Consider the following 99,101-nt stretch of genomic DNA (forward strand, 5'->3'; position numbering starts at 1 on the left):
GTGCAGGAACAGCGTGACCTCGTCCAGCAGCCGCTCGGGCGAGCGCGCGCCCTTGATGATGATGCTCTTGGAATACCGGCGGAGTTTCTGTTCCTCGTCCCGGGTGAGCGAACGCCCGGTATAGACGATGACCGGCGGGAAGCCGAAGCTCTCGCCCTGGGCCATCTTCTCCAGGAGGTCGTAGCCGGTGCCGTCGGGCAACGCCAGGTCGGTCACCATGCAGTCGAAGGTGGAACTGGTGAGTTCCTTCAAGGCCGCCTCGATGCTGCCGACGGCGACGATCTCCAGGGATTCGCTGGCCAGGAGCAGGGTCAGGTTCTGGCGCAGCTGCTCGTCGTCTTCCACGATGAGGAGGCGCCGCATGGCGCGCTGGTGACGTTCTTCGAGCTGGCGAATGGCATCGGCGAGCTTGTCGCGACTGGCGGGCTTCAACAGGTAGCCCACGGCACCCAGCTCGCGGGACACCTGCGACCGCTCCATCGCGGAGACCACGTGCACCGGGATATGGCGGGTGGCGGAGTTGCGCTTGAGGCGCTCCAGGACGCTCAGTCCGGATACGTCGGGCAAGCCGATGTCGAGAAGGATTCCGCTCGGCGCCATCTCGGCCGCCATGCGCAGCGCCTCCTCGGCGGTGCCCGCGACCACGCAGTCGAAATCGAGCTCATGGGCCAGCCCCACGAGCGCCTCGGCAAAGACCGGATCGTCCTCGACCGCCAGGATGAGCCGCCCCGGCCTGGCGCGTTCGGCGCGATCGTCGGCCACCAGGGGAGCGGAGGTCACCTCGCGCGGAGAGTCCTGGCTTGCGGTGCCCGGAATGGTGAGGCCATCCGTCGGCGGGGTGGTCCTCTGCAGAGTGTCGAGGCTCGGCGTTGCGACCGCGTCCGGCCCAAGGGGGATCTCCAGCGTGAAGCAGCTGCCACGGCCTGGCTCACTGACGACGGAGATGTCCCCGCCCATACGGCGGGCCAGGTCGCGGGAAATGGACAATCCAAGCCCCGTGCCGCCGAAACGGCGGCTGGTGCTGCCGTCTGCCTGGCGGAACGCTTCGAAGATCACCCCGGTCTGCTCCGGCGCGATGCCGATGCCGCTGTCGCATACTACGAAGCGGACCCGCTTACCTGCCGCACCCTCGATGCGCAGCGAAATGTAGCCCGCCTCGGTAAATTTGAGAGCATTGGCGAGCAGGTTCTTGAGTATCTGCAGGAGACGCTGCAGATCGCCGACCAGCTCGGCCGGCGCGCCCACCGCCACCTCCATGCGCAGCTCCAGTCCCTTTTCGCGGCACAGCGGCTGGAAGGTTTCCTCGAGCCGCTCGACGACCGCCGGTATCCCCACGGGCTCGAGCGCGAACTCCACATGCCCCGCCTCGATCTTCGAAAGATCCAGGATGTCGTTGATGAGAGCCAGCAGGTCGTTGTTCGAGGCATGGATGGCTTCGGCGTACTTGACCTGCTCGGGGGTGAGCGTCCCTCCTTTGTTGTCGGCCAGCAGCTTGGCCAGGATCAGCGAACTGTTGAGCGGCGTCCGCAGCTCATGCGACATGTTGGCGAGGAATTCGGACTTGTAGCGGCTGGTCGCCTCCAGGGTCCGCGCATTGCGGCTGAGCTCCGCCTGGGTCTGTACCAGCGCCTGCTTCTGGCGTTCGAGTTCGTGGGTGCGCTCCTCCAGCTGGACGTTGGTCTGCTCCAGCTCGGCCTGTTGCGCTTCCAGGTTCGCCTGCGACTGCTGCAGGCCCCGGCTCTGTTCCTCGAGTTCCTCGTTGGCGACGCGGAGTTCCTCTTGCTGCGTCTGCAGCTCCTCGCTCTGGCGCTGGGTTTCCTCCAGGAGCTCCGCCTGGCGCTGGCGAAAGAGCGCCGTGCGCATGGCGATGCCCACGGTCTCCACGCTCTGGGCCAAGAGGGCTTCGTGCGCGTGGTAGGGATCCTCCCCGCCGAGCAGGCCGAGTTCGAGCGCTCCCATCGGTACGCCGTCGGCCATCACAGGCATGAAGAGCAGCTCGGCCGGCGCGCTGCGGCCGAGGGCTGACGCAACCTGCAAGTGCTGAGCCGGGACGTCGCGCAACCTGCGCACGGCATTCCGGGTAAGTGCCTCACCGAGCAGGCCCTCCCGGACGGGTAGCGTCCTAGGATGGCTGTCCGGCAAGGCCATGCCGCCGGCCAGCACGAAGCGGTCGCCCTCCAGCCGGTACAACGCACCGACGACCGCGCCGACGCGGTCGGCCAGTGCGCGGGCCGCGTTGGAAGCCACGCTTTCCGGTGTCTGCTCGCCACGCAATGCCTCGGCCAGCGCGGTTTGCCCTTCCTGCAGCCAGAGCAGGCGCGCGGTGGCGGCGCGGGAACGCAACGCCTGCCAGACCACGGCAGCCATCGCCCATGCGGAGCCGATGCCGATCGCCCGGTTGACGAAGACATAAGGGCCGCTCAGGCCCTGCGGGGAGAGCTTGGCGCCAACCACCACGAACAGGCTCGCCACCAGCGCCGTCGTGAAAGGCAGGCTGGTGCGCGGCTGGAAAAGGGTGAGACCCACGCCGATGAAGTACAGGCACCAGACCGCATACCCCAGCGGGGTAACTGTGTCGGCACCCAAGGTGACCAGGAGCAACAGTACGACGGCAACGAGGACGGCGTTATCGCGCGTCCGGAGTTCAGGAGTCATGGGCTTCGTGGACTGAAGGCAGCCGTGAATTGAAACCCAGAACGCTGTGAAGAAAGCGTGGAATTGCGCGATCACCGTGATGCTGGATCAGGACATCACGGCGCGGGCTCTGCACCCGCTGGTTTCAATCGTGCGGCTACAGCGGCCCCGCCAGGATCATCGCGCGACTCGGCGGGACCTTGATGCTTACACTTGAGCCTGCCCGCCGTCGACGAAAAACTCCGTGCCATTGACGAAGCTCGCATCGTCGGAAGCGAGGAACACGGCGGCACGCGCGATCTCGACCGGCTCACCCACGCGGCCCAGTGGCACCTGGGTGGCGAGGAAGTCGAGGAGGCCCTGCTGCTGGGCTGCATCCGGACCGGCGAGGTCGACGAGGCCCGGCGTGCGCGTCGGACCCGGGCTCAGCGTGTTGAAGCGAATCCTGCGGCTCTTGTCGACGTCGAGTATCCAGTTGCGCACGAAGGCGCGGATGGCAGCCTTGGATGCGCCGTAGACGCTGAAGGCGGGCGTACCGGTGGATGCGGCGGTGGACCCGGTGAGGATGACGGATGCACCATCGGCCAGGATAGGCAATGCGGTCTGCACGGTGAACAATGTGCCCTTCACGTTACGGCTGAAGGTGTCGTCATAGTGCTCTTCGGTGATGGCGCCCAGCGGCAGCATGGAACCGCCGCCGGCATTGACGAACAGCACGTCGATGCGGCCGTGGTCCGCGTTGACGACGTCGACGAGATGCTGGAGGTCGCCGGGCTTTGCCGAGTCCACCTGGATGGCGGTGGCCTGCGGGCCGATCGACGCTGCCGCGGCGTCGAGTTCAGCCTTGCGGCGGCCGGTGATGTACACCGCGGCGCCCTCGAGGGCGAACTGGCGCGCGGTTTCCAGACCGATGCCCGTGCTGCCGCCCGTGACGACGGCGATCTTGTTTTCGAGCTTGCGTGACATGGATGGTTCCTCGATGAGTCGTTAGCTGATGGGCAAACTGTATCGACGGACCGGTACGAACGAAATAGAATCAAATGAAAGCCATCGTTGCAGAAATGAAATGTCAAAGCTCCCGGACTTCGAAGGCCTCGCGCTGTTTGCCAAGATCGCCGAGTCCCGCTCGTTTGCAGCCGCGGCCCGGGAGCTCGACCTTTCCGTGCCAACGCTGTCGCGGGGCATAGCCCGTCTGGAAAAGCGCCTTGGCGCACGCGTGTTCAACCGCACCTCCCGCCAGCTCGCGCTCACCGCGTTCGGCGAAAGCCTCCTCGGACGTGCGACGCAGCTCTATCGCGATGCCGAGGAGGCCGAGGGGCTGGCCCGCGACCAGACCGCGTCGCCGCGAGGCACCGTCCGTCTGGCCGTGCCGATGACCTTCGGCGTGCACTGGGTCGCGCCCCTGCTTCCGGCACTGCTCGAGCGCTATCCGGAACTGTCCATCGACCTGCACCTGTCCGACGCGGTCGTCGACGTCATCGGCGACGGCTTCGACGCCGCGCTGCGCATAGCATCCCTGCCCGACTCGTCCCTGGCCGCGCGGCTCATCTGCCCGGTGTCGCGCTATACGGTCGCGGCACCGGCGTATGTCGCGCGACACGGCAAGCCGAGGCACCCGCGCGACCTGGATCCTGCGCACTGTCTTGCTTATGCGTTTCGCGCGGGAAGCGACGTATGGCGTTTTCGCAACGGGCGCAAGAAGGAAGAAGTCGTTCATCCCCGGGGACGACTGCGCGTGACCAATTCGGAGGCATTGCTGCCGGTGTTGCTGGCCGGCCAGGCCGTCGCCGCGCTGCCCGAGTTCATGGCCACGGAGTACCTGCGCGACGGACGCCTGCTGTCGCTGCTGCCCGAGTGGGAACAGCCGGGCGGCGGCCTGTACTTCGTCTCGCCGACCACACGCAACCGGCCGGCGAAGGTAGACGCGGTGGCCAACTATTTCGCCGACATGCTGGGCGATCCGGCATGGCGATGGACCGGCCGCTCGAAGAAGTGAGCCAGAAGGGGCCCAGCATGCAACGGCCGACTCGCCCGGCTAGATGTGCGTGCCACCTGCAACCTCGATGCGCTGGACGTTCACCCAGCCGAAGTCATCGGAAAGCAGCGCCGCGATCACCGGTCCAACGTCTTCCGGAAAGCCGACACGGCCAAGCGCCGTCTGGTCGGCGACCATCTTGTGGACCTGCGGATTGTCCCGGACGATCCCGCCGCTGAAATCGGTGGCTATCGCGCCAGGCGCAACCACGTTCACGGCGATGCGCCTTGTCGCCAGTTCGATCGCCATATAGCGTGTCAACGCTTCGACGGCGGCCTTGATCGGTCCGTAGCCGATTCGGTTCGGCATGGAAAACCGAGCCAAGCCGGAAGAAACATTCACGATCCGGCCGCCGTCACGCATCAGGGGCAGCAGCTTCTGCGTGAGAAACAAGACTCCCTTGAAGTGCACGTTATAGAGCGCGTCCATCTCCGCTTCGGTGATGGACTCCAGCCCCGCGCTGGACGATGTCCCTGCAACATTGGCGAGGTAATCGAAGCGATCTGCGTGCAATGCGGCGAGCGCTTCTTTCACCTGGCCCGCGAAACCATCGAAAGAAGCCGCTTCACCGGTATCGAGCCGAAGCGCGACCGCCTGTGCTCCTGCCTCGCGGGCAAGCTCGATGACTTTGTCGGCTTCCGCACGGTTCGAGCGATAAGTGAAAATCGACCGCACCCCTCGCCTGGCCAGGCAGAGCACGGCGTTACGTCCGATGCCTCTGCTGCCTCCGGTCACGACCGCAATTCTGTTGTCCGACATTTCTTACCTTTTTTCGCGCCACCAGTTGGCTCCTCCCTATAAGACTCCTGGCTCTTGACCAGCGGAATGCCGGAAGCCGCACATTTCTTGCCTATTCCTGTCGGCCCGGTTATCTTCGGACGCCGCGCGCGAAGGAGAGGATCCGCCGTGTCGGAGCAATTGGCGCAAGCGATCCACCACTACACCGATCGGCAGGCCGATAAGAACGTGGTCGCGACGGCTATCGACGGGCTTTATTTTCTTCGGTCAGATCATCCCAAGCCGCCGGCGCACATGATCTTCAGACCCGCCGTCTGCGTCGTGGCACAAGGCGCAAAATGGGCGAGCTTTGGCGATAAGCGCCTGGAATACCGTGCCGGCGAAGCGCTCGTAGTCGGCGTCGAGACGCCTTCGGTCGGCCGCGTTGCCGAAGCGAGCCCGGGAAAGCCCTGCCTCGTACTCGCTCTCGAACTGGACGTCGCCATCATGCGTTCGGTGGCGGAGGACATCGATGTGCCACCCCCGACGCCGAAAGGCGAGACCGCACGCGGGGTCTTCGTAACGGATTTTCGCGGGCCATTGGAGGAATGCGCGTTGCGGCTCGTCCGCCTGCTCGATACTCCAAAGGCGATTCCCACGCTCTTTCCGGTGATCATGCGCGAGATCTGTTATTGGCTTCTTGCCGGGCCTCATGGCGGCGACGTCGCGCGGATGATCTCCGTCAATGGCCCGCCTCAACGCGTCATTGAGGCAATACGGAACCTGCGTGGCCGATTCAATGAAACGGTACGCATCGAGGAACTGGCCGCCATCGCCCAAATGAGCCCATCGGCGCTACACCGTCATTTCAAGGCCCTGACCTCGTTGACGCCGCTGCAGTACCAGAAGCGCCTCCGGCTGCTCGAAGCCCGTCGACTTCTGATCTCCGGCGCTGTCAACGCGGAGACTGCCTGTTTTCAGGTGGGCTACGAGAGCCCGTCCCAGTTCAGCCGGGAATATTCACGCATGTTCGGTGCGCCGCCCAAGCGGGATGCGACGCAAGGCCTTGCCGCGCTCATGGAAGGGCGCACTCATGCGGGACTGGCCAACGGATAAGGACATCCGCCGCCAGCTAAAAACATCCATTGAGGTACGGGGGCCTCATAGGTACCCTTTCCCAGATGTCCAAGTTGAAAAGCAACCAAGTCCTTGTCACCGTCGGCACCGCCTGCTCCGTCTCGGCAGTGGGCTCGACGGAGACCTACCAGGCCCTTGTCGCCAGGTCGGAAGAGTTCCTGCCGCTGGCAGCCTTCGATGCCGGCCTGGTCACCATCGATCCCGCCGTCGAGAACGCCGCCCACGGCATGCGTTGGGCCACGGGCGAACATGCCGGCGAACCGGTGAGCCTGGCTGAGCTCGAAAGCCTGCATGGCGATTCCCTGCGTGCCGACATCGGTATCCGCCGGTTACCCCGCGTGGTGGAAGTCGCGCCGCGCGTGGCGACGGACATTGCCGCACCGCTGCCGCACGACCTCGAGGCAGGCGGCCTGCGCAGACTGGCCGGCCTGCGCTACGAGGACATCCGTGCTTCGAAGCTCAGGGACATGCACGGCCTGTTCCAGGACGATCCGCTGCTCAGCCCGTCGTTGCAGGCGCAGCTTTTTGCCTATGGCGCCCTCGGTGCCCTCGCCGGGCTGCCGCGTCCGTTGTCCGAGCTGGTGCCCGATCCGTTCGGGTTCCGCATCGCATCGGCCACCGCCTTCGGCGGCATGGATGCGCTGGCCCAGTGGCTGAGGCCGGATGCACCGCTGCCTCCGGGCGGCATCCCGAAGGACACGTTCGCCGTGCGCCTGTCGCATTCCCTGGGCTCGCACGGTCCGGCCCTGGTCTCGACGATGCTGGCGCCGAGCTACAGCATCAGCCGCGTATTGAAGAATCCGGAACTGCGCGAGTCGCTGCGCTCCGACAACGTCGGCTTTATGCGCGTGCCGCAGAGCCCGCTGACCGCGGTGGGCGCGTGCGCATCGAGCCTCATCGCACTCGCGGACATCGCGCCGCAGCTGCTGTTCGATTACCCCGGATTCCAGAAGCCCCAGATGGCGCTGCTCACGGCCGCCGATGCGGCCTTGCAGCCGGGCTACGGCATCCTCGAGGCCTTCGGCGGCGGCGCTTTGATGACCAGCGAGAAGCTCGCCGCCAAGAACGCTGCCCATGCCGATGGCAGCCAACGCAGCGTGCACGATTCGCTCGCGCCGTTCGACGTCGACGCCGACGGAACCGTCGTCGGCCACGGCGGCTCCGGGCTGTTGGTGACCACGCTCGAGTTCGCCTTGCGCAACCGGCTGGACATCACCTCGATCATCGTCGGCTGGGGCCAGAGTGCCGAAGCCGGCGGCAAGGCGCATTTTGCCGGCGTAGGCTTCGGCGGCGAGAACGCCTTGGTACAGGCCCTGGACATGGCCTTCCAGGGGCACGGCTACGGCGTCCATGACTTCCAGTATCTCGCGGCACACGCCACCGGCACCCGGACGAACTCGAAGACCGACCTGGGCACGGCATGGGCCGGCCTGCGCGGTGCAGCCCAACGCCAGGGCATCGAGGGCGAGTTGCCCAGGCTCTTCGTCGGCACGCCGAAGGCCGTCGGCGACGGTCATACCATGGGCGAGACCGGCCTCAAGGCGTTGTCGCAAGCCTTGCAGTTCGTGCTGGGTCGACCGGCCCCGGGCGTCCCTACCCTTCGCCGGCTCGATCCGGACCTGGCCGAGATCGCTGCCCATTTCCATTTGCAGGCCGATCCCTCGTCCGGCAACGCCGATGGCGGGGCCATCTGTGCCACGCAAGGCTTCGGCGGCTACAACGGTGCCGTCGCACTGCGATCCGCTACACCGGAAGCGTTTGCCCGTTACGACTGCGACCCGGAAGCGCTGGCAGCGTATCTGGACGCCTGGCCGGCTATCCGCAGCGAACGGGAGCAACGCGAACGCGTGGCGCGGCGCAGCCCCAGACTGGCTCTTGCGATGGCGGAAATGCATCGCTGGACCGGGCTGGAATGACGACGTAACGGCGCCTTCGATTCGCGCGCTAGCCGGTCTGGGAAACCGGCGAATATGCGAGGTGTATCAGTGGATAGGGACGGCCTTGATCGTCCACGGGCGAGCGGCCCGTCCGCTTGAACCCCATCCTTTCGTAGAAGCCGACCGCCTGGCCGTTCTGTTCGTTGACGTCGGTGGTCATCCTGGGATGAAGCGAAAGTCCATGGCGCACCAGCGCGGCGCCAACGCCGGTCCCCCGGGAGGACGGGTCGACGAACAAGGCTTGCATGTGACCGTCGTCGATGAGCATGAAGGCCAGTGGGTAGTCGTTCTCGTCGACCGCGAGCCAAAGCGGCGCCTGGGGCAGAAAGCCGCACACCATTTCGTCGATCGCTTCGCGATCGCGGGGGGAAAGGAAATCGTGCGTGGCATCCACGGCGCGCCGCCAGATTTCGACGGCACGCCCACCATCAGCGGGACGGGATCTTCGTATCTCGATCATCCACGAAGTATAAATCGGACAGTCCCGTTAAAGCCCGTCGCCGGTATGACTACTTCGCGGGCTTCCTGAACCTCAGCATGAACCGGTCCGTCTTGCCCTTCACCGCCGGGTCGAACACCTTGAGCTTGTGATCGTCCGACGTGCTGGCAAGCAGCGACGACTCCTCGTCCAGGACGAATCCGGCCTTCTCGACCTCGGCCTTCACCGTTGCGGGATCGATCCGGTGCAGGTCTTCGGTGTTTTTCAGTCCCGAGCCCTTCGCCGCGGCATGATCCACGATCACGTAATAGCCGCCGGGCTTGAGCAGCTTGAAGATGGCCTGGTTGAAGCCGTCCACGCTCGCCCCCTTCATGAAGCTGTCGTGGAAATCGTGGTAGTTCTCGAAGGTCCACACGACATCGAACGTGTTGAGCATGTGCGCCGGCGGCGGTTGCGCGAGCGGGTCCGAAATACCCTCGACGTTGCGATACGCGGGCTCGTTTCCGATGGCTTTGGCCAGCGCCACCGGATCGCTCTTGAAGCCGGCGATCTCGGCAGGAACGTAGGCATACACCTTTCCCTTCGCCCCCACGATCGGGGAGAACAGCCGGCTCCAGTAGCCGGCGCCGGGCCAGACATCCAGCACGGTATCGCCGGCCTTCACCCTGGAAAAGGCGAGCAGATCGGCTGGCCGGCGGACGGCGTCCTGCTCGGTGTCCTTGGCCGGCCGGTGTGCATCGGCGACTGCGGCCGCAATGGCGGCGTTGTTGGGAGGCGGAGTCGCCGCGGGCGTGACCTGGGAAAAGACGGTGGCGGCAACGACCGCGGCCAGAAGAGTGGATTTCATGCCTCGCCTTCCTTCGGGCCCGTGGCCCTTCGACGTGCGGAAGCCAGAGCGTAGTCCTGCGACGGCCCGGCCGCCATACCTGGCGATGGCCCTAGCCCCCGATGTACGCGGCGAGTTCGTCGGGCGTGCCGCGAGGAAATGCTTCCCGGAGATAATCCAGGAACGCCGATACCCGTGCGCTGAGCAGCCGGCGTGTCGGGTAAAGCGCCCAGAGCGCGATGTCGGAGCCATCCACATCGGCCCAGTGCACCAAGGCTCCGGAGGCCAGATCGGGGCTGGCCAGCGAGAGTGGCAGGCGTGCTGCGCCCACGCCGGCACGTACCGCGTCCCGGATCATCACGAGCGACGACAAGCTGAGGACAGGCCTTACGGCCAGGGTGACCGCGCCCGCCGCCGTCTTGAGCGCCCACGCGTCATCGTGTTGAAGGGGGCCGCGAACGACGGCCGGCACGGGTCCTCCATCGGTCGGCCGGGCGAGTTCCGGATGCGCGACGACGACCAGCCGGTCATGCAGGAAGATCCGCCCAATCAGGGTCGCGTCGGGATCCGGATTGACGCGAATGACCAGGTCATAGCCCTCTTCGATCATGTCGACAGGGCGATCTTCCACGGTGATCTCCAGTCGCACATCCGGGTGCCTGAGCGCGAAACCTGCGGCGATCTTCCCCATGGCGGTCTGGGAAAAAAGCAGGGGCGCACTGATGCGCAACCTGCCGCGCGCCGTTCGGCCGCCCGACGCGATCGCGGCGGCCGTCTCTTCCAGTTCGGTGAGCAGGAGGCCGGCTCGTTCGTACAGGGCCCGCCCTTCTTCCGTGAGCTTGAGCGACCGTGCGCCTCTTTCGAACAGACGCAGGTCGAGTCCCGCCTCCAGTTCGGCCACGCGCCGGGACAGGGTGGCTTTCGGGCGGCCGGCTTCGCGGGCTGCTTTTCCGAAGCCTCCATGGCGGGCAACCAGGGTGAAATCGGCGAGGGCGAGGAGGTCCATGGATTGTCTCACTGGTGGGACGACGCGTCCAAGAATAGCGTCTATGCGCACGAAATTGGATCGATAACATGGCCAGCACATTCCCAACCACCTCGGAGAACTGCCATGACCATCCTCATAACCGGTGCCACAGGCCGCGTCGGCCGCCACCTCGTCGATCAACTCGTCAAACGCGGCGCGCCGGTGCGCGTGCTGACACGTGACCCGTCCAAAACAAGCTTCCCTCCTGAAGTGGACGTCGCCAGGGGCGACCTGCTCGACCTCGACGCGGTGCGAGCCGCGCTCCAGGGCGTGCGCACCCTCTTCCTGCTCAATGCCGTCACCGGCGACGAATTCACCCAGGCGATCATTACCCTCAACCTGGCTCGCGAAGCGGGCATCGAGCGGATCGTGTACCTCTCGGTCATCCACGCCGACCGCTTCGTGAACGTGCCGCACTTCGCCGTGAAGTACGGTGCCGAGCGGATGCTCGAACAGATGGGCTTCGGAGCGACGATCCTGCGTCCGAGCTACTTCATCGACAACGAGCTCATGATCAAGGACGCGGTCCTGGAACATGGCGTGTATCCCATGCCGATCGGCAACAAAGGCGTCGCCATGGTCGATGCGCGCGACATCGCCGAGGTGGCGGCACTGGAACTCATCCGCAGGGACCAGGCGGCGACCCGGCTTCCGATCGAAACGATCAATGTGGTCGGCCCCGACACCCTGACCGGCGAGAGCATTGCCGCCATCTGGTCCGAGGCATTGCGCCGCCCCGTCGGATACGCCGGCGACGATCCCGCCGGGTTCGAGCAGACCGCGGCCGCCTTCATGCCGAAGTGGATGGCCTACGAGATGCGCCTGATGGCCGAACGCTACGTCAGCGACGGCATGATCCCGGAGGACGGCGACGTCGAACGCCTGACCGCGATACTCGGCCGGCCGTTGCGTTCCTATCGCGACTTCGTTGCCGAGGTCGCGGCGGCGGGCTGAACGTTTATCATGCGCGGGAACAAGCCAGCCCGACCAGCTGGCTCCGCGCCTTAGACCATGCATGCCGAAACCCGCCGACGCACGCTCTCCCTGCTCCTCGCCCTGGCGCAAGACGAGGGCTACACGCTCACGCCGCTGCCCGACGTCCGCCTGCTTCGTTCCAACCGGCCACTGAGCCGCACGCCTGTCCTGTACGAGCCAGGCATCGTCGTCGTCTTGCAAGGACGCAAGCGGGGCTTCCTCCGTGACGAAACCTTCGTGTACGACGACCAGCAGTACCTTGTCGTCTCCGTGCCCGTGCCGTTCACGATGGAAACGGATGCCTCCGCCGACGAACCGCTGCTGGCGATCTATTTCCGCCTGAACCACGCCGTCGCCGCGGAACTCTGCCTGGAGATCGACGGGCTCCGCGGGCCCTCTTCCGCGGAACCGCGCGGACTTTATGCCTCGCCCATGGAAGACGCGCTCGCTGCGTCCGTCCTGCGCCTCCTCGAAGCCTTCGCCCATCCGCCGGACGGCGAAGTGCTCGGGCCCGCGCTCATGCGAGAAATCTATTACCGCGTGCTGTCGGGCGACCAGGGTGGCTCGCTGCGTGCGGCGCTGTCGCAGCAAGGCAGGTTCAGCATGGTGGCGCGCGCGCTCAGCATCATCCACGGCCGCTACGCGGACGGCCTCACCGTGGACGAGCTCGCCCGCGAGGCGAACATGAGCGTACCGACCTTCCATGCGCACTTCCGTGCCATGACCGGCACCTCGCCGATGCGCTACGTGCAGTCCACCCGCCTTCACCAGGCGCGCCTGCTCATGCTCCGGCAGCATGCGACGGCGGCAGCGGCCGCCGCCGCCGTCGGTTACGAAAGCCCCTCGCAGTTCAGCCGCGAGTTCAAGCGATTGTTCGGGCGTCCGCCCGGCGAAGAAGTCGAGCGGATGAAACGGCACTTCGCCATGCCGGAGCACCTGGTGCCCTCCGGCTACGTGTCCTCGCATTGACCGGCCGGCGATCGATCAACCGTCGGTGCTTCGGCTGAGTTCTTCCCACGTGTCGATGTCCGAAGCAAGGGCAGTGAGCTTGGCCCGTACGAGGGACAAGGCATCGCTGCCGAGCAGCAGGTGTGCCGGCGGCTCGGGAGCCTCGGTGATGGCCAGTATGGCCTTTGCCGCCTTGCGCGGGTCTCCGAGCTGCTTGCCGCTCACTTCCTCGCGGGTGCGGCGAATGGGGTCGAAGAGTGCGTCGTAATCGGCAATGCTGCGCGGCGAGCGCCGCATGGAGCGGCCGGCCCAATCCGTCCGGAAGCTTCCGGGCGCCACGGCGGTGACGTGCACGCCGAAGGCATGGAGCTCCTTGCCCAGCACCTCGCTGATGCCCTCCAGCGCGAACTTGCTGCCGCAGTAATAGGCGATGCCCGGCATCGTGATGTAGCCGCCCATCGACGTGATATTGATGATGTGCCCGCGGCGGCGTTCGCGGAACCGCGGCACGAAGGCCTTGGTCACCGCCACGGCGCCGAACACGTTCACATCGAACTGGCGGCGCATCTCTTCGAGGGGCGATTCCTCGAGGATGCCCTCGTGGCCATATCCCGCGTTGTTAACCAGCACGTCGACCGGCCCGATGTTCGATTCCGCCTCGGCCACGACGCCCGGAATTGCCTCCGTGTCGGTGACATCCAGGATGACCGCAAAAGCCTCGCCCGGGTTCGCAGCGAGGAAAGCCTGCCGCGCCTCCTCGTTGCGGACCGTACCTATGACTCGATGGCCCGTGCTCAGGGCTTCAGCGGCAAGCGCGGCGCCGAAGCCACTGCTCACTCCCGTGATGAAAAACGTCTTCGTGTTCATGATTGCCTCCTGGTCGGGAACGTAGACAATCGTAGGCGCCCTACCGCTGGCGTCCCATGGCCCAGGATATGGATGGCTTGCCCGATCCTATGGCCCGGTCGCCGCCCGCTGGCCCTCACGGCGAGTACTTCGTGAAGACGAAATCGTCCTTGGCAGGCAGCTTCTGGTGGCAGGCGAAGCAGGACTGCGTCAGTGCCTTGCCCGGGTTCGGCTTTCCGTTTTCGAATTGTCCGTAGCCCCATCCACCGGAGCCGGCGTAACGCTTCGAGTCCTTGACGGCGATCTGCACGTTCGTCGGATCGCCGGCGACGAAGGATTGCTCCCGGCCGAAGATGGCGTTGTTGCGAGGGGACGCCTCGTATTTCCAGGCAACGCGCGCGATGATCGAGCCGTCCGGAAAGGGCAAGGTACCGCTGCGAAAGGCCTTCATGGCGATGTCGTTGCCAAGAATGGCCCTTATATCGTTATTGTTGCCGGCCTCGTGCGCCACACTCACCACCTGCCAGTTCCGGTAGCCGGCGGGCAATCTGACGCCGTAGACGGGCGATGCGTCATCACCCGCACGTACTACTGAACACGCTCCGAGTGCCAGCAGAACCAGCAACGATTTACACAGCATGGTGCCCCCTATCCGTCGCTTATTTCAGGCCGTCGTATACGATGCGTGTGAAGAAGTCCGGATCGATCACGAAGTGGCCATAGACGGCATCGTATTTCGCGGTAGGCTTCGCCGCCACCACTTCATCGCGTGATTTTCCCTGCTTCTTCAGGGCCGCCACATTGTCCCGGATGCCGGCGAGCATGTTGCGAAAGTCCCTCAGCTGCTTCTTGGTGCCGACGGGACCGTGGCCCGGGACCAGCATGACGTCGTCATCGACCTGGGCGAGGATCGCGTCGTCGGCCGCGATCATCCCATCGATGCCGCCACCGTTCTCGTTGTCGATGAACGGGTAAACGCCATTCCAGAACAAATCGCCAAGGGATGCCACGTTAGCCTCCTTGAAGACGACGTAAAGATCCGTGTCGGTGTGCGACGGCGGAAGCAGCTTCACGGAGACGGTCTGCCCCGCGAAATGGTAGGTCTTGTCCTTGGAAACGATTTCGGTGGGCACCCCACCCGCCGGCAGTGGCTGGAAGGTGAAGTCCCAGTCGTCTACCCGCGTGACAGTGGAAACGCGACGCGCCGTGCCCGCCGTGCCGACGATGGTGGCTCCGTCCTCGTGAATCCAGGGATTCCCATCAGTGTGGTCCCAGTGGTAGTGCGTATTGACGACGTATTTGACCGGGCCAGGTCCGAGGGCCCGCAGTGCGGCTTCGACACGCGGACGCGATACCGCGATACCGGCATCCACCATCAACTGCCCCTCTTTTCCATTGAGCACCGTGATATTCCCGCCGGACCCGGACAGCATGGTCAACGGACCGCGCAAGCGCGTGCTCTCGATGGGCGTGGTGGCGGCGGCCTGGTTGATCTTGATGACCGGGCTGACCGGTTTCGCCGCCTGGCCAATGGCAGTCGACGAAGCCAGGAGGCCCCCGGTCAGTAGAAGCAGCCATTTGCCCGGAACGGAGCGCATGCACTTGAGGAATATCATGTTGGGATTCCTTATCGGCACCCCGGGTAGGGACGCCCAGCATGGCGACGGGAAATACCGTCGTATTGGTCAGGGCGAGGTCTTTTTGTCTGTACCGATTACCTCACGGCCGGCCGCAAGCCCGCCTCCAGCTGGGTTATCCTTGCCGCCCGCCACGCCACTCGCCCCGCAGGAACAGGAACGCGCCATGCATCTCGAAGTGCTGAAGGTCCGGTTGCACTCGCTCAAGGATTTCGCGAAGCACTATCTGATGATCGTGCTCAGCATCTTGACCGCTCTCGGACTCGAAGCCTGGATCGAACATACGCACCACCGGCACGCGGCCGAGATCGCCAGCGCCGAGATCGAGGCGGAGATCCGGGCCAACCTCGCCGAGTGCGAGGACGATCTGCGCCACGACATGGCCCAGCTGGAGCGCCTCAAGCGTCTCAGGGACGAGGTGAGCAGCGACCTCAAATCAGGCGCCGGCGACGACGCCATCGCCCAGCACGTGCTGAGCGCCACCAAGGACGGCTTCGACCTCGGTCTCATGTTCCCTACCTTGCGCCACGAGGCCTGGGACGTGATGGTGGCGAACCAGTCCGCCGGATGGATCGATCACGACCGGATGCAGAAATATGCCGCCGTCTATGCGAGCCAGAGGGACGTCGACCTGACGATCTCGCGCGACATGGGCGTGCTGATGAACGGCACCGGGCTTGTCGATACCGTCGCCGACCTTCGCACCGACACCGTGCATCCACGCGAATTCCTCCACGTGGCCAGCCAGATGACCGCCATGCTCGAGCAGGCGGTCAACCACCTGCAGATACTTCAGAAACAGCTGGCTGCGGCATTGCCCGAGGCTTCCGGCGGTCACAGCCCTGTGTCGTGAGCCGCTTCGCCACTTAGCAGGGCGGTGCAAGACTCCTCGTGCGGGAAAGGGCAAAGTTTTCCGTCTGTCCGGCTAACCTGAAGGAACCACCCCATGCGCAATGCGATGACCGTCAAGACGAACGCCGGCGAATTCGCCGCCTACGTCGCCCGCCCCGACCGCGACAATGCACCGGTCGTGGTCGTCCTGCACGAAGTCTTCGGAGTGAACGACGATATCCGCCAGACCTGCGAGGCGCTTGCCGCCGAAGGCTTCATCGCCGTGGCGCCGGAGCTGTTCTGGCGGCAACAGCGGGGGGTCGATCTCAGCGTCACCTCCGAATCGGACTGGAAAGCCGGCCTTGCGTTGTACATGGCCTATGACCGCGACAGCGGCGTCGCCGACGTGGCGGCCACCGTCGCGGCGGCACGGACCATGGACGGCGCGAATGGCAAGGTCGCCGTCATGGGGTACTGCCTGGGTGGGCTGATGACGTTCCTCACGGCTGCACGTAGCAAGGTGGACGCCGCCGTCGCCTTCCACGGGGGCGATACCGAGCGCTACCTCGACGAGGCAGGCAACATAACCGCGCCGTTCCTGATGCACCTCGCCGGCGACGACGAGTACATCTCCAAGGACGCCCAGGCGGCCATCGCGGCGGCTTTCGCCGGCCGCCCCAACGTCACCATCCATACCTACCCCGGCTGCAATCACGCGTTCTCGCGGCATGGTGGCGCGCACTACGATGCGGCGGCGGCGGAACTGGCCAACACGCGCACGTGGACGTTCCTCAGGAAGCACCTCACCTGACGCGGTCCTGCAAGCGCCTCCCCTCAGAGGGTCCGGTGCACCGGACCCTGGCAAAGGCACTCGCCGTCTTCGTTCGCGTGGCCTAGCAAGGCGTCGAGCAGGCCGGCGGTCGGTGTCCACTCACCGATCGCCGGGTGGATCAGCATGGCCTTGCGCGCGCCGAGGCGGCTGCCATCGAGCACCGAAGCGATTGCGGCGCGCTCATACGCCTTCACCGAACGTACCAGGCCCGCCACGGCATCGGGCAACGGCGCGAGCCTGCGCGGCTCGATGCTGTCGAGCGAGATATCGCACAAGGTTTCCACCACGTCGGCATCCGGCAGGTCCGGCACCGCGCCACGGTTGCGTGTATTGACCACGATCGGCCCGGGCTTCGCCCCGGTGAGCGCGCTCATCACGTCGATGGCGATGCGGTGGTAGCCGGTGGCAACGCGGAACGGATCGACATCCAGGCTCACTCCCTGGTCGAAGGCCGAGCCGCCTTCCGCCTCGAGCTTCATGTACGAGCCGGAGCGCTGGTTGAGGTAGGCGGCGTAGATGTCCACCGCCTCGTCGCCCTGCCCGGCCGCCAGCCGCGCACTCAGCGTGGCGAACAATTGATCGTTGAGCGTCGCGATCTCCGCGCCGCGGCTGCCGCCCTGGCGGCGCTGGTTGGCCAGTGCGCGCTGGCGTTCGTAATAGAAGAACAGGTACTCGGTGGGGATGAGCCGTAGCGTGCGGATCATGTCCGTATCGAACAGCGGGGCGAGGTACAGGCTGCGCAGCAGCTCGTCGCTGTCGATCAGCGCATCGATCTTTTCCTCGCCGCGTACGCGAACACTGCGCACCCAGCCCAAGTGGTTGAGGCCGACGTAGTCGCACTCCACGGCTTCGAACGGCTCGCCCAGCGCGCGGGCGATGTTGTGGAAGAGTTCCGTGGGCGTGTCGCAGATGCCGACGATGCGCGCCTTGCTGTGATCGCTCACCGCCTGGGTGATCAGGCCCGCGGGGTTGGTGAAGTTCACCAGCCACGCGTCCGGTGCAAGCCGTTCGACCAGGCGGGCCTGTTCGATTGCGACGGGAATGGTGCGCAGGCCCATTGCCACCCCGGCAGGGCCGGTGGTTTCCTGCCCGGAGTAGCCGTGCTCGATCGCCACGCGCTCGTCGGCGGCACGGCCGGCGATGCCACCGATACGGATGCTGTTGAGGACGAAGTCCGCGCCCTCGATCGTATCCTCGATCGACGTGGCACCGCGCAGGCGCAATGGGCCACCGCCACGGCGGATGATCGCCTTGCCGAGCTCCACCATGACCCCCAGGCGCTCCGGGTCCGGATCGTAAAGCACCATTTCGGCGGCGCCGAGCGCTTCCGCGGCTTCATTCACGCCAAACACGACCAGCGGCGAGCGAACGCTGCCGCCTCCCACCAGGGCGATCTTACGATCGGTACGTCTGTTCACGAAGGGTCCTCAATTGGGGGGAATGGGGTAGTGCCGCGAGGGCCCCGGCGGCCGTGCTGCACAGGGCGCCGCAGATGCAGGCACGCTCGAGCGCGGAGCCAAAGGGTTCGCCGTCGAGCCAGGCATCGATCAGGCCCGCGTTGAAGGCATCGCCGGCTCCGGTGGTATCCACCACCTCGATCGACGGCGGTGCCACGCTGCTGAGCACGCCACCGGTCACCGCGATGGCACCCTGCGCGCCGCGCTTCAGCACTGCGCGGGGCAGCTGGTTATCCAGCGCCCATGCGATGTAGGCCTCGGGGCTCGTCTCGCCACAGAGCAATCCGGCCTCGGTGGCATTGGGCAGGAACAGATCGACCTCGCGGCAGGTAGCGACGTTCGCCGGGTCGCGCAGCCAGCCGGGCGCATGGCCCACATCGAGCGATGTGGTGCATCCGGCAGCACGGAGCAGTGGCAGCACGGTCGCAGCCAGTTCGCGCGCCAGCGGCATCGCGAAATGCACGTGGCGCGCCGCAGCGAGATCGGCGACGACGGCCGGGACCGCCAGCAGCTCCGCCAGCCCGCGGTTTGCACCGGGGTGGGTGAAGAACGTGCGGTCGTCGCGCATGGAGACGCTGACCGTGATGCCGGTGCCGTCGTGCGCCAGGCGAATGCCGTCCATGCCGACGCCGAACTCGCCCAGGCGGCGTTCGAACCAGTCGAAGTCGGCGTCGCCGATCAAGCCGATGAGGCGCACCCGGCGACCGAGCCGCGAGAGGCCGCAGGCCGTGTTGACGCTGCCGCCTCCCAGTTCGCGCAGGTAATCTTTCGCGATCACTTCCTCGCCGGGACGTGGCCAATGGGGAAAGCCGGTGAAGACGTGGTCGGCGAATATCTCCCCGACGACCGCGACCTCCCAGGGCTTCAGTGAGGGAACGGCCACGTGCGGGTTCTCCGTGCCTGCCAAAGGAAAAGGATGCTGCCCGCCGCGATGGCGACGATGGCGGTCAGCATGGTCGAAACGCCACTGGTGGCAACGAGGTAAAGCCAGCCGGCCACGCTGATCGCGATGGGCAGTGGATACAGGGGCATGCGGAACGCATCGGCGATGCGCGGACGGCGACGCAAGGCCACCACCGCGAAACACTGGGCGATGTACTGGAACAGGATCTGCACCACCATGAGCATGCTGATCAGCTTCTCCAACGAGAGGAAACAAGCCAGCGCGGAAGTGATGCCGACGAACAACAGCGACACCGTGGGAAACCCGTCGCGCGGATGCAGGCGGGCAAACGGCTTGAAGAACTGCCCATCCGCGGCGGCGGCATAAGGTACGCGGGAATACCCGAGCAGCACTACCAGCGCGGAACCCCAGCTGGCGACAAGGATCAGCACCACCGCGACCGTGCCGCCCCAGGCACCGTGCACGGCCTGCATCATATCGGCCACCACCGCCTTGGAATGCGCCGCTTCCTCCCACTGCAACACGCCGAGGATGCTGACGTTGAGGCCGAGGTAGAGCACGGCCACCACCGGGATCGAGACCAGCACGGCCATCGGGATGGTGCGCCGCGGTTGCCGCATCTCGCCGCCGAGCATGCACACGTTGTTATAGCCGCCGTAGTCATACACCGCGATCAACGACACCGCGCCGAGGCCAAGCCAGAACCCTTTACCCGACGACACCGGCGCATCCATGAACTGCCGTGCCGTCGCCGTGTCGAAATGGGTAATCCCGGTGAAGACGATCCAGACCGCGGCCGCCACGACGGCCACGGTCACCACCAGCGACAGCTTCTGGATGTCGCCGACCTTGCGGTAGAGGATCGCCGTATTCAGCAGGCACAGGACCGCCGCGATGAGTACGTGAGCGCCGTTGCCGAGCGAGGGCACCAGATAGCCCGCGTACTGCGCAAAGCCCACCGCTGCGGAACCGATCGACAGCGGCGCCGTGAGCAGGGTCTGCCACAGGTACAGGAAACCGAACAGCCGCCCTGCCCGCTCCCGGCCATAGGCCTCGCGCAAGTAGTGATAAGGGCCACCCGATTCCGGGATCGTCGAACCCAGCTCCGCCCACACGAGCCCGTCGCACAGGCAAAGCAAGGCCCCGGCGATCCAGCCCAGGAACACGGCCGGACCGGCCAGCGCGGAAAGCGCAAGCGGGATGGTGACGAACGGCCCGATGCCGATCATGTTCAGCACGTTGGCCGAAAGGCCGCCCCAGAACCCGATCGCCCGGGGCGGCGCGTCCGCCACCGCCCGCCTGTCGCCTCCGCGCCATCCCGTCATGCATACGCTCCCGCTCAGAACGAGTACTTCACGGTAACCAGCGCCGTGCGGCCCGCATCGACGATATCCGAATTGGCCAGGCTGTAACGGCCGATGTGCGACCAGTACTGGTATTGCCTGGTCAGGTTGCTGACCTGCAGGTCGAACTGGAGGCCGTTCTCCATGGCATAACCGACATGCAGGTCGACGCGGCGGATCGGCCGCAGCCACAGGTCGTCCCACGGCGCTCCCTGGTTGAGGAAATCGTACGTGGAGATGAACGAGCCGGTGTAGTGATAGCTCAGGTTCACCGAGAAGCCGTGCTTTTCGTAGAACAGCTCCGCATTGGCCATCGTACGCGGCGCCTGCTGCAGGCGCTCGTTCGCGAAACCCTCGCGGCCCAGGTCCACCCGCGAGTTCTGCTTGGTGGCATTGACGCTGAAACCGAGGCCGTTCCAGGCCCCCGGCAGGTTCTCAAACTTCTGCCGCACGGTGGCTTCGATGCCGTACACGCGGCCGTCGCCGCCGTTCGTCGGCGTCTTCGTCAGCACCGTGCCCACGCCCGAGGTGTTCGGGTTGGCCTGCCCACCGCCGCTGTCGTAGATGTAGTCGCGCAGCTTCTTGTAATAGCTGGTGAGCGAAAAGAAGCCGCCGCTCTCGGTGGTCCATTCCGCACCCAGGTCCACATTGGTGGCCTTGATCGGATCCAGGTCCGGGTTGCCGCGGGTGATCGTGGTCACGCCGTTGGAGACGCTGATCTGCTCGCCGCCACCGAGCTGGACGAATGCCGGCCGTGTATAGCTCTGCCAGATCGCTCCGCGGAACACCACGTTGCCGCCCGGACGGTAATTGATGAACAGGCTGCCGAGCGGTTCGTTGTAGATGGTGCGGTTGTTCGAGAAGTAGCCCGGCAGCTCGTTGCCGTCGGAATCCTGCGGCGTGGTCCAGAAGGTATTGTGGATGGACGTATGCTCGAAGCGTACCCCGGGGATGATCTCCAGCGGGCCCTGCTCGATCGTCGCCATGGCATAGGCCGCGGAAACCGCTTCGGTACCGCGCATGGTGTCGCAGTTGAAGTTGTTGTAGTCGAGCTGGCTGCAGGTATCCAGGTCCGAAGGCTGTACATGCGCATCGATCAGGGCGGCGACGGCGGCCCGGCTCACGTCCGGGGTCCTCCACGCGTATTTGCCCGGGAAGATCTGGTTGTAATAGCCCTTGAAGATGCCGAGATCGTCCAGCGTGGTGGTGCCGTCGTTGATGCCGCCCGTGCTCCAGTCGCGATTGGTGAACTCGCGCGAGCTGTCGCTGTACTTCACGCCGAACTTCACCGACTGCACCGGACCGTCGTCGAAGTCGTAACGCAGATCGAGCTTGGCGCCGCCACGCTTCTGGCCGGAGCGGATACGCGTGACCTCACCGTAATCGTTGGCCCACATGTTCTGTATGTTGTTGACCGAGTTCAGCAGCGCCGGGGTCAGTACCGGATAGGGGAAGTGGCTGCCGCCGTAGGAGAGCAACGAACTCTGGTTGTAGGCGAAGTTATCCTGCGAGTACTTGTCCTCGCGGCCGTCGATCTCGACATGTTCGGGACGGTCATTGCGGCCGATGCTCCAGAACACGTTCGGCGAAATCGTCCAGCCCCCTGCGGTCTTGTCCGCGCCGAACTGGATGGTGGCGAGGTCGGCCCGCTCGGGATTGGTTTCGAACCAGAAACGGTTGGCGATGCGGCCGATGTTCGGCGAGTAGACGCCCGGGGTCGCCGTGGGCACGTAGGTGACGTCCTGCGGCAGCAGCTGGTTGTACGTGGTGTTCTGTTCGGTCAGCGCATAGGCGTAAGACAGCTTCGCATAGGCGCGGAAGGTGGGATCGATGTTCCAGTCGAAGGACATGTTGCCGCCGTAGCGGCGCTCGAATCCCGAGGCGATACCGACATTGGTGCCGAGGCTGGTGAGGTTGTGCTGCGGATCGTAGCCAGGGGCGTTGTCGCCTGTCGCGGTGGCATGCAGGAAGGCCCAGGAACCGTCGTTGCTTGCGCTTTCCGCCGCGCCGACCTCGCTGTTGGCGATGTTGCGGTAGTCGTAGTAGGCGCTGACATAGAAGCCGAACTGCTTCTCTGCACCGAACTTGCCCTGCAATTCGCCGGCGAGGCCACCGCCCAGGCCGCTGCCACCATAGTCGCGGGCACGGCTCTCGCTGCGGCCACTGGCCGTCACACTGCCGCTGAAATCCTTCTTGAAATCGAATGCGCTGGGCGTGCGGAAATCGATGGTGCCGCCGATGGCGTCGCCATCCATGTCGGCCGTCGAGGTCTTGTTGAGCACGATGGTCTGCAGGCCCGACGGCGGCAGCAGGCTGAGCTGCACGCTGCGGCTGTACGGCATGCCCTGGGCGACGTTGCTGCCGTTCACCAGGTTCACGTTGTACTCCGACGGCAGGCCACGCACCGAGGCGAACATGCCCTCACCGCGCGCCGCACCGTCCACGCCACCGAAGTATCCGGTGCCGGTAGTGGTCACGTTCACGCCGGACATCAGGCCCAGCGCTTCGGCCACGTTATGCACGGCGGTGTGCTGCAGGTCGTTGGCCGAGAGCACGTCCACGGTATTGACCGAGTCCATGCGGATGCTCGTCGCTTCGTAGCGATTGGCCACGACGCTGAGCGCCTTCATCTGCACCACCTTGTCCTTGTCGCTCTTGTCTTTCCCGGTCTTGTCCCCGGCCGCCGCCGGCGGATCCGCGCTCGGCGCCGCCTGTTGCGCGAACGCCGGCGCGCCAAGGAAACCAAAGGCCGTACATATGGCCAGGACAAGCGCCTTCTTCGTCAGATCATGGTTGTTACGCACAATGCACCCCACCCCGAAAGTGTCGCTGGAGACAGCACGAGACCCTCCGCCGCGTGCTGCGGATATGCTGACCAGCGACCTTCGACATGCACGGACGTCCCGACGACGGTGAGGGCCGCTATCAGGCGAACGTCATGTCACGGCCGCGCGCGAACGCGGCCCATCAGGAAGGGATGCCGATCAGGACAACGGATCAGCGGTTATGGCGGGGCGGCGAATAGCCGGCGAGGGACTTGCCTCGCGAACGCAGGGCGCTGAGCTTGGCGCGGGAAAGGATCCGCTGGCCGTCGGCCTGCACGAACGGGAAAGACGGCTCCGCCATGGCGCAACCCGGGTGTGCGGGATTGTGACTGCGGTGTCGCATGGTGACCCTCGCGGAAGACACCGCGTGCGATGGCGACGCGGTGCTTCCTCAACATATAGCGCACCGTAAAAAGCGCGTCAATAAGCGGGTTTTGGCGGGAGTTCCTGCTGCGAAGCAGCAATCCGCACGCGTCACCAGCGCATGCGGAAGCCCAGGTTTCCATTCAGCGCGTGGCTGTCGCCGAAGTGCGACAGGCCCGTGCTCGCCTGCACCTCGCCGTACACCGAATATCTCCCGCCGGCCCAATCGAGACTGGTGCCGAGGCCGAAGCCGCCCCAGGTGCTCTCGTTGCGCGTGGTGAAGTCGGTTCCTGCCACGTCCACGCGTGCAGCGTCCTTGGTGGTCTTGTAGACGTTCGCGATGGCGTAGATGTGCGAGGCCATGGGACCGGCAGCTCCCTGCCAGGTGCGGTCGTAGTCGATGGCGAGACCGCCGCGCGCGGTGAGCGCCTTGCCCTCTTGCAGTGACACGCGGGCGCCGAACGCATCGTTGAAACTGTCGAAGCGCGCGCTGCCGTAGCTCAACTGCGCCTGCGGAATCGCCCACAGGTGGTCGCCCAGGCCGAAGCGCTGGCCCACTTCCACGCCCAGCGCATAGCCATGGCCCTTGTTGCCGTCTTTCAACGACTGGCCGAGCGTGGTGGAGCGCAGGTCGGTGTCGAACTGCGTGGCGCGCAGCTGGCCGTCCACGTACAAGCCCTGGTCGCCGTACCAGGTGAGGGATGCGCCCACGCCGTAGTCGTCGGTCTTGATCCGGCCCTGGCCGTACACCGAGTGGACGTCCGAATGGTTGCGTCCGTATTGCAGCGTGACGCCACCGACGAGCTTGCCCGCTTCGCCCTCGCCCAGCACCGTATCGATGCCGGCCTCCGCGGACCAGGTCGAGACCTCGTAATGCGTCCCGCTGGTGGATGTCTCCGGCTTGAGCGTCTGGTCGCTTCCTTGCACGCGTATCCACAAGCCTTCGCCGGGCGTCATCTGTCCCGCCGCCTGGCTGTTCGACCACTGGCGCTGGCCTGTGCGCTCGGCCAGCGTGTCGATCTTGTTGAGCTGCTGGAGCACACCCGCGTACGCCTCGTACAGCGGCACGCCAGGCTGGTACAGCGGCTGCACCGGTTCGGACGGCCCGGATGGATTGGACGGATTGGTGGGACCGTCACCACCGGCCGGCGTGGTGAGCGCCGAACGGAGGTACCAGTCGCCATCGGCCGTACTGGCTCCGTCCTTGTACAGCCGATACGCATAGGCACCGGCCACCACGGCCTGCTGGCCCTGGAACACGTAATCCCCTTGCAGCGAGAACCTGCCGTTGGACTGCCCCTGCACGTCGATCACCTTGATACCGTTCGCAGTCGGTGCACCTGTACCGCCCACGTTGCTCACCTGCAACACGGTATCGCCCGAAGTGTTACCGGCCACCACCAGCTGGTCGGTTACCGAATCGTCCGCACCCAGCACGGTGTTGAATGCCAAAGTGCCACCTTGCCCCACGTAGTCGCCGGCGACCGTCAACGTCGTGCCGGGAACGCTGCCGAAATTCACGCGGCCCGCATTGGCGAGCGAAGCGACGTGCTGGGAATGGCCGCCCAGATCGAGCGTGCCGCCGCCCTGGACGGCAAACGCGGACGAGGCGCTGAACGCGTCCGCGACGCTGGCGGCGAGCGTGCCGCCAGCCACGGTGGTCGCGCCGCCGTAGGACGACTGGCCGCCGAGCGTGAGCGTGCCTTCGCCCGCCTTGGTCAGGCTGCCGGCACCGCCAACGGGCCCGGCCAGCTGCAGTTCCGTGCCGCCATCCGTCTCGATGGTCGCATCGCCCCCGAGGCCAACACTGCGCTGGGTGAGGAAACTCCCCGTCGTGTGCAAGGTGGCGTTATCGATGGAAAGCGCGCCGCTCGCGTGACCCAGGTTTCCGTCATTGGCCACCTGCAAGGTACCGGAACGCACTTCGGTGCCACCCGAGTAGAGGTTGGCTCCCTGCAGCACCAGCGTGCCGAGATCGTCCTTCACGAGCAGGCTGCTGCCGTCGATGACGGCGTCGATCGTCGCTGTCATGCCGCTGCCCGCAGCCGTGCCGTCGCCTACGCGAATGGACGAAGCACCACCGGTCAGGGTCAGGTTTCCACCTGTGATGCGATAACCGTCGGACTGGAACTGCAGGCCCGACGCGGTGACGCCTCCGCGGCTGTCGTCCACCGTGACCGTTCCTCCGCTGCCGCCGAACACGGCGAACGAGCCGTTGCTGTACGGCGCATTGATCGCACCGCTGGCTTCGGTCCAATAGTCGTTGTCAGCAAGACGCCATGTGCCGTTGCCGCCGGCGATCGCCCCGTCGTTGGGGCTGCCCGGGCCGTCCCAGAAAGACAGCGACAGGCCAGCGGTATTGACGAGGTTCACCTGCCGGGCAATCGAGGTCTGCACGAAAGCATCGGCCGGGGGGTCACCGAGGCTCAGGCCGTTGTCGACAAGCGCGCCGTCGTAGCTGAAGAGGCGATACACGCCCGGACCGAAACTGCCGCCCGGGGTGGCGGAGACATTCAGCGAACCGTCCAGCGTAAGGTTGCCGTGGACCACGGTGAGGTCGTTGAGCGAACCGCCGGCCGTGCCCGCCTGGCCGAGCTGGTAGGCCAGCACGCTGTTCGCGCCAAGGGTGAGGTTGCCGCCGATGGTAAGCGTGCCTGCCGTGCCGGCGGCCGCGCCGGGGCTCAGCGTGCCGCCGTCACCCACCGTCACGTCGCCACCGATGGTTCCCGCGCCGCCAAGCGTGGCACCGCTGGCGACCGTCGTGGGCCCGGTGGCGCCCGACTGATCGCCGTTCACCAGCAAGGTGCCCGACTGCACGACGGTGGTACCTGCGTAGGTGTTGGCAGCGGTGAGCACCGTGGTGCCGCTGCCCTTTTGCAGCAGGCTGCCGCTGCCCGACACCACACCGTCGAAGGTGTAGGAATCGGAGCGGTCGAAGGCAAGCGTGCCCTCGTTCGCCACGTCGCCCGAGATCGAACCGCCGGCACCGCCCTCGCCCAGCTGCAACACGCCGCCGGCAATGGCCGTACCGCCGGTATAGGTGTTCTCGCCAGCCAGCACGAGCGTGCCGAGGTCGGACTTGGTCACGCCGCCGGTTCCGGTCAGCACCGAGGCGATGGTAGCCGTCATGCCCGTACCGTCCGAGGTGCCGTCGCCCACGCGGATGACGGCCGGCACGGCATTCAACGCGATGGCATCGCCCTCGACGCGATAGCCGTCTGCCGCGAACTGCATACCCGAACTGGTGACGGCGCCAGGGACGCCGTCCACGGTAACAGTGCCTCCCGTGCCGGCGAAGATGGCGAAGTCGCCGTCGTTGTAGGCAGCGTTGACGCTGCCGTCGCCGGACGTCCAGTTGTCGTTGCCGGAGGAGTTCTGCCAGATCCCGTCGCCACCGAGCACCTGGCCGTCGCCGCGGCCCCCGTTGCCGTCCCAGAAGTTAACGGAGAGGCCGGCGGTGTTCACCAGGTTGACCTGGTGCGCGATGGCCGTCTGCAGGAAGTAGTTCGGCGTGGGAACCGTACCGATGGTCAACCCGTTGTCGGTCAATCCACCGGCGTAACCGATGACGCGGTAGATGCCGGGATCGAACGACCCGCCCGAAGAGACCGACACGTTGAGCTGGCCAGCCAGTGTCAGGTCGCCGCCCACCTGCACCAGATCGTTGAGCGGACCGCCCACCACCCCGGCCTGTCCCAGGTTGACGTCCAGATTGGAACCACCCCCGAACGCAAGGCTACCGTTAATGCCGAGCGTGCCCGGCACACTGCCGGCGTCGCCAGGGGCGAGCGTACCAGCGACTGCGACATCGCCGCCGAGCACGCCCTTGCCACCCAGCGTGGCCCCGTTGTCGACTGAAGCGGTACCTGTGGCGGCGGACTGGTCCCCGTTGACGATGAGGCTGCCCGTCCGCACGGCGGTCGGCCCGCCGTAGGTATTGTTGCCGCTGAGCACGACGGTGCCAGTGCCCTGCTGCTCCACCGCGCCCGTGCCGGAGACCTGCCCGGCGAAGGTGTAGGTATCCGCACGGTTGAAAATCAGCGCTCCGTTATCGACGATGTTGCCGCTGACCGAACCAGCCGTGCCGCCGTCGCCAAGCTTGAGGTTGCCGTCAGCGATCGTGGTGCCGCCGGTGAACGCATTGTCGGCCGACAGGACCAGCGCACCGCCGCCCGATTTCGTGAGCGCGCCGGCGCCGCCGAGCGCGCCGGCGAGCGTGAGATCACCCACCGTTGCGAAGGTACCGCCGGCAGCCCCGAGCGTGACGCTGCGGGACGAGCCGAACGTGGCCGTATTCAGCAGCGTGCCGCCATCGAGCGTGAGGCCGCCGGTCGCGGTGCCGAGATTGCCGTCGCTGGAAACGGAGACCGTGCCCCCGTCGATCGCCGTACCGCTGGCATAGGTATTGGCGCCGCCGAGGGTCAACGTGCCGGTGCCGGTCTTGGTAAGGCCGCCCGCGCCACCGATCGCGCCGTTGAGCGCGAGGTCGTCACGCGTGTCGAAGGTGGCGCCTCCCTGGTTGATCGTCACGCCGCGCCCGGTGGCGAATGCACCGGTGTTGCGCAACGTGCCGCCATTGAAGGTGAGCCCGCCCGCCGCGTCGCCGAGATTGCCGTCGCCTGCCACCTGCAGGGTACCCGCGTTGACGGTGGTGCCACCGGTATAAGAGTTGCTGCCGCCCAGTACGAGCGTGCCCAGGTCGTCTTTCACCACACCGTTGACGCCGGCGAGCGGCGCGTCGATGGTGGCGGTCATGCCTGCTCCCGCCGCGGTACCGTCGCCGACGCGGATGATGTTGGTCGTCGAACCGGCCAGGGTCAGGGATGCGCCCGTGATGGTGTACCCATCCACCGCGAACTGCATGCCGGAGCTGGTCGGGGTGCCCGCCGTATGGTCGACGGTGACCGTGCCAGGCGTGCCGGTGAAGATGGCGAACTGCCCGTCCGCATACGGCGCGTTGAACTGGCCGGTCTGTTCCGTCCAGTTGGCGTTGCCTCCCGAGCCCTGCCACAGGCCGTCGCCCCCGTCGACCGTGCCGTTTCCGTGGCCTGCCGTGCCGTCCCAGAAATTCAGCGCCAGGCCGCTGCTGTTGAGCAGGTTCACCTGGTGCGCCATCGAGGTCTGCACCTGGTAGGCCCCCGCTGGTGTACTGCCCAGTGCCAGCCCTCCGTCCGTCAGCGCACCGTCGTAACTGATGATGCGGTAGAGACCAGGGCCGAAGCTGCCACCCGGCGTGGAGCTCACGTTGAGCGTGCCGTCGAGGGAAAGATCGCCGTGCACCACGGTCAGGTCATTGAGGGTACCGCCCACCACGTTGGCCTGGCCGAACTGGTAGTTCATCGCCGCGCCGGCACCCAGCGCCAGGCTGCCGTTGATCGCGAGCGTTCCCGCGCCGCCTGCGTCACCCGGATTCAGCGTGCCCCCGTCGGCTATCGTCACGCTGCCGCCGATCGTGCCCATGCCGCCCAGCGTGCCGCCGCTCTGCACGGTGGTGGCGCCGGTCGCTGCAGACTGGTCGCCGTTGATCAGCAGGGTGCCCGCTTCAACCGTAGTGGCGCCCTTGTACGCATTGGCCGCGGTAAGAATGGTGGTGCCGCCACCCCGCTGCGTCACCGCACCGGCGCCGGAGATGAGGCCACCGAAGGTGTAGGCATCGGAACGGTTGAAGGCGAGCGTGCCGTCGTCCGTCACGTCGCCGAGGATGCTGCCGTTGGCCCCGCCGTTGCCCAGTTGCAACGTGCCCGCGCCGATACGGGTGCCACCGGTATAGGTGTTGGCGGCGGTGAGGGTCGTGGTGCCGGTGCCTTGCTGCACTACGTTACCGGCGCCTGAAATGGTCCCGCCGAGGGTGAACGCGTCGGAGCGGTCGAAGGCCAGCGTGCCCGCTGCGTTGATGATGTTGGCGCTCGCGATGGAGCCACCGGCGCCACCGTTCCCGAGTTGCAGGATGCCGCCGTTGATGACGGTATTGCCGGTATACGTGTTGCTGCCGGTGAGCGCCCATGTGCCCGTGCCGTTCTTGGCCAGGGTGGTGATGCCGCCTGCGCCGTCGATGATGGTTCCGCCCATCACGTTGAGGCCGGTGTTCGTACCGCCCAGCGCGAGCGTGCGGTTACCGATGCCGCTGTACGCGGCGGAGCCGGTGTTGCTGAAAACTATCGCGCCCGTGCCCGACGACTCGATGAAGCTCACGCCGGCGGAAAGCGTGAAGAGGCGGTTGGTGGTGTCGCCGCTGCCGGTGTAACGCAGCGTGGAGCCACTGCCGATCACGAGGTTGCCCGCTGCGCCGGAAGACGCGCCGATGCTGCTGGCCTGGTTGGCGTCGGCTAGCTTGTCCACGCCCAGCACGCCACCGGCGATGGTCGTGGCGCCGGTGTACGTGCTGTTCGGGTTCTTCAGGATCCAGGTGCCTGCGCCGGTCTTGCTCAGCGAGGTCTTTCCAGTGCCGTTGTCGGTGATCTGGAGCGCAATGCTGTTGTCGGCCGTGTTCGCGCCCGTGAGCGTCACCGTCTGTGCCGACCCGGGGTTGCTGAAGGCGACCGCACCGGTATTCGTGAAATTCAAGGCGCCGGTGCCTGACGCATCCAGTGCGCTGGCGGCTGACGCCCCGAGGGTGAACAGGCGATCGGTGCTGTTGCCCGTACCGAGGTATTGCAGCGTCCCGCCGTTGAGCACGAGGTTGCCTGCCCCGCTGCCTGACGCGCCGATCGAACTGGCGAGGTTGCCGTTGGCAAGCGAGTTCACTGCCAGCGTGCCGCCATTGACGACGGTCGAACCGGTATAGCTGCTGGCCGTTCCCGAGAATGTCTGCGTCCCGCCCCCGTTCTTGACCAGACCACCGGTTCCGCTGATGGCGCCGCCGAAGGTCATGCCTAGCCCGTTGCCGTCGAGTCCGCTGCTGAGTGTCAGCGTCGCGCTGCCAAGCTGCACATCGCCGCTTCCGCTGAGGGCGGCCACGGTATTGCTGAGGTTGGCGAGGCTCAGCGTGGCTCCCGCGTTGACGGTCATCGGGCCGGTGCCGAACGCATTGGTCGACCCGGCCTCCAGTACGCCGGCAAGAACGCCCGTGCCGTTGCCGTAAGTGTTGCTGCCTGACAGCACGAGTTTGCCGGCGCCGCTCTTGACGAACGACCCGGCTCCCGTGACCGCGCCGCCAAAGGTCAACGTCGTGCCCGAATTCTGCACGCCTATCACGCCATTGACCGCGCCAGGCATCGAGAATCCGCGATCGATGCTGACACTGGGGCCCGTGTAGTTCAGCGTACCGTTGATGAAGACGAGGTTGGTGGATGCACTGCCCGAAGCGCCGATGTCGCTCGCGGCACCACCGTTGGCCAGGCAGCCCACGTTGAGGGTCGTACCGCTGCCGATCGTGGTCGCGCCGGTATAACTGTTGCCGCACCCGCTGAACGTCTGCGACGCCGTACCCGGCTGGATGCTGACGCCGCCTGTCCCGCTGATGATGCCGGAGAAGCTGCCGCTGCCATTGGTCGACAGCGTGCCGCTTCCAAGGAGCACGTTTCCGCCACCGTTGAGGCCGCTCATCACCGTGCTGAAGCCGTTGAGGTTCAGCGTCCCGCCGGTGTTCACGGTCATCGGACCCGTACCGAAGGCGCTCGCCGATCCGGCCTGGAGGGTGCCGCTGCTCACGGTCGTCCCGCCGCTATAATTGCTGGCCCCGGACAAGATCAAGGTTCCGGCGCCATTCTTGGTCAGCGAGCCCGCGCCAGTGGCCACGCCACTCACGGTCAACGTCGCGGTGTTCTGCGCCACGTCGATCGCACCACCACCCGTACCCAGCGTGAAGCCGCGATTGGTGCTCGAAGAGATTCCGGTGTACTCGAGTTCGCCGCCGTTCTGCATCACCAGGTTGGAAGAGGCGCTGGGCGCCGCGCCGATGCCGCTGTTGATCCCACCGTTGGCCAGGGTGCCGACGGCGAGCGTGCCCTGCGCGATCGTGGTGATACCCGTATAGGTGTTAGCGGGATTGGACAGGGTCAGGGTACCCAAGCCCGTCTTCGTCAATCCGGCATTGTCCGGACTCGCGACGACGCCCGAGAACCCAAGGTTCGTGCCTGCAAGGGTGACGTCGACGGTATCCGCGGTAACGGCGCCGTTCGTGGTGAGGGTGAAGCCGCGGTCGCTCGATGCGGAAGTGCCGGTATAGCCCAGTGTGGCGCCCTGCAGCACCAGGTTGGAAGACGCGCTGCCCGATGCGCCGATGGCACTGGCCACACCGCCATTCGCGACGCTGTTGATGGACAGCCTGCCTCCGCTCACCGTGGTCGCGCCGGTATAGCTGTTGGCGCCGGACAGGGTTACCTGCCCCGCGCCGGACTTGGTGAAGCTTGTGGTACCACCCGCGGCATCGACGATGGTCGAGGCGACGGTGAAATTGCCGGAGCCGTTCTGCAGGATACCGAGCGTGCCGCCTGCCGCCGCTCCCGTCAGTTGCCCGCCGGTGATCGTATCGGCGTTGCTTCCCACGGACTCGGAAACGATGATCGTTCCGTCGACGCCCAGCGTATTCCCCGTGCCGATGGTGACGGTCGACGGCGCCGCGGCCGTGTACTTCAGGCCGCCCAACTGGACACTGCCCGCTACGGTGCCGGTATACGGAGAGTTCGCGGTGCCGGCGGTGTCACTGACGACGTCGCCGTTGAGCCATGTGGCTGCGTTGTCCTTCGTCGCATAGCTCGTGCGGGCCACGATATTGCCGACGCCGTCCACCTGTGCGTAGTCGGTCACGGTCCCGCTGGTTACCGTGGCCCAGCCACCAAGCGAAGTGCCCACCGTCGTCGTGATGTTGCCGGTGGTCGGCAGGACGAAATTGATGAGCCCCGCGGTCCAGTCGATCGGACCGAGTTGGATGGCGACATTGCCCGCCCCCTTGATCGTGTTGCTGCCGCCAGTGATGTGGCTGGCCGCGAACGTCTGGCTCTGTCCAGCGGAACCGGTCACCGCCAGCGTGCCGCCTGCCATGTTGAGCACGGACACGGCGGAGAGGATGTTGCCCGCAGGGGCTCCGCCCGCGGTGAAATCCAGCGCGAGGGTTCCGCCGCCGATACGCGTGACTCCGCCATAGGTATTGGTGCCCGTCAGCGTCTGCGTGCCCGCGCCGAGCTTGGTCAATCCGCCGCTGCCGGTGATGCTGCCGCCGAAGGTGGTATTGCCGGATGCAGGATTGACGGTCAGCGTGCCGCTACCGAGGGCGATGGCGCCGCCGCTGCCGGCCAGGCTCGTGGCCGTCAGGTTGAAGTTGTTGAGGTCGAGCGTTCCGCCGCTCACAGCGACCGCCGTCGTCGTGCCGAAGGCCGACGCGCTACCGGCGCGCAACGTGCCCCCGGTCACCGTCAATCCGCCGGTCCGGGTGTTCGTGCCCGTGAGCTGCCACGTACCTGCACCATTCGACGCGATGGTGCCCGCGCCGGATATCGTGCCGGACCACGTGTTGCTGCCGGCGAAGCTGCCACCGAGGTTCAGCGTGTCGTTAGCGACACCACCGGCGCCGAAGCTCGTCGCACCGCTGAGCGTCAGTGGACCCGTCCCGTCGTTGTTGAGCGACGCGTTACCGTCCACGGCCCAGCTTCGGTTGCTGGAGGATCCAGCCCCACCGTAACTGAGCACGCCGCCGTTGCCCAGGCTCACGACGTTGCCGGCACCCAGCGAGCTGGCCGCGCCGCTATTGGCTAGCGTGTTCGCCTTGACCGTGACCGCACTGAGGCCGGTTGAACCGGTGAAGGTGTTGGCGTCCCCAAGCGTGATGGTACGGGCGCTGCCGCCACCCGAAAAGCCGACCACGCCGGTCGTGCCGCTGATCGGCCCCAGCAACGCAAGATCGGCGGTGGTGGCGCCGAAACTCACGCCGACGCCGGCGGAACCATTCGTGACGATACTTCCGCGCAGCGTGAGTGTCCCACTGCCGTTGTTCTGGAAGCCCAGATTGCCGCCGGTCGTGGGCATGAGCCAGTCGCGGTTGGAATCGCTACCGGTACCGGTATACGACACGGAGCCAGACGAACCGTTGATGCGCTCGACGTTAATGATACCGACCGTCGGGTCACTCGCTGCACCGAGGGCGCTCGCTTGTCCGAGGTTTCCAACAGAGCTGAAGGTCAATGCGTCGCCGCTACTGATCCTGAGGATGGTCTTGCCGGTATAGTCGTTCCCGTCATTGGTCAAGGACGTGCGGAGGGCTGTGAGTCCGCCGGCACCCGAGTAGTGGGTCGCTCCCGCTCCCGCGCCGGTGACGGTGACCGTGTCGGTAGGCTGACTGCCGGCACCGAGCAGGACGGTGCGTCCCGCCGCCAGCGCACTGTTGAGCGTCAGCTGCGACCCCGCGGTGGCGAGGACGCGATTCGCGGCCGCTCCGAGCGAGGCGTCATTACCTACCGAGAGGATCGCACCGCTCCCGACGTTGACGTCGCCGGTAAATGAACTGGCGCCATTGAGTGCCAGCGTGCCTGCGGAGACGTTGACGCCCCCGCTGAACGTATTCGCACCCGAGAGGGTCAGGGTGCCGGCGCCAGCCTTGGTGAGCCCTGCGGAGCCGGCAATGACGGATGCGATTGAGGCGGTACCCGTCGTTCCGGTGACCGAAATAGTCGGACTTGCACCGGCAAGCGTCAGCGTACCGCCGGTCAGCGAATAACCGCTCGTGTCGAAGGTGAGCGCATTTGCCGTGACCGTACCCAGCGATACCGCCCCTGCCGTACCCGCGAACACTGCGGAATCGATGGCCGCGTTGTTCCAGGCGAAGAAGGGGCCTGCCACGCCGTCGCTCGACGCATTCCAGTACGTGGAGGTGGTGTTCCAGGTACCGGTGCCGCCGCTGCCGACCGAACCGCCGTTGACGTCCCAATAGCGAGTGACAGCACCGGCATGCGGTGCGTAAAGGGCCGTCATCGCTGCCAGCACGCCGGCGCCGAGCGCTGCGGCCCGGCGCGAGGGGAACCCGGGTTTCCTATCGTCTACGGCCGAAACCGCGCCGCGGCCGCGGCCATGGCGTGCCGCCAGTTCAGAAGCGACCACCCAGGCGTTGAGTCCCCTGGACCAGACGATGCGGAATACACGATTCATAACTTTCCCCTGTCAGACGCACGGCCGCCCCGCATGCATCCAGTGCGTGCAGGGCGTATAGAAGGCGATTAAGGGAGGAAGCGAAGGCCCGCGTGGCGGGCTCGATGGATGCATTGCTGATTTGCATCTTGAGTTGTTCCCCCCTGATCAAGCGCATGCCATTCGGCAAACACCCGGCCACGCGACTCGTGCCATGACACGAGTCGTGCAGCAATAGGACGTCGAGACGCCCCCCGTTTCAAACATCATACAAATAAATGATCGGCGTGGTACACCCCGGTCCTTCACAAACCTTGGCGGACGTCTCACTATCGGACGACGGTGTCGCCCTTGATCACTTTGACTACTTTCACGTCCGCGTGCACGTTATTTCCTTTAACGACACGATGGACTCATTGAACACGAGCGAGGGATTGATTACGCCCTTTCTTCTCCAGCGTCACACCCGACTCATTCGAATTGCGAAAGGTCGATCGCATCCCCCATCGCCTTGTATCCGGCGGCACCCGGATGCAAGCCATCCTCCGATCCGAATGTCGAACGCATGTTCGCTGGCTTGGCCGGATCTCGGGCGACCTGGTCGAAATCGATCATGCCGTCCGCCTCGCGCGAGGTCCGGATCCATTGGTTGACTGCCTGTCGGGTCCGCTCATGGTCGGGCGAATAGTGGGTCATGGATGCGCCGAATGGCATGATGGTCCCGATGATCACCTTGACTCCGCGCGCATGGGCGCGGGCGATGATCTGCCGATAACCACCGATCAGGTCCTCCGGCGTCACTTCGGGATTGTTGCCGAACACTGTGCGCCCCGACATTCCGATGTCGTTCGTCCCTTCGAGGACAATGAGATGCGATAAGCCGTCGATACGCAGAACGTCCCGGTCCAGGCGCGAGAGTGCGGAAGGCCCCCAACCGGACCCGAGTATGCGATTGCCGCCTATGCCGGCATTGACGACGGCATAGCGGCCGCCGCCCTGCCGCGCTTCGAGCCGGCGAGCCAGCTCTTCCGGCCAGCTGCGGATTTCCTCGAGCGTGTAACGATTGCCGTCGGTAATGGAGTCACCAAGCGTAGCGATCACCCGTGGCGACCCGGTCGATAGCACTTCGACGCCCGTGACCGCGGGTCGCCCGTGCATCGGTTTTCCCCCGACCAGTTCGTTCTTCAGCGTCTGGTCGCCGGCCACAACCACGACCGTACCGCCGCCCAAAGGATCGAGTTTGAACGACCCGGCGGCGTAGGTACTGACGATGAGTTCGGTGCCCGGTGCAACAGGAAGCGCGACGGGATCACTGACGACCGGAGCGCCCGCGGGGACCGTGACGCTGCGACGGCCGCCGAAGGTCAGGGCTTTCAGCGTACCGGGCTTGGAAACATATCCGTCTGCGGCGAGCCCGACGCTCGCGCCCGAGAGAACCAGCGGCTCCGTCCCCTCCTCGTTCGAAACGCGGATGCGAATTTGCGGTCCCCGTGCCGACACGGCAATGCGAACGCGCTGGGTACCGCTGGCGGTTTGCGGCCGCATCTGCTCGACCATGGCCGGCGGCATCTTGAACTTCTCTACCAGCAACTTTACGAACCCGGGCGACAGCGGATCGTAGTGGGCCGGACTTGACTGGAAAGCCTCGCGCCACACCGGAGTCTCGGTACTTGCCACCGATACCTGGGACACGACGCCCAGGGCAGATGTCACCGCGAGGGCGAATCCGATCAGCCTGACTTTCGAACGAAGCTTTGTCGCCATCTTGCTCTCCCCCAACTCTGATGTAACGACGCTCAACCGCCGTACTGCTTCGGGATCGGCAGATCGGGCCGTTCGCCCTGCCAGTAGATCGTCACCACCCACCAGCGCTTGCCGTCGAACAATAGCTGAAAGCTGTTGATGCCGCGCTGGAACGGCTTGCCGTCCTTCTCGTGGCGCGATTCGTACGTGCTGAACACCTGGGCGATGCTGCCGTAACGCTCCTCCGTCCGGTGAGCCTCACGTTCGAAGAAGCCGTCTTTCTTCAGCAAGGGCTCGCCAAGCCGGATGTAATCGTCGACGCTCATCACATGGGCCGTGGTGACGCCGTTCTTGTCCGTGTGCGCGGAAATCAGGCGTGCGCCCGGCACGAACAACGAGCGCATGCGATTCCAGTCGCGGTCCTGCCCTTTGGGACCCGAGATCACGTCGTAGACCGCTTCGATGATGGCATTCATGGAAGACACGTCCGCGGGACGCGCGGCAGGAATTTCGGGTGCGCCCGCTGCGGTCTGGGCCGATGCGGGGCCGCTTTGCGCAGCGGCCGGCTGCACTGCCGTTCCAGCGAGAACCAGGGTGCAAAACAACATCACTTTGCGAAGCGATACAAGTTCCACGGCGTCCCCTCCCCTGTCGGTGCGCTCAAAGACCGCACCATAGGGAGGCCGGGGCGCGACGGCAAGTGCGGTTGGTCATTAAGGCAGTTCGTATCCACAACGCCGACAAGGCTACCCAGACGGCAAACGCAGCCCTGTAGGAGCGCGCCTCGCGCGCGACAGCCTTTCGCGACCACCTCCACGTACGCACTGAGCGTTTTCGCAACCCTACAGCAAGAGTCACTAGACTCCCGCCTTCGCGGGAGCGACGGGTGTTTGCGGGAGCGAGGAGTAGGAAAGGCGCCAGAGACTTAGTCAAAGCGTTGTATGTATGGGCTTCGCGGGCGATTCGCGCAGCGCGTGCGTGCATGCGCGTGTCATTTGAGTTCCGTCGTACAGACAAGCCCAAACCGACTTGCTATGTTCGGGCCGTTGCCTGCGCTCCTGATCCGATCTCGTCGCAGGCAACCATCGCATCGAAGCGGTGAGAGCGCGGCCCAAGGGTGCTCGAACACCCAGGGGCCGCTGACCTGACCAACTCCGTAAAGTTGATGAGGCTGCAGCCATGGTAAATCACTCGCTCGCCCGCCGGTTCCCCACCGGCGGCACCTTCACCGGTTACCGGGCCTTCTACCGCCCTCGTAGATCCGGTTGACGAACCGGCGGCCCCGCCGGTCCTAAGACGTTTCTCATCTTTCGCCCTGCCGTGCGACCCGGCGCGTCCGCGCACGCGCGGCGAAACAGGACCGTCGTAACCGCCGATCCACTTCGACAATCGAAACCGTCCGGCGCCCGATCACGGGCTGCCGGTGATCCCGCGAGTCCGCAGCTCATCGCCTCGAGGCGATGTTTTGTCCGTGGCACGTCGCTTTGTGCGGCGTGCCACACCTGCGGGCGGCGGCACAGCAAGGAGCACAGCATGAATGCGACTAGCAATATGAATGAGCGTACCGAAGCCTCGGTGCATGAGTTGATGAATGAGGCGACGGAGTGGTTGCAGTATGCGCAGCGGTTGACCGAGTTCGTGGCGGAGACGATCGGGGAGGTCGATGAGTTGAAGGGCAAGGAGGTGGCTGATGTCCTGACGGTGATCGATGCGTTGATGAGGCGTGGGCTGGATTACGCCGTGCGGGCGCAGACGGAGTTGGTGAGGGAGCAGCTGCGGGCCGTTACCGGGGTGCTTGCGGGTGATTAGCGCGAAGGGGCGCTGGGGCCTTTCTTCTGGATTGCCCGGTGAGACCTCCTATCGGGCTTGATATGAGGGATGGGACGTGGTCGCGAAAGGCTGTCGCGCGCAAGGCGCGCTCCTACAGCGCGCCCTCGCATTTTCGGGAGCCGCGGGGAATGTGCGGCCCGCAAGCGGGCGTGCTGTTGCTCCGGCTTTTGCCGCATGCGACCGCCGTGTTGGGAGGAGCCGGTGGCTGCCGTTTTTGGAGCGATTCCGCAGGGAGCGTAGGCCGGACGAGGACTTAGCGAAAAAAAATGGCAGGCGCCTGCAACCCGCCGCCACGCCAAGGCAAAACGCGATGGCGACAGCCGAGCCGGCAACCGTTCCCTGCGGCGAAGCCGCTTAAGACATGGGCACGCGCCAGCGGGCCAACCGACGCGAAAGGCGGTCGCGCGCAGGCGCGCTCCTACAAGACGCCTGTCGCTTTCTGTGAGAATAGCAGCCGCTGGCGACCTGCCGCCGCTCAAAGCCAAGGGCGATGGCGACGGCCGAGCTTGGGCAATGCTCCATGCGGCGAAGCCGCTTAGAACATGGGCACGCGTGAGCGGGCCAACTGACGCGAAAGGCGGTCGCGCGCAGGCGCGCTCCTACATCGGGGGTGCAAGTACGCCTGGCGCCCATTGCGCCGCTTTGCGATGTTCCAACTGTCGTTCCGTAAGCGGATGCTCGTGCCCCGCCGCGTCAACGACACGCATCTCACAGGCAGCGGGATGGGTGGCCGCGGCGCGGTCGTATTGTCTGAGCAGCGACTCCCGTACGTCATGAGGTGACGGGAGCCGCTGATCGGTGGAACGCGGGTCGGCCATGAGGGGCTGATGTGGCTTCAGGGCCACAGAGACTAGGTGACCGCTTGTGGATGCAGTGTCAGGCTCACGTAGACACAGCCAACCCTGTGGTCGAGACCGTCGTCAACCAGTGGAAGATCGCCGTCGATGACCACCCCATCGAGCGTGAGCGAGGCAGCCTCGTCCGTCCCTGCCCGACGCAGATCGATAAGATAAGTGGATGTCCCATGGCGATACCGGATCCCGTAACCGTTCCATGAGTCCGGAACGCAGGGAGCGATGCGCAACCTTCCTTCGACGAGGGTGACGCCCAGCAACGACTCGATCAGCAGGCGATACATCCAGCCCGCCGAGCCCGTGTACCAGGTCCAGCCCCCGCGGCCCACATGAGGCTCCACCGAGTACACGTCGGCGGCCATGACATAAGGCTCCACCTTGTAGACCTCCACCGCAGCCGCATCCGCGGTATGGCTCGACGGAAGTATCATGCGCGCCATCTCCCAGGCACGATCCCGGTCGTCGAGGCGCGCGAAGGCCATGGCCGCCCAGACGGCGGCGTGGGTGTACTGGCCGCCATTCTCGCGGATGCCCGGCAGGTATCCCTTGATGTAGCCCGGGTCCATGGAAGAACGATCGAACGGCGGATCGAGCAACTGGATGAGCCGTGCATCGCGGCGCACCAGATGCTTGTCTAGCGAGCGCATGGCGTGGCGTGCGCGCTCGTCGCCCGCCGCCCCCGACAATACCGACCAGCTTTGCGCGATCGCATCGATGCGGCACTCGTCGTTGCTGGACGAACCCAGCGGAGTGCCATCGTCGAACCACGCACGCAGGTACCAGTCGCCATCCCACGCATGCGCCTCGACCGCGGCGGCAAGCCTGTTGGCCTCGTCCGTGCAGCGCGTGGCGAAGGCCCGGTCACCGTGGCGCAGGGCCAGCGGCGCAAACTCCCGTAGGACATGGACCAGGAAGAAGGCGAGCCAGACGCTTTCGCCTTCCCCACCCTCGCCCACCTTGTTCATGCCGTCGTTCCAGTCGCCGCTGCCCATCAACGGAAGGCCGTGCCGGCCCCTCGGCATGGAATGCGCGAGCGCACGAACGCAATGCGCGTACAGCGTCTCCCGGGTGCCCGAGGCGTGCGGAAGATCGTAGAAGGATTCTTCGCCTGCCCGGAGCACGCGGCTCTCGATGTATTCGACGTCCTCTTCGAGGACCGCCACGTCGCCGCTGGACCGCACGTAACGGCTGGCAGCGAGCGGAAGCCAGAGATAGTCGTCGGAGCAGGCCGTGCGCACGCCCCGGCCAGACGGCGGATGCCACCAATGCTGGACATCGCCTTCCACGAACTGACGCGAGGCGCACAGCAGCAACTGCGCGCGGGCCATCGCCGGCGCCGCGTGCTGGGTGGCCATGGAGTCCTGCAGCTGGTCGCGGAACCCGACCGCGCCGCCGGACTGGTAGTAGCCGCTGCGGGCCTGCATCCTGCTCGCTATCGTCTGGTAGAGCAGCCAGCCGTTCGCGAACATGTCCACATCGGCTTCCGGCGTCCGTACCTGCACCGCGCCCAGGAGCTCGCTCCAGTGGCGGCGTACGCCTTCCAGCTCCCTCGCGGCGGCGCCATCCTGGCGGAATCGCTGCACCAGGTCCCGCGCCTCCGCCTCGCTGCCGCCCATGCCGAGGCGGAACACGAGATCGCGCGACTCGCCGGGTGCGAGCTGCACGGCCACTCGCACGACACCGCAGGGGTCGAGTCCTGCGCCGACCCGGTTGCTCCATCCCTGCCTGCGCATCGCCAGTGGCGACGACAGGCGCCCATTGCGGCCCAGGAACTCGACACGGTCGCCGCCGATCTCGCGCTCCGGATCGCCCACATCAAGGAATGCGACCCGCCCGGGGAAATCCCCGTTGTAGGCGTTGCGTGCGAACAGCGCGCCCGTCATCGGATCGACCTCGGTTACCACGTGCATGGCGTTCTTTTCGCGCATGTCGCCGAGTACCCATTCCACGTAGGCACTGGCAGTGAGCAGGATGCTCTCGGTGCTCCGGTTGGTGATCGTGAGGACCTGGAACTTCAGGGGAGCATCCACGCCGACGAATGCCTCCAGCCGCGTGGAGACCTCGCCCTCGTCATGCTCGAACACGCTGTATCCGAAGCCGTGGCGCGTCGTATACGTACCCTCACCGCGCATGGGAAGCCGCGTGGGCGACCATGCGCGGCCCGTGGACTCGTCGCGCAGATAGATGGCCTCGCCGCAGCCATCCTCCACGGGATCGTTCTGCCACGGGGTGATGCGGCAGCCATGCGCGTTCTCGGCCCAGGTGTAGGCGCTGCCGCTCTCGGAAACGACGGTACCGAAACCGGGGTTCGCGAGCACGTTGCACCATGGCGCCGGCGTCGTCGCGCCGGGTCCGAGCACCACCACGTATTCCTTGCCATCGGCCGAGAACGCGCCGGTAGCGGGCGTCGGAGCGGCAATGGGTACAGGTGGGCGGGGAACCCACGCCGCAGGCTCGGCAATCGCCGGCCGCGTGTCCATGCGGTGCCGGTCCATCTGCTGCTGCAACGATCCGAGGGTGTCCGTGACGACGATGCGGGCGCTCGCCTCCATGACCAGCCGGTCCTCGTAAGACAGCGGCTGCGCAGCACGGATGAAGACGCCTCCCGGACGATCCAGCAGGCTCGCCTCCGCGCCCGAGGCCAGCAGCCCGATCAGCGCATCGTGCAAGGCCTGCCGGTAACCGGTGCTGTCTTCGTTCCAGATCACCAGGTCCACGGCCAGGCCGCGCAGGCGCCAGTAGGCGGCAGCGCGGATGAGGTCCCTGGCGATGTCCAGGCGCGCGATGTCCCCGATACGCAACAGCACGATCGGAAGATCGCCGGACACGGCCTGGCCCCAGAGCCCGGACTGGCCCCGCATGTTCGCCGCGATCACGGAAGGCGACGCACGCAGTGCGGAGTTCGCATAGATGATGGACGTTGCCATGTGTTCGTACAGCTGCGCATCCGCCAGCGTGGCATTGGCCTGCCGCAGCGTTACCTGGCTATGGGTCCACGCCAGGTCGAAGACGCGGTCGCACAGGTGACGGTCGCGGTATTTTTCGATGAGGCGCATGCACTGGCCGCGCTCGTCGCCCACGCCGGTCACGAAATCGAGCGTGGCCGTCTGCTCGGGATCGAGCGTGATGCGCACGCGGATGGCGACGACCGGGTCCAGGACGGGACCCGCCGTATCGGAGAGCCGGCGGTTCCCCGCAGAAAGCGCGACCGGATCGGCGGTGCTCCGGCCACGGCCGATGAAGCGCGCACGGTCGGTTTCGTACGATATCTCGTCGATGTCGGCGTCGTGCACGGCGACGAGGTGGCACATCCACGGCGAGTTTTCATCCGCCGCGCGAGGCCGCCGGGTACACAAGAGGGCCTGCACCGCCGCCACGATTTCGGTCGTGACGAACAGCTTGCTGAAGGCGGGATGCGCCGTGTCGCTGGCGGGATCCGCCAGCACCACCTCGGCGTAGCTCGTCAGTTCGATCGTCCTCCGCGAGCGGTGGCGGTTGGTGATGCGCGTGCGGCGCAGCTCGATATCGTCTTCCGGTGACACCACGATTTCGGTATGGGTTTCGAAGCCGCGGTGGCGCACCCGGAACTCCGCACGCGATTCGGCGAAGATGGCCTCGAAGCGTTCCGTCTCCTGGAGCACCGGCTGATAGGCCGTGCTCCATACGTCGCCGGAGGCCGGATCGCGCAAATAGCAGAACATGCCGTGATGGTCGCGCGTGATGTCTTCGCGCCAGCGCGTCACTGCCATCGTGTCGCGCCGCATATAGCCGCCACCGGCACTGTTCACCATCACGTGGTAGCGGCCGTTCGAAAGCAGTTGCACGGCAGGCCGTGCCCGGTTGGGATCGGTGAAGAGCCGGAGCCGCGCTTCCGGCGCTTCCGCGGTGCGCGCGGCGTCGCCGATGCCCGTGTGCTTGAGGTATTCGCTCGACGAAAGCGGTACGCGTTCCTGCAGGAGTAAGCTCGTGGCCATGACGTTCGGGTCGGATTCGAACCGGCGCCGCATCGGCTGGTCGAGCAAGGCGTGCCCGATGGCCAGCAATGACATGCCCTGGTGATGCGACATGTACGAGCGCACGATGGCGGCATCCTGCCCCGGTGGAAGGCGCGAGGGCGTGTAATCGACGGCTTCGTACAGACCGAACCGGCCTGCCATGCCCGCCGCGCTCAGTCGGCGCAGGTTGTCGGTCGCCGCGGCGGGCGACACCATCAAGGCGAGGACGGTGGCGTATGGGGCGACCACGAGGTCGTCGCCCAGCCCCCGCTTGAGCCCGAGGCCAGGTACGCCGAACGCGCGGTACTGATAGGTCGACTGCGCATCCACGGCGTTATAGCCGGACTCCGATACACCCCACGGGAGGCCCCGTTGCTTGCCGTAGTCGATCTGCCGTGCCACGGCATTGCGACTCGTCTCGTCAAGCAGGCTCCCCTCGTAGGTCGGCATCACGAGCATGGGCATCAGGTACTCGAACATCGATCCCGTCCACGAGAGCAGCACGGGTGCTCCGTCCACCGTCGTCAGCAGGCGGCCCAGCGAGAACCAGCTCTCCTGTGGAAGCTGTCCTTGTGCGATCGCCACGAAGGTCGTGAGGCGGGCTTCCGAGGCCAGCAGGTCGTAGAAGGAGGCGTCGAGCGCATGGCGCTCGATGTCGTAGCCGATCGAAAGAAGGCGCCGGTGCTCGTCGTACAGGAAGCCCTGGTCCATCGAAGCGAAAGCGCCCGCCTCGGCGGCCGCGTGTTCCAGCATGTCGATCCGTGCACGCGCCCTGCCCGCCCTCTCGCCGTCGGTGCCGGCGGCAAGCCCGGCCAGCGACGGTATGGGAGCGTCGCGATCTGCTTCGGCGTGCCAGGTGGTCGCCTCGGCCAGCAGCTCGTCGCACTGTGCGTCCAGCCGCTCCAGCCAGAACACGGTGTCCGAGGACGTATTGTGCGCGAGCGCGCGCTTCAGTTCGTCGCCCCGCTCGCGTTGTGCCGTGGCGAAGGCAAGTACCTCGCCCATGGAGCGCGGAGGAGATCCGGCATGCGAAGCCAACTCGCCCGGCCAGCTGTCGAGACCGGCCGGCCTTGCGGGACCGAGGTGCGCGGCGAGCACGCCAAGGGTATCGCGGAGACCGGCGATGGATGCCGCCCGGAACACGGGATCGTTCGCCAGGTCCATCAGGCCTCGCTGCAAAGTCAGCAGATGGCCGGCGAGGTTTCCGCTATCCACGCTCGAAACGTAGCGAGGAGAGAGAGGTTGCAGAGTTGCCGTGTCGTACCAGTTGAGGAAGTGCCCGCGGTATCGCTCAAGTGCGCCCATGGTGACCAGCGTGGCGGCGGTGCGTTCGACGAGCCGGCCGGTGCCGAGGTAACCGAAGTCATAGCCTGCCAGGCCGGCAAGCAGGCCGAGACCGATATTGGTAGGCGATGTTCGTCTTGCCACATGCGGTTGCGGCAGCATCTGCAGGTTGTCGGGCGGCAGGCCGTGGTCGTCGGCGCCGCCGTGAACTTCGAAGAACGCCCAGGTCCGGCGTGCCAGTTGCCTGAGGAATGCGAGATCCGCGGCGCCGGGCGCATAGCGCCGGCTCGTGGCGGCACGGCTGACCCACCATGCGATGACGGGCGACGCCGCCCACAACAGCAGCCATGGCAGCGCGACCAGCAGGGCCATCGGGCGCCCCCATGCCAGCGCCGCGGCCACGGTAATGGCCGTGGCGGGACCTGCCCACATGGCGCCCCAGGGAATACCGCGACGGTTCCGGTTGCGCCGGGCCACCTCGCCCGATGCCCGCCATTCGAGCAGATGACGGCGGCTGACCCCGAGGCGCCAGATCGATCTGACGATGGCATCCGCACTCAGCCATGCGTCATGAGGCAGGCATGCGATCGCGAGCGCCATGCGCATGGCGTGGGGTCCGGGTGCCGTGGCGACCCGCCGTGCCTGCTGCCGCCAGCTGATGTCGCGCGGTTTGCGGACGGCGTCCATCACCGCATGCAGCAGGACGGGCAAGACGATCATCGACAACACCGCGATCGTCCAGGTGAGGACCGGTGCCACCCATGACCATCCCGCCACCAGCAGGACCAGGGTGGCCGGCGGGACGAGGCTGCGCCGCAGGTTGTCGAAGATCTTCCAGCGGGCAAGGCCGCCAAGGTCGTTGCGCCGCCATCCTCCCGGCACGGGTACCACGGGCGACAACCAGGGCAGCAGTTGCCAGTCACCGCGCATCCAGCGGTGCCGGCGTTCGCTATCGTCCGTGTAACGGTCGGGGATGGCCTCGAAAACCAGCACGTCGCTGAGCAAGGCGGAGCGGGCGACACAGCCTTCGATCAGGTCGTGGCTGAGCACGCGCTCGGGCGTGAAGCGGCCCAGCATCGCGCGCTCGAAAGCGTCCACGTCGTAGATGCCCTTGCCGATGAAGGAACCTTCGTGGAACAGGTCCTGATAGACATCGGACGTGGCGCGTGTATACGGGTCCACCCCCGCATCGGCCCCGTAGAGACGCGCATAGAACGAGCGCGCCTGCGCCGGCAATGCGATGCCGACACGGGGCTGCATGATGCCGTAGCCTGCGGTGACGACGGCAGTGGATTCGTCGAATACCGGCCGATTGAGTGGATGGTCCATGGCGCCGACGAGCAGGCGCGCCGTATCGCGCGGCAGGTGGGTGTCCGTATCCAGCGTGATGACATAACGCACGTGCGGCAGCTCGTCGAGCCGGCCCAGCAGCAACTGGAAGCGGTCCCTTCCCGTTCCGCGCAGCAATGCGTTCAGCGCGGCGAGCTTGCCACGCTTGCGGTCGGCACCGATCCATCGCCTTTCGGTGTCGCTCCATTCCCTGGGGCGATGAAAGAGGAAGAACCGGTCCGAAATCGCGGAACCATAGGCGGCATTGAGCGCCTCGATGCGTTCGCGGGCGCGCTCCAGGATGGCGGCGTCGCCCGGTAGTGACGGCGCGTCGGCATCGTTGAAATCGGTCAGCAGCGCAAAGTGCAGGGAGTCGTCCCGGTTGGCGAGGAAGCGGACCTCCATCGCGCCCGCCAGTTCATCGACGTCCGCGGGATCCCCGAGCATCGCCGGCACGGCGACCAACGTACGCGCCTCCGCAGGAATGCCGTCGCTGTAGTCCATGCGTGGGAGACGATCGGGACGCGTCAGCAGTGAGGCGGCCAGGTTCAGCAGGCCCAGCGCGAACTGGCTCGCGACGGGTACCGCCGCCACCGCCAGCAGGACGACGACAGGCAGGGCCAGGCTGCCGACCGCAGCCGTGCCCATGAGGGCCAGCGTCAAGGCCAGCGCGAGGCATACGAACAGGGCCAGCGACACGCCGAATGCCGCGGTGGCGAAGGCACGCTTGCAGCTCGCCTTCCAGCGAACGCCGAGACCCAGTCGCTGTTCCAGTGCCGGCAGACCCTCGCCGACGAGGTGGTAACCGACATGGCGGCCGAGGCCGTGTCCCAGACGGGCGGCATCTATCGCAGCACCGGCCGTCGCGACTTCGTCGAGGGTACCTCTTCGCGCCAGGCGTTCTACGGCGTGGCGATAATCGTCCCGGCTGGCGAAGTCCATCGACGCATAGATGCCGGCGGGATCCGTCCTCAGCGTGGCTTCGACCAGGCTGGTGCGTTCCACGAAGTCATGCCAGTCGATCATCGCCAGCATGCGCAGACCGCCGATGCTGTTGCCGATCGAAACCTGCTGCGCGGCCTGTTGCTGCGATTCCACCTGTACGAGGTAATCGATGCTCTGGCCGGATTCGGCGAGGCGTTGCTCGATCCATCCGAGCGGCATGGCCAGCGCCGGACCCTGCCCCTGCAGGCGGCGCACGAGCTCGGCCACGAAAGGCGCGCTCATGACCGGTGACGAGCGCGCCATGTCGGCGACCACGAGAACGACGTTCTTCGCATCCCCGGCCGCCATCCGGGTCATGGCGTTCGCCCAGCGGGTGGCGCGGCGACGGCCCGACCGGTCCAGGCTCACGCGCACGGCGATGCGGCGCAGGTTCTCGATCAGCGCCAGGCGGAGCATGATGGGCACTGCCCAGAGCTCGCCGAGGTTCAACGGGGTGACGGACTGATACGACGCGAGGAACCTCGTAAGCCCTGCTTCGTCGATGCGGCCGTCGCCATGGGCGATGGCCTCGAGGGCGATGTCGTACGCGCGCGGCAGTCCCTTCGAAGGACCGTCGTCGAGCTGGACGAGCTCACGGCTGTAGCCTTTCGGAAAGTCCCGCTTCGCGGTACGGATCTGCTCTTCGATCAGGTAAAGGTTGTCGAGCAGCCACTCGCCGGCGGGTGTGGTCGCTTCGCCGCGCGCGCTGGCGGCCACCAGTCCCCTGCACGCATCCAGGAGCGTCGCTTCATTGTCTGCGAGCCGCGGGAGCAGCCATTCGGGTGAGTGCGACGAAGCGACCTTGTGGCGGGCCGCGAGCAGCGGTCCGTGCGCTTCCAGCTGATCTGCGTTGAAGAGTTCGGCACGGAGGACAGGCTCTCGCTCGACGCGGGCGGTGGTACGCGCGCGGCGCCTGCCAGGCAGGTTCAGGTCCTCACCAGGGGTATTGCCAGGGAACACATGGGTTCGATCCTGCAAGGGTCAGAAAGCACCCGGGCTACGGAGTGTGGCACCGCGAGTGTTACCTCGACGCGAGGATCGGACCGGGGGCCGGATAGGTCACCGTACCGTCGGAACTTACGACTGCTCCCGGCGTGAGCCGGGCAGCTTCGGCATGGCCCACATCGAACAGGTGCAGGACCTCGCGGCCCGCGGCCAGCGCATAGTCCGTGATAATCCGCCGGTGACAGCGCCACCACAGGACTTCAGAGCACATCATGGCGCAGTGCTGCGCGTTGCTGCGGGCAAGCAACTGCCGGAACGACGACCGGAACGATTCCGACATCGCATGATCGGCGTAGTTGTGGAAGCTCGATACCTTCCAGTAGCCATTGACCTCCGGCGGGATGTCTTTCGACTTGCGCCGGCGGCCACCGAGGTCCGGCAGGTACTCATAATAGATGCCTGCGCCGGCCAGGGAGGCGGGGAGATCCTCGATGTTGAATTGCGGATTCGTGCGTGAGCGTGGGAACGTGCGAACGTCGACGACACGTTCGATGCCGGCATCCTGGAGCACGGCCAGGAAGTCCTCGATCCGGCGATTGGAATGACCGACCGAATAGAGCGCCACGTCAGGTCGCCCGTGGATTGAACGGAAGCCGCCGGTGGATCGCCGTGGCAGCAATGGCGGCATGACCCACGGCGACGCTGATCTGGTTGAGCCCGCTCACCACGTCGCCCGCGGCAAACAAACCGCATACGCTCGTTCGCATCGACGCGTCGACATGCAGCTTGCCGTCGTCGTCGGTCGCCGGCGCCAGCGGTGCCAGGAGCCGCGTGCCGGGGTCGGAACCCAGCACGGGATAGACGGTGTCCAGATGCCGGGTCGCGCCGTCGGCCAGCACGGCGAGGCATCCTCCCGGCGAGAAGCGCAGAGCGCGGACGCCGGTATGCAGGGCGACCCCTGCCTCTTCCGCACGCGCGCGTTGCTCCTCATTCGGTGCCGTGGCGTCGATCGCCAGCACATGCACCTCGGCGGAGAACGTCCTCAGGAAGATGGCGTGGTTCAGGCCCTCCGCGATCGGGGCATAGACGCCGATGGCCTCGTCGCGCGCTTCGTATGCATCGCACACGGCGCACAGGCGCAGGCTGCCGGCGGCAATGGCTTCCTCGACGCCTTCCGTATCCGGAAGCCGGTCGACCACGCCCGTGGCCAGCAACACGTTGCGCGCATGCCACGTCATGCCTTCGCCGGTGGCATGGAAATGTCCGTCGTGCCCATCGAGCGCTTCCACGCGGGCGCGCACGAACTGGACGCCGTGGCTTTCGGCCTGCGCGCGGAAACGCGCCAGTATCTCGTTTCCTGCGACCCCGAAAGGAAAGCCTGGGCAGTTATGACTCGCGGGAATCCACCGCGCCCGCGACTCGCCGGCATCGACTACGACTATTTTCCGGCGATATCTGGCCAGGTAGGTGGCCGCGGTCAGCCCCGCAGGGCCGGCGCCGATGACCAGGCAATCGGAGAGGTCTTTCATGGAAACGCCTGAGCGGGGAACCGCAGGCAATCTAGGAAGCCCGGCGTCGATACGGCGTCGTTCTCAGAAAGCGCGAGCTTCTGATCCTTTAAAGCAGTGAATCCACACTTTTCGGTGTTGATAATCCCGCGCTACCTTCACAGAGCGAAGCGTCCTGGCTGAGTCACTTGCACGGATATGCGGCAGGCAGGATGCCAGGACGGACAATCCCTTTGCGGAATCCGCTCCTAAGCTTCCGGTCGCTCCCCTTCCAAGATCCCGTCTTCGATCCGAGCCACCGGAGATTCCCATGAGCAATGTCGCCGCCGGGCCCGCGCACACGCGGGGCATGGACATGAAGTTCGAAATCGTCGTTCTTCCTGTCGCGGATGCAGACCGCGCGAAGCGTTTTTACGGCGACCTGGGTTGGCGGCTGGATGCCGACTACGCCTCGGATGACGGCTTCTACCGCGTCATCCAGTTCACGCCACCGGGCTCCGCGTGCTCCGTCATCTTTGGCAAGAACGTCACGGCAGCCACCCCAGGCTCGTCGCAGGGCTTGTACCTGATCGTTTCCGACGTCGAGGCGGCCCGTCAGGAATTGCTAGACCGCGGCGTGGAGGTCAGCGAGGTATTCCACGATGCGTCTGGAGTCTTTGCCGGGCCGGACGAGCCGTATCTTTTCGGCCGCGCGCGGGTCGGTGGGAGGCATCCCGAGCGCAGCAGTTACCGCTCGTTCGCGTCTTTCAACGATCCCGATGGCAACGGCTGGCTCTTCCAGGAGATTACGCAACGGCTGCCCGGTCGCGTGGAGACCGACGTCGCGGTCTTCAACTCGCAGAAAGACCTCGCTGCAGCGCTACGCCGGGCGGAAGCCGCCCATGGGGAGCATGAGCGGCGAACCGGAGGGCAACGCGATGAGAACTGGCCGGATTGGTATGCGGAGTACCTTATGAGCGAGCAGCAGGGTAAGCCGCCGCCGTTATGACTTTGGCTGCACGCTGGCATGGGTGGGGATGTGGCATCGCGGCGGCTCGGCAGTGCGCCGGTTACTTAGGCGATGGGATTAGGGATCTTGTGGCGTGCCGCGAAAGGCTGTCGCGCGCAAGGCGCGCTCCTACACAACCCCCGCGGCGTGCCGCTGAATCTGTAGGAGCGCGCCTGCGCGCGACGGCTTTTCGCGAGGGCCTTCATTACGCCAGCCGGTTCACGATCGGAATGATCGCCAGGGCCAGCAGCCCGGCAACACTGGCGACGATGCCGATGCTGCCCAGGCCCCATGCGGGGATGGCGATGCCACCCAGTACCGCGCCGACCGCGATGCCGGCGTTGGCCGCCGCCACGTTCGTCGTTCCGGCCAATGCCTGCGAATGAGTCACGGACTTCATGACCCGCACCTGGCAAATCGGGAACAGGGCGGTATAGGCGATGCTCCAGGCCGCCAGCGCGACGACGAACATCGCCCGCGTTCCAGTCATCGCGAACGCCGCCAGCATCCCGATGATGAGCAGCGCCACGAATCCGCCGGTGGCAGCGAGCGGCGACCGGTCGACCAGTTTTCCTCCCAGCGCGTTGCCTATGAGCCCTATCGCGCCGAAGCCCATCAGCCACCAACCCACCTGAGGCGCGGGCACCGAAGCCAGGCGCTCCAGCACGTCGGCGAGATACGTGTATGCCGTGAACATGGCGACGAAGGCGATGATCGACAGTGCGACGTTGCCCAGGAAGAAAGGCTCGCGGAATAACGCCGCCTGTTCGCGAAGATGGATTCGCGGCGAACGTTCGACCTGCGGCATGCTGGCGGCCAGGGTGACGGCCATCACGGCGCACAGCACTGCCAGCAGCCAGAACGCCGCGCGCCAGCCCAGCGCGTCGCCCAGCAAGGTGCCGCAGGGAATGCCGAACAGCAATGCGGCGGAGATGCCGAGATAGACCCGCGACACGGCCTGCCCCGCCCGCTCGGTGCCGGCGAGCTTCGCCGCGGTTTCGCTGGCCGTACCCCAGAACACCGGGAGGGCCAGCGCCGGCACGAACCTCGCGATCGCCAGCACCCACAGCGACGACGCGACGGCAGCGAGCGCGTTCGCGGCGGCGAACACCAGCAGGATGCCGACGAAGAGCGCCCTCCGGTCGACGTGCGACAACGCCGCCGTGAGCGGCGGCCCCGCCAGTGCCACGACCACGGCGAACAGCGTGACCAGCTGTCCCGCCGTCGAGATGGAAATGTTGAGGTCGCGAGCCAACGCAGGCAGCAAGCCGACAATCAGGTACTCGGTGGTGACGATGAGGAAGGCGGCGACGGCAAGAATGAGCACCGGCAGCCGTGAGGAGAGATTCGACATCCCACCATGTTAGAGTTTCCCCAATTTCTCATCCCGGGAAGTTTTTCCGGCTTTTGCGGAACTGGATTCCTTAATTCCATGTACCCATCGGAGCGACTCAACGGCATCGGTGTTTTCGTCGCCGTGGCCGATGCCGGCAGCTTCACGGCTGCCGCGGAACGCCTGCACCTCACCGCCTCTGCGGTCGGCAAGGCCATCGCACGGCTGGAAGTGCGGCTCGGGAAGCGTCTCTTCGTCCGTTCCACGCGGCGCGTCACGCTCACCGATGAAGGCGAAGCCTATCTGCGTGTGTGCCGCTCCGTCCTCGGCGAACTCGAGGAGGCCGAGCAGGTACTTTCGTACGGAAGCGACGAGCCCGTCGGAACCCTGCGCATCGATCTTCCCGTGACCTTCGGGCGCCTCAAGGTGATGCCCCTGCTGCTTCCCTTCCTGGCGCGTCACCCGGACCTCCGTCCGGTCATCAGTTTTACCGACCGGATCGTCGACTTCATCGACGAAGGGATCGACGTCGGCATCCGGGTGTCGCAGCAGGACAGCTGGCCCGATGCCCTTGGCCACGCCTACCTGGGCAAGGAACGCAAGGTGTTCTGCGCGTCCCCGGCATACCTGTCTTCGCATGGCGAGCCCGTGGATGCGACAGCGCTGCGGAACCATGCAGCGGTGCTCTACGGCAGATCCGATGCGAGTCCCGGTCCATGGAGCATCGGAAGCGATGGCGCACCTGCCGAGCAGTTCCTGCCGGAACGGCGTCTGGTCCTGGGCAATGCGGAAGCCCAGGTCGACGCGGCGATCGCAGGCGCCGGCATCGCCCAGTTGCCCACCTGGCTGATCGGCGATCATCTTCGGCGTGGCGAGCTGCGCCGGGTTCTTCCCGAACTCGACATCGACGGCCTGCCGATCCACGTCGTCTGGCCCCGCCGCAGGCAACTGCTGCCGAAGGTGGATACCACGGTGAAGTACCTGACGGACAGGATGCGCGCCGCGATCGCACAGTAGCAGGCAGCCTCCGGGTGTACCCGCAAAATCCCGTGGCCTGACTACCGGCACATGCGCCCCCGCCTCGGGGCTTCCTATGGTCGGGTGTTGCGTCTCCTCCCAGGATCGTCCCGACCATGCGCCATTCCCTTCCGCTGGGCATCTGCCTCGCGTTGACCGCCGTTGCCTGCTCGCCTTCCGCCCCGCCGGCACCCCCGCCGCTCACCGACTTCACGAGCAACTCGGGTGCGCCCCTCACGCCGGAGCAGCAGGCCGTCAGCTTCGAGCATGCCGACCTGCACTTCCGAGTGGACCCGGTAGCTCGCCGGCTCGAAGGCGATACCACGCTGACTTTCCAGTTGAAAGCGCCGCTCAGGCGCATGGTGCTCGACCTCGACCGCAACTTGCCGATCGACGCGGTGGAAGTGGATGGCCAGCGCCTGGCCCAGTCGGCCTACCGCAATACCGATGGGCACCTGGAAGTCGACTTCCCGCATCCGCTGATTGCCGGCGACACCACCTCGATACGCGTGATCTATCACGGCCGGCCCCATACCGCGGTCAAGCCGCCGTGGGATGGCGGGATGGTCTGGTCGACCACGCCGGATGGACAGCCGTGGATCGCCACCGCGGTCGAAGGCGAAGGCTGCGACATCTTCTGGCCGTGCATCGACCATCCGACCGGACGGCCGAAGCTGGTGGACGAATACGTGACCGTGCCGGCGCCGCTGGTGGCCGTGGGCAATGGCGTGTCCATGGGCATGGAAGAGAAGGACGGCATGCGCACCTACCACTGGCGCGCGCACGAAGTGAGCACGTACGGCATCTCGTTGAACATCGGCCCCTACCGCGAGCTTTCGGGTACGTACAAGAGCCGCTTCGGCGACAGCTATCCGATGAATTACTGGTACGTGGACGACGAAGCGAAGGCACGGGCCTTGTTCGCCGAGTTCCCGCAGACGCTCGACTACCTCGAGGGCACCATCGGCCCCTATCCGTTCCGTTCGGAAAAGATGGGCGTCGTGGAGACGCCGTATAAGGGCATGGAGCACCAGACCGTGAACGCGTATGGCAACGACTACGCCAAGACGCCCTACGGCTACGACGATCTCCTGCAGCACGAACTTTCGCACGAGTGGTTCGGCAACCAGTTGACCAACGCCAACTGGGACGACATGTGGCTGCACGAGGCCTTCGCCACCTATATGCAGCCCCTGTATGCAGGCTACCTTGGGGGCCAGCAGGCGTACTTCTCCACCCTGATGCGCCTGCGCAGCATCGTGGCCAATCATCACCCGATCGTGTCCGGCACGCCGCGCCGCGAAGAGGACGTCTACAACGACGAGCGCGGCGGCCCTGGCCAGGACATCTACAACAAGGGTGCCCTGATGTTGCACACCCTGCGCAACACCATCGGCGACGAGGCGTTCTACCGCGCGGTACGCCTGATGGTGTATGGCACCGAGAATCCGCTGCCGGGCAACTTCTCGCCGCGCTACGGCACGACGAAAGAGTTCATGGACATCGTCGACAAGGTCACCGGCAAGGACATGCGCTGGTTCTTTAATGTTTACCTGTACCAGGCGGCGCTACCCGACCTGCAGGTGAAGCGTGAGGGTACGGTCCTGCACCTGACCTGGTCGGTGCCGGGCAACGGCCCCTTCCCTCTTCCGGTGGACGTCAAGGTCGGCGACCGCGTGCTGACCCTGCCCATGACCGACGGACGTGGCGATGTGACGCTTCCGGACGAGCACACCTTGTACGTGATCGACCCGGAGTCGAAGCTCCTCCGTCGCGATACCGCGATGGAAGCCTTCAGCGAGTACATGAAGCAACACAGGCCCAAGCACCGGTAGCAGTCCGGGCAAGCCCTTCTCCCGCCGGCACGCCGTGCCGGCGGGAACGGGAATGCCCTGTATTACCTGCCTTCGAACGCGGCCTGGATCTTGCCGATGTCGATCTTCCTCATCGTCATCATCGCCTGCATCGCACGTGCCGCGGCGGCACTGTCGGGGCTGCTGAACATCGGGATCATCTGGCGCGGCACGATCTGCCACGAGAGGCCGAACCTGTCCTTGAGCCAGCCGCACATGCCCTCGCTGCCGCCGGCGCCGAGCTTCGCCCACATCTCATCGACCTCGGCCTGCGTTTCGCAGTCGACCATCAGCGATATCGCTTCGGTGAACGGGAAATTCGGGCCGCCGTTCAGCGCCAGGAGCTGCTGGCCTTCGATCTCGAAGCGGACGGTGAGCACCTTGCCCTTTTGCGACGGCACGGCGTCTCCGTAATGCGATGTCTCCAGGATGCGGCCGTTCCTGAAGATCGAAAGGTAATGATTGACCGCCTCCTCGGCGTTGAAGTCGAACCAGAGGCAGGGCGTGATCTTCGCTGGAACGGTCATGGCAGGGACTCCCTCTTCACGGCTGGAAAAGACTGCTCTGTGCGCTAGTGAGGCTGGCGAAACTGTCGTTCAACGGCGCGAGGATCGCGTCGGCGATGGGCTGCAGCTGGCTCGACAGATAATGCTCGTAGTCGATCCGGGAGACGAGTGCTTCCAGTGGCTCCGGCCCGTTCACGGTCATCACGTAGCTGATCCAGCCCCCGTTCTGGTAGCGCCTCGGGCGACCGTTCCGGGCGTTGTATTCGTCTGCCAGGCGCGCGGCGCGCACCTGCGGGGGCGTATTGCGCTGGTAGTCGCTCAGCTTGCCGCGCAGCCGCTTGCGATAGACCAGCTGGTCGTCCAGCTCCCCCGCGACCAGGCGCCGCGCATGGTCCTCGACGAAACCGGCGTACGGCTGCTCCTTGAAGATGAGGAGGTAGAGCGCCTGCTGGAACTTCTGCGCCAGCGGCGTCCAGTCGGTGCGCACGGTCTCCAGTCCGCGATAGACCACCTCTTCGCTGCCATCCTCCCGCACTACCAGGCCGGCGTATCGCTTCTTGCTGCCTTCCTCGCTGCCACGGATCGTCGGCATGAAGAACCGCTGGTAATGCGTGTCGAATTCGATCTCCAGGGCACTTTCCAGGCCTATCGTGCCGGCGAGGTGTTCGCGCCACCAGCGGTTCACCTTTTCCACCAGCACGTCCGCGATGGCTTCCGCCTCCGCCTCGCCGCGCCGCTGCTTCAGCCAGATGAAGATCGAATCGGTATCTCCGTAGATGGCTTCGTATCCCTCCGCCTCCACCAGCTCGCGCGTGCGGCGCATGATTTCGTGGCCGCGCAGCGTCACCGCCGAGACCAGCCGGGGATCGAAGAAGCGGCAGTCGCGGGCGCCCAGCACGCCGACGAACGAATTCATCAGCAGCTTGAGGGCCTGCGAGAGCGCCTGGTTGCCGAGGCGCTTCGCCTCGTCGCGGCGCTCCCACAGCTGGGTGACAATGGCGGGAAGGCAGTGCTTTTCGCGCGAGAAGCAGCTGCCGTCGAAGCCCGGCACGGCCGCCGCCGGATCGAGCAGACCCTCCACCAGGCCAACCGGGTCGACGAGATAGGTGCGGATGATCGACGGATACAGGCTCTTGTAGTCGAGTACGAGCACCGAATCGTAGATGCCGGGCCGGGAATTCATCACGAACCCGCCCGGGAACGGCGCATCGGGAACATCGCCGACATTGGGTGCCACGTAACCGGCGCGATGCATGCGTGGCAGATAGACATGGCTGAAGGCCGCGATGGACCCGCCGAAGTGGTCGGCCGCGAGGCCGGTCACATGGGCACGCTCGAGCAGGAATTCGAACAGCTTCGCCTTGGCGAAAATCCGTGTCACCAGTTCGCAGTCCTTGAGGTTGTAACGGGCCAGCGCGACCTTGTCCTCGCGGAACCGGCGATCGATCTCGGCCATGCGGTGGTACGGGTCGTCGATCGCCTTGCCCTCGCCAAGCAGGGTCTGGGCGATGTGCTCGAGGCTGAAGGACGGCGAGCTCCACTGCGCGGCACGCAGCGCCTCGATGCCGTCGATCACCAGGCGCCCTGCCGTTGGGGCGAAGAGGAAACCCTCGCGCGTTCCGTGTGCGCGCCACTCGATCGGCTGCCCTCCGCGCGCCAGCAGCAGCGGTACCCGATGCGTATCGGCGTGCCTCTGCAGCAGGTTCAGGTCGAACTGGATGAGGTTCCAGCCGATGATGGCGTCGGGATCGTGTTCGTGGAACCACGCATTCAGGCGATGGATGATCTGCCCAGGCTCGGCGACGTATTCGAGGTCGAAGTCGTCCGGCACCTCCGCGCCCTTCGCCGCCTCCCCGAGCATGTATACCTGCCGCTGTCCGCATCCTTCCAGCGCCACGGAGTACAGGTCGCCATGCGCGCTGGTTTCGATGTCCAGGGACACCGCGCGCAGCGCCGGCCGGTAATGCGCCTCGGGCGCCAGCCTGGGGTCGAGAATGCGGTCGCCATCCACGACACCGCCTTCGACGTTCACCGCGGCCGTGATGAAGCGCTCCATCATGAAGCGCTCGGCCGGCCGCACGTCCGCTTCGTACAGGGCGACGCCGCGTTCCCGGAGACGGCGCTCGAGCAGCACCATCTGCCTGTAGCTGCGCGTGTAGACGCCCAGGACCGGTTCCTGGGCGAAGGTCTTCAACGGCAGCGCGCGCAGTTCCGCGGCGCCGGCCCGGCGTGCCGCCGTCTCGACCTCCGCCTGCCGCGACGCCACGGCGAACGCCACCGACGACTGCGCCGAGACGATGACCAGCCGGGGACCGTCGTCCGTGGCCAGCCAGAACTCGAGGTCGGTCCCGTGTCCGGTATCCCGCCAGCGGCGGGTAAGGATGAAGCCCGGGCGGCTGGGTAGACTCATCTCCCAATGATACCTGCCCGCCCTGACTGCACCGATCTACGGCACGACAGCAGAGCCTGAACGAGCCATTAGGAAAACGTGCAGACGATGCGTGCTTTGTATTAACGCCGTCATGACGCTGCTGCCTTAATGCCGACACAATGACGACGTTTACTTGACGCGTGTCGCAAAAACGGCACTCATCGCTTTGAGGCATCCAGGACGCCCTCTATGCTCGGGGCAGTGAATCGATCCGCCATTCCCCATGTAGCGGAGGATCGATATCGGCGAAGGACATCGTGTTCCACCACGAACGGCGTCGGCACGGGCAGAACGTCAAGCCCGCCGGAGAACGTGCGCCTCATGACCCCGGTAACGCACCAGGCAGGTGCGAAAAGCGTTCGCCCCATCAGGGCTGCGCCGCATCCTGCTGCAAAAAATATAGTCGAATCAAACACATGAGCGCATGCAGCTTACCGACCCATTCAGACTACTAGCGATATAAACGTCTAGACGTCCATTCAGATTCGGGAAAGACGCAGCCGCATGACGACTAAGATTGATCTGGTTCATGACGACGACACTATCGATCTCAATGCGTTGTTCGGTACGTTGCTCGACCACAAGTGGCTCATCGCGGCCATCACCGGCACGTTCTTCGTGGCCGGCGTGCTCTACACGATGCTTGCGACTCCCATCTACCAGGCGACGGCCGTCGTGCAGGTGGAGCAGAAGACCCCAAGCCTCCCGGGCCTGAGCGATCTCACCCAGTCCCTGGGCACGACGGCATCGCAGGCCACCACCGAGATCGCGCTGATCACCTCCCGTCTCGTCGTCGGCGCGGCGGTGGACGACCTGCGGCTGGACGTGCAGGTGCAACCGCAGCGCTTCCCCCTGATCGGCGACTACCTCTCGCGTGGCCGCAAGCCAGGCCAGCTCGCAGCCCCCCGCTTCGGCCTGAGCCGCTATGGCTGGGGCGGCGAACTGGTGGACATCTTCAGGCTCGAAGTGCCCGATACCCTCATGGGCCGGAAGCTCGAGCTGCGCGCCGGAGAGCGCGGGCATTACGGCCTGTTCGACGACGACGGCAAGCGCATCCTGGACGGATCGGTGGGACAGCTCGTCCACGCTGCCGGCGTGACGATGCAGCTCAAGCAGCTGGTCGCCAATCCCGGGACACGCTTCGACGTCGTCGTCCAGCCCAGGCTGAGCACGATCGGCAAGCTGCAGGGCGATGTCGTGGCGCTCGAGCAGGGCAACGATTCCGGGATCATCGGCCTTACTTATAACAACGCCGATCCCGACCTGGCGCAGCAGATCCTGGCGCATATCACCTCGGCGTACGTGCGCCAGAACGTGGAGCGCAATTCCGCGGAAGCCGCCAGCCAGCTGCAGTTCGTCAAGGACCAGCTGCCCAAGGTACGCCAGGAGCTGGACCGGGCACAGGCCGCGATGAACGACTTCCAGACGAAGTCGCACTCCATCGACCTCAGCATGCAGACCAAGGGCCTGCTCGACCAGATCGTCGCGGTCGAGAACAGCATGCAGCAACTGCACCTGCAGGAAGCGGACATCGAGCGCCGCTTCACGCATGACCATCCGGCCTACAAGGCGCTGCAGCAGCAGATGGGACAGCTGCAGGCGCAGAAGGACAAGATGCAGAAGGAAGTGGGCGACCTGCCGGATACCCAGCAGCAGCTGCTGAAGCTCAATCGCGACGTCCAGGTCAGCAGCACCACGTATACCAGCCTGCTCAACCAGGCGCAGCAACTCGACATCGCTAGGGCGGGCACGGTGGGCAACGTGCGCGTCGTGGACACGGCGGCGGTGGACAAGACCCAGCCGGTGCAGCCGCGCAAGGCCCTCATCGTCATCGTCGCCACCTTCCTCGGCGGCTTCCTTGCCCTGGCCCTCGTGTTCCTGCGGCAGATCCTGAACCGCGGCATCGAGGATCCCGCCGCCATCGAAGACCTTGGCCTTCCGGTATATGCGTCGGTGCCGCTTGGTTCCGGTCCCGGCGTGCGGGCACCGAAAAACCGGCACGGCAAGCCCCCGCGTGGCCCACTGCTCGCCATTGGCTCGCCGTCGGACCTCGCCGTCGAAGCGATCCGCAGCCTGCGTACCAGTCTGCATTTCGCGCGGCTCGAGGCGAAGAACAACGTGCTGATGATCACCGGTTCCAGCCCTTTCGCAGGCAAGACCTTCGTCTCGGGAAACCTCGCGGCGGTGATCGCCCAGGCAGGCCAGCGTGTGCTGCTGGTGGACGGCGACATGCGTCGCGGCACGCTGCACCAGGTACTCCGGGTCGAACCCAAGCCCGGACTGTCGGAGCTCCTCGTAGGCGAGGCGGAACTGGCCGACGTGGTGCAGCCGGGCCCGTTGCCGAACATCTCGTTCGTGGCCCGCGGGCGCGTGCCGCCCAACCCGTCCGAACTGCTGATGCACGAGAACTTCACCCGGTTCATCGCCGCCGTGGTGCCGTCCTACGACCTGATCATCATCGATACGCCGCCGATCCTCGCCGTGACGGACGCGGCCGTGATCGGCCACCACGCCGGCACCAGCCTGCTCGTCGCCCGCTTCGGGCTGAACAAGGCACGCGAACTGGCCTTGGCGAAACAACGCTTCGAACACAACGGCGTGGAGCTCAAGGGAGCCATCTTCAACGCCGTCGAGCGCCGCACGTCCGGTTATTCCACCTACGCCTACTACAAGTACAAGGCCGATCCGGCCTGAGCCGCGAGAAGCGAAGACCATGACGCGCATCCTGATCGTCGGAAACCACACCTGCGGAAACCGCGGCGACTGCGCCATCCTGCGCGGCCTGCTCGAATGCCTGGAGGACGCAGTCCCGGGAAGCAGGATCGACGTGACCAGCCGCTTCCCGGTGAGTTCCGAGTACCTGCTGGGGCGCTCCCTGCTCCCCGACATCCTGAACGGCTATTACCTGGACGCAGGCAGGAAGCGTCTCGGCGGAATGCGTTCCAGCCTGCTGCGCCGGCTGGTGCCCTGGCTGCTGCACGGGCACCTGCGACGACGATGGTGGGCCAAGTGCATTCCCCTGCCCCGGCTGCATCGCAAGTACATCGCCTCGCTGGCGGAGTACGACGTGGTGATCCAGGTGGGCGGCTCGTTCTTCGTGGACCTCTACGGTGCCACCCAATACGACCAGGCGAGTTGCGCCCTGCTCGCCGGGCGTCCCGTCTACATGCTCGGCCACAGCGTGGGGCCCTTCCAGCACGCGTTCTTCCGCAAGGTGTCGCGGGACGTGATGGCCCGGGTCGACGCGCTCGCATTGCGCGAGGAAGTCAGCGCGCGACACATGCAGGAAGCCGCCATCCCGCAGGAAAAGCTTCGCTGGACCTCGGACACCGCCTGGCTCGTGCACCCGGGCCCGCCGGTGGAGGTGGATATGGCGAAGCCCACGGTCGCGGTCACGTTCCGCGAACTTGCGCCGTTCGACAAGCGCCTGGGGGTGACCCAGGCGCAGTACGAACGCGCGTTCGCCCAGCTGCTGGATGCGGTGATCGACGCCGGTTTCCACGTGCGTGCGTTCTCCACCTGCACGGCCATCGACGGCTACCCGAAGGACGATCGCATGATCGCCCTCAAGGTGCGCTCCCGTCTTCGCCGGCCGGAATCGTTCGAGGTCGAGATGGACGAACTGAACGACGTCCAGCTCGGCCGGCGTCTCGGCGCCTGCGTGCTCACCATCGGCACGCGCCTGCACAGCGCGATCATCTCGATGAACTTCGGCACGCCCTCGGTGGCGCTGAACTATGAGCACAAGTCCGAAGGCATCATGAAGCGGCTTGGCGTCGACGATCTGGCGATGCCGGTGCACTCGCTGCTCGACGGCACGCTGCGCGACAAGGTGCTCGCCTTGCTTGGCGACACCGGCCTGCGCGCGCGGGTGGCGGCCGCCGTGGCCCGCGAAAAGGCCTTCGCGCGCGAATCCCTGCTCGCCACGCTCGCTATCGGACCCTGAGCCATGCCGGTACTCTTCGTCCTTCCCGAGTTTCCCAGGTATTCGGAAACCTTCGTCATCGACCAGATCGTGGGCCTGCTCGATCGCGGCTTCGACGTGCGCATCCTCGCCGTGAGCCGCGGCGCCACGCCGGCGCCAGGCGACATCGTGTCCACGCGCGGCCTGATGGATCGCGCGACCTTCATTTTTCCGCACGCGGCGAGTGCGTCGGCCGGCTGGCAGATAGCGCTGCGCCGATTGTGCCAGGTACTCCCCGGCCTGCCCCGCCGCCGCGTGCGCCGTGCGCTTTCGGTCAGGCGCTACGGCCATGCCGCGAAGAGCCTCGTCCTCGCCGGCGCCGCGCGGCGCCTGCGCGAACCGCTCAGGGCGCGCGCGATCATCGCGCATTTCGGTCCGAGCGGCGTGCTCGCAGACCATCTGCGTGCGCTGGGCCTGCTAGAAGGTCCGCTTTACACCGTATTCCACGGCTACGACCTCTCCCAGCACAGCGTGCTCGCGCGCCATCTGGGCGACTACCAGCGACTTTTCGCCAGGGGTGAGCACATGCTGCCGATCAGCGCGGCGTGGAGCCGGAAGCTCGTTTCGCTCGGCTGCACGCCGGAAAAGATCCACGTGCACCGCATGGGAGTCGACCTCGAAAGCTTCCGTTTCGCGCCTCCGGAACATCGGGTGCCGGTGCAGGCACGGCCCCTGCGCGTGCTCTGCGTCGCGCGCCTGGTCGAGAAGAAAGGCGTGGCATACCTGTGCGACGCGGTGGCGCAGCTGGCCTGGCGCCGTGTGCCGGTGGAGCTCGAGGTGATCGGCGACGGTCCGCTGCAAGGCGAACTGGAGCGATTCGTGGCAGCGAAGGGACTCACTGAGCGAATCTTCATCCGCGGACGCCGGGACAAGGCCTATGTACAGGCAGCCCTTGCCCGCGCGGACGTCTTTGCGCTGCCGAGCGTCACCGCTACGGATGGCGACCAGGAGGGCATCCCTGTCTCGCTCATGGAAGCCATGGCGAGCGGCGTGCCCTGCCTTTCCACCGTGCACAGCGGCATCCCCGAACTGATCGAACACGGCCGCTCGGGATGGCTGGTGCCGGAACGCGACGTAGATGCGTTGGCCGACGCGCTGGCCAGCGTCCAGCGCGGAGACCACGACCTCGCTGCCATCGCCCGGAACGGGCGTCGCACCGTGGAAACCCACTTCAACCAGAGCCGGCTTCACGACCAGCTCGCCGCCCGGTTGGCCTAGGAGACCCGCGCCATGTCGTCCACCAGACGCGACGCCTTATGGACCGCCGGGTCCACCCTGGTCAGTGCCGCCAGCCAGCTGCTCCAGATCGCGGTGCTCGCCCATCACGTCGATGCGCACCTGCTCGGTGCCTTGGCCATCGTCAACGTGGTGAACGCGATCGCCACGCTGCTGCAGGACATGGGCCTCAGCAGTTACCTCGTGCACCGGCAGGACATCACCCGCCCGGAACGCACCTCCCTGTTCATGATCAGCACGGGACTGGGGCTGTTTTCCGCACTGGTGCTGTTCATCGTCTCCTACCCCATTGCCGACTTCTACGGTTCGGAGGTCCTCGGCGGCCTGCTGCGCCTTTCCACCGTGAACTTCGCGCTGCTCGGGCTCGCCGCGCAATACCAGGCGAGCCTCATCAAGTCCTTCCGCCTCCCGGAACTGGCGCGTATCGAAGTGGGTGGACGCCTGTCCGGCCTGGCCACCCTGCTGATGCTGGTGCTCGTCTTCGGCGCCTCCATCGAAGCAGCGGTCTACGCGATGATCGTCAACAGCCTGGTGCGGCTGGTGTGCTTCCTGGCTGCCGCCGACCGCGACTGGCACCCTGGTCGCGTGTACGACCGCCTCATCGTGCGGCAGGCACTGCGTTATGGCGCGTTCCAGCTTGGCTCGCAGGTGATCAACCAGCTTCGCAGCCAGGCGGACCAGATCATCCTCGGCAAGTTCCTGGGCCTCGCCGCACTGGGTGTCTATTCGCTGGCGAAGGAACTGGTGCTGCAGCCCACCAAGCTGATCATGCCGGTGGTGCAGCGGCTGGCCTTGCCCCGGCTGGCGACCCGACAGGACGATCCCGCAGCGCTTCGCGGCTTGTACCTCGCCGGGTTGCGCGGCGTATCGGTGGCCGCCGCCGGCGTGTTCATCATGCTGGCGGTGTTCGCACCCGCCGCGGTAACGATCCTGTACGGCCAGCGCTACGCGGGCGTGTCGCACCTCATTCCCTTGATGCTGCTGTTCGGCATGCTGCGCCCCCTGGGCTCGCTGATCGGTGCGCTCAGCCAGAGCCTTGGCCGTTCGGACATCGAGTTCGGCTGGAACCTGAGGATATGCGGCGTGACGCTGCTGGTGACGGTGATCGGCGCGTACTCCCGCTCGCTCGACGTCATGGCGATGGCGCTGGCCATCAGCCAGGTGCTCGCGACGGTGCTTTCGTACTACTTCTTCTCCTCCAGAATCATCCGCATCACGGCCCGTGAATTCTTCAGCTCGTGGACCGTGGAGAGCTTCGTGCCCTACGCCTTCCTCATGCTCGCGGTGGCGATCTACCCCGCCGAGGACTGGAAGGCCAGCGTGGTCCGCTTCGTGCTCGTCACGCCGCCGCTGCTGTGGGTGGCCTGGCGCACGCGCGACATGTGGCTCAACCGCTTCGCACAACCGGTAGGCGCCTGATGAACGGAACGACCGCACCCCTGGTCAGCGTGTACATACCGACGCGAAACCGCTCGGCCCTGCTGCGTCGCGCGCTGGACTCGGTACTGGAGCAGACCTGGCCAAGGATAGAGATCCTGGTCTGCGACGAAGCCTCGACGGACGACACGCCGGAGGTGCTGGCCTGGTATACCCGCTGCCATCCCGGCAAGATCATCGGCCTGCGCAACGACACGCCGCAAGGTGCCTGCCGGGCACGCAACCGTTGCATCGAGCACGCATCGGGCACCTATGTCACGGGCCTCGACGACGACGACTTCTTCCATCCCCAGCGGATCGAGTGCCTCGTCGACCTTTATCGCCGCCACCAGCCCTCGTTCGCGTGCAGCCGCTTCCGTTATTTCCAGTCCGTTTCCCAGGTAGCCGCACTGCGCGACCGGCTCCACGACGGGACGGAACTGGCGAAGGCCGATCCGCTCGGGCTCCAGGACTTGCTGTACGCCAACCTCGCCGGCAACCAGATGCTTACCGAGCTGTCGCGCATGCGCGAGCTGGGGGGGTTCGACGAGGCCATGCCGTCCTGGCAGGACTACGACATGTGGATCCGCCTGGTCGACCGCTTCGGCCCGGCCGTGCGGGCACGCACGCTGCTTTCCTTCGTCGACGACGACCGCTCGCGGGCACGCATCCGCAACTCCAGCAAGCGCGCCGAAGGCAGCGAGCGCTTCATCGCCAAGCACGCGCGGCTGATGAATGCCGACCAGCGGCGCAACCACCGCAACATCCAGTACGTGATGAACCGGGAGCGGCCGCCGCTGGGCGAAATCGTGCGCAACGTGTCGCTGGGCGGATACAAATCCACCATCAAGCTGTTGCTGCACAAGTTCTTCGGCGTGGCGATCGGATGAAGATCAACAAGACACGTGCCGCCGCCGTCGTCCTCATGGCGATGCTGTTCGTGCAGGTTCCGCTGACTCACAGCTCGGCCAGCAAGTCGCACGTGAACGTCTACCACATCCTCCTGCTCCTCATGCCGGTGATCTATGTGCCGGCGCTGCGCCACCTGAAGTTCAACCCGGCCACCGCGTTCATCGCCACGATGGCCCTGACTTCGCTCGCCGCGGCAACCCAATACGGCGGCGGCATGCGCTCCACCCTGATCGTGTTCGTGGCGGCGTCGTACTTCCTCGGCGTGGTGTTCGGGCGGAAGCTTCCGGACCTCGACCTGCGCCGCATCTTCGTGTGGGTGCTCGGCTGCTGCATCGTCTTCATCCTCGTTCGCGACGCGGTCTACGCGGGGCAGCTGGGTGCCGTGTACGCTCGCAGCGAGGCGGCGTCGGGCGTGCTTTACATGTCCACGGGCGGCCGCAATATCGAGGCAAGCCTGCTGGCGCTCCTGTCCATCCTTCTCCTGGGTACGCGCGCCTACCCCATCGCCGCGGGGATCGCCTTCCTCACCAGCGCCATGATGCTTTCCCGCGCCGGCCTGGTCGGCGCGGCGGTGTCCATCGGGATCGCGGCATATCGCGCCCGTAAGACCCGCTCGTACTACCTCTACACCTTCCTCGGCATTGCGATGATCGTGCTGATCGGCGGGCTCGTGGTGTCTTCCGTCGTGGACATTCCCGTCCTGGACCGCTTCAACCTCCAGGCCGAGACGCAGCTCGAGCACAAGAACGTCGGCCGGCTGGCCTTGTGGAACAGCGCGACGCAGGCATTGGAGAAGAACCTCTTCGGCTACGGGGTCGGTAATGGCGTCCCGCTGATGGAGCAGATTTCCGGCCTGACCTTCGTGGAGAACAACGTCCACGACATCTACCTGCAGTTCCTCCTCGAAGGCGGCGTGCAGTCGCTGCTGCTGTTCCTGGCGATGGTGGGACACATCCTGTTCCGCCCGGCCGAGGGTCAGCAGCGCAACATCAAGGCCTTCCTGCTCTGCTACCTGATGCTGGCCTTCATCGAGTTCAGCGGGTACGAAGCCTATTTCTGGTTCTTCGTGGGCATGTTCTACGCACGCAACGATCTGCGCCGCGTCCGCCTGCGCCAGGAGTCCGCCAGGCGGCCTGTAGGAGCGGACCTGTCCGCGACAGCCTTTCGCGAAGCGCCACAGGCCCTGCTGCCTCATGGCGAAAAGATGTCGCGGACAAGTCCGCTCCTACAAGGGGATGGGCATGTTTGAGGACTTTCGCGCGGACGTGCGCCGTTACAAGAGTTTGCCCGGATACCGCGGCATGCTCTGGTGGGTGCTGGACCAGTCGTTCTGGGTGATCCTGTGCTATCGCGTGATCGCCGCCGCCCGTGGCAGCCGGCTGCACACGCCGCTGCGCGTGTTCGAGAAGGTCGCCGAATTCGTCTTCAAGTGCTACCTGCCGACCACGACGAGGATCGGTCCCGGCCTCGTGATCTATCACGCCTTCGGCGTCATCGTGAACGGCAAGACCACCATCGGCGCGAACTGCACGCTGTACGCGCGCGTCTGCATCGGCAACCGCTGGCCCGGCGACGGAACCCCGGTGATCGGCGACAACGTCACCATCGGCACCGGCGCGTGCATCTTCGGACCCGTGGTCATTCCGGACAATGCCGTGGTGAAGGCCAATGCCGTCATCACTCCCTCTTCCCTACCCACGCCACCTGTTGGAGCAGCGTCATGAGCGAGGCCGACGTGCGATTGTCCATTGTCATCATCACCTGGAACGAACTGGATAACCTCGAGCGCTGCCTGCGATCCCTGCTGGACAAGGTCGACTTTGCCCGCGACGAGGTGATCGTCGTCGACAATGGCTCCACCGACGGCAGTGCGGAATTCGTCGCGACGCTTCCGCAGATCCGTTATCTCCCGCTGGAACGCAACTTCGGCGTCGGCCCGGCACGCAACCGTGGGCTGTTCCTTGCCCGGGGCAAGTACTGCATGACCCTGGACAACGACACCATCTTCCTCACCGACGATCCCGGCAGCATCGTGGACGCGTTCTTCCAGGCCTACCCGGATGCCGGCGTCGTCGGCTTCGAGCTGCTCAACGTCGATCGCAGCCGGCAGGATTCGACCCGACGCTTCCCGCGTTTCTACCAGCCGATCGCGGCGCGCCTGCCGTTCAGCCGCAGGCTCGGGTTCGTGCGGCGCGAGCTCGAACGCCACCTGATGCTGGACACCCGCTTCGACGAAGGCCGCGACCCCATGGAGGTCGATTACGTACTCGGTGCCAACCAGACCTTCACCAAGGAGGTAGCCGCGCTGCTGATGGGCTACGACGACCGCATCTTCTTCGGGCCGGAGGACGCGGAGTTCTGCGTTCGCACGCGCAAGATGGGCCTGCGCAATTACTACAGCCGGAAGATCTCCGTGATCCACGACTACAAGCGGCGCACGCGCAAGTTCTCCAGGCTGACCATCAAGCACCTCGCCGGCTTCGCCTATATGCTCAGGAAGCACGGCGGGGTGTACCGCTACTCGCTCAGCGAGCGGCGCTGAGGGCCCTTCATCATGGACCGTCGCGCCTTCCTCCAGCGGACCGCCTTGACACTGACCGTGGCTGCCATCCTGCCGCTGCGTGAGGTCGCCGCCGGGACCGGCGTCGGCAAGCGCTACTACGTGGACAGCGCCGCGGGAAACGACGGACACGACGGAAGCAGCGCCGCGCAGGCCTGGCAGAGCCTGCGCAGGCTAAACCAGACCCGGTTCGGACCGGGCGACCGCGTCTTCTTCAAGCGCGGCGGCGACTATCGTGGGGTATTCGAGCCCATGGGTTCCGGCCGCGCGGATGCCCCCGTAGTGGTGGACGCCTATGGCGACGGCGCGCTTCCCCACCTGCATGCCGACGGCGATGCCGCCTCCACGGTGCTGCTGCGGAACGTGAAGTACTGGACGTTGCGCAACCTGGCGATCTCCAATCGCGGTGGGCAGGCCGCACCGCGCCGGACGGCCCTGCACCTCTTGCATGAAGATGCCGGCGTCGTGCACGGGATCGTGCTGCAAGGCCTGCATATCCACGACGTCAACGGCTCCCCGGTCAAGAAGGACGGCGGAGGCAGCGCCATCCTCGTCGAAGCCAGGAGCAAGGGCCGTCCCACGCGTTACGACGGCCTCACCATAGAGGACAACACGATCGAGCGCTGCCAGCGCGACGGCATCCTCTTCCTTCGTGCGGGTACCCGTGCAGGAGGCCTGGCTACCGACGTGGTGGTTCGCGGCAACCGTCTCAGCGGCGTCCCCGGGGATGGCATCCTGGTGAAGGGTTGCGACGGCGCACTCGTGGAACGCAACACGGTAAGCCAATGCGGCGACCTTCCGCGTGGCGAGGCCGCCGCCGGCATATGGCCGTTCGACTGCGACAACACGCTCATCCAGTACAACGAGGTCAGCGGCCACAAGGCCCCGGCCGACGGCCAGGCCTACGATGCCGATTTCCATTGCCGCGGCACGATCATCCAGTACAACTACAGCCACGACAACGCCGGTGGCATGGTCCTGGTCTGCAACGACGGAAGGGGTGCGCAAGGCATCGGCAACACCGGCAGCATCGTGCGTTACAACGTCAGCATCAACGACGCCTTGCGCAAGAGCGGAAGCGCTTCATTGCGCATCTCCGGCCCGGTGGACGGCAGCCAGATCTACAACAACATCATCATCATTCCCGGCAAGCCCGACCCGGGTTCCCAGATCACCGTGTTCAAGGCGACCAGCTGGCACGGCGTACCCAGCGGCACGGCGATACACGACAACATCGTGGTGGCCCCGGGATCGCCGGGCATCGACATGAAGCTGGCGAAGCAGACACGGTTGGGCGCGAATCACTTTGCCGGGAACACGAGCGTGCTGGAGCGCTTCCGCACCCGGCGGCCTGCGCTGGCGGAAGTGAATGCCCTGGTAAAGGCATGCTTCGCGAACGGCAAGCCCGTTCCCGATGCCATGGACCGCATCGCCCGCCTTGCCTGACGGCCGCTACCACTGCGCGGCCTGCATGTCAGTAACGCGGCTGCAGATGCCAGCGCCACGCGCTGTCCAGGATGTCGTCGAGCACACCGATCCGCGGCTGCCAGCCGAGCCGCTCCCGCGCCTGCAGGCTCGAGGCCACGAGCGTCGCGGGATCGCCCGGCCGGCGGCCGGCGATCGTGTGCGGCACCTCGCGTCCCGTGACGCGCCGGGCAGCCGCGATGACCTCGCGCACACTGAAGCCTTCGCCATTGCCGAGGTTGAAGGCGAACGCCCCTTCGTTCTCCTCGAGGAATTCCACCGCCAGGAGATGAGCCGAGGCGAGATCGTTCACGTGCACGTAGTCACGCACGCAGGTGCCGTCGCGCGTCCCATAGTCGTCACCGAACACCTTGAGCCCGGGACCATGCCCGAGCACGGCTCGGAGCAGGTTGGGAATGAGATGGGTCTCCGGCTGATGCGATTCGCCGATGGACCCGGAGGGATCCGCGCCAGCCGCGTTGAAATACCGCAATGCCACGGATCGCAGGCCATAAGCGCGATAGGCGTCGCCCAGGACGCGCTCGATCATCAGCTTGCTCTGCCCATACGGGTTGATCGGCTCGGTCGGGTGGGTCTCGTCGATGGTCTCGCTGCGCGGGTTGCCGAACACGGCGGCCGTCGACGAAAACACGAGCCGCTGGATACCTGCCTCGCGCATCGCGGCCAACAGCACCAGGGTGTTGGCCACGTTGTTCCGGTAATACTGGTAAGGATCCAGGACCGATTCGCCCACCAGCGAGCGCGCGCAGAAGTGCATCACCGCGTCGAACTCATGCGTCGCGAACAGCCGCCACAGCGTCACCGCATCGCCGATGTCGCCGTGGACGAACGGCACATCGGGGCTCACCGCCTCGCGGTGACCCGTCGACAGGTTGTCGTAGACGACCACCTCATGCCGGTTCTCGACCAGGTAGCGCACCATGTGCGAACCCACGTAGCCCGCCCCGCCGCAGATGAGAAACTTCAATCGATACCCCGCCAGGATAGTGGATGCAGGTATTCAACCGGCCTCCTTGACCTGCACATCCCCTGCCGGTGCGACCGCCGAAGATGCCTCGCTGTGCACGAAGCCCTTGAAGATCGTAAGGAAGATGATGCGCAGGTCGAAGGCCAGCGACCAGTGGTTGATGTAGTAAAGATCGAACTCGATGCGCTTGACGAGATCGGTATCGCCGCGCCATCCATTGATCTGTGCCCACCCGGTGATGCCCGCCTTCACCAGGTGCTTGTGCATGTAGCCTGCGATCTCGCCCTTGAATTTCTCGACGAACATCGGTCGTTCCGGACGTGGCCCGACGATGGACATGTCGCCGCGCAGCACGTTGATGAACTGCGGCAGCTCGTCGAGGCTGGTCTGGCGAATGAAGCGGCCGAAGCGCGTGGTGGTCTTGGCCTGGGCGTTGCCCCATTGCACGGCCTTGTTCTTTTCCATGTCCACTGGCATGGAGCGGAACTTCAGCATCTCGAAATCCTTGCCGTCCAGGCCGACGCGGCGCTGCCGGTAGAGCACGGGCCCCGGGCTGGACAGCTTCACGCCGATCGCCAGGACGAGCATCAGGGGACTGATCATGAGCAGGATGGCGGCCGCTATCACGCGGTCCTCGATGGCCTTGAGGATCCATGCATGTCCCAGCAAGGGACTGTCGCGCAGGGTCACCAGCGGCACGCCGCCGCAATCCTCCATACGCTGGTTGATCAGCTGCCGTCCCAGCATGTCCGGCACGAACTTGACCGTCATCACGCGCTCTTCCATGCGATCGAGCGCATATCCGATGGCGCGGTGCGCGCTCACCGGGAGCGCCACGAGTACTTCGTCCCATTCGCCGCTGTCGAGAATTTCGTCGATGTGCAGAAGCGTACCCGCGGAGGGTATCCCGTCGGGAACGCCCTGGTCGTAGGACGTGGAGACGTAAGCGGTGATGACCATGCCCAGGCCGGGATTGGCCTTCACCTGCTGCACCATGTGCAAGCCGGATTCGGTCGCGCCGATCAGGAGGCAGCGGCGCATGCCCACGCCGCGGCGGCGCAAGTACCACAACGTGGCGACTGCCAGCTGCCGCACGGATGCCATGAGTGCCAGGCCAAGGAAGAACGTGAGCGTGACCCACGCGCGCGAGTACAGGTCGCCGACTTTCAGCAGGTAGCCCAGCGCGATCAGCGCCGCGAAGCCTGCGGTCCACGATGCGGCGATGCAGCAATACTGTTCGAAGGAGCGTTCCCCGAGCGGCTGCTCGTACGCCCGCAGAAAGACCGACGCAGCCAGCGTCGCAAGCATGAGGATGATCAGCGCCACCGCATAGAGGCTGCTCATCCGCAAAGTGTCGAAGCGGATGAAATAAGCGAGGTAGCCAGCCACTACCGCGCAGATCGGGTCGCTTGCCCGGATTTCGAGATCCAGCAACGCGTTGAATTTGGACAATTGCATGACAAGTACCTTCTGCCGAAGCGGGAGGCGCCGGCATGGCCGGACTGCCCAGGTACGCGTCCCCACTGTAGGACCGGACGACCCGTCATGCGACGGGCGCCCCATCCGACACGTTTCGTATGCGCCCCCGGCACCGGGGACGCCGTCACTGAAATGTCGTACTTAATCCAGCGCGACACCTTCATGCTGCACCGCGGGGAAAACATCAAGCAATCCACCAACCGTAAATCTGGGAGTGGTGTCACAAAAACAGTCGCCTGCAGCGCACGTTCAGCGTATTGCCTTGACCGTGGAACATAGTTGTCGGTGAATGAAACACTCATCGCGCCGACGCAAACCGCGTTCATGAATGTGATGCGGACACACTCCCCTTCCCTTGGAGAATCAAAGTGAGACGTCTACTCGTTGCATGCGCTCTTCTCGCCGTGACTGCCCCGTTATGGGCGCAGAGCCAGCGGCCAGCCAATGTTTCCAACCCGTCCGACGGCGCGCCGGATACGCCGCGTAAACCGCGGGTCGCCATGCCCAACGAGGCTCGCCAGGCCGCGCAAGGCGCTATTTCTCCCGCTCGCGTCGGCGCCGGCACGGCAGCCATGGCTGCGGCGTCGGGCGCCACCGCCAACGATGCCAACGGCACGGGCAATGATGGAACCGGTGGCACGGGCGGTACCGGCGGCACGGGCGGTACAGGTGGAACAGGCGGCACGGGAGGAACGCATTGATCCATATCGACAGGCGTCTGGACGTCTAAATGGCCGTTCGGTTCCTGAATATTCCAGGGCGGTTAATGTTCGATCGGTTTAAGTACATCGATGGCTTCACCGCACGACGCCACGCAAAGGATTTAGTCCCTGATGAAGTTCCTGCCGACTCTCGGTCTGGCCGGGTGCTGTCTTTTTCTCCAGGCATGCATCCTGGCACCCGGCCAGCACATGAAAACCGGCGAGTTGAACGACAAGGAAAGCGCGACTGGCAGCCGTTACCAGCTCGTTCCGATCACGCCGAAGCTGATCGCCATGGACCGTGCCAGCGCCAACGTGCCGGGCATCGATCCGGAGCTCACGTCCTATAAGCCCGATTCCTATCGCATCGGTCCCGGCGATTCGCTCTACATCACGGTGTGGGAACACCCCGAACTGACCTCCCCCGCCGGTTCGCAGCAGCAGACCGCGGCCAACGGCCGCCTGGTGCGTCCCGACGGCACGCTGTTCTATCCCTATGTGGGGCTGCTGCACGCCGCCGGCCTCACCGTGGAAGAACTGCGCACGGCGATCACCGACCGGCTTACCAGGTACATCGAGAAGCCGCAGGTCGACATCAGCGTGGTCAACTTCGCCAGCCAGAAGGTCACCCTCAGCGGCGCCTTCGTGAAAACCGATCCGCAGAACATCACCGTCACGCCACTGACGTTGAGCCAGGCCATCGGCTCCGCAGGTGTCAATGCCCAGCTGGCGGATCTCTCCGACGTGGTCCTGCGCCGCGACAACCGCGAATACCACCTCGACCTCGACGCACTGTCGCGTTCGCAAAACGGCGGACAGGACATCTACCTCAAAGGCGGCGACAGCATCTACCTGCCTTATAACGACCGCCATGAGGCCTACGTGATCGGCGAAGTGCTCCGTCCGCAGGCCATCGCGTTCAAGACCAGCGATCTCACCCTCACGCAGGCACTCGGGCGTGCGGGCGGTCTCAACCAGACCAGCGCGCGCGGCAAGTCGGTGTACGTCATCCGCGGCGTGGAAGACTTCGAAAAGGCACCGGCAACCGTCTACCAGCTCGACGGCACCTCGCCTTCCGCGTTCGCCGTGGCCGCGCAGTTCTCGGTGAAGCCGGGCGATGTCGTCTTCGTCGGTCCCGCCGGCATCACGCGATGGAACCGCTTCATCAGCCAGCTGTTGCCCCTTTCCGGGTTGATCAGCAACGCGGCCAACGCGCAATACAACCTGGATCGCGACAGCCAGCTCTGAGCGCAGTCGCTCCATTCATCCTTCGAAACTGTACAGGCGTCACAAATGAAGGTCACCATTTTCGGCACCGGCTACGTGGGTCTGGTTACCGGTGCCTGCCTCGCGGAGATGGGCAACCACGTGGTCTGCGTGGATGTGGACAAGGCAAAGGTCGACGGCCTGCGCCAGGGCGTCGTTCCCATCTTCGAGCCCGGGCTCGAGCCGATCGTCAAACGCAACCATGCGTCGGGGCGGCTGAATTTCACTACCGATCCGGCGCCGGCCGTCGCGCACGGCGAACTCATCTTCATCGCCGTGGGCACGCCCCCCGATGAAGACGGCAGCGCCGACATGAAGTACGTGCTGGGCGTGGCGCGGACCATCGGCGAACACCTCGAGGGTTATGCGGTGATCGTCAACAAGTCCACCGTGCCCGTGGGCACCGCCGACCGGGTGCGTCAGACCGTGAACGAAGCACTGGTCGCGCGCCAGGCCGCGGCCGACTTCGACGTCGTGTCCAATCCGGAGTTCCTGAAGGAAGGCGACGCGGTGGAAGATTGCCTGCGCCCGGATCGCATCGTCGTGGGCTCGTCCAGCGAGCGCGCCGTGGCGCGGCTGCGCAAGCTCTATGCGCCGTTCAACCGCAACCGCGACCGCATGGTGGTGATGGACGAGCGTTCGGCGGAACTGACCAAGTACGCCGCGAACGCGATGCTCGCGACCAAGATCAGCTTCATGAACGAGATCGCGAACATCGCCGAGCGCGTGGGCGCCGACGTGGAGCTGGTTCGCCAGGGTATCGGCGCGGATCCACGGATCGGCTACCACTTCATCTACCCGGGCGTGGGCTATGGCGGCTCCTGCTTCCCGAAAGACGTGCAGGCACTCGAGCGGATCGCCCGCGGCCACGACTACGACGCACGGCTGCTCGCAACGGTCGAGGCCGTCAATGCCGAGCAAAAAACCCGGCTCTACAGCCAGATCCTCAGTTACTTCGACGGCAACCTGTCGGGAAAGACGGTGGCGCTGTGGGGACTGGCCTTCAAGCCCAATACCGACGACATGCGCGAGGCGCCAAGCCGCAAGCTGATGGAAGCCCTCTGGGCGGCGGGCGCGCGCGTGCGGGCGTACGATCCCGAAGCCCGGACCGAAACGCAGCGCATCTACGGCAGGCGTGACGACCTCGTGCTTTGCGACGACGCATACGACGCGCTGGAGGGCGCCGACGTGCTGGCCCTGGTCACGGAATGGAAGGCCTTCCGCAGTCCCGACTTCGCACGGATCAAGGCAGGGCTCGCACGCCCTGCCATTTTCGACGGCCGCAACCTCTACGATCCCAAGGCCGTCGAGGATGCGGGCATCGCTTATTACGGCATTGGACGCGGCCGCTCGTTGCAGCGCTGAGGGCGCTTCGATCGTGGCCCGTCGCGACCTACCTTCCATGCGCGTGTTTCGACGGGTCCTGTTTTCCGGCGGCGTGGGACTGGTGCTGGCTGGTCTGGCCGCATGCTCTTCCGTATCGCGAGGCAGCCTGGAATCGGTACGCCTTGCGATGCAGCGCGAGACGGTACATCCCACCGCGGCATCGGTGGCGGCCGTGCCTTATTTCCAGATGCAGGCCAATGGACCCGATGGCGAAGCCATCCTGGTCCTCGCCCGTGTCGGAAACGGTGAACTGGGCTGGTACGGCAGCGGACACGATGCGGTCGTCACCCGGGACGGACTCGTGGTGAAAACCGTGGGCCTGCCGCAGAACCTCGACGGCACGGCTTTTCCCGCCGCCAATCCGTTCCGCGAAGGCCTGCAGCACCTCCGCGCTCCCCTCGATTACGCGCGCAGGGTCGACTGGTCGCCGGGCTATCGCTATGGCATCGAGCTGCGGGCCCGGCTGGAGCCCGGAGCGATGGAAGACGTCGATATCCTCGGCACGGTGCACCGCCTGCGCAGGGTGGACGAGCACGTCTCGGTGCCATCGCTCGGCGTGAGCATGACCAATCGTTACTGGGTCGATCCGGGCGATGGTTTCATCTGGAAAAGCCGGCAGTACGTCGCGCCGGGGCTGCCGCTTGAGCTGATCCAGTTGCAGCCATACAAGGAAAACGCGACCGGGCCCGTCGCGGGGAAACCGGCTGCGGTGGCCCGCCCGGCAGGTGTACGCCTCTCGGTGGTCGCGGCGAGCCTGGCCGATCCCGATGCCTACCTGCTCGGCGGCGCATGGCTGCAGCCATCCCTGCAACGCGACCAGCTGCGCCTGCGCGCAGGCCTGGTGTACGAACTCGGCGCGATTCGCCTCAAGGCATTGGGTGCGGAGGACATGGAACTGTCCGGCGCAAGCAAGGCCTTCGAGGCGTGGTTGTCGGCGCTCCCGGTCACCGGAAGGCGAACAGGCGCTGTATTGGACCCGGCGCGGCTGGACGTGACGCCTGCGGAAGACTGGCCCATGCGCGAAGGCGACACGTTGGTCTATCCGCGCCGCCCCACCGATATCCGCGTGGTGGGCGCCGTCGAGAAAGCCTGTCGCTTGGCCCAGGTGCCGATGCAGGATGCGCGACGTTACCTTTCCGCCTGCCCCGCGTCGGCGGCAGCGGATCCCGATACGATCTACATCGTCCAGCCCGACGGCGCCGTGTTCGAGCAAGGCATTGCCTTGTGGAATCGCGATCCGCCGCGCCCCCTCGCACCGGGTGCATGGATCTATGTGCCGTTCGACAGACGCGCCATCGCAGGTGCGGCGGACGATACGTTCAATCGCGATGTCGCCGGCTTCCTCGCCACCCAGGTGCTCGACGAAAGCGGTGCGCGCTGATGCGGCGGGGCACCTGGCATGGCTGCTTCCGCACCGCCTTCGTCCTGCTCGCGGGCGGCGCGTCCATCGCGCATGCACAGGAGGCGTACACGCAGAGCGATTTCGGCGGCGTGGGCCTGCTGCAGACGCCGACCGCACGCATGGCACGCGAGGGGGAATTCAGCTTCGTACTCAGTCGCACCACGCCCTATACCAACTACAACGTATCGATGCAGCCCCTGCCCTGGCTCGAAGGGTCGTTTCGCTACACCAATGTGAGCAATCGCCTGTACGGCCCACGTTCGCTCAGCGGAAGCCAGACCTATAAGGACAAGTCCATCGATGCGAAGATTCGCCTCTGGGAGGAGAGCCGCTGGCTTCCCGCGGTGGCCGTCGGCGCCCGCGATATCGGCGGTACGGGCCTGTTCTCCAGCGAATACGTGGTGACCAGCAAGCGTGCCGGGCCGTTCGACTTCAGCGTCGGGCTTGCTTGGGGCTACATGGGTGCGCGTGGCGACATCGCGAACCCTCTGGACATCATCAGCGACCGCTTCAGGACACGTCCTACGGGCGGCACCGGCACGGGCAAGTTCAGCACCAACAAGTTCCTGCGCGGGAGGCCCGGCTTCTTCGGCGGCATCGAATACCGGTCGCCGTGGGAGTGGTTGCTGCTGAAGGCGGAACTGGACGGCAACGATTACAGGCACCAGCCGCAGAACAACAACCAGCCGCAACGCTGGCCAGTGAACCTCGGCGCGGTGTTCCGGATCAATCGCAATGTCGACCTGACAGTGGGCTACGAACGCGGAAACGTCGTTACCGCCGGCCTGAACCTGCACAGCAACCTCGCTACGCATGTCGATCCGCCGAAGCCGTTCGATCCAAAGCCGGAACCGGTGGCGGTGGAAAGTACGCAGGCGGATGCGCAACCGGCGGAGCGAAAGGCACCGGAACAGGTCGACTGGTCCGCGGTGGCGAAGAATCTCCACGAAAACGCGGGCATCGACGTCTCGCGGATCGGCCGGCGTGGCTCGGAACTGGTCGTGCACGGCGAGCAGCAACGCTTCTTTTACCCCGCCGAAGGCGTCGGCCGCGCCGCGCGCATCGTCGACAACCGCGTGGACGAAAGTATCGGCTGGCTCACGGTGTCCAGCGAACGGAATGGTCTTCCCACCGTGGAAACCAGCATCCACCGGCCCCGCTTCATCGAACTGCTGGACAACCGCCTCGACTTGGCCGACTTCCGCCGGAGCGTAGAGCAGGATCCGGTGACGTCACGCGACGAGGAGGTGCTGTACCGTGCGCCATTGAAGCGATTCACGGGAGGTGTGTCGCTCGGTTACCAGCAGAACCTCGGTGGCCCCGATGCCTTCGTCCTGTACCAGGTATACGGCGCCGCTTCGGGCACGTTCAACTTCAGCCGCAATCTCTGGCTGGACGGCGTGCTCGCGGTCAACCTCGCCAACAATTACGACAAGTTCAAGTACGACGCACCCAGCAACCTTCCCCGCGTACGCACCAACCTGCGCCAGTACCTCACCAGTTCGGACGTGACCTTGCCCAATTTCCAGCTCACGGGCACGCATCGCCTGGGCCAGGATCTTTACGGACTGGCGTATGCCGGCATGCTGGAAAGCATGTACGCGGGCGCCGGTGGGGAAATCCTCTATCGCCCCTTCGGCGAACGGTGGGCCGTGGGCGCGGACCTCAACTGGGTGAAGCAGCGCGGCTTCGACCAGGATTTCTCGCTGCGCCGCTATCGCGTGATAACCGGCCAGGCCACCGGCTATTTCAATACCGGTTTCCACGACGTCACCGTGGCGGTGAGCGTAGGCCGCTACCTGGCCGGCGACTGGGGCAGCACCGTGGATATTTCGCGCGAATTCCACAACGGCGCACGCATGGGCGCATATGCCACGATCACCAATAAATCGGGCAGCGCCGGTTACGGCGAAGGCAGCTTCGATAAAGGCATTTATGTGTCCATTCCTTTCGACATGCTGCTGCCGCATTCCTCGCGCAGCCGCGCGACCCTGCTCTGGCAACCGCTGATCCGCGATGGCGGCGCGCGCCTCAACAAGCGATATACCCTCTACACGCTTACCAACGACCTGGACGGCGACCTCTTCGACAAGAACCTGGAGAAAATACGCGAATAGGCCCTAGCAGGCTGTTGAGAATCAGATTTTTTCGCACCGAATCATAGTCGCCTCTATCGTGGAGGTCGTGATGGGCGATTTTTTTCGGTGCCCAGTTGCCCCCAAAGCAATGTCTGCTCACGTCGGTGAGGGATGCCACCACTGTCCTATGCCACGCGCCTTGATGCCGCACATTCGAAGCGCCGCTACGAAGTCCTGCGTGTCGTAACTTTTATCCACGCCAAGCGTGGCGCCGCGTTTGACCTCAGCCTTTCTCGGCGACGCCGAAGCACCATCGCGTTCGCCTCTCCCGCTTGGCGCACATCCACGGCCACGGTGAGGTGGTGGCGGTTCCCCGGCGGAATCGACGGCCGTCCTCCGAACGCGTATTGCCCATCCAGAAGATCGTCCAAGTATCACATCGACAAGAATGCGGAGTTTACGAATGCTGCCGGATGTCTTAACTATCCTGATGAAGCGTGGTGCTGGGATACAATCGCCCCTATCCCGCTCTGCATCGTAAAACGGAAAGCTATTCATGAATGCGATACCGGACCTGGCAGAGAGTTGGATTAAGTTGCAGACAATTGACGAATCTTCGTCGGAGTACAAAGCTTTGTTTCCAGCCTCGACGATCCTGTGGGAGCTGAGCCGCAAGAACCCTTCAGCGTGCCTTTCCACCATCGAAGAGATTGCTGGAAAGACCCGCGATGAACGTTTGCTTGGCAATCTCGGAGCCGGACCGCTTGAAGACCTATTGGTCGCACACGGCGACGCTGTCATCGCCGAGGTAGAGCGCATTAGTCTTAGGAGTGAAAACTTTAGAATGGCCGCCAGCTGTGTCTGGCGCCGCACATCGATGAGCGACTCGCTTTGGGCTCGTTTGATGAAACTTCGAGCTTGATCGAGCCGCGAGGCTTAATGACGCGACGCAATGACCGCGACATCAAGCGGTTCTCTCAGGCGTTCTCGCGTTCGATTCAAGCTGCGTGACTTAGCGCTTGCATCCTCATGCGAGGATGCGAGCAGTCATGCGAGCACCGAGATGAAGTGAATAACGCGGGATCTAAAGAAGCATGTGCCCTCCTCGCCGCCTATGGGATGCATCTCTTCCTTCGTGAGCACTCGGTCCTTCGATAGACGCCCATGCAAGATGGCAGTAGCTTTGCGGGTAAATTCGTATTGCAGAGCAGGCAGGCCGCTACGCGCGGCCGTCTTCAATCTCTCTGAGGCTGCCGCCGTGCGCTCAACGGCCTGGGGGCGCTCTAGAGATAGCGCAGCCAGCTGTCCACACCCTTGTCTATCAGCGCATAAGCCTGTTCGTACGCGGGCCTGCGCTGCCGATACGGATCGGGGATGTCTCGCTGGCTCAGCCATTTGTCGAGGAGGAAGACCTTGCCGCTGGCTTCCGGCGCCATGCGCCGGATCGCGTCCACGTGGCTTCGCTCCATGACGAGGATCAGGTCGGACTGGCGCAGCAGCGCTGCATCCAGCTGGCGGGCGAGGTGGCCCGTGCCGTCCACACCGTGCTCGCGCAACAGCTCCAGCGCGGACGGGTCCATGGGATGCCCGGCCATGGCGCTGAGACCCGCGCTCGATACCGTCGCGCCGTGGCCCGGGCCGAGGCGATCCCTGAAAAGATATTCCGCCGTGGGACTTCGACAGATGTTGCCGATGCAGGCGATCAGGATGCGTTGGAACATGGTGTGCCCATAATAGACGACCGACCGGAGAGCCGCACGTGACGATATGGATGGCCATCACCGCACTTGGCGACAGCGCGGTGCTGCTGCCGATGATCGCCTGGATGGCGATCTGCCTGGTGCTGCCTCCCCTCGACCGGCACGATGCATGGCGGTGGCTGCTGGCTGCGATCGTGTGCGGCGGATGCGTCGCGCTTTCCAAGTTGCTGTTCATGGCCTGGGACATCCGGCCTCCCGGGCTCGACTACACGGGGTTCAGCGGACACACCGCGCTGGCCATCCTCGTATGGCCAGCGCTGGCGGCCCTGCTCATGCAAGGCCGGCCGGAAGCCCAGCGCCGGGCGGCCATCGCGTGCGGCACGCTGGTGGGTCTCGCCGTCGGCATGTCGCGCCTCGCACTGGAATTCCACAGTCCGTCGGAAGTATGGCTGGGCTCGCTCCTCGGTGCGGGCGTGCTTGCCTGGTTCCTGCGCGGTCTTTCGGCGCCACGGGAGGCAACCGGCGATCGGGCCGGACTTCGCAAGATGTTGCTGGGCGGCGGCGCCCTGGCGATCCTCTTGCTTTGCTATGGCCGGGTGTTTCCGTCGCAACACCTGCTGCAGGACATGGCCGCCTGGCTGAGCGGCCGTCCCGATGTATTCACGCGCCCCGGACGACCGGGCTGAGTGCCATCTCGGCCAGACGCCTGAACTCGTCCACCGGGAGCAGCCCCGACACCAGGCGCTGCGCCAGCAGCCAGGCAGGCGTGCCGCGAACGCCCAGGTCCCGTCCCATGGTCTGCGAACGTTCCAGTGCGAGCATCGCGCTTCCATCGGCCCGGGCCAGGTGCAAGGCCTCGAGGTCTACGCCGTATCGCGCCGCATAACGGTCGACGACCGCGACATCGCCCAGGTCCTCACCCAGGGCAAAGTGGGCCTCGAAAAGGTCCTTGTTGAAGCGCACCGAGGCCTGCGGGCGATGCAAGCGCACCCATTCGGCCGTGGCGAGCGCCATGCGCGTGTTCGGCAGCCTTGCCGGCCATGCGAGGGGCAGGCCGGCGCTCCTGGCCTCGCGTTCCAGCCGTTCGTACATCTCGCCCTCGCGAGGGCCAACGAACAGTCCTTCCGGGGGAATCTCCGGATGTACCTCGAACGGCAGCTCCACCACGTGGATGCCATAGTCTTCGAGGATCCTGTTCCGGTTCTGGCTGACGTAGCAGAACGGGCAGACGAAGTCGTACCAGTGCAGTGCGGTGTGCGGGTCACCCAGCTTCAACGATTCTCTGAATGTATTCATGCGTTCATGATCGGCGTGGCCTCGCCGTTCCGGAAGTGAAACAATCGCAGTTCGATCATGCACCGCGTTCACACCCCCTCATGACGGTTACCTTCGCCAACCTCGATCTCAATCTGCTCCGTGTCTTCGACGCGGTGATGGCGGAGCGTAGCGTCCTTCGCGCCAGTCACAAGCTGTTCCTGAGCCAGTCCGCCGTGAGTCACTCGCTGAAGCGCCTGCGCGAGATCGTCGGGGACGAGCTCTTCGTACGGACCGCGTCAGGCATGCAGCCTACGGCTCGCGCGCTGGCCCTCGCCGGGCCGATCGGGGAAGCCATGCGCTCCATGGAAAACGCGATCGGCCTGGAGGCGTTCGACCCCGCCACCTCCACCCACCGTTTCACCGTGGCGGCGAGCGACTTCATGACCATGGTGGTATTCCCGCGGTTGCTGGAGATCCTGGCCGCCGAGGCACCCCATGTCGACATCGCCATCAAGCCTTCGACACGAATCGACCTGGCGGAACAGCTCGACCTTGGAAGGATCGACGTCGCCCTCGGCACGTTCTCATGCGTACCGGCGCGGTTCGGCAGCCGCAGCCTGTTCGAATACGACGAAGTCCTGGTCACCGGCGCGTCTTTCCCTGCGGGCGGCCTGACCATGGCATCGCTCTCGCGCCTGTCCATGGTGGTCGTGTCGCTCGGCGGCGAACGCGACGGCGCGGTGGACGGCTATATATCCGAGCGCGGCCTCGCCCGGCGCTCCGAAATGTACGATCGCGCAGCGTTCGAACAAGCCTTTGCCGCGTTCGACCGGAAGCCGCGCATCGCGGTTTCCTTGCCCCACTTCCTGGCCATTCCCGCGTTGCTCCGCGAGCCGGACATGGGTGCCATCGTGCCTCGCCCGCTGGCGGCCAGCTTCGCGCGCCACCACCCCATCGCCGTCCACGAGCTTCCCTATCCGACGACATGCTTCAGGGTCTGCGCGCTATGGCACGAGCGATTGGCGGGCGACCGCGCGCAGGGATGGTTGCGGGAAGCCATCGGGCGCGCGGCTCAATCCTAGGAATGCGCCGAACAGGTTCGCGGCATCAGCGTCCCGGCAAAGCCGCGAGCTGCCGCACCATGAAATCCACGAAGACGCGGAGCTTCGGTGGTTGCACATGACCTCTCGGAAACACCGCATGGAGTTCCGGGCAGCGACCGAGCCACCCGGGAAGTACGGGCCTCACGAGGCCTTCCGCGGCGTGCCGCGCCATGATCATGTCGGTAGCCATCATGAGGCCCGCTCCGGCGAACAACGGCGCCTTCAACACTTCCGGATCGTCCGCTTCTATCACCGGCGTCACTTCGTAGCTTTCGGTCGTGCCATCCTTGCTCATCGGCCACGCATAACCGCCGCCACGCCTCGCCACGCGCGTGACCAGGGCGAAGTGACGCTGTAGTTCGAAGGGATGGGCGGGCTCGCCGTGCTTTTCCAGGTACGCGGGGCTGGCGTACACCCGATTCGGCAGCACGGCCAGGCGACGGGCCACCATGCCTGACTCCACCAGCGGCCCCATGCGTAACGCCAGGTCCACATGCTCTTCCACCAGATCGATGGTGCGATGGCTGAGCACGAGATCGATCGTCACTTCGGGAAACTGTTCGCGGAATCCAGCGAGCAGCGGTCCGATGAGGCTCAGCATCAACGAGTGCGACGAGGTGACTCGCAAGGTACCGCGCGGCCTCCCCTGCAACTGCGACACCGACGCTTCGGCATCGGCCAGGGTCTGCGCTATGTGCCGGCATTGCTGGTAGTACACCGAGCCGGCTTCGGTGAGGCTGAGCTTTCGCGTCGTGCGGTGGAGCAACTGCGCCCCCAGACGTTCCTCCAGCTCACGGATGCGACGGCTGAGCGTCGTTTTGGGGAGGCGCAAGTCGCGCGCCGCCGCCGTGAAGCTGCCGGCCTCAATCACTTTCACGAAGGCCAGCGTGTCGTTGAGATCGATCGTCATGGGCCGGCCCTTTTGTGCCACCAATGGCACAATCATTTCCGAAATATCCGGCTAATCACGGGAAGAGGTCAAGCGTAGCCTTTCACTGTGCCGAAAGGGACCAACAATCGGCACTTCTTCCTGACCATTCTCTGAGGGCTACGCCATGAACCGTTTCTTCAAATCCACCCTCGCCCTGGGCGCGCTCGCCGGGCTTTCCCAGACCGCCGTGGCCGCCACCGATGCCGCCCGGGACCCGAACATCGATCCGCAGATCCGCACTTTCCTTGCCGCGGTGAACAAGGACTCCAGTCCCTTCTGGACCTTGCCCGGCCCCCAGGTACGCGCGGTGCTCACCGGCCTGCAGGCCAAGACGCCGGTGGACCTTTCGGGCGTGATCGTCTCCACGAAGAGGATTCAGCAAGACGGCCGCAGCGTAAAGCTGTACGTCATGAAGCCCGAACATGCGACGGCCAAACCTCCGGTGCTCCTGTTCATCCATGGCGGCGTGTGGATCGCCGGCGATTTCGAGAACCACAAGCGCCTGGTGCGCGATCTGGTGGTCCGCTCGAATGCCGCCGCCGTGTTCGTCGAATACACGCCCATCCCGGACGCCGTCTTCCCGACCCAGATAGAAGAAAGCTATGCCGCGGCGAAGTGGGTGGCGGCACACGGCGATGAGATCGGCGTGGATGGCAGCCGCATCGCTGTCGCAGGCAACTCGGTCGGTGGCGACATGACCGCGGCGCTCGCGCTGATGGCGAAGGACCGCGGCGGCCCCTCGATCCGACTGCAGGTGCTGCTCATTCCGGCCACCGATACGAACTTCGACACGGCTTCGTATCGCCAGTTCGACACCGGCCGCTTCCTGCCCCGCGCATTCATGCAGTTCGGCTGGAACATCTATGCGCCCGATGCGAAGACACGCGCCAATCCCTACGCCGTGCCGATGCGGGCGACGAAGGAACAACTGCGCGGCCTGCCGCCTGCGCTGGTCATCACGGCCGAGAACGATCCGTTGCGCGACGAGGGCGAGGCCTATGCCCGCAAGCTGAAGGAGGCCGGCGTCCCCGTCACCGCCACCCGCTACAACGGCACGATCCACGACTTCGTGCTGCTGAACGGCATCAAGGACGTGCCGAGCACGCAGGCAGCGCTGGACCAGGTCGGCCACGCGATCGAGCAGGCCCTTCGTTAGAAACGTGCAGGAGCCGCCATCGCGGCTCCTGCATGGATCGCCTACCCTTCATGGAGACCGGATCAATGAAACCCGCACTTCTCTTTCTCGCCACCGTCGCGCTCTTCGCCGCCGTGAATGTTTCCCGCGCCGATGCCACGACCGGCGCGGCCGCCGCCCCGGCGACAGGCTGGGTGGCGCAGCAGGCGCCGGGATTTTACCGCACGCGCCTCGGCGACTTCCGCATCACCGTGCTCTCGGACGGTTCCGCCCCGCGCGACCTGCCGAAGATCATGAGCAAGCCCGACGAGGTGCGCGCAGCCTTCGCCGATGCGCACCAGGCCTTACCGGTGGAGCTGTCGATCAATTGCTATCTGATCGACACCGGCACGAAACGTATCCTCGTCGACACCGGCGCGGGTGAACTTTTCGGGCCGACCTCCGGCAAGCTGGTGGCGAACCTGCACGCCGCCGGTTATGAGCCCGGGGACATCGACGCCATCCTTCTCACGCACATCCATGGCGACCATTCGGGTGGCCTCAGCATCGGCGGCAAACCGGTGTTCCCGAACGCCGTCGTGTATGTCGATCGCCGCGATCCGGCGCATTGGCTCAGCGCGGAGGAAGAGGCCAAGGCTCCGGCCAATCGGCGCACCACCTTCGAGCAATCGCACCGCACCGTCGATCCTTATGTGAAGGCCGGCAGGCTGAAGACCTTCGACGGCGCCACCGAATTGTTCCCGGGCATCCGCAGCGTTCCGGAACACGGCCATACTCCGGGTCTTACCGGCTATATGGTCGAAAGCAAGGGGCAGCGCCTGCTCCTGTGGGGCGACATCGTCCACGCGGCCGAAGTGCAATTCCACGATCCCTCCGTCACCATCGAGTACGACGTGGATCCCGCGCAGGCCATCGCATCGCGGCGCCGCGTGCTGGCCGACGCGGCACGCGAGGGCTACCTCGTGGGCGGTGCGCACTTGTCCTTCCCCGGCCTGGGCCACGTGCGAGCGGACAATGCCGCCTATGCCTGGGTTCCTGCACCGTACCAGGCGGCACCGTGAAATGTGGGAGCCACGGCTCCCACATTACCCTTTACTGCAACCGCAGCGGAGAGACGGCATGGCTAGCGTGCTTTCGGTCAATACAGGTATGCCGCGCGACGTCGAATGGGAAGGCCGCGTCGTACGCACGGGCATCTTCAAGACGCCCGTGCGCGGCCGTGTCATGGTCCGCACGCTCAACATCGACGGCGACGGCCAGGCCGACAAGGCCGGCCACGGCGGCCCCAACCGGGCGGTGATGGTCTACCAGATCGAATCGTACCGGTACTGGGAGGCCTTCCTTGGACGCCCCACCCTGGAATACGGGCAGTTCGGCGAGAACCTCACCATCGAAGGGCTGCCGGACGATGAGGTGCGCATCGGCGATCGCTACCGGATCGGAGGCGCCCTCTTCGAAGTCACCCAGCCACGCGTCACCTGCTACCGCGTGGGCATCCGCATGGATCATCCGCAGATGGCGTCCCTGCTGGTGGCGCATCATCGGCCCGGCTTCTACTTCAGGGTGATCGAGGAAGGCGAGATCGGTGCCGGCGACGCGATCGAAAGGGTCTCGCAAGGCCCGGAAGACCTGACGGTGGCCGACGTGGACGCCCTGCTCTACCTTCCCGGCCACTCGCGCGACACGCTGGAGCGCGCGCTGCGCATTCCGGCTCTCAGTCCGGGATGGAAACAATCGTTCGCGCAGATGCTGGAGGACGAAGCGCGTCCGAAGCCGCCGGCGCAAGCGGTGCCGGCATGGAGCGGCTACCGCGACCTCGTCGTGGCGAGTGTCCACCGCGAGAACGACGCCGTCACTTCGCTGCTGCTCGTCAGCACCGACGGAACACCCTTGCCACCGCCTGTACCCGGTCAGTTCCTCGCCCTGCGGATCGACCGTGGACCGGACCTGCCGCCGATCCTGCGCAGCTATTCCATTTCAGGGTATGTGCCGGGGCAAGGCTACCGCATCAGCGTCAAGCGCGCGGAAGGCGAAGGCAGCCGGTTCCTGCACGACCAGGTCGCCGCCGGCCAGCGCATGGCGGCCAGCGCGCCGCGGGGAGAGTTCACGCTGGTAAGCGACGGTTCGCCGGTGATCCTCATCAGCGCCGGCATCGGCATCACGCCCCTCCTTTCCATGCTGCGCGCGCTGGCGACGGAAGCGGCGCCTCGCGCCGTGTGGTGGATCCATGTCGCCCGTCGCGGCAGCGAGGACGTCTTCCCGGCCGAAGTGCGCGAAACCCTTGGGAAGTTGCCCGGTGCGCACAGCAAGGTGTTTTTCAGCCAGCCCATGGATGGCGACGTGAAAGGCCGCGATTACGACATCGCCGGGCGGATCGGTCGTGTCGAGCTGGAAGGCATGGGCCTGCCCAGGGACGGACACTATTACCTCTGCGGACCCCAGCCCTTCATGAGCCAGATGCTGATCGACCTGCACGGTATCGGCGTCGCCGACGACCGCATCCACAGCGAAACCTTCGGTCCGGGAGCCTCGATCACGCCCGGCACCACGGGACCGGGGAGCCGCGCGCCGCATCCGCCGGCCGTGGACGGCACCGGGCCGCTGGTGACGTTCAACCGCAGCGGCCTGAGCGTGCATTGGGACTCCCGTTACCGGTCGCTCCTGGAACTGGCCGAAGCCTGCGACGTCACCGTGCGTTGGTCTTGCCGCACGGGCGTGTGCCACACCTGCCAGTGCGGTCTCGTGGATGGCGCGGTGGCGTACTCGCCCGACCCGCTCACGCCGCCGCCGGCCGGCGACGTGCTCATATGCTGTTCGCTTCCACGCGGGCCGGTGTCGCTCGATCTTTGACGTTCACACCGCTGGGGCACGACGGCTTGCCGTCGGCTGACGAGGTTGCTAGTTTCGCTCGAGGTGAGACCGTCACCGCCGCCAGCGAGCGTCCATGGCCGAAGCAGCACATTATCGTTCGGCGCGGCTGGTTCGCGCGGTCGGTGGTGTACTGGTGTTGGTCCTCGGCATCACGCTGGCGCTGGTGCTGAAGACTGACTATACGCGACGCATCCAGGCGGCCCGGGTGCAGAACAAGGCCTTTGCCGATGGCGGGCAGCGCCTGCTGAACGCACAGTTGCGCAACCTGCAGCGCGCGATGGAAGGCGTTGCCGCCGACAGCGGCCAGCTGATGGCCAGCGTGCCGGAACGCGCACCCGCGCTCATCAGCGAGAACATGGCGGGCGTCGCCGGCCGGCGCCAGGGCGAGATCGCCGATCTCCTGCTGGTGGATGCAGACGGCAAGGCCATCACCCTGGGCGAAGGCGACCCTACCCTCCCTGCCTGGACCCGGGACCCGTCGTCCAGGGCAAAGCTCCGCCTCGGCCCCCTTGAGTCCCGGCACGGCCAGTGGCTGTTGCCGCTCGCAGTGGCTGCAGCCGACAACCGCTGGGTGCTCGCCCGGCTGAAGCAGACCCAGCTGCAAGACATCGTGGAGCACCTCCGCGCCGGCAACAAGGGCGTGGCCGCGATCACCGACCGCTACGGCAAGATCGTCGCGCGCACGGGAAATTCGCCCGGCGTCATCGGCGATTCGGTCGACAGCCTCTTCGAGCCGTTCGATCCGGAGACCGACCGCCGCGTGAGCCGGATCGATGGCGTCGACCGCATGGTGGCCGTGAGCGGACCGCAGGATTACCCCTTGTGGGTGGGTGTCGGCGTGGCCACTCCAAGCGTGCTTGGTGCGTGGTACCGCTTCGCCTTCTTCAGCACCTTCCTGTACCTCGTGTACTGCTTCGGCTTCGTCTACCTGTACCGCCGGCTGCTTGCCGGCGAGCGCACGCAGATCCGCGAGTTCAACGAGCGCATGCAGATCCAGGCGTTGCTCGCCCAGGCCGAGCAGCGCTTCCGCCTGGCCTTCGACAAGAACCCGCTGCCGTTCTGGGTGTTCGACACCGACACGCTCGCCTTCCTCGAAGTCAACGAGGCGGCCATCCGCAACTATGGGTACTCGCGCGAGGAATTCCTCGCCATGCGGATCACCGATATCCGCTCGGCGCAGGATGCGAACACCGTGAAGCGCCTGCTGAGCTCGCCGGTGCCACCCGACGATATCGACCCCGGAAAGGTATGGGTGCACCGGCGCAAGGACGGCACGACCCTGGACGTGCGCATCCATGCGGCAAGCATCGATTTCGCCGGCCACAAGGGTCGGCTCGTGCTCGCCGAGGACATCACCGAGCGGCTTCGTTCCGAACGCGCCCTCACCTATCGCGCCACCCACGACGTGGTCACGGGCCTGCCGAATACCGAAGCGCTCGTGGAGTACCTCGACCATGGCCTTGGCGACGGCGCGTGGTACGAACTCATCTATATCCACCTCCGCGGCATGGACCGGGTAAGCGACACCTTTGGGCTGGAAGTCGGGCGCAACGTCCTTCGTCAGGTGGCCGCGCGATTCGCCGCCATCGGTAGCTCGCACGGCATGGTCGCCCATCGGCCCGGCGAGCGTTTCATGGTGGCGATCAACCATTCCGCGCGCCGCGACGAGATCGTGGCGCAACTGCTGGCCGCGGTGACCGAGCCCGTCGTGGTGAACGACACCTTCCACACCCTGGATCCCCAGCTCGGTTCGGCCTCGCATCCCGCCGACGGACGCCGTGCGGGCCAGGTGATCGCCGCGGCGGCGCTGGCGGCGCACATGCGCGGCAGCGACGGCGATCCCATCCAGGTCTTCGAGCCGGCCATGGCGGAACGTTCGGTCGCGCGCCTGACGACGGCCTCGCGCATGCGCCAGGCCATCGACTCTGGCGAATTGCTCATGCATTTCCAGCCCATCGTCGATGCCGCCACCGGCACGGTGCGCAAGCTCGAAGCCCTGGTCCGCTGGCCCCAGCCCGACGGCAGTTTCATACCGCCCAACATGTTCATCCCGCTGTGCGAGGAAACCGGCCTGATCGTGCCGTTGGGTCGCTGGACGCTGGACGCCGCGGCGCAGGCATGCCTCGTGCTCGCCGGTGCGGGTCATGGGCACCTCCCGATCGCCGTCAACGTGTCGGCGGTGCAGTTCCAACGCACCGACGTGGCGGCCCAGGTGAGGGAAACCACGGAAGCCCACCACCTGTCGCCGGACGCGTTGCAGGTGGAGCTCACCGAAAGCAGCCTGATGGAGCAGGAGCGCGCGGTGCCGGCGCTGCAGGTCCTGCGGTTCCAGGGCACGCACGTGTCCCTCGACGACTTCGGCACCGGCTTCTCGAGCATGGCCTACCTGCGCGACCTGCCCATCGATTCGCTGAAGATCGACCGGTCGTTCGTCGTCGACGTCGACACCGACGCCCGCGCGGCGTCGATCTGCCGCTCGATCATCGTGCTGGCGCATACGCTCGGCATGACCGTGGTTGCCGAAGGCGTGGAACGCGAAGGCCAGTATGCGTGGTTGCGGGAAAACGGCTGCGACCAGATCCAGGGCTACCACGTGGTGGAGCCGATGCCGCTGGCCAGCCTGGTGGCCTACCTGGCCACGGCGCCGACCGGCAGCAGTTCGGAAAGCCCGGTCCACAGCAACTGAATGCCGATGCAGAAGATCACGAAGGCCAGCAGCTGCAACGCCACCTGCATCCGCTCGTGCCCCAGCCGGTGGCTCATGCTGTCGGCAAAGCGCATGCACAGGTAGATGGATACCGTGATCGCGGCAAGGGCCACTCCCGCGGCCACCACGTGGATCCAGCCGATCCCGCCACGCGGCGATCCGGTGCCCACGGCGATGGCGACCGAGATGGCGCCGGGCCCCACGGTGAGTGGCAGGGTCAGCGGGTAAAACGACGGATCGCCGTGGTGGCGATGGACCTCCGTGCCATCCCCATCGTCATCGTCCATGCCGCCCAGCATGCGCCAGCCCGCCGCGGCGATCACGATGCCGCCGGCCACGCGCAGGACGGGAATGGAGATTCCGAAGAACGAGAGCACGTAGGCGCCCACCAGTAGCGATCCGACCAGGAGCAGCAGGCTGTTCAACGCCACGCGGCGCGCCAGGCGCTCGCGTTCCGCCGCGTCGGCATGCGGCACGATGCCGAGCGACATGAGCGCCGCGCCGGGCGGATTTATCACGGGGAGCAGGCTTGCGACGATCGCCAGCGTGGCCTGGCCGATTTCCACGAACATCCGGGTACCTCATGAGGAAAGGGCGAGTGCCGCACCCTACTCATGGTCGTGTGAAGAACCCCTGGAGTCTTTCCTCTGCGCAGCCGCGTTTTTCGAATCGAACGGTCGCGCGACGGCGTTCGAATTCGAAAGGGACCCTGCTTACTGGAAAGACCGGGCAGCGCCCCTGGGCCGACCATGGCCTCGCCGGCCGATGGGGTCGGCGCCTCACTTCAGGACAAACCATGAAATCGCATACCTTCCTCTTGGGCACGTTCCTCGGCGCCGTGATGGCGACCGGCTGTGCCGCCATCGCCCAGGAAGCGCCCATCGTCGACATCGGCGACCGTCACGGCAACCTGCGCGACGCCCAGCAACACATCGTGGAAGCCTGGCGTGCCGTCAGCCGCGCGCAGGAAGCCAACGATGCGCGCCTTGGCGGTCATGCCGGCCGGGCCAAGGAACTGCTGAGCCAGGCCAACGAGGAACTGCGTCTCGCGGCCGACGTGGCGAACGACCGCGGCCGTCGCTGGTGACATGGCCCGTTCCGTTGGTCTCCGTGAGTTCATCGCGGCGCTGAAGGACTGGCGCTGGTGCCTCGGCGTGCTGCTGGCCGTGCTTGCAGCCGGGGCACCGCGTGCGGCCCCGGCCACGGAGGACCTGCGCGAACCCAGGGAATTCACCTATGACGCCGATGGCGTCACCACGGCGACCCTCACCGCCGCGCTGACGAAGGTGACGATCGGCAACACGCCTTACGAGTCGCTGGTATTCAACGGCGACTACGACGCGCCGGTCATTCGCACGAAGCCGGGGGGCATCATCCGGCTCACGCTGGACAACCGGATGGACGAGCTGACCAACCTGCACTTCCACGGCATGCAGGTTTCGCCCCTCGACGAAGGTGACAGCATCTTCCGCCTCACCGATCCGCATACGAAAGGCCAGTACGTCCTGCGCCTGCCGCCGGAGCACTCGCCCGGCCCGTACTGGTACCACAGTCATTTCAACAAGGGCGCGGAACGCCAGGTAGCCGGGGGACTATCCGGGCCGATCCTGGTGGACGGCCTCAAGGACCAGTTCCCCGAACTGCGCAATGTGCGCGAGCGCGTGCTCGTGCTGCGCAACTTCCAGAAGACCTTCACCGGGCGGCTCGCCAGCGAGATCGTCACCGGCTCGCCTTCGATCCGCACGATCAACGGGCAATACCAGCCCGACATCCATATCCGTCCCGGCGAGACGCAGCTGTGGCACCTGTTCAACGTGGCGGCCAACCAGTATTTCCGCATCCGCCTCGACGGACTGCGCGTCCAGATCATTTCGCAGGACGCCGACACCGTCGTGAAGGAAGTCTTCGCCGACGAACTGCTGATCGGACCGTCCGCCCGCGTGAGCATCCTGGTCACGGGACCGCGGGCTGGCCGTTATCCCGTGACGACGGGCCGCGCGAATACCGGGCCCGCCGGCGACAGCTATGCCAGCGCGCTCCTGGGCACCCTGGTCTCCGAGGGTGAACCGGTGCCCACGGTGAAGATCACCAGCACCTATCCGCAGGTTCGCGACCTGACCCGCGATCCCGTCGCCATGCGCCGCCGCTTTGTCTTCCAGGACTCCGAAGACGACCCGAATGCATTCTTCATCAACGGGCGCCGCTTCGATCCGGACCGCGTGGACACCACGGTGAAGCTCGGCGATATCGAAGAGTGGACGCTGTTCAACCCGAGCCAGGAGCTGCACCAGTTCCACATCCACCAGCTCGACTTCCAGGTGACGAAGATCAACGGTAAGCCGGTGGACTTCATCGGCTACCGCGACAACGTGTTCATCCCCGCGCTGGGTTCGATCACACTGCGTATTCCGTTCACCGATCCCGTGATCCTCGGCAAGTTCGTCTATCACTGCCACATCATGGAGCACGAAGACGGCGGCATGATGCAGGTGATCCAGGTGGTGCGCCCGGCCGATTACGACCAGGCCGTGAAGCTCGAGCCGTTGGGCGGCATCTACGGCGACAACCAGACCTGCGTCTACCTGCGCAATACCGGGCGGACGGCACTGGACAAGACCGCACCTGCTTCCGCGCGGCCGCTGGGTGGTGCGCCATGAGGCGGCGCGCACTGCTTTTCCAGGCGATCCTCGCCGTCGGTATCGCCGGCCCGGCCGCCGCCGATACCGGCCGCTATCCAGGCTTCGGCATCGAATACGGCAGCGCCATCCAGTACGACTTCAACGGACTGGACGTACGCGGGCAGCCGCATACGGTGACGACCAACGGCTATTTCGACATCACCAACGTCCTGCACTTCCGCTTCAATCCGAACGACGAGATCTTCCTCGGTACCGAAATCAGCCCGGTGACCGACGCACGCCCTGGCCAGCGCCGCTGGCTCGGCGGCACCGGCCTGAACATCACCGACCTCAACTGGTATCACCAGAGCGAAGTGGACACCTGGCGCATCGGCAAGATCGACCTGCCGTTCGGCCGGGCGCAGGGCAGCGCGCCGGGGCTCTATACATCCGACTTCGTGTCGACCTACGCCTTGGGCGGACTCATCGGCGCGACCTACCAGCGGCGCTTCTATACGGACACCATGGGCACCTTCGCGCCCAGCGTGGCCGTCTACGCGGCCGATACCTCCGTGCTGAGCCGCGCGTTCTTCCGCCCCTCCACGCAGGCGCGGCGTTCGGACGGAGGCGCCACCAATACGGGCAAGCCGAACAACTTCACCGCGGTGCTGGACTGGCGCGCTCCCGCAGCGCTGCCCTATCTCGAGATGCAGCTCGGTTACATGGCGAACCACAAGGGCGAGACCAGCGAGTCGTTTCCGGCGGCGGCCAACGAGCGAGCCTGGGTGACTTCGGTGCGATACCTCATCCCGTTCGAGCCGACCACCCAGCTCGGCCCCACGCTGTCGGGCCGCTTCGTCGACCTCGTGCCGTTCGTCGAGTACGCGCGCGTGAACAATGAGAATGGCGTGCCCGGCTACGACACCCGGTACCTCACCACCTCGCTTACCCTCGACACGGGCCGCTTCGCCTGGGGCATCACGCATACCAACCGGCGCATTTCGCCTGCCGGGGCGCCCGGCAGCAACGAGTACCTGACCGAAGCCAGCGTGGTCTACCACCTCACCGGCCTGATCGACCTTGGCCTCTCCGGTGGACGGTCGAGGCAAGGGGGCGAGGACTCGAACCTGTTGGGCCTGCAGATCGTGCTGAACGGAGCCTTCTGATGACGCGCTGGCTCGCCTGCCTCGGACTCGGACTCCTCGCCGCCGCGCCACTCCGCGCGCACGCCGGTTCTGCGTCAGTCGGGGGCCCGTTCCAGCTGGTGGACCAGGACGGGCACGCCGTCACCGATCGCAGTTACCGGGGCAAGCCCCTGCTGATGTATTTCGGGTATACGTCCTGTCCGGACGTCTGCCCCGTGGATGTGGCGAAGATCGCCTCCATCGCCAGGAGCGTACGCACGCAGACCGGCATCGACGTCACGCCGGTGTTCGTCACCGTGGACCCGGAGCGCGACACGCCACAGCGGATGAAGGCCTACGTGCGCGCCTTCAGTCCGGACGCCGTCGGCCTCACCGGCTCGCCCGCGCAGATCACGGCAGTGACCGACGCCTACCACGTGTACTTCCGCAAGGTGCCTACGGAAGGCGGCTACCTCCTGGACCATTCCACCGTGCTCTACCTCATCGGGCCGGACGGCAGGTTCCTCGACCACTACGGCAGGAAGCTTCCCGAACAAGAGGTCGCCACCCGCGTGGCGCAAACCCTCCAGGCGCACCGTTAGCGCCATTCACGGCCGGCGCTCGCCGGTTCCCTCGCATCATCGTCAAAGGAGACACCCATGCGCACCTCGCACCGTTACCTGCTCGTCGCCATTGCCGTTGCCGGCAGCGCGTTCTTCACCCAGATCGCCGCTGCGGACGACAGCAGCAAGTTCCCGTCGTTCGCCTCGATTTCCGGTGGCGACAAGATGCTGTCGCGCGATGAGGTTACCCCCGCGCTTGAGAAGAAATATCCCGCGCTGACCGACCTGAAAGCGCATTGGGACGACGCCGACATGGACAAGGACGGGAAGATCAATCAGCACGAGTACGAGGCCTTCATGAACCTCAAGAAGGATTGATCAGACCAGGAGCGGCCGCGCCGGCACCGCCAAGCCGGCGCGGCCGCGCTGCCCTGCCCGTGCACGGAATCGGCAAACCGTGCCGTAAATACTTGCGGAAAACGGCAAGCGCGCCATAGGATCGTCTCGTCCGCCGAGGGATCCCGACACGTGACGCCGCCCGTCATCCACTCCGAATTGGCATGGCGCAGTCCAGCGGTGGCGGACGGCTGCGGCGACCGCGTGATCGCATCGCGATGGACATCGCCGCCCGTCGAGGGCCTCCGCGCCGTGACTCCCGCCGACACCCATATCGTGGCCATCTATCTCCGCGCTACCCGGGGCATCCTGCGCGTGGACGGCCAGGTGGTGCATTCGGGACGCCTGCCTACCTGTTGCATCTTCGTTACATCGCCCCGGCAGGAAATCTCGGCCGAATTCTTCGAACCGGCCGACGTGCTGCACCTCAGCATCCGCAACGACTTCCTCGCCGAGTATGCAGGCGATGGTTTCGACGAGGGCACGCAGCTTGCCGGCATCTATCGCGACGAAGCCATCGTGATGATGGGAAGGGCCATCATCGCCACGCACGCGTGCGGGCACATGGCCGGATGCACCGAGACGCTGGGAAAGCCGATCATCGCGCGCCTGCTCCACCTCCACGCGTCCTCGGACCGCATGCACGCGCGCACGCGGAAGGTCACCATCCAGGGCTGGCGCCTGCAACGCGTCACGACCTACGTGGATGCCAACCTGGACAAGCCGATCACGCTGGCCGACATCGCCCGTGCCGCAGGTCTCTCGCCGATGCATTTCGCCGCGCAGTTCCGCGCCGCCACCGGCCACAAGCCGCACGAGTACCTGCAGCTCTGCCGCATCGAACGCGCGAAGCGGCTGCTCGAGGAAAAGGAACGCTCGCTCGTCGACATCGCGCTCGACGTGGGCTTCCGTACCCAGGCCCATTTCACCACGGTGTTCAAACGCTTCGCGGGGCGCACGCCCCATTCCTGGCGCGAGCGACTGCCCGACTGAATCCGTACACCGGCATGGTGTCCGCGAGTACCGGCCGCGACGGCTCAGTCGTCCTTCCCCTCGCCGCTCTTGGCATGCGGCGGATGGCGGCGCGGCTCGGGAATACCGCCCGGATTGTCGGTGCCCTGCCCCGTGGGCGGCGTGACCTTGGGTGCGCCGTACTCGTCCCGCTTGCGCGGATCCGGGGCACGCTTCGTGTTCATGCCGTCGGTCCAATGCTCGTTCGGAGCGGTGGAGCGTGGCGCAGACGTGTCCACCCGCTGCGGTTTCCCTCCGCTGGCGGACTGTCCGCTCACCGCCGCGGTGCCGGCATGGGCAGGGTGGGCGGCGTCCTGTACCAGGGCGGGTGTGCTCGTGGCAAGCAGGAAAAACATCGTCGATAACATGGAATCACCTCATTCTGCAGCGGGGCCCTACGCCTTCGACGTTCCCATGGTGACGGAATCGAGGTGTTCCACCCGCACGATGTCGCCCAGCCAGACGAGTCCGCTCCACCCTGGCTGCTGCGGATCCTCGAGCTTCACCGTCCCGTTGATGCCCTCGACATCGTCCGCATCCTTGAAGACCTGGACGGTGGGAGTGACCATGACGACGCCCTCGACCGGCGGTCCCTCCAGCACATGCACACGTACGCGGGCGTTGATCGCGAGTTCCTCGACCCAGCGGTTCATGCGCGCGATGTCCTCCGGCTCGGTGAAAACTGTCCTGGCTATGCGTCCCATCGTTCGGCTCCTCTGGCGGCGGTATCAGCTGCAAGGGTCGCCCGGACGATGTGAGAGGCGCATGCAGCCCCACATAAGGTTTGGTGAGGGCGACCTCTTCACCGAGGCGGCGCACGACGCAAAGCCGGGGAGTTGCACCCGGCCCTCGCCTGTTCGTGGTTCATCCGCCGCCCGCGCCGGACCCGGTGTCCGGCGCGGGCACCTGCGTCAAGCCGCCGCTAGGCGGCCGATTTCTCCGCCGCGCGCTGGTTGCCGGCCTGCTCGGCCAGCATCGTCAGCTTCTCGTCGGTTGCCTTTTCTTCCTTCAGGGTGGCCTGCAGGAGCGGGATCGCGTCCTTGTAGCCGATCTGCTTCGCGATCGCCGAGAGCGTGCCGTAAGCGGCGATCTCATAGTGTTCCACCTTCTGCGCGCCGCCGATAAGCGCGGCGTCGCGCAGCGGCCCCGCCGGAATTTCCTCGATCACTTCCTTGCCCTCTTCCACCAGTCCTTCCATGGCGGCGCACTTGATGCGCTTCAGGCGGATGCCAAGGGCCTCGACGATCTGGTCGATACGCTCGACCTGCCCCTGGGTCTCCTCGAGATGGGTTTCGAAGGCCTGCTTGAGCTCCGGCGCCTCGGCAGCGCGAGCCAGCTTCGGCAATGCCTTGGTCAGCTGTTTCTCGGCGCTATAGATATCCGACAGCTCGTGGATGAAAAGGTCTTCGATCGTCTTTACTGCCATGGTCTTCTCCGTGTCGGGCTGTGGTTCGTCGGAGTCTGGGATGCTAGGCGCGCGTTCGTCATGCGCCCAGCTTCGTGGCGTGAATGCGATGACGACAGATGCCTGTATTCACGCTTCTTCGCGCAGGGGCTGGAAGGCGTCCACCGTCTCCCAGTTACCGTCGTCGCCTTCGATCTTCAGGCGCACGCGGCGCTGCATGCGGCGGCCCATGCTGTCGGCCAGCCGCAACGCGTGCCTGAAGCACTCATCCTGGGTGGCGAAGGCGCCCATGCGATGCGTCTCATGGAAAACCTCCCAGGGATACCCGTGGTTGCGCTGGGCCAAGGGGAGGTAAAGCATGATGGGGGTGTGCAGTTCGCTGGTCATGCCCACCATCATTCAAACTCCGTGCCAGCGCCGATACGCGCCTCTGGACGCGGTGGAGCGCGGGCAGCGCATGCCGTCGTAAGCCGGCGAGCGCATGTTCTTCCAATCCTGCTGCAGATCCTGCACCCTGATCGCGACCTAACCAGCGGTTTGCAACTCGTTTAGAGGCATCGCAGATCACGTTAAAAAACGTGAAGAGCCATTGACGCCGCTTGCGGTTCAGTTGCACGCTTGGCCCGGCAAGCTCCCCGCGATTTACCCGAGGACGAGGAAATGACGAGCGACCTGCGCAACCCGCTGAAACGTGCACGCAACATCGGCTCCGCCAAGTCCGGTGCCGGATCGTGGATGGCCATGCAGTTCACGTCGCTCGTGCTCGTGGGCCTGTCGATATGGTTCGTCGTACTCGTGCTGACGCTGATGCACTCGGACTACGCCACGGTCCGCCATGCCGTCGCCCATCCGGTCAATGCGACCCTGATGGCGACCTTCGTGGTCCTGGTCTGCTGGCATACCGAGCTGGGATTGCGCAACATTTACGAGGACTACATCCACACGCGCTGGATCGGCTTCTGGAGCGCCATCCTCACCCGTTTCGCCCTCCTGCTGATGGCGGTGCTCTCGCTGTTGTCGATCGTGCGCATCGCCATCGCGGGTTGATCGCCGCCGCTAGCTAGTATCCCGACCGGCGCAGCAGCCACGCGGCAGCTAGCGTCGCGCCGGCAATGACCACGGCCGAGCGCGTCCGCGGCGACCGTCGGGCGTCCGACACCAGGCCTTCCACAACGTCCACGCGGTCCGCGAACAGCAGCATCAGCCAGTGACGCAGGTCGTTCTCGCTGTGGCGGAAGGCCCGCCGGCGGATCCATCCGCTGAGGCCACGCGGCGGGACGCTGGTCCCGAACACGGGGGGCCGCTTGAAGTGCTCGGTCGACTGGAGGATCTCGACCTCCGATTGCTGCGGAGGGGGCTGGTCCCAGTGCACCCCTTCCAGGCGCGGCGGCGTGCGCTCCATGGGCACGGCGGGACGGTTCGCCCGGTCGAGGTCGGCTCCCCAGCCCGGAATGCGGTCTTGCGGTCGGTTCATGGCGGATACCTCAGGCTGCGGTCGTCGCGGCGCTCTCGGCGCCGGGTGGGATCAGCACGGTCTTGATGCATTGGTCCTTCTTGCTCGAGAACATTTCGTAGGCGTCGCTCACGTCCTCGAGCGGCACCCGGTGCGTGATGATGGCGCGCGGGTCGAGCCGCCCCGCCTGGATGTGCTCGATCAGGCGCGGCAGGTGCCGCTTCACGCTCGCCTGGTTCATCCGCAAGGTCAGTCCCTTGTTGAGGGCGTTGCCGATGGGAACGGCATTGAAGGTGGGACCGTAGACGCCGACGATGGACACGTTGCCGCCCTTGCGCACCGAGTTGATGGCCCAGTGCAATACCGTGGCCGCGCCTGCCTGAAGCTTCATCTTCACGCCGGTCAGGTGCTGCATGATGTTGCCGGTCGCTTCGCATCCCACCGCATCGATGCACACATCGGCGCCGAGGCCGTCGGTCATCTTCTTGATGTGGATGGCCATGTCGCCGACGGAGCGGAAATCGACGGTCTCGCACTGCGCGTAGCGGCGGACGAAATCCAGCCGGTAATCGACGTGGTCGACCACGATGACCCGCCCTGCTCC

At 65.7% G+C, this 99,101-nt stretch carries 74 protein-coding genes; 39 read left to right on the forward strand and 35 right to left on the reverse strand.

Annotated elements, in window-relative coordinates; genetic code table 11:
* A partial coding sequence (locus ACR9ZH_RS05105; protein WP_481289678.1) for a response regulator occupies positions 1-2,655 on the reverse strand: 2,655 nt, incomplete at its 3' end.
* Positions 2,656-2,841: 186 nt separating this feature from the next.
* Positions 2,842-3,600 carry an SDR family oxidoreductase gene (locus tag ACR9ZH_RS05110; RefSeq protein WP_481289679.1) on the reverse strand — a complete coding sequence of 253 codons (759 nt, stop codon included), beginning with the start codon at positions 3,598-3,600 and terminating at the stop codon, positions 2,842-2,844.
* 100 nt (positions 3,601-3,700) lie between these two features.
* On the opposite strand from ACR9ZH_RS05110, the gene ACR9ZH_RS05115 reads away from it, so the two are divergent.
* Positions 3,701-4,630: a LysR family transcriptional regulator gene (locus tag ACR9ZH_RS05115; protein WP_481289680.1), complete on the forward strand. Its 930-nt coding sequence runs from the start codon at positions 3,701-3,703 to the stop codon at positions 4,628-4,630.
* Positions 4,631-4,669: 39 nt separating this feature from the next.
* On the opposite strand, the gene ACR9ZH_RS05120 is transcribed toward ACR9ZH_RS05115, so the two are convergent.
* A complete protein-coding gene (locus ACR9ZH_RS05120) occupies positions 4,670-5,428 on the reverse strand; it encodes an SDR family NAD(P)-dependent oxidoreductase (protein ID WP_481289681.1) in 759 nt (252 codons plus the stop codon).
* A 147-nt stretch (positions 5,429-5,575) separates the two neighbouring features.
* On the opposite strand from ACR9ZH_RS05120, the gene ACR9ZH_RS05125 reads away from it, so the two are divergent.
* Both ACR9ZH_RS05125 and ACR9ZH_RS05130 read left to right on the forward strand, forming a co-directional pair.
* Positions 5,576-6,502, forward strand: coding sequence for an AraC family transcriptional regulator (locus ACR9ZH_RS05125; RefSeq protein ID WP_481289682.1), 927 nt, complete (start codon positions 5,576-5,578; stop codon positions 6,500-6,502).
* A 65-nt stretch (positions 6,503-6,567) separates the two neighbouring features.
* Positions 6,568-8,439 (forward strand): beta-ketoacyl-[acyl-carrier-protein] synthase family protein, encoded by a 1,872-nt coding sequence (locus tag ACR9ZH_RS05130; RefSeq protein WP_481289683.1) that lies wholly within the window; start codon positions 6,568-6,570, stop codon positions 8,437-8,439.
* 28 nt (positions 8,440-8,467) lie between these two features.
* On the opposite strand, the gene ACR9ZH_RS05135 is transcribed toward ACR9ZH_RS05130, so the two are convergent.
* The 3 genes from ACR9ZH_RS05135 to ACR9ZH_RS05145 all read right to left on the reverse strand — a co-directional run bounded on the left by ACR9ZH_RS05135 (position 8,468) and on the right by ACR9ZH_RS05145 (position 10,731).
* On the reverse strand, positions 8,468-8,920 hold the full coding sequence (locus tag ACR9ZH_RS05135; protein WP_481289684.1) for an acetyltransferase: 453 nt from the start codon (positions 8,918-8,920) through the stop codon (positions 8,468-8,470).
* 49 nt (positions 8,921-8,969) lie between these two features.
* On the reverse strand, positions 8,970-9,746 hold the full coding sequence (locus ACR9ZH_RS05140) for a class I SAM-dependent methyltransferase (protein ID WP_481289685.1): 777 nt from the start codon (positions 9,744-9,746) through the stop codon (positions 8,970-8,972).
* A 91-nt stretch (positions 9,747-9,837) separates the two neighbouring features.
* Positions 9,838-10,731: a LysR family transcriptional regulator gene (locus tag ACR9ZH_RS05145; protein WP_481289686.1), complete on the reverse strand. Its 894-nt coding sequence runs from the start codon at positions 10,729-10,731 to the stop codon at positions 9,838-9,840.
* 105 nt (positions 10,732-10,836) lie between these two features.
* Between ACR9ZH_RS05145 and ACR9ZH_RS05150 the strand changes: the two genes are divergently transcribed.
* Both ACR9ZH_RS05150 and ACR9ZH_RS05155 read left to right on the forward strand, forming a co-directional pair.
* Positions 10,837-11,706, forward strand: a complete 870-nt coding sequence (locus ACR9ZH_RS05150) for an SDR family oxidoreductase (RefSeq protein WP_481289687.1) — start codon at positions 10,837-10,839, stop codon at positions 11,704-11,706.
* A 57-nt stretch (positions 11,707-11,763) separates the two neighbouring features.
* Positions 11,764-12,696: an AraC family transcriptional regulator gene (locus ACR9ZH_RS05155; RefSeq protein WP_481289688.1), complete on the forward strand. Its 933-nt coding sequence runs from the start codon at positions 11,764-11,766 to the stop codon at positions 12,694-12,696.
* Positions 12,697-12,711: 15 nt separating this feature from the next.
* Here the strand turns inward: ACR9ZH_RS05155 and ACR9ZH_RS05160 are convergent, their stop codons facing one another.
* The 3 genes from ACR9ZH_RS05160 to ACR9ZH_RS05170 form a co-directional block, all read right to left on the reverse strand.
* Positions 12,712-13,542: an oxidoreductase gene (locus ACR9ZH_RS05160; protein ID WP_481289689.1), complete on the reverse strand. Its 831-nt coding sequence runs from the start codon at positions 13,540-13,542 to the stop codon at positions 12,712-12,714.
* Between the two features lie 115 nt (positions 13,543-13,657).
* Positions 13,658-14,161 (reverse strand): cytochrome P460 family protein, encoded by a 504-nt coding sequence (locus ACR9ZH_RS05165; RefSeq protein WP_481289690.1) that lies wholly within the window; start codon positions 14,159-14,161, stop codon positions 13,658-13,660.
* Between the two features lie 19 nt (positions 14,162-14,180).
* Positions 14,181-15,137: an MBL fold metallo-hydrolase gene (locus ACR9ZH_RS05170; RefSeq protein WP_481289691.1), complete on the reverse strand. Its 957-nt coding sequence runs from the start codon at positions 15,135-15,137 to the stop codon at positions 14,181-14,183.
* Positions 15,138-15,324: 187 nt separating this feature from the next.
* Here ACR9ZH_RS05170 and ACR9ZH_RS05175 point away from each other — a divergent pair, with 187 nt between their 5' ends.
* Both ACR9ZH_RS05175 and ACR9ZH_RS05180 read left to right on the forward strand, forming a co-directional pair.
* Entirely contained in the window at positions 15,325-16,011 is a 687-nt protein-coding gene (locus ACR9ZH_RS05175; RefSeq protein WP_481289692.1) for a hypothetical protein, read from the forward strand.
* Between the two features lie 93 nt (positions 16,012-16,104).
* Positions 16,105-16,800, forward strand: coding sequence for a dienelactone hydrolase family protein (locus tag ACR9ZH_RS05180; protein WP_481289693.1), 696 nt, complete (start codon positions 16,105-16,107; stop codon positions 16,798-16,800).
* Positions 16,801-16,823: 23 nt separating this feature from the next.
* Here the strand turns inward: ACR9ZH_RS05180 and ACR9ZH_RS05185 are convergent, their stop codons facing one another.
* The 8 genes from ACR9ZH_RS05185 to ACR9ZH_RS05220 form a co-directional block, all read right to left on the reverse strand.
* Positions 16,824-18,239 carry a family 4 glycosyl hydrolase gene (locus tag ACR9ZH_RS05185; protein WP_481289694.1) on the reverse strand — a complete coding sequence of 472 codons (1,416 nt, stop codon included), beginning with the start codon at positions 18,237-18,239 and terminating at the stop codon, positions 16,824-16,826.
* On the reverse strand, positions 18,217-19,161 hold the full coding sequence (locus tag ACR9ZH_RS05190) for a carbohydrate kinase family protein (protein ID WP_481289695.1): 945 nt from the start codon (positions 19,159-19,161) through the stop codon (positions 18,217-18,219). The genes ACR9ZH_RS05185 and ACR9ZH_RS05190 overlap by 23 nt, the downstream gene beginning before the upstream one ends.
* On the reverse strand, positions 19,143-20,507 hold the full coding sequence (locus tag ACR9ZH_RS05195; protein WP_481289696.1) for an APC family permease: 1,365 nt from the start codon (positions 20,505-20,507) through the stop codon (positions 19,143-19,145). Before ACR9ZH_RS05195 ends, ACR9ZH_RS05190 begins: the two co-directional genes overlap by 19 nt.
* A 14-nt stretch (positions 20,508-20,521) precedes the next feature.
* Positions 20,522-23,329 carry a TonB-dependent receptor gene (locus ACR9ZH_RS05200; protein WP_481289697.1) on the reverse strand — a complete coding sequence of 936 codons (2,808 nt, stop codon included), beginning with the start codon at positions 23,327-23,329 and terminating at the stop codon, positions 20,522-20,524.
* A gap of 193 nt (positions 23,330-23,522) precedes the next feature.
* Positions 23,523-23,693, reverse strand: coding sequence for a hypothetical protein (locus ACR9ZH_RS05205; RefSeq protein ID WP_481289698.1), 171 nt, complete (start codon positions 23,691-23,693; stop codon positions 23,523-23,525).
* A 131-nt stretch (positions 23,694-23,824) separates the two neighbouring features.
* Positions 23,825-34,792: an autotransporter-associated beta strand repeat-containing protein gene (locus ACR9ZH_RS05210; RefSeq protein WP_481289699.1), complete on the reverse strand. Its 10,968-nt coding sequence runs from the start codon at positions 34,790-34,792 to the stop codon at positions 23,825-23,827.
* Between the two features lie 450 nt (positions 34,793-35,242).
* Entirely contained in the window at positions 35,243-36,535 is a 1,293-nt protein-coding gene (locus tag ACR9ZH_RS05215; protein WP_481289700.1) for an SGNH/GDSL hydrolase family protein, read from the reverse strand.
* A gap of 32 nt (positions 36,536-36,567) precedes the next feature.
* Entirely contained in the window at positions 36,568-36,990 is a 423-nt protein-coding gene (locus ACR9ZH_RS05220) for a hypothetical protein (protein WP_481289701.1), read from the reverse strand.
* A gap of 1,057 nt (positions 36,991-38,047) precedes the next feature.
* Here ACR9ZH_RS05220 and ACR9ZH_RS05225 point away from each other — a divergent pair.
* On the forward strand, positions 38,048-38,323 hold the full coding sequence (locus ACR9ZH_RS05225; protein WP_481289702.1) for a hypothetical protein: 276 nt from the start codon (positions 38,048-38,050) through the stop codon (positions 38,321-38,323).
* A gap of 871 nt (positions 38,324-39,194) precedes the next feature.
* On the opposite strand, the gene ACR9ZH_RS05230 is transcribed toward ACR9ZH_RS05225, so the two are convergent.
* The 3 genes from ACR9ZH_RS05230 to ACR9ZH_RS05240 all read right to left on the reverse strand — a co-directional run bounded on the left by ACR9ZH_RS05230 (position 39,195) and on the right by ACR9ZH_RS05240 (position 49,264).
* The gene (locus tag ACR9ZH_RS05230) at positions 39,195-47,750 is read right to left on the reverse strand and encodes a GH36-type glycosyl hydrolase domain-containing protein (RefSeq protein WP_481289703.1); all 8,556 of its coding nucleotides are present in this window, start codon (positions 47,748-47,750) and stop codon (positions 39,195-39,197) included.
* Between the two features lie 61 nt (positions 47,751-47,811).
* Entirely contained in the window at positions 47,812-48,360 is a 549-nt protein-coding gene (locus ACR9ZH_RS05235) for a DUF488 domain-containing protein (protein WP_481289704.1), read from the reverse strand.
* Between the two features lies 1 nt (position 48,361).
* Positions 48,362-49,264, reverse strand: coding sequence for an NAD(P)/FAD-dependent oxidoreductase (locus ACR9ZH_RS05240; RefSeq protein WP_481289705.1), 903 nt, complete (start codon positions 49,262-49,264; stop codon positions 48,362-48,364).
* Between the two features lie 289 nt (positions 49,265-49,553).
* Between ACR9ZH_RS05240 and ACR9ZH_RS05245 the strand changes: the two genes are divergently transcribed.
* Positions 49,554-50,231 carry a VOC family protein gene (locus ACR9ZH_RS05245; RefSeq protein WP_481289706.1) on the forward strand — a complete coding sequence of 226 codons (678 nt, stop codon included), beginning with the start codon at positions 49,554-49,556 and terminating at the stop codon, positions 50,229-50,231.
* A gap of 205 nt (positions 50,232-50,436) precedes the next feature.
* On the opposite strand, the gene ACR9ZH_RS05250 is transcribed toward ACR9ZH_RS05245, so the two are convergent.
* On the reverse strand, positions 50,437-51,585 hold the full coding sequence (locus tag ACR9ZH_RS05250; RefSeq protein ID WP_481289707.1) for an MFS transporter: 1,149 nt from the start codon (positions 51,583-51,585) through the stop codon (positions 50,437-50,439).
* A gap of 78 nt (positions 51,586-51,663) precedes the next feature.
* On the opposite strand from ACR9ZH_RS05250, the gene ACR9ZH_RS05255 reads away from it, so the two are divergent.
* Both ACR9ZH_RS05255 and ACR9ZH_RS05260 read left to right on the forward strand, forming a co-directional pair.
* Positions 51,664-52,581, forward strand: a complete 918-nt coding sequence (locus ACR9ZH_RS05255) for a LysR substrate-binding domain-containing protein (protein ID WP_481289708.1) — start codon at positions 51,664-51,666, stop codon at positions 52,579-52,581.
* Positions 52,582-52,697: 116 nt separating this feature from the next.
* Positions 52,698-54,416, forward strand: coding sequence for a M1 family metallopeptidase (locus ACR9ZH_RS05260; protein WP_481289709.1), 1,719 nt, complete (start codon positions 52,698-52,700; stop codon positions 54,414-54,416).
* Between the two features lie 62 nt (positions 54,417-54,478).
* On the opposite strand, the gene ACR9ZH_RS05265 is transcribed toward ACR9ZH_RS05260, so the two are convergent.
* Both ACR9ZH_RS05265 and ACR9ZH_RS05270 read right to left on the reverse strand, forming a co-directional pair.
* The gene (locus ACR9ZH_RS05265; RefSeq protein WP_481289710.1) at positions 54,479-54,961 is read right to left on the reverse strand and encodes a VOC family protein; all 483 of its coding nucleotides are present in this window, start codon (positions 54,959-54,961) and stop codon (positions 54,479-54,481) included.
* A 16-nt stretch (positions 54,962-54,977) separates the two neighbouring features.
* Complete coding sequence (locus ACR9ZH_RS05270; RefSeq protein ID WP_481289711.1) at positions 54,978-57,350, reverse strand: DNA polymerase II; 2,373 nt, start codon at positions 57,348-57,350, stop codon at positions 54,978-54,980.
* 525 nt (positions 57,351-57,875) lie between these two features.
* On the opposite strand from ACR9ZH_RS05270, the gene ACR9ZH_RS05275 reads away from it, so the two are divergent.
* Genes ACR9ZH_RS05275 through ACR9ZH_RS05315 form a run of 9 tightly spaced genes read left to right on the forward strand, consistent with a single transcriptional unit; the run spans position 57,876 to position 68,905 of the window.
* Entirely contained in the window at positions 57,876-60,065 is a 2,190-nt protein-coding gene (locus tag ACR9ZH_RS05275) for a polysaccharide biosynthesis tyrosine autokinase (protein ID WP_481289712.1), read from the forward strand.
* A 19-nt stretch (positions 60,066-60,084) separates the two neighbouring features.
* Complete coding sequence (gene wcaK, locus ACR9ZH_RS05280) at positions 60,085-61,317, forward strand: colanic acid biosynthesis pyruvyl transferase WcaK (protein ID WP_481289713.1); 1,233 nt, start codon at positions 60,085-60,087, stop codon at positions 61,315-61,317.
* Between the two features lie 3 nt (positions 61,318-61,320).
* The gene (locus tag ACR9ZH_RS05285; protein WP_481289714.1) at positions 61,321-62,553 is read left to right on the forward strand and encodes a glycosyltransferase; all 1,233 of its coding nucleotides are present in this window, start codon (positions 61,321-61,323) and stop codon (positions 62,551-62,553) included.
* 12 nt (positions 62,554-62,565) lie between these two features.
* Positions 62,566-63,990, forward strand: coding sequence for a lipopolysaccharide biosynthesis protein (locus ACR9ZH_RS05290; protein ID WP_481289715.1), 1,425 nt, complete (start codon positions 62,566-62,568; stop codon positions 63,988-63,990).
* Complete coding sequence (locus ACR9ZH_RS05295) at positions 63,990-64,877, forward strand: glycosyltransferase family 2 protein (protein ID WP_481289716.1); 888 nt, start codon at positions 63,990-63,992, stop codon at positions 64,875-64,877. The genes ACR9ZH_RS05290 and ACR9ZH_RS05295 overlap by 1 nt, the downstream gene beginning before the upstream one ends.
* Complete coding sequence (locus ACR9ZH_RS05300; RefSeq protein WP_481289717.1) at positions 64,874-66,148, forward strand: O-antigen ligase family protein; 1,275 nt, start codon at positions 64,874-64,876, stop codon at positions 66,146-66,148. Before ACR9ZH_RS05295 ends, ACR9ZH_RS05300 begins: the two co-directional genes overlap by 4 nt.
* The gene (locus ACR9ZH_RS05305; RefSeq protein WP_481289718.1) at positions 66,141-66,623 is read left to right on the forward strand and encodes a serine O-acetyltransferase; all 483 of its coding nucleotides are present in this window, start codon (positions 66,141-66,143) and stop codon (positions 66,621-66,623) included. The genes ACR9ZH_RS05300 and ACR9ZH_RS05305 overlap by 8 nt, the downstream gene beginning before the upstream one ends.
* Positions 66,620-67,441: a glycosyltransferase gene (locus tag ACR9ZH_RS05310; protein ID WP_481289719.1), complete on the forward strand. Its 822-nt coding sequence runs from the start codon at positions 66,620-66,622 to the stop codon at positions 67,439-67,441. Before ACR9ZH_RS05305 ends, ACR9ZH_RS05310 begins: the two co-directional genes overlap by 4 nt.
* Before the next feature lie 12 nt (positions 67,442-67,453).
* A complete protein-coding gene (locus tag ACR9ZH_RS05315) occupies positions 67,454-68,905 on the forward strand; it encodes a right-handed parallel beta-helix repeat-containing protein (protein ID WP_481289720.1) in 1,452 nt (483 codons plus the stop codon).
* Between the two features lie 28 nt (positions 68,906-68,933).
* Here ACR9ZH_RS05315 and galE read toward each other — a convergent pair whose 3' ends face one another.
* Together galE and ACR9ZH_RS05325 are read right to left on the reverse strand one after the other, a co-directional pair.
* Entirely contained in the window at positions 68,934-69,911 is a 978-nt protein-coding gene (gene galE, locus ACR9ZH_RS05320) for a UDP-glucose 4-epimerase GalE (protein ID WP_481289721.1), read from the reverse strand.
* A gap of 33 nt (positions 69,912-69,944) precedes the next feature.
* Complete coding sequence (locus ACR9ZH_RS05325) at positions 69,945-71,369, reverse strand: undecaprenyl-phosphate glucose phosphotransferase (protein ID WP_481289722.1); 1,425 nt, start codon at positions 71,367-71,369, stop codon at positions 69,945-69,947.
* 425 nt (positions 71,370-71,794) lie between these two features.
* Between ACR9ZH_RS05325 and ACR9ZH_RS05330 the strand changes: the two genes are divergently transcribed.
* From ACR9ZH_RS05330 to ACR9ZH_RS05355, 6 genes are all read left to right on the forward strand, one after another.
* Positions 71,795-72,091: a hypothetical protein gene (locus ACR9ZH_RS05330; protein WP_481289723.1), complete on the forward strand. Its 297-nt coding sequence runs from the start codon at positions 71,795-71,797 to the stop codon at positions 72,089-72,091.
* 132 nt (positions 72,092-72,223) lie between these two features.
* Positions 72,224-73,339 (forward strand): polysaccharide biosynthesis/export family protein, encoded by a 1,116-nt coding sequence (locus ACR9ZH_RS05335; protein ID WP_481289724.1) that lies wholly within the window; start codon positions 72,224-72,226, stop codon positions 73,337-73,339.
* A gap of 45 nt (positions 73,340-73,384) precedes the next feature.
* Complete coding sequence (locus ACR9ZH_RS05340; protein ID WP_481289725.1) at positions 73,385-74,722, forward strand: UDP-glucose dehydrogenase family protein; 1,338 nt, start codon at positions 73,385-73,387, stop codon at positions 74,720-74,722.
* Between the two features lie 37 nt (positions 74,723-74,759).
* Positions 74,760-76,124, forward strand: coding sequence for a YjbF family lipoprotein (locus tag ACR9ZH_RS05345; RefSeq protein ID WP_481289726.1), 1,365 nt, complete (start codon positions 74,760-74,762; stop codon positions 76,122-76,124).
* Positions 76,124-78,262: a YjbH domain-containing protein gene (locus tag ACR9ZH_RS05350; protein ID WP_481289727.1), complete on the forward strand. Its 2,139-nt coding sequence runs from the start codon at positions 76,124-76,126 to the stop codon at positions 78,260-78,262. The genes ACR9ZH_RS05345 and ACR9ZH_RS05350 overlap by 1 nt, the downstream gene beginning before the upstream one ends.
* A 517-nt stretch (positions 78,263-78,779) precedes the next feature.
* Entirely contained in the window at positions 78,780-79,145 is a 366-nt protein-coding gene (locus tag ACR9ZH_RS05355) for a DUF6869 domain-containing protein (RefSeq protein WP_481289728.1), read from the forward strand.
* A gap of 361 nt (positions 79,146-79,506) precedes the next feature.
* Here the strand turns inward: ACR9ZH_RS05355 and ACR9ZH_RS05360 are convergent, their stop codons facing one another.
* Positions 79,507-79,944 carry a low molecular weight protein-tyrosine-phosphatase gene (locus ACR9ZH_RS05360; protein WP_481289729.1) on the reverse strand — a complete coding sequence of 146 codons (438 nt, stop codon included), beginning with the start codon at positions 79,942-79,944 and terminating at the stop codon, positions 79,507-79,509.
* A 38-nt stretch (positions 79,945-79,982) separates the two neighbouring features.
* On the opposite strand from ACR9ZH_RS05360, the gene ACR9ZH_RS05365 reads away from it, so the two are divergent.
* Entirely contained in the window at positions 79,983-80,609 is a 627-nt protein-coding gene (locus tag ACR9ZH_RS05365) for a phosphatase PAP2 family protein (protein ID WP_481289730.1), read from the forward strand.
* Here ACR9ZH_RS05365 and ACR9ZH_RS05370 read toward each other — a convergent pair.
* On the reverse strand, positions 80,584-81,219 hold the full coding sequence (locus tag ACR9ZH_RS05370; RefSeq protein ID WP_481289731.1) for a DsbA family oxidoreductase: 636 nt from the start codon (positions 81,217-81,219) through the stop codon (positions 80,584-80,586). The genes ACR9ZH_RS05365 and ACR9ZH_RS05370 overlap by 26 nt on opposite strands.
* 80 nt (positions 81,220-81,299) lie before the next feature.
* On the opposite strand from ACR9ZH_RS05370, the gene ACR9ZH_RS05375 reads away from it, so the two are divergent.
* Positions 81,300-82,262 (forward strand): LysR family transcriptional regulator, encoded by a 963-nt coding sequence (locus ACR9ZH_RS05375; protein WP_481289732.1) that lies wholly within the window; start codon positions 81,300-81,302, stop codon positions 82,260-82,262.
* Between the two features lie 25 nt (positions 82,263-82,287).
* Here ACR9ZH_RS05375 and ACR9ZH_RS05380 read toward each other — a convergent pair whose 3' ends face one another.
* On the reverse strand, positions 82,288-83,193 hold the full coding sequence (locus ACR9ZH_RS05380; RefSeq protein ID WP_481289733.1) for a LysR family transcriptional regulator: 906 nt from the start codon (positions 83,191-83,193) through the stop codon (positions 82,288-82,290).
* A gap of 145 nt (positions 83,194-83,338) precedes the next feature.
* Here ACR9ZH_RS05380 and ACR9ZH_RS05385 point away from each other — a divergent pair, with 145 nt between their 5' ends.
* The 4 genes from ACR9ZH_RS05385 (at position 83,339) to ACR9ZH_RS05400 (ending at position 89,906) form a co-directional block, all read left to right on the forward strand.
* A complete protein-coding gene (locus ACR9ZH_RS05385; protein WP_481289734.1) occupies positions 83,339-84,370 on the forward strand; it encodes an alpha/beta hydrolase in 1,032 nt (343 codons plus the stop codon).
* 65 nt (positions 84,371-84,435) lie between these two features.
* Positions 84,436-85,410 carry an MBL fold metallo-hydrolase gene (locus ACR9ZH_RS05390; RefSeq protein WP_481289735.1) on the forward strand — a complete coding sequence of 325 codons (975 nt, stop codon included), beginning with the start codon at positions 84,436-84,438 and terminating at the stop codon, positions 85,408-85,410.
* A gap of 58 nt (positions 85,411-85,468) precedes the next feature.
* Positions 85,469-87,199, forward strand: coding sequence for an MOSC domain-containing protein (locus ACR9ZH_RS05395; protein WP_481289736.1), 1,731 nt, complete (start codon positions 85,469-85,471; stop codon positions 87,197-87,199).
* 94 nt (positions 87,200-87,293) lie between these two features.
* Complete coding sequence (locus ACR9ZH_RS05400) at positions 87,294-89,906, forward strand: bifunctional diguanylate cyclase/phosphodiesterase (protein WP_481289737.1); 2,613 nt, start codon at positions 87,294-87,296, stop codon at positions 89,904-89,906.
* Here the strand turns inward: ACR9ZH_RS05400 and ACR9ZH_RS05405 are convergent.
* Positions 89,849-90,499, reverse strand: a complete 651-nt coding sequence (locus tag ACR9ZH_RS05405; RefSeq protein ID WP_481289738.1) for a MarC family protein — start codon at positions 90,497-90,499, stop codon at positions 89,849-89,851. The two genes, ACR9ZH_RS05400 and ACR9ZH_RS05405, sit on opposite strands and share 58 nt — an antisense overlap.
* Positions 90,500-90,723: 224 nt before the next feature.
* Between ACR9ZH_RS05405 and ACR9ZH_RS05410 the strand changes: the two genes are divergently transcribed.
* The 6 genes from ACR9ZH_RS05410 to ACR9ZH_RS05435 all read left to right on the forward strand — a co-directional run bounded on the left by ACR9ZH_RS05410 (position 90,724) and on the right by ACR9ZH_RS05435 (position 95,621).
* Entirely contained in the window at positions 90,724-91,014 is a 291-nt protein-coding gene (locus ACR9ZH_RS05410) for a hypothetical protein (protein ID WP_481289739.1), read from the forward strand.
* A gap of 1 nt (position 91,015) precedes the next feature.
* On the forward strand, positions 91,016-92,584 hold the full coding sequence (locus ACR9ZH_RS05415) for a multicopper oxidase family protein (RefSeq protein WP_481289740.1): 1,569 nt from the start codon (positions 91,016-91,018) through the stop codon (positions 92,582-92,584).
* On the forward strand, positions 92,581-93,711 hold the full coding sequence (locus ACR9ZH_RS05420; protein WP_481289741.1) for a hypothetical protein: 1,131 nt from the start codon (positions 92,581-92,583) through the stop codon (positions 93,709-93,711). Before ACR9ZH_RS05415 ends, ACR9ZH_RS05420 begins: the two co-directional genes overlap by 4 nt.
* Positions 93,711-94,271: an SCO family protein gene (locus tag ACR9ZH_RS05425; RefSeq protein ID WP_481289742.1), complete on the forward strand. Its 561-nt coding sequence runs from the start codon at positions 93,711-93,713 to the stop codon at positions 94,269-94,271. Before ACR9ZH_RS05420 ends, ACR9ZH_RS05425 begins: the two co-directional genes overlap by 1 nt.
* 57 nt (positions 94,272-94,328) lie before the next feature.
* Positions 94,329-94,610, forward strand: coding sequence for an EF-hand domain-containing protein (locus tag ACR9ZH_RS05430; protein ID WP_481289743.1), 282 nt, complete (start codon positions 94,329-94,331; stop codon positions 94,608-94,610).
* A gap of 150 nt (positions 94,611-94,760) precedes the next feature.
* The gene (locus tag ACR9ZH_RS05435; protein WP_481289744.1) at positions 94,761-95,621 is read left to right on the forward strand and encodes a helix-turn-helix domain-containing protein; all 861 of its coding nucleotides are present in this window, start codon (positions 94,761-94,763) and stop codon (positions 95,619-95,621) included.
* A 44-nt stretch (positions 95,622-95,665) separates the two neighbouring features.
* Here ACR9ZH_RS05435 and ACR9ZH_RS05440 read toward each other — a convergent pair whose 3' ends face one another.
* From ACR9ZH_RS05440 to ACR9ZH_RS05455, 4 genes are all read right to left on the reverse strand, one after another.
* A complete protein-coding gene (locus ACR9ZH_RS05440; RefSeq protein WP_481289745.1) occupies positions 95,666-96,007 on the reverse strand; it encodes a hypothetical protein in 342 nt (113 codons plus the stop codon).
* 27 nt (positions 96,008-96,034) lie between these two features.
* Entirely contained in the window at positions 96,035-96,343 is a 309-nt protein-coding gene (locus tag ACR9ZH_RS05445) for a DUF3247 family protein (RefSeq protein WP_481289746.1), read from the reverse strand.
* Positions 96,344-96,561: 218 nt separating this feature from the next.
* The gene (locus tag ACR9ZH_RS05450) at positions 96,562-97,065 is read right to left on the reverse strand and encodes a YciE/YciF ferroxidase family protein (RefSeq protein ID WP_481289747.1); all 504 of its coding nucleotides are present in this window, start codon (positions 97,063-97,065) and stop codon (positions 96,562-96,564) included.
* A gap of 108 nt (positions 97,066-97,173) precedes the next feature.
* A complete protein-coding gene (locus tag ACR9ZH_RS05455) occupies positions 97,174-97,443 on the reverse strand; it encodes a hypothetical protein (RefSeq protein WP_481289748.1) in 270 nt (89 codons plus the stop codon).
* Positions 97,444-97,704: 261 nt separating this feature from the next.
* On the opposite strand from ACR9ZH_RS05455, the gene sdhD reads away from it, so the two are divergent.
* The gene (gene sdhD / locus ACR9ZH_RS05460; protein WP_481289749.1) at positions 97,705-98,091 is read left to right on the forward strand and encodes a succinate dehydrogenase, hydrophobic membrane anchor protein; all 387 of its coding nucleotides are present in this window, start codon (positions 97,705-97,707) and stop codon (positions 98,089-98,091) included.
* Between the two features lie 13 nt (positions 98,092-98,104).
* On the opposite strand, the gene ACR9ZH_RS05465 is transcribed toward sdhD, so the two are convergent.
* Together ACR9ZH_RS05465 and ACR9ZH_RS05470 are read right to left on the reverse strand one after the other, a co-directional pair.
* Positions 98,105-98,518: a hypothetical protein gene (locus ACR9ZH_RS05465; RefSeq protein WP_481289750.1), complete on the reverse strand. Its 414-nt coding sequence runs from the start codon at positions 98,516-98,518 to the stop codon at positions 98,105-98,107.
* A gap of 10 nt (positions 98,519-98,528) precedes the next feature.
* On the reverse strand, positions 98,529-99,101 hold a 573-nt coding region (locus ACR9ZH_RS05470; RefSeq protein WP_481289751.1), incomplete at its 5' end, for an MDR/zinc-dependent alcohol dehydrogenase-like family protein.

The organism is Luteibacter sp. SVR4-7G, from assembly GCF_056755555.1.

Excerpts from the sequence above, each read along its gene's own strand:
- ACR9ZH_RS05170 (WP_481289691.1), bottom strand. The coding sequence starts at position 15,137 with ATGATATTCCTCAAGTGCATGCGCTCCGTTCCGGGCAAATGGCTGCTT.
- ACR9ZH_RS05310 (WP_481289719.1), top strand. The coding sequence starts at position 66,620 with ATGAGCGAGGCCGACGTGCGATTGTCCATTGTCATCATCACCTGGAAC.
- ACR9ZH_RS05455 (WP_481289748.1), bottom strand. The coding sequence starts at position 97,443 with ATGATGGTGGGCATGACCAGCGAACTGCACACCCCCATCATGCTTTAC.
- ACR9ZH_RS05390 (WP_481289735.1), top strand. The coding sequence starts at position 84,436 with ATGAAACCCGCACTTCTCTTTCTCGCCACCGTCGCGCTCTTCGCCGCC.
- ACR9ZH_RS05325 (WP_481289722.1), bottom strand. The coding sequence starts at position 71,369 with ATGCAATTGTCCAAATTCAACGCGTTGCTGGATCTCGAAATCCGGGCA.
- ACR9ZH_RS05340 (WP_481289725.1), top strand. The coding sequence starts at position 73,385 with ATGAAGGTCACCATTTTCGGCACCGGCTACGTGGGTCTGGTTACCGGT.
- ACR9ZH_RS05360 (WP_481289729.1), bottom strand. The coding sequence starts at position 79,944 with ATGTTCCAACGCATCCTGATCGCCTGCATCGGCAACATCTGTCGAAGT.
- ACR9ZH_RS05205 (WP_481289698.1), bottom strand. The coding sequence starts at position 23,693 with ATGCGACACCGCAGTCACAATCCCGCACACCCGGGTTGCGCCATGGCG.
- ACR9ZH_RS05370 (WP_481289731.1), bottom strand. The coding sequence starts at position 81,219 with ATGAATACATTCAGAGAATCGTTGAAGCTGGGTGACCCGCACACCGCA.
- ACR9ZH_RS05115 (WP_481289680.1), top strand. The coding sequence starts at position 3,701 with ATGTCAAAGCTCCCGGACTTCGAAGGCCTCGCGCTGTTTGCCAAGATC.
- ACR9ZH_RS05155 (WP_481289688.1), top strand. The coding sequence starts at position 11,764 with ATGCATGCCGAAACCCGCCGACGCACGCTCTCCCTGCTCCTCGCCCTG.
- ACR9ZH_RS05440 (WP_481289745.1), bottom strand. The coding sequence starts at position 96,007 with ATGTTATCGACGATGTTTTTCCTGCTTGCCACGAGCACACCCGCCCTG.
- ACR9ZH_RS05260 (WP_481289709.1), top strand. The coding sequence starts at position 52,698 with ATGCGCCATTCCCTTCCGCTGGGCATCTGCCTCGCGTTGACCGCCGTT.
- ACR9ZH_RS05135 (WP_481289684.1), bottom strand. The coding sequence starts at position 8,920 with ATGATCGAGATACGAAGATCCCGTCCCGCTGATGGTGGGCGTGCCGTC.
- ACR9ZH_RS05350 (WP_481289727.1), top strand. The coding sequence starts at position 76,124 with ATGCGGCGGGGCACCTGGCATGGCTGCTTCCGCACCGCCTTCGTCCTG.
- ACR9ZH_RS05285 (WP_481289714.1), top strand. The coding sequence starts at position 61,321 with ATGCCGGTACTCTTCGTCCTTCCCGAGTTTCCCAGGTATTCGGAAACC.
- ACR9ZH_RS05225 (WP_481289702.1), top strand. The coding sequence starts at position 38,048 with ATGAATGCGACTAGCAATATGAATGAGCGTACCGAAGCCTCGGTGCAT.
- ACR9ZH_RS05355 (WP_481289728.1), top strand. The coding sequence starts at position 78,780 with ATGAATGCGATACCGGACCTGGCAGAGAGTTGGATTAAGTTGCAGACA.
- ACR9ZH_RS05270 (WP_481289711.1), bottom strand. The coding sequence starts at position 57,350 with ATGAGTCTACCCAGCCGCCCGGGCTTCATCCTTACCCGCCGCTGGCGG.
- ACR9ZH_RS05240 (WP_481289705.1), bottom strand. The coding sequence starts at position 49,264 with ATGAAAGACCTCTCCGATTGCCTGGTCATCGGCGCCGGCCCTGCGGGG.
- ACR9ZH_RS05150 (WP_481289687.1), top strand. The coding sequence starts at position 10,837 with ATGACCATCCTCATAACCGGTGCCACAGGCCGCGTCGGCCGCCACCTC.
- ACR9ZH_RS05140 (WP_481289685.1), bottom strand. The coding sequence starts at position 9,746 with ATGAAATCCACTCTTCTGGCCGCGGTCGTTGCCGCCACCGTCTTTTCC.
- ACR9ZH_RS05130 (WP_481289683.1), top strand. The coding sequence starts at position 6,568 with ATGTCCAAGTTGAAAAGCAACCAAGTCCTTGTCACCGTCGGCACCGCC.
- ACR9ZH_RS05410 (WP_481289739.1), top strand. The coding sequence starts at position 90,724 with ATGAAATCGCATACCTTCCTCTTGGGCACGTTCCTCGGCGCCGTGATG.
- ACR9ZH_RS05265 (WP_481289710.1), bottom strand. The coding sequence starts at position 54,961 with ATGACCGTTCCAGCGAAGATCACGCCCTGCCTCTGGTTCGACTTCAAC.
- ACR9ZH_RS05450 (WP_481289747.1), bottom strand. The coding sequence starts at position 97,065 with ATGGCAGTAAAGACGATCGAAGACCTTTTCATCCACGAGCTGTCGGAT.
- ACR9ZH_RS05195 (WP_481289696.1), bottom strand. The coding sequence starts at position 20,507 with ATGACGGGATGGCGCGGAGGCGACAGGCGGGCGGTGGCGGACGCGCCG.
- ACR9ZH_RS05255 (WP_481289708.1), top strand. The coding sequence starts at position 51,664 with ATGTACCCATCGGAGCGACTCAACGGCATCGGTGTTTTCGTCGCCGTG.
- ACR9ZH_RS05220 (WP_481289701.1), bottom strand. The coding sequence starts at position 36,990 with ATGAATGCCATCATCGAAGCGGTCTACGACGTGATCTCGGGTCCCAAA.
- ACR9ZH_RS05250 (WP_481289707.1), bottom strand. The coding sequence starts at position 51,585 with ATGTCGAATCTCTCCTCACGGCTGCCGGTGCTCATTCTTGCCGTCGCC.
- ACR9ZH_RS05145 (WP_481289686.1), bottom strand. The coding sequence starts at position 10,731 with ATGGACCTCCTCGCCCTCGCCGATTTCACCCTGGTTGCCCGCCATGGA.
- ACR9ZH_RS05345 (WP_481289726.1), top strand. The coding sequence starts at position 74,760 with ATGCGCGTGTTTCGACGGGTCCTGTTTTCCGGCGGCGTGGGACTGGTG.
- ACR9ZH_RS05385 (WP_481289734.1), top strand. The coding sequence starts at position 83,339 with ATGAACCGTTTCTTCAAATCCACCCTCGCCCTGGGCGCGCTCGCCGGG.
- ACR9ZH_RS05120 (WP_481289681.1), bottom strand. The coding sequence starts at position 5,428 with ATGTCGGACAACAGAATTGCGGTCGTGACCGGAGGCAGCAGAGGCATC.
- ACR9ZH_RS05420 (WP_481289741.1), top strand. The coding sequence starts at position 92,581 with ATGAGGCGGCGCGCACTGCTTTTCCAGGCGATCCTCGCCGTCGGTATC.
- ACR9ZH_RS05305 (WP_481289718.1), top strand. The coding sequence starts at position 66,141 with ATGTTTGAGGACTTTCGCGCGGACGTGCGCCGTTACAAGAGTTTGCCC.
- ACR9ZH_RS05465 (WP_481289750.1), bottom strand. The coding sequence starts at position 98,518 with ATGAACCGACCGCAAGACCGCATTCCGGGCTGGGGAGCCGACCTCGAC.
- ACR9ZH_RS05405 (WP_481289738.1), bottom strand. The coding sequence starts at position 90,499 with ATGTTCGTGGAAATCGGCCAGGCCACGCTGGCGATCGTCGCAAGCCTG.
- ACR9ZH_RS05290 (WP_481289715.1), top strand. The coding sequence starts at position 62,566 with ATGTCGTCCACCAGACGCGACGCCTTATGGACCGCCGGGTCCACCCTG.
- ACR9ZH_RS05415 (WP_481289740.1), top strand. The coding sequence starts at position 91,016 with ATGGCCCGTTCCGTTGGTCTCCGTGAGTTCATCGCGGCGCTGAAGGAC.
- ACR9ZH_RS05210 (WP_481289699.1), bottom strand. The coding sequence starts at position 34,792 with ATGAATCGTGTATTCCGCATCGTCTGGTCCAGGGGACTCAACGCCTGG.
- ACR9ZH_RS05315 (WP_481289720.1), top strand. The coding sequence starts at position 67,454 with ATGGACCGTCGCGCCTTCCTCCAGCGGACCGCCTTGACACTGACCGTG.
- ACR9ZH_RS05375 (WP_481289732.1), top strand. The coding sequence starts at position 81,300 with ATGACGGTTACCTTCGCCAACCTCGATCTCAATCTGCTCCGTGTCTTC.
- ACR9ZH_RS05245 (WP_481289706.1), top strand. The coding sequence starts at position 49,554 with ATGAGCAATGTCGCCGCCGGGCCCGCGCACACGCGGGGCATGGACATG.
- ACR9ZH_RS05300 (WP_481289717.1), top strand. The coding sequence starts at position 64,874 with ATGAAGATCAACAAGACACGTGCCGCCGCCGTCGTCCTCATGGCGATG.
- ACR9ZH_RS05180 (WP_481289693.1), top strand. The coding sequence starts at position 16,105 with ATGCGCAATGCGATGACCGTCAAGACGAACGCCGGCGAATTCGCCGCC.
- ACR9ZH_RS05445 (WP_481289746.1), bottom strand. The coding sequence starts at position 96,343 with ATGGGACGCATAGCCAGGACAGTTTTCACCGAGCCGGAGGACATCGCG.
- wcaK (WP_481289713.1), top strand. The coding sequence starts at position 60,085 with ATGACGCGCATCCTGATCGTCGGAAACCACACCTGCGGAAACCGCGGC.
- ACR9ZH_RS05380 (WP_481289733.1), bottom strand. The coding sequence starts at position 83,193 with ATGACGATCGATCTCAACGACACGCTGGCCTTCGTGAAAGTGATTGAG.
- ACR9ZH_RS05275 (WP_481289712.1), top strand. The coding sequence starts at position 57,876 with ATGACGACTAAGATTGATCTGGTTCATGACGACGACACTATCGATCTC.
- ACR9ZH_RS05425 (WP_481289742.1), top strand. The coding sequence starts at position 93,711 with ATGACGCGCTGGCTCGCCTGCCTCGGACTCGGACTCCTCGCCGCCGCG.
- ACR9ZH_RS05165 (WP_481289690.1), bottom strand. The coding sequence starts at position 14,161 with ATGCTGTGTAAATCGTTGCTGGTTCTGCTGGCACTCGGAGCGTGTTCA.
- ACR9ZH_RS05215 (WP_481289700.1), bottom strand. The coding sequence starts at position 36,535 with ATGGCGACAAAGCTTCGTTCGAAAGTCAGGCTGATCGGATTCGCCCTC.
- ACR9ZH_RS05430 (WP_481289743.1), top strand. The coding sequence starts at position 94,329 with ATGCGCACCTCGCACCGTTACCTGCTCGTCGCCATTGCCGTTGCCGGC.
- ACR9ZH_RS05335 (WP_481289724.1), top strand. The coding sequence starts at position 72,224 with ATGAAGTTCCTGCCGACTCTCGGTCTGGCCGGGTGCTGTCTTTTTCTC.
- ACR9ZH_RS05395 (WP_481289736.1), top strand. The coding sequence starts at position 85,469 with ATGGCTAGCGTGCTTTCGGTCAATACAGGTATGCCGCGCGACGTCGAA.
- ACR9ZH_RS05400 (WP_481289737.1), top strand. The coding sequence starts at position 87,294 with ATGGCCGAAGCAGCACATTATCGTTCGGCGCGGCTGGTTCGCGCGGTC.
- ACR9ZH_RS05160 (WP_481289689.1), bottom strand. The coding sequence starts at position 13,542 with ATGAACACGAAGACGTTTTTCATCACGGGAGTGAGCAGTGGCTTCGGC.
- ACR9ZH_RS05295 (WP_481289716.1), top strand. The coding sequence starts at position 63,990 with ATGAACGGAACGACCGCACCCCTGGTCAGCGTGTACATACCGACGCGA.
- ACR9ZH_RS05110 (WP_481289679.1), bottom strand. The coding sequence starts at position 3,600 with ATGTCACGCAAGCTCGAAAACAAGATCGCCGTCGTCACGGGCGGCAGC.
- ACR9ZH_RS05175 (WP_481289692.1), top strand. The coding sequence starts at position 15,325 with ATGCATCTCGAAGTGCTGAAGGTCCGGTTGCACTCGCTCAAGGATTTC.
- sdhD (WP_481289749.1), top strand. The coding sequence starts at position 97,705 with ATGACGAGCGACCTGCGCAACCCGCTGAAACGTGCACGCAACATCGGC.